Source organism: Mesorhizobium sp. P2_D5 (assembly GCF_056404355.1).
This window is the reverse complement of sequence record NZ_JBFUEE010000009.1, coordinates 57,142-165,043: the sequence shown is the minus strand read 5'-3', so window position 1 is coordinate 165,043 and position 107,902 is coordinate 57,142. Positions and strand designations below refer to the sequence as shown.

At 62.4% G+C, this 107,902-nt stretch carries 125 protein-coding genes and 1 tRNA gene (2 of these 126 running past the window's edge); 61 read left to right on the top strand and 65 right to left on the bottom strand.

All coding sequences use genetic code 11. The features are described 5' to 3' along the window. Positions 1-98: the final stretch of a glutamate racemase gene (gene murI, locus AC1DYW_RS29790; protein ID WP_477228571.1), read on the top strand. It extends 718 nt beyond the left edge of the window; 98 of the gene's 816 nt are visible here — the last part of the coding sequence; its start codon lies off the left edge, out of view; it ends in the stop codon at positions 96-98. Here murI and AC1DYW_RS29785 read toward each other — a convergent pair. Further along, positions 95-1,477, bottom strand: coding sequence for an RNB domain-containing ribonuclease (locus AC1DYW_RS29785; protein ID WP_477228570.1), 1,383 nt, complete (start codon positions 1,475-1,477; stop codon positions 95-97). The genes murI and AC1DYW_RS29785 overlap by 4 nt on opposite strands. Before the next feature lie 164 nt (positions 1,478-1,641). On the opposite strand from AC1DYW_RS29785, the gene AC1DYW_RS29780 reads away from it, so the two are divergent. From AC1DYW_RS29780 to AC1DYW_RS29765, 4 genes are all read left to right on the top strand, one after another. Then, positions 1,642-1,830, top strand: coding sequence for a DUF3008 family protein (locus AC1DYW_RS29780; RefSeq protein ID WP_457151355.1), 189 nt, complete (start codon positions 1,642-1,644; stop codon positions 1,828-1,830). A gap of 349 nt (positions 1,831-2,179) precedes the next feature. Continuing rightward, complete coding sequence (gene rpsD, locus AC1DYW_RS29775; RefSeq protein ID WP_013895883.1) at positions 2,180-2,797, top strand: 30S ribosomal protein S4; 618 nt, start codon at positions 2,180-2,182, stop codon at positions 2,795-2,797. Positions 2,798-2,972: 175 nt separating this feature from the next. Continuing rightward, positions 2,973-3,866, top strand: a complete 894-nt coding sequence (ttcA, locus tag AC1DYW_RS29770) for a tRNA 2-thiocytidine(32) synthetase TtcA (protein ID WP_477228569.1) — start codon at positions 2,973-2,975, stop codon at positions 3,864-3,866. Then, positions 3,856-4,683 carry an inositol monophosphatase family protein gene (locus AC1DYW_RS29765; RefSeq protein ID WP_477228568.1) on the top strand — a complete coding sequence of 276 codons (828 nt, stop codon included), beginning with the start codon at positions 3,856-3,858 and terminating at the stop codon, positions 4,681-4,683. The genes ttcA and AC1DYW_RS29765 overlap by 11 nt, the downstream gene beginning before the upstream one ends. Before the next feature lie 26 nt (positions 4,684-4,709). On the opposite strand, the gene AC1DYW_RS29760 is transcribed toward AC1DYW_RS29765, so the two are convergent. From AC1DYW_RS29760 to AC1DYW_RS29735, 6 genes are all read right to left on the bottom strand, one after another. Then, positions 4,710-5,954, bottom strand: a complete 1,245-nt coding sequence (locus tag AC1DYW_RS29760; RefSeq protein WP_477228567.1) for a multidrug effflux MFS transporter — start codon at positions 5,952-5,954, stop codon at positions 4,710-4,712. Between the two features lie 162 nt (positions 5,955-6,116). Continuing rightward, complete coding sequence (grxD, locus tag AC1DYW_RS29755; RefSeq protein ID WP_095085430.1) at positions 6,117-6,452, bottom strand: Grx4 family monothiol glutaredoxin; 336 nt, start codon at positions 6,450-6,452, stop codon at positions 6,117-6,119. Between the two features lie 176 nt (positions 6,453-6,628). After that, positions 6,629-6,862: a BolA/IbaG family iron-sulfur metabolism protein gene (locus AC1DYW_RS29750; RefSeq protein WP_010909092.1), complete on the bottom strand. Its 234-nt coding sequence runs from the start codon at positions 6,860-6,862 to the stop codon at positions 6,629-6,631. Between the two features lie 135 nt (positions 6,863-6,997). Then, positions 6,998-7,519, bottom strand: a complete 522-nt coding sequence (locus AC1DYW_RS29745) for a hypothetical protein (RefSeq protein ID WP_477228566.1) — start codon at positions 7,517-7,519, stop codon at positions 6,998-7,000. Positions 7,520-7,565: 46 nt separating this feature from the next. Continuing rightward, the gene (purL, locus tag AC1DYW_RS29740; RefSeq protein WP_477228565.1) at positions 7,566-9,797 is read right to left on the bottom strand and encodes a phosphoribosylformylglycinamidine synthase subunit PurL; all 2,232 of its coding nucleotides are present in this window, start codon (positions 9,795-9,797) and stop codon (positions 7,566-7,568) included. A gap of 163 nt (positions 9,798-9,960) precedes the next feature. Continuing rightward, complete coding sequence (locus AC1DYW_RS29735; RefSeq protein ID WP_477228564.1) at positions 9,961-11,379, bottom strand: aminotransferase-like domain-containing protein; 1,419 nt, start codon at positions 11,377-11,379, stop codon at positions 9,961-9,963. 93 nt (positions 11,380-11,472) lie between these two features. Between AC1DYW_RS29735 and AC1DYW_RS29730 the strand changes: the two genes are divergently transcribed. Further along, entirely contained in the window at positions 11,473-11,724 is a 252-nt protein-coding gene (locus AC1DYW_RS29730; RefSeq protein ID WP_477228563.1) for a DUF1127 domain-containing protein, read from the top strand. Positions 11,725-11,757: 33 nt separating this feature from the next. On the opposite strand, the gene AC1DYW_RS29725 is transcribed toward AC1DYW_RS29730, so the two are convergent. From AC1DYW_RS29725 to purC, 8 genes are all read right to left on the bottom strand, one after another. After that, positions 11,758-12,399, bottom strand: a complete 642-nt coding sequence (locus tag AC1DYW_RS29725) for a Pr6Pr family membrane protein (protein WP_457151346.1) — start codon at positions 12,397-12,399, stop codon at positions 11,758-11,760. 4 nt (positions 12,400-12,403) lie between these two features. Then, complete coding sequence (locus AC1DYW_RS29720; protein WP_477228562.1) at positions 12,404-12,811, bottom strand: hypothetical protein; 408 nt, start codon at positions 12,809-12,811, stop codon at positions 12,404-12,406. Beyond that, the gene (locus tag AC1DYW_RS29715) at positions 12,808-13,473 is read right to left on the bottom strand and encodes a glutathione S-transferase family protein (protein WP_477228561.1); all 666 of its coding nucleotides are present in this window, start codon (positions 13,471-13,473) and stop codon (positions 12,808-12,810) included. The genes AC1DYW_RS29720 and AC1DYW_RS29715 overlap by 4 nt, the downstream gene beginning before the upstream one ends. A gap of 87 nt (positions 13,474-13,560) precedes the next feature. Further along, a complete protein-coding gene (purQ, locus tag AC1DYW_RS29710; RefSeq protein ID WP_477228560.1) occupies positions 13,561-14,229 on the bottom strand; it encodes a phosphoribosylformylglycinamidine synthase subunit PurQ in 669 nt (222 codons plus the stop codon). Next, on the bottom strand, positions 14,226-14,777 hold the full coding sequence (locus AC1DYW_RS29705; protein WP_477228559.1) for an RNA 2'-phosphotransferase: 552 nt from the start codon (positions 14,775-14,777) through the stop codon (positions 14,226-14,228). The genes purQ and AC1DYW_RS29705 overlap by 4 nt, the downstream gene beginning before the upstream one ends. Before the next feature lie 39 nt (positions 14,778-14,816). Further along, positions 14,817-15,071 (bottom strand): hypothetical protein, encoded by a 255-nt coding sequence (locus tag AC1DYW_RS29700; protein ID WP_477228558.1) that lies wholly within the window; start codon positions 15,069-15,071, stop codon positions 14,817-14,819. An 18-nt stretch (positions 15,072-15,089) separates the two neighbouring features. Then, on the bottom strand, positions 15,090-15,332 hold the full coding sequence (purS, locus tag AC1DYW_RS29695; RefSeq protein WP_095085690.1) for a phosphoribosylformylglycinamidine synthase subunit PurS: 243 nt from the start codon (positions 15,330-15,332) through the stop codon (positions 15,090-15,092). A 43-nt stretch (positions 15,333-15,375) separates the two neighbouring features. Continuing rightward, a complete protein-coding gene (gene purC, locus AC1DYW_RS29690; RefSeq protein ID WP_095085488.1) occupies positions 15,376-16,170 on the bottom strand; it encodes a phosphoribosylaminoimidazolesuccinocarboxamide synthase in 795 nt (264 codons plus the stop codon). A 275-nt stretch (positions 16,171-16,445) separates the two neighbouring features. On the opposite strand from purC, the gene AC1DYW_RS29685 reads away from it, so the two are divergent. Both AC1DYW_RS29685 and AC1DYW_RS29680 read left to right on the top strand, forming a co-directional pair. Beyond that, positions 16,446-16,766, top strand: a complete 321-nt coding sequence (locus AC1DYW_RS29685; protein WP_457154072.1) for a DUF1476 domain-containing protein — start codon at positions 16,446-16,448, stop codon at positions 16,764-16,766. Between the two features lie 107 nt (positions 16,767-16,873). After that, on the top strand, positions 16,874-17,647 hold the full coding sequence (locus tag AC1DYW_RS29680) for an HpcH/HpaI aldolase family protein (RefSeq protein WP_477228557.1): 774 nt from the start codon (positions 16,874-16,876) through the stop codon (positions 17,645-17,647). Between the two features lie 6 nt (positions 17,648-17,653). Here AC1DYW_RS29680 and AC1DYW_RS29675 read toward each other — a convergent pair whose 3' ends face one another. Beyond that, positions 17,654-18,208 carry an RBBP9/YdeN family alpha/beta hydrolase gene (locus AC1DYW_RS29675; RefSeq protein WP_184872185.1) on the bottom strand — a complete coding sequence of 185 codons (555 nt, stop codon included), beginning with the start codon at positions 18,206-18,208 and terminating at the stop codon, positions 17,654-17,656. Between the two features lie 236 nt (positions 18,209-18,444). Between AC1DYW_RS29675 and AC1DYW_RS29670 the strand changes: the two genes are divergently transcribed. Continuing rightward, the gene (locus AC1DYW_RS29670) at positions 18,445-19,257 is read left to right on the top strand and encodes a VOC family protein (RefSeq protein WP_457154071.1); all 813 of its coding nucleotides are present in this window, start codon (positions 18,445-18,447) and stop codon (positions 19,255-19,257) included. A 58-nt stretch (positions 19,258-19,315) separates the two neighbouring features. On the opposite strand, the gene purB is transcribed toward AC1DYW_RS29670, so the two are convergent. The 3 genes from purB to AC1DYW_RS29655 all read right to left on the bottom strand — a co-directional run bounded on the left by purB (position 19,316) and on the right by AC1DYW_RS29655 (position 21,929). Beyond that, positions 19,316-20,623 (bottom strand): adenylosuccinate lyase, encoded by a 1,308-nt coding sequence (gene purB, locus AC1DYW_RS29665; protein ID WP_477228556.1) that lies wholly within the window; start codon positions 20,621-20,623, stop codon positions 19,316-19,318. 59 nt (positions 20,624-20,682) lie between these two features. Continuing rightward, positions 20,683-21,096: a hypothetical protein gene (locus tag AC1DYW_RS29660; protein WP_477228555.1), complete on the bottom strand. Its 414-nt coding sequence runs from the start codon at positions 21,094-21,096 to the stop codon at positions 20,683-20,685. Positions 21,097-21,203: 107 nt separating this feature from the next. Beyond that, positions 21,204-21,929, bottom strand: coding sequence for a DUF2259 domain-containing protein (locus AC1DYW_RS29655; RefSeq protein WP_477228554.1), 726 nt, complete (start codon positions 21,927-21,929; stop codon positions 21,204-21,206). A 133-nt stretch (positions 21,930-22,062) separates the two neighbouring features. Between AC1DYW_RS29655 and AC1DYW_RS29650 the strand changes: the two genes are divergently transcribed. Beyond that, positions 22,063-22,317 (top strand): DUF2171 domain-containing protein, encoded by a 255-nt coding sequence (locus AC1DYW_RS29650; RefSeq protein WP_184870741.1) that lies wholly within the window; start codon positions 22,063-22,065, stop codon positions 22,315-22,317. A gap of 9 nt (positions 22,318-22,326) precedes the next feature. On the opposite strand, the gene AC1DYW_RS29645 is transcribed toward AC1DYW_RS29650, so the two are convergent. Both AC1DYW_RS29645 and AC1DYW_RS29640 read right to left on the bottom strand, forming a co-directional pair. Then, the gene (locus AC1DYW_RS29645; protein WP_477228553.1) at positions 22,327-23,352 is read right to left on the bottom strand and encodes a P1 family peptidase; all 1,026 of its coding nucleotides are present in this window, start codon (positions 23,350-23,352) and stop codon (positions 22,327-22,329) included. Continuing rightward, entirely contained in the window at positions 23,352-24,425 is a 1,074-nt protein-coding gene (locus AC1DYW_RS29640) for a branched-chain amino acid ABC transporter substrate-binding protein (protein WP_477228552.1), read from the bottom strand. The genes AC1DYW_RS29645 and AC1DYW_RS29640 overlap by 1 nt, the downstream gene beginning before the upstream one ends. 180 nt (positions 24,426-24,605) lie before the next feature. On the opposite strand from AC1DYW_RS29640, the gene AC1DYW_RS29635 reads away from it, so the two are divergent. From AC1DYW_RS29635 to AC1DYW_RS29600, 8 genes are all read left to right on the top strand, one after another. Next, complete coding sequence (locus AC1DYW_RS29635; protein ID WP_095085520.1) at positions 24,606-25,133, top strand: flavin reductase; 528 nt, start codon at positions 24,606-24,608, stop codon at positions 25,131-25,133. Then, on the top strand, positions 25,130-26,059 hold the full coding sequence (locus AC1DYW_RS29630; RefSeq protein ID WP_477228551.1) for an AAA family ATPase: 930 nt from the start codon (positions 25,130-25,132) through the stop codon (positions 26,057-26,059). Before AC1DYW_RS29635 ends, AC1DYW_RS29630 begins: the two co-directional genes overlap by 4 nt. Before the next feature lie 3 nt (positions 26,060-26,062). Next, on the top strand, positions 26,063-27,307 hold the full coding sequence (locus AC1DYW_RS29625; protein WP_477228550.1) for a vWA domain-containing protein: 1,245 nt from the start codon (positions 26,063-26,065) through the stop codon (positions 27,305-27,307). A gap of 69 nt (positions 27,308-27,376) precedes the next feature. Beyond that, positions 27,377-27,772: a RidA family protein gene (locus AC1DYW_RS29620; protein WP_477228549.1), complete on the top strand. Its 396-nt coding sequence runs from the start codon at positions 27,377-27,379 to the stop codon at positions 27,770-27,772. 94 nt (positions 27,773-27,866) lie between these two features. Continuing rightward, complete coding sequence (locus tag AC1DYW_RS29615) at positions 27,867-28,205, top strand: XdhC family protein (RefSeq protein WP_095085542.1); 339 nt, start codon at positions 27,867-27,869, stop codon at positions 28,203-28,205. Positions 28,206-28,210: 5 nt separating this feature from the next. Further along, positions 28,211-28,915: an XdhC family protein gene (locus AC1DYW_RS29610; protein ID WP_477228548.1), complete on the top strand. Its 705-nt coding sequence runs from the start codon at positions 28,211-28,213 to the stop codon at positions 28,913-28,915. Beyond that, positions 28,912-30,522: an NTP transferase domain-containing protein gene (locus AC1DYW_RS29605; RefSeq protein WP_477228547.1), complete on the top strand. Its 1,611-nt coding sequence runs from the start codon at positions 28,912-28,914 to the stop codon at positions 30,520-30,522. Before AC1DYW_RS29610 ends, AC1DYW_RS29605 begins: the two co-directional genes overlap by 4 nt. Positions 30,523-30,555: 33 nt before the next feature. After that, positions 30,556-31,452: an alpha/beta hydrolase family protein gene (locus AC1DYW_RS29600; protein ID WP_477228607.1), complete on the top strand. Its 897-nt coding sequence runs from the start codon at positions 30,556-30,558 to the stop codon at positions 31,450-31,452. Between the two features lie 28 nt (positions 31,453-31,480). On the opposite strand, the gene AC1DYW_RS29595 is transcribed toward AC1DYW_RS29600, so the two are convergent. Continuing rightward, positions 31,481-32,533, bottom strand: coding sequence for a DUF1176 domain-containing protein (locus tag AC1DYW_RS29595; RefSeq protein ID WP_477228546.1), 1,053 nt, complete (start codon positions 32,531-32,533; stop codon positions 31,481-31,483). A gap of 140 nt (positions 32,534-32,673) precedes the next feature. Here AC1DYW_RS29595 and AC1DYW_RS29590 point away from each other — a divergent pair, with 140 nt between their 5' ends. Further along, complete coding sequence (locus AC1DYW_RS29590) at positions 32,674-33,180, top strand: DUF1993 domain-containing protein (protein WP_095085553.1); 507 nt, start codon at positions 32,674-32,676, stop codon at positions 33,178-33,180. A 60-nt stretch (positions 33,181-33,240) separates the two neighbouring features. Here the strand turns inward: AC1DYW_RS29590 and AC1DYW_RS29585 are convergent, their stop codons facing one another. Further along, complete coding sequence (locus tag AC1DYW_RS29585) at positions 33,241-33,405, bottom strand: hypothetical protein (RefSeq protein WP_023810361.1); 165 nt, start codon at positions 33,403-33,405, stop codon at positions 33,241-33,243. Between the two features lie 396 nt (positions 33,406-33,801). On the opposite strand from AC1DYW_RS29585, the gene AC1DYW_RS29580 reads away from it, so the two are divergent. The 3 genes from AC1DYW_RS29580 (at position 33,802) to AC1DYW_RS29570 (ending at position 36,772) form a co-directional block, all read left to right on the top strand. Then, a complete protein-coding gene (locus tag AC1DYW_RS29580; protein WP_095085555.1) occupies positions 33,802-34,275 on the top strand; it encodes a hypothetical protein in 474 nt (157 codons plus the stop codon). Between the two features lie 118 nt (positions 34,276-34,393). After that, positions 34,394-35,461, top strand: a complete 1,068-nt coding sequence (locus AC1DYW_RS29575) for an aldo/keto reductase (RefSeq protein ID WP_477228545.1) — start codon at positions 34,394-34,396, stop codon at positions 35,459-35,461. A 42-nt stretch (positions 35,462-35,503) separates the two neighbouring features. Next, positions 35,504-36,772, top strand: coding sequence for a cysteine desulfurase-like protein (locus AC1DYW_RS29570; protein WP_477228544.1), 1,269 nt, complete (start codon positions 35,504-35,506; stop codon positions 36,770-36,772). 13 nt (positions 36,773-36,785) lie between these two features. On the opposite strand, the gene AC1DYW_RS29565 is transcribed toward AC1DYW_RS29570, so the two are convergent. From AC1DYW_RS29565 to AC1DYW_RS29540, 6 genes are read right to left on the bottom strand one after another with little or no spacing between them, the layout of a single operon-like run. Continuing rightward, the gene (locus tag AC1DYW_RS29565; protein WP_477228543.1) at positions 36,786-37,814 is read right to left on the bottom strand and encodes a histone deacetylase family protein; all 1,029 of its coding nucleotides are present in this window, start codon (positions 37,812-37,814) and stop codon (positions 36,786-36,788) included. Continuing rightward, positions 37,811-38,338 (bottom strand): GNAT family N-acetyltransferase, encoded by a 528-nt coding sequence (locus tag AC1DYW_RS29560; protein WP_457153506.1) that lies wholly within the window; start codon positions 38,336-38,338, stop codon positions 37,811-37,813. The genes AC1DYW_RS29565 and AC1DYW_RS29560 overlap by 4 nt, the downstream gene beginning before the upstream one ends. A gap of 3 nt (positions 38,339-38,341) precedes the next feature. Next, on the bottom strand, positions 38,342-38,851 hold the full coding sequence (locus AC1DYW_RS29555; RefSeq protein WP_477228542.1) for a 2-thiouracil desulfurase family protein: 510 nt from the start codon (positions 38,849-38,851) through the stop codon (positions 38,342-38,344). 38 nt (positions 38,852-38,889) lie between these two features. Next, positions 38,890-39,819: a 3,5-dioxohexanoate:acetyl-CoA acetone transferase gene (kce, locus tag AC1DYW_RS29550; protein WP_477228541.1), complete on the bottom strand. Its 930-nt coding sequence runs from the start codon at positions 39,817-39,819 to the stop codon at positions 38,890-38,892. Positions 39,820-39,828: 9 nt separating this feature from the next. Beyond that, complete coding sequence (locus AC1DYW_RS29545) at positions 39,829-41,196, bottom strand: aminotransferase family protein (protein ID WP_477228540.1); 1,368 nt, start codon at positions 41,194-41,196, stop codon at positions 39,829-39,831. After that, entirely contained in the window at positions 41,193-42,848 is a 1,656-nt protein-coding gene (locus AC1DYW_RS29540) for a N,N-dimethylformamidase beta subunit family domain-containing protein (RefSeq protein ID WP_477228606.1), read from the bottom strand. The genes AC1DYW_RS29545 and AC1DYW_RS29540 overlap by 4 nt, the downstream gene beginning before the upstream one ends. Before the next feature lie 155 nt (positions 42,849-43,003). Between AC1DYW_RS29540 and AC1DYW_RS29535 the strand changes: the two genes are divergently transcribed. The 3 genes from AC1DYW_RS29535 (at position 43,004) to AC1DYW_RS29525 (ending at position 44,868) form a co-directional block, all read left to right on the top strand. After that, positions 43,004-43,252: a ParB N-terminal domain-containing protein gene (locus tag AC1DYW_RS29535; protein WP_095085577.1), complete on the top strand. Its 249-nt coding sequence runs from the start codon at positions 43,004-43,006 to the stop codon at positions 43,250-43,252. A gap of 146 nt (positions 43,253-43,398) precedes the next feature. Beyond that, a complete protein-coding gene (locus AC1DYW_RS29530; RefSeq protein ID WP_457154010.1) occupies positions 43,399-43,884 on the top strand; it encodes an SRPBCC family protein in 486 nt (161 codons plus the stop codon). Between the two features lie 27 nt (positions 43,885-43,911). Further along, the gene (locus AC1DYW_RS29525; protein ID WP_477228539.1) at positions 43,912-44,868 is read left to right on the top strand and encodes an alpha/beta fold hydrolase; all 957 of its coding nucleotides are present in this window, start codon (positions 43,912-43,914) and stop codon (positions 44,866-44,868) included. Here the strand turns inward: AC1DYW_RS29525 and AC1DYW_RS29520 are convergent. Beyond that, complete coding sequence (locus AC1DYW_RS29520) at positions 44,763-45,965, bottom strand: isopenicillin N synthase family dioxygenase (protein ID WP_477228538.1); 1,203 nt, start codon at positions 45,963-45,965, stop codon at positions 44,763-44,765. The two genes, AC1DYW_RS29525 and AC1DYW_RS29520, sit on opposite strands and share 106 nt — an antisense overlap. Before the next feature lie 117 nt (positions 45,966-46,082). On the opposite strand from AC1DYW_RS29520, the gene AC1DYW_RS29515 reads away from it, so the two are divergent. Together AC1DYW_RS29515 and AC1DYW_RS29510 are read left to right on the top strand one after the other, a co-directional pair. Continuing rightward, complete coding sequence (locus AC1DYW_RS29515; protein ID WP_457154013.1) at positions 46,083-46,478, top strand: GFA family protein; 396 nt, start codon at positions 46,083-46,085, stop codon at positions 46,476-46,478. Between the two features lie 153 nt (positions 46,479-46,631). Further along, positions 46,632-46,829, top strand: a complete 198-nt coding sequence (locus AC1DYW_RS29510) for a hypothetical protein (RefSeq protein ID WP_095085597.1) — start codon at positions 46,632-46,634, stop codon at positions 46,827-46,829. 6 nt (positions 46,830-46,835) lie between these two features. Here the strand turns inward: AC1DYW_RS29510 and AC1DYW_RS29505 are convergent, their stop codons facing one another. Continuing rightward, positions 46,836-47,741: a hypothetical protein gene (locus tag AC1DYW_RS29505; RefSeq protein WP_457154128.1), complete on the bottom strand. Its 906-nt coding sequence runs from the start codon at positions 47,739-47,741 to the stop codon at positions 46,836-46,838. Positions 47,742-47,907: 166 nt separating this feature from the next. On the opposite strand from AC1DYW_RS29505, the gene uppP reads away from it, so the two are divergent. The 3 genes from uppP (at position 47,908) to AC1DYW_RS29490 (ending at position 50,936) form a co-directional block, all read left to right on the top strand. Beyond that, complete coding sequence (gene uppP, locus AC1DYW_RS29500) at positions 47,908-48,780, top strand: undecaprenyl-diphosphatase UppP (RefSeq protein WP_457154129.1); 873 nt, start codon at positions 47,908-47,910, stop codon at positions 48,778-48,780. A 74-nt stretch (positions 48,781-48,854) separates the two neighbouring features. Further along, positions 48,855-49,643 (top strand): phosphodiester glycosidase family protein, encoded by a 789-nt coding sequence (locus AC1DYW_RS29495; RefSeq protein WP_457154130.1) that lies wholly within the window; start codon positions 48,855-48,857, stop codon positions 49,641-49,643. 180 nt (positions 49,644-49,823) lie between these two features. Continuing rightward, the gene (locus AC1DYW_RS29490; RefSeq protein ID WP_457154131.1) at positions 49,824-50,936 is read left to right on the top strand and encodes a glycoside hydrolase family 25 protein; all 1,113 of its coding nucleotides are present in this window, start codon (positions 49,824-49,826) and stop codon (positions 50,934-50,936) included. 10 nt (positions 50,937-50,946) lie between these two features. On the opposite strand, the gene AC1DYW_RS29485 is transcribed toward AC1DYW_RS29490, so the two are convergent. Beyond that, positions 50,947-51,858, bottom strand: a complete 912-nt coding sequence (locus AC1DYW_RS29485) for a LysR substrate-binding domain-containing protein (RefSeq protein ID WP_477228537.1) — start codon at positions 51,856-51,858, stop codon at positions 50,947-50,949. A gap of 104 nt (positions 51,859-51,962) precedes the next feature. Between AC1DYW_RS29485 and AC1DYW_RS29480 the strand changes: the two genes are divergently transcribed. The 5 genes from AC1DYW_RS29480 (at position 51,963) to AC1DYW_RS29460 (ending at position 55,051) form a co-directional block, all read left to right on the top strand. After that, positions 51,963-52,124 carry a hypothetical protein gene (locus tag AC1DYW_RS29480; protein ID WP_477228536.1) on the top strand — a complete coding sequence of 54 codons (162 nt, stop codon included), beginning with the start codon at positions 51,963-51,965 and terminating at the stop codon, positions 52,122-52,124. A gap of 70 nt (positions 52,125-52,194) precedes the next feature. Continuing rightward, entirely contained in the window at positions 52,195-52,803 is a 609-nt protein-coding gene (locus tag AC1DYW_RS29475) for a class I SAM-dependent DNA methyltransferase (protein WP_457154570.1), read from the top strand. Positions 52,804-52,895: 92 nt separating this feature from the next. Then, the gene (locus AC1DYW_RS29470; RefSeq protein WP_477228535.1) at positions 52,896-53,867 is read left to right on the top strand and encodes a DUF3592 domain-containing protein; all 972 of its coding nucleotides are present in this window, start codon (positions 52,896-52,898) and stop codon (positions 53,865-53,867) included. 43 nt (positions 53,868-53,910) lie between these two features. After that, on the top strand, positions 53,911-54,432 hold the full coding sequence (locus AC1DYW_RS29465) for a hypothetical protein (RefSeq protein WP_477228534.1): 522 nt from the start codon (positions 53,911-53,913) through the stop codon (positions 54,430-54,432). Further along, the gene (locus tag AC1DYW_RS29460; RefSeq protein ID WP_477228533.1) at positions 54,425-55,051 is read left to right on the top strand and encodes a hypothetical protein; all 627 of its coding nucleotides are present in this window, start codon (positions 54,425-54,427) and stop codon (positions 55,049-55,051) included. The genes AC1DYW_RS29465 and AC1DYW_RS29460 overlap by 8 nt, the downstream gene beginning before the upstream one ends. A gap of 285 nt (positions 55,052-55,336) precedes the next feature. Here the strand turns inward: AC1DYW_RS29460 and AC1DYW_RS29455 are convergent, their stop codons facing one another. The 6 genes from AC1DYW_RS29455 to AC1DYW_RS29430 form a co-directional block, all read right to left on the bottom strand. Beyond that, positions 55,337-59,119, bottom strand: coding sequence for a vitamin B12-dependent ribonucleotide reductase (locus AC1DYW_RS29455; RefSeq protein ID WP_477228532.1), 3,783 nt, complete (start codon positions 59,117-59,119; stop codon positions 55,337-55,339). A 501-nt stretch (positions 59,120-59,620) separates the two neighbouring features. Further along, the gene (locus AC1DYW_RS29450; RefSeq protein ID WP_477228531.1) at positions 59,621-59,932 is read right to left on the bottom strand and encodes a PilZ domain-containing protein; all 312 of its coding nucleotides are present in this window, start codon (positions 59,930-59,932) and stop codon (positions 59,621-59,623) included. 121 nt (positions 59,933-60,053) lie between these two features. Further along, positions 60,054-60,542 carry an NUDIX hydrolase gene (locus AC1DYW_RS29445; protein ID WP_477228605.1) on the bottom strand — a complete coding sequence of 163 codons (489 nt, stop codon included), beginning with the start codon at positions 60,540-60,542 and terminating at the stop codon, positions 60,054-60,056. Positions 60,543-60,753: 211 nt separating this feature from the next. Beyond that, on the bottom strand, positions 60,754-61,254 hold the full coding sequence (gene gpt / locus AC1DYW_RS29440; protein ID WP_006200882.1) for a xanthine phosphoribosyltransferase: 501 nt from the start codon (positions 61,252-61,254) through the stop codon (positions 60,754-60,756). Between the two features lie 215 nt (positions 61,255-61,469). After that, entirely contained in the window at positions 61,470-62,303 is an 834-nt protein-coding gene (locus tag AC1DYW_RS29435) for a universal stress protein (RefSeq protein ID WP_477228530.1), read from the bottom strand. Between the two features lie 97 nt (positions 62,304-62,400). Then, positions 62,401-63,144 (bottom strand): competence/damage-inducible protein A, encoded by a 744-nt coding sequence (locus AC1DYW_RS29430; protein WP_477228529.1) that lies wholly within the window; start codon positions 63,142-63,144, stop codon positions 62,401-62,403. Between the two features lie 184 nt (positions 63,145-63,328). Between AC1DYW_RS29430 and AC1DYW_RS29425 the strand changes: the two genes are divergently transcribed. Then, positions 63,329-64,342, top strand: a complete 1,014-nt coding sequence (locus AC1DYW_RS29425; RefSeq protein ID WP_477228528.1) for an alpha/beta fold hydrolase — start codon at positions 63,329-63,331, stop codon at positions 64,340-64,342. Between the two features lie 53 nt (positions 64,343-64,395). Continuing rightward, positions 64,396-64,680, top strand: a complete 285-nt coding sequence (locus tag AC1DYW_RS29420; protein ID WP_477228527.1) for a hypothetical protein — start codon at positions 64,396-64,398, stop codon at positions 64,678-64,680. A gap of 159 nt (positions 64,681-64,839) precedes the next feature. On the opposite strand, the gene AC1DYW_RS29415 is transcribed toward AC1DYW_RS29420, so the two are convergent. From AC1DYW_RS29415 to AC1DYW_RS29400, 4 genes are all read right to left on the bottom strand, one after another. After that, positions 64,840-65,079 (bottom strand): DUF2188 domain-containing protein, encoded by a 240-nt coding sequence (locus AC1DYW_RS29415; RefSeq protein ID WP_095090749.1) that lies wholly within the window; start codon positions 65,077-65,079, stop codon positions 64,840-64,842. A gap of 29 nt (positions 65,080-65,108) precedes the next feature. After that, the gene (locus AC1DYW_RS29410; RefSeq protein WP_477228526.1) at positions 65,109-65,387 is read right to left on the bottom strand and encodes a DUF982 domain-containing protein; all 279 of its coding nucleotides are present in this window, start codon (positions 65,385-65,387) and stop codon (positions 65,109-65,111) included. A 152-nt stretch (positions 65,388-65,539) separates the two neighbouring features. Continuing rightward, entirely contained in the window at positions 65,540-65,857 is a 318-nt protein-coding gene (locus AC1DYW_RS29405) for an SH3 domain-containing protein (RefSeq protein WP_477228525.1), read from the bottom strand. 131 nt (positions 65,858-65,988) lie between these two features. Further along, positions 65,989-67,092, bottom strand: coding sequence for an NADH:flavin oxidoreductase/NADH oxidase (locus AC1DYW_RS29400; RefSeq protein WP_477228524.1), 1,104 nt, complete (start codon positions 67,090-67,092; stop codon positions 65,989-65,991). A gap of 154 nt (positions 67,093-67,246) precedes the next feature. Here AC1DYW_RS29400 and AC1DYW_RS29395 point away from each other — a divergent pair, with 154 nt between their 5' ends. Beyond that, the gene (locus tag AC1DYW_RS29395) at positions 67,247-67,825 is read left to right on the top strand and encodes an NUDIX domain-containing protein (RefSeq protein WP_477228523.1); all 579 of its coding nucleotides are present in this window, start codon (positions 67,247-67,249) and stop codon (positions 67,823-67,825) included. Positions 67,826-69,575: 1,750 nt separating this feature from the next. After that, positions 69,576-70,205: a hypothetical protein gene (locus tag AC1DYW_RS29390; RefSeq protein ID WP_245331332.1), complete on the top strand. Its 630-nt coding sequence runs from the start codon at positions 69,576-69,578 to the stop codon at positions 70,203-70,205. A 139-nt stretch (positions 70,206-70,344) separates the two neighbouring features. Here the strand turns inward: AC1DYW_RS29390 and AC1DYW_RS29385 are convergent. The 3 genes from AC1DYW_RS29385 to AC1DYW_RS29375 form a co-directional block, all read right to left on the bottom strand. Further along, positions 70,345-70,430: transfer RNA gene (locus AC1DYW_RS29385), tRNA-Leu, on the bottom strand. A 340-nt stretch (positions 70,431-70,770) separates the two neighbouring features. After that, positions 70,771-71,418, bottom strand: a complete 648-nt coding sequence (locus AC1DYW_RS29380) for a hypothetical protein (RefSeq protein WP_457155033.1) — start codon at positions 71,416-71,418, stop codon at positions 70,771-70,773. A gap of 727 nt (positions 71,419-72,145) precedes the next feature. Continuing rightward, positions 72,146-72,811, bottom strand: coding sequence for an outer membrane protein (locus AC1DYW_RS29375; RefSeq protein WP_477228522.1), 666 nt, complete (start codon positions 72,809-72,811; stop codon positions 72,146-72,148). Between the two features lie 185 nt (positions 72,812-72,996). Here AC1DYW_RS29375 and AC1DYW_RS29370 point away from each other — a divergent pair, with 185 nt between their 5' ends. Then, complete coding sequence (locus AC1DYW_RS29370) at positions 72,997-73,374, top strand: SecDF P1 head subdomain-containing protein (protein ID WP_477228521.1); 378 nt, start codon at positions 72,997-72,999, stop codon at positions 73,372-73,374. 105 nt (positions 73,375-73,479) lie between these two features. Then, positions 73,480-75,297: an adenine deaminase gene (gene ade / locus AC1DYW_RS29365; protein ID WP_477228520.1), complete on the top strand. Its 1,818-nt coding sequence runs from the start codon at positions 73,480-73,482 to the stop codon at positions 75,295-75,297. A 23-nt stretch (positions 75,298-75,320) separates the two neighbouring features. Here ade and AC1DYW_RS29360 read toward each other — a convergent pair whose 3' ends face one another. The 3 genes from AC1DYW_RS29360 to AC1DYW_RS29350 all read right to left on the bottom strand — a co-directional run bounded on the left by AC1DYW_RS29360 (position 75,321) and on the right by AC1DYW_RS29350 (position 79,201). Further along, the gene (locus AC1DYW_RS29360; RefSeq protein WP_477228519.1) at positions 75,321-76,484 is read right to left on the bottom strand and encodes an alpha/beta hydrolase; all 1,164 of its coding nucleotides are present in this window, start codon (positions 76,482-76,484) and stop codon (positions 75,321-75,323) included. 141 nt (positions 76,485-76,625) lie between these two features. Further along, the gene (locus tag AC1DYW_RS29355) at positions 76,626-77,699 is read right to left on the bottom strand and encodes an alpha/beta hydrolase (protein ID WP_477228518.1); all 1,074 of its coding nucleotides are present in this window, start codon (positions 77,697-77,699) and stop codon (positions 76,626-76,628) included. A 98-nt stretch (positions 77,700-77,797) separates the two neighbouring features. Beyond that, positions 77,798-79,201: an aminopeptidase P family N-terminal domain-containing protein gene (locus AC1DYW_RS29350; protein ID WP_477228517.1), complete on the bottom strand. Its 1,404-nt coding sequence runs from the start codon at positions 79,199-79,201 to the stop codon at positions 77,798-77,800. A 204-nt stretch (positions 79,202-79,405) separates the two neighbouring features. On the opposite strand from AC1DYW_RS29350, the gene ilvA reads away from it, so the two are divergent. After that, complete coding sequence (gene ilvA / locus AC1DYW_RS29345; RefSeq protein WP_477228516.1) at positions 79,406-80,662, top strand: threonine ammonia-lyase IlvA; 1,257 nt, start codon at positions 79,406-79,408, stop codon at positions 80,660-80,662. A gap of 15 nt (positions 80,663-80,677) precedes the next feature. After that, on the top strand, positions 80,678-81,238 hold the full coding sequence (locus AC1DYW_RS29340) for a DUF1697 domain-containing protein (protein ID WP_457155388.1): 561 nt from the start codon (positions 80,678-80,680) through the stop codon (positions 81,236-81,238). A 5-nt stretch (positions 81,239-81,243) separates the two neighbouring features. Here the strand turns inward: AC1DYW_RS29340 and AC1DYW_RS29335 are convergent, their stop codons facing one another. Both AC1DYW_RS29335 and AC1DYW_RS29330 read right to left on the bottom strand, forming a co-directional pair. After that, positions 81,244-81,537 carry a DUF2218 domain-containing protein gene (locus tag AC1DYW_RS29335; protein WP_095090733.1) on the bottom strand — a complete coding sequence of 98 codons (294 nt, stop codon included), beginning with the start codon at positions 81,535-81,537 and terminating at the stop codon, positions 81,244-81,246. Positions 81,538-81,676: 139 nt separating this feature from the next. Further along, a complete protein-coding gene (locus AC1DYW_RS29330; protein WP_095090732.1) occupies positions 81,677-82,117 on the bottom strand; it encodes a VOC family protein in 441 nt (146 codons plus the stop codon). Between the two features lie 208 nt (positions 82,118-82,325). On the opposite strand from AC1DYW_RS29330, the gene AC1DYW_RS29325 reads away from it, so the two are divergent. From AC1DYW_RS29325 to AC1DYW_RS29315, 3 genes are all read left to right on the top strand, one after another. Further along, on the top strand, positions 82,326-82,922 hold the full coding sequence (locus tag AC1DYW_RS29325) for a cold-shock protein (RefSeq protein ID WP_457152787.1): 597 nt from the start codon (positions 82,326-82,328) through the stop codon (positions 82,920-82,922). Positions 82,923-83,137: 215 nt separating this feature from the next. Next, complete coding sequence (locus tag AC1DYW_RS29320) at positions 83,138-83,701, top strand: DUF192 domain-containing protein (RefSeq protein WP_457152788.1); 564 nt, start codon at positions 83,138-83,140, stop codon at positions 83,699-83,701. 20 nt (positions 83,702-83,721) lie between these two features. Continuing rightward, the gene (locus AC1DYW_RS29315; RefSeq protein WP_457152796.1) at positions 83,722-84,489 is read left to right on the top strand and encodes an alpha/beta fold hydrolase; all 768 of its coding nucleotides are present in this window, start codon (positions 83,722-83,724) and stop codon (positions 84,487-84,489) included. Here AC1DYW_RS29315 and AC1DYW_RS29310 read toward each other — a convergent pair. Then, positions 84,468-85,100, bottom strand: a complete 633-nt coding sequence (locus tag AC1DYW_RS29310; protein ID WP_477228604.1) for an HD domain-containing protein — start codon at positions 85,098-85,100, stop codon at positions 84,468-84,470. The genes AC1DYW_RS29315 and AC1DYW_RS29310 overlap by 22 nt on opposite strands. A gap of 210 nt (positions 85,101-85,310) precedes the next feature. Here AC1DYW_RS29310 and AC1DYW_RS29305 point away from each other — a divergent pair, with 210 nt between their 5' ends. From AC1DYW_RS29305 to AC1DYW_RS29295, 3 genes are all read left to right on the top strand, one after another. Next, the gene (locus tag AC1DYW_RS29305) at positions 85,311-85,949 is read left to right on the top strand and encodes a VOC family protein (RefSeq protein WP_477228515.1); all 639 of its coding nucleotides are present in this window, start codon (positions 85,311-85,313) and stop codon (positions 85,947-85,949) included. Positions 85,950-86,235: 286 nt separating this feature from the next. Continuing rightward, positions 86,236-87,084, top strand: a complete 849-nt coding sequence (cysE, locus tag AC1DYW_RS29300; RefSeq protein WP_095091679.1) for a serine O-acetyltransferase — start codon at positions 86,236-86,238, stop codon at positions 87,082-87,084. A 152-nt stretch (positions 87,085-87,236) separates the two neighbouring features. Beyond that, positions 87,237-87,440 carry a DUF3126 family protein gene (locus AC1DYW_RS29295; RefSeq protein WP_006200852.1) on the top strand — a complete coding sequence of 68 codons (204 nt, stop codon included), beginning with the start codon at positions 87,237-87,239 and terminating at the stop codon, positions 87,438-87,440. Positions 87,441-87,503: 63 nt separating this feature from the next. Here the strand turns inward: AC1DYW_RS29295 and AC1DYW_RS29290 are convergent, their stop codons facing one another. Further along, positions 87,504-88,235, bottom strand: coding sequence for a hypothetical protein (locus AC1DYW_RS29290; RefSeq protein ID WP_477228514.1), 732 nt, complete (start codon positions 88,233-88,235; stop codon positions 87,504-87,506). 121 nt (positions 88,236-88,356) lie between these two features. On the opposite strand from AC1DYW_RS29290, the gene AC1DYW_RS29285 reads away from it, so the two are divergent. Then, positions 88,357-88,698 (top strand): DUF6949 family protein, encoded by a 342-nt coding sequence (locus tag AC1DYW_RS29285; protein WP_477228513.1) that lies wholly within the window; start codon positions 88,357-88,359, stop codon positions 88,696-88,698. Positions 88,699-88,719: 21 nt separating this feature from the next. Next, positions 88,720-89,247 (top strand): gamma carbonic anhydrase family protein, encoded by a 528-nt coding sequence (locus tag AC1DYW_RS29280; RefSeq protein WP_477228512.1) that lies wholly within the window; start codon positions 88,720-88,722, stop codon positions 89,245-89,247. A gap of 40 nt (positions 89,248-89,287) precedes the next feature. Here the strand turns inward: AC1DYW_RS29280 and AC1DYW_RS29275 are convergent, their stop codons facing one another. The 5 genes from AC1DYW_RS29275 to AC1DYW_RS29255 all read right to left on the bottom strand — a co-directional run bounded on the left by AC1DYW_RS29275 (position 89,288) and on the right by AC1DYW_RS29255 (position 93,320). Continuing rightward, positions 89,288-89,848: an ankyrin repeat domain-containing protein gene (locus AC1DYW_RS29275; protein ID WP_477228511.1), complete on the bottom strand. Its 561-nt coding sequence runs from the start codon at positions 89,846-89,848 to the stop codon at positions 89,288-89,290. Positions 89,849-89,971: 123 nt separating this feature from the next. Then, a complete protein-coding gene (locus AC1DYW_RS29270; protein WP_477228510.1) occupies positions 89,972-90,721 on the bottom strand; it encodes an NYN domain-containing protein in 750 nt (249 codons plus the stop codon). A 341-nt stretch (positions 90,722-91,062) separates the two neighbouring features. Next, positions 91,063-91,671 (bottom strand): transglutaminase-like cysteine peptidase, encoded by a 609-nt coding sequence (locus tag AC1DYW_RS29265; protein ID WP_477228509.1) that lies wholly within the window; start codon positions 91,669-91,671, stop codon positions 91,063-91,065. Between the two features lie 281 nt (positions 91,672-91,952). Then, positions 91,953-92,570: a PilZ domain-containing protein gene (locus AC1DYW_RS29260; protein ID WP_477228508.1), complete on the bottom strand. Its 618-nt coding sequence runs from the start codon at positions 92,568-92,570 to the stop codon at positions 91,953-91,955. Between the two features lie 117 nt (positions 92,571-92,687). Beyond that, positions 92,688-93,320 (bottom strand): PAS domain-containing protein, encoded by a 633-nt coding sequence (locus AC1DYW_RS29255; RefSeq protein WP_477228507.1) that lies wholly within the window; start codon positions 93,318-93,320, stop codon positions 92,688-92,690. A 390-nt stretch (positions 93,321-93,710) separates the two neighbouring features. Between AC1DYW_RS29255 and AC1DYW_RS29250 the strand changes: the two genes are divergently transcribed. From AC1DYW_RS29250 to AC1DYW_RS29220, 7 genes are all read left to right on the top strand, one after another. Continuing rightward, positions 93,711-94,472: a rhomboid family intramembrane serine protease gene (locus AC1DYW_RS29250; RefSeq protein ID WP_477228506.1), complete on the top strand. Its 762-nt coding sequence runs from the start codon at positions 93,711-93,713 to the stop codon at positions 94,470-94,472. 89 nt (positions 94,473-94,561) lie between these two features. After that, positions 94,562-94,993: a CBS domain-containing protein gene (locus AC1DYW_RS29245; protein ID WP_184870665.1), complete on the top strand. Its 432-nt coding sequence runs from the start codon at positions 94,562-94,564 to the stop codon at positions 94,991-94,993. A gap of 198 nt (positions 94,994-95,191) precedes the next feature. Next, the gene (gatB, locus tag AC1DYW_RS29240) at positions 95,192-96,697 is read left to right on the top strand and encodes an Asp-tRNA(Asn)/Glu-tRNA(Gln) amidotransferase subunit GatB (RefSeq protein WP_477228603.1); all 1,506 of its coding nucleotides are present in this window, start codon (positions 95,192-95,194) and stop codon (positions 96,695-96,697) included. Then, positions 96,694-97,389, top strand: coding sequence for a hypothetical protein (locus tag AC1DYW_RS29235; RefSeq protein ID WP_477228505.1), 696 nt, complete (start codon positions 96,694-96,696; stop codon positions 97,387-97,389). Before gatB ends, AC1DYW_RS29235 begins: the two co-directional genes overlap by 4 nt. A gap of 14 nt (positions 97,390-97,403) precedes the next feature. Continuing rightward, positions 97,404-97,886 (top strand): N-acetyltransferase family protein, encoded by a 483-nt coding sequence (locus AC1DYW_RS29230; protein WP_477228504.1) that lies wholly within the window; start codon positions 97,404-97,406, stop codon positions 97,884-97,886. Between the two features lie 161 nt (positions 97,887-98,047). Beyond that, a complete protein-coding gene (locus AC1DYW_RS29225; protein ID WP_095090716.1) occupies positions 98,048-98,746 on the top strand; it encodes an AIM24 family protein in 699 nt (232 codons plus the stop codon). A 178-nt stretch (positions 98,747-98,924) separates the two neighbouring features. Then, positions 98,925-99,269: a VanZ family protein gene (locus AC1DYW_RS29220; RefSeq protein WP_457153304.1), complete on the top strand. Its 345-nt coding sequence runs from the start codon at positions 98,925-98,927 to the stop codon at positions 99,267-99,269. A 23-nt stretch (positions 99,270-99,292) separates the two neighbouring features. Here AC1DYW_RS29220 and panC read toward each other — a convergent pair whose 3' ends face one another. Both panC and panB read right to left on the bottom strand, forming a co-directional pair. After that, the gene (panC, locus tag AC1DYW_RS29215; RefSeq protein ID WP_457153303.1) at positions 99,293-100,144 is read right to left on the bottom strand and encodes a pantoate--beta-alanine ligase; all 852 of its coding nucleotides are present in this window, start codon (positions 100,142-100,144) and stop codon (positions 99,293-99,295) included. Further along, positions 100,141-100,983, bottom strand: coding sequence for a 3-methyl-2-oxobutanoate hydroxymethyltransferase (gene panB, locus AC1DYW_RS29210; RefSeq protein WP_477228503.1), 843 nt, complete (start codon positions 100,981-100,983; stop codon positions 100,141-100,143). Before panB ends, panC begins: the two co-directional genes overlap by 4 nt. Positions 100,984-101,210: 227 nt before the next feature. Here panB and AC1DYW_RS29205 point away from each other — a divergent pair, with 227 nt between their 5' ends. From AC1DYW_RS29205 to AC1DYW_RS29195, 3 genes are all read left to right on the top strand, one after another. Continuing rightward, positions 101,211-101,609 carry an NADH:ubiquinone oxidoreductase subunit NDUFA12 gene (locus AC1DYW_RS29205; RefSeq protein ID WP_457153301.1) on the top strand — a complete coding sequence of 133 codons (399 nt, stop codon included), beginning with the start codon at positions 101,211-101,213 and terminating at the stop codon, positions 101,607-101,609. 142 nt (positions 101,610-101,751) lie between these two features. Continuing rightward, complete coding sequence (locus AC1DYW_RS29200) at positions 101,752-102,366, top strand: DUF2155 domain-containing protein (protein WP_477228502.1); 615 nt, start codon at positions 101,752-101,754, stop codon at positions 102,364-102,366. A 75-nt stretch (positions 102,367-102,441) separates the two neighbouring features. Further along, positions 102,442-102,828, top strand: coding sequence for a hypothetical protein (locus tag AC1DYW_RS29195; protein WP_457153299.1), 387 nt, complete (start codon positions 102,442-102,444; stop codon positions 102,826-102,828). Positions 102,829-102,840: 12 nt separating this feature from the next. Here the strand turns inward: AC1DYW_RS29195 and aat are convergent, their stop codons facing one another. From aat to AC1DYW_RS29165, 6 genes are all read right to left on the bottom strand, one after another. Beyond that, positions 102,841-103,458: a leucyl/phenylalanyl-tRNA--protein transferase gene (gene aat / locus AC1DYW_RS29190; protein WP_477228501.1), complete on the bottom strand. Its 618-nt coding sequence runs from the start codon at positions 103,456-103,458 to the stop codon at positions 102,841-102,843. A 12-nt stretch (positions 103,459-103,470) separates the two neighbouring features. Further along, the gene (gene accC / locus AC1DYW_RS29185; RefSeq protein ID WP_095090710.1) at positions 103,471-104,814 is read right to left on the bottom strand and encodes an acetyl-CoA carboxylase biotin carboxylase subunit; all 1,344 of its coding nucleotides are present in this window, start codon (positions 104,812-104,814) and stop codon (positions 103,471-103,473) included. A 10-nt stretch (positions 104,815-104,824) separates the two neighbouring features. Then, entirely contained in the window at positions 104,825-105,283 is a 459-nt protein-coding gene (accB, locus tag AC1DYW_RS29180) for an acetyl-CoA carboxylase biotin carboxyl carrier protein (protein ID WP_457154931.1), read from the bottom strand. Positions 105,284-105,309: 26 nt separating this feature from the next. After that, positions 105,310-105,744 (bottom strand): type II 3-dehydroquinate dehydratase, encoded by a 435-nt coding sequence (gene aroQ / locus AC1DYW_RS29175; RefSeq protein WP_095090709.1) that lies wholly within the window; start codon positions 105,742-105,744, stop codon positions 105,310-105,312. 148 nt (positions 105,745-105,892) lie between these two features. Continuing rightward, positions 105,893-106,696 (bottom strand): DsbA family protein, encoded by an 804-nt coding sequence (locus AC1DYW_RS29170; protein WP_095090708.1) that lies wholly within the window; start codon positions 106,694-106,696, stop codon positions 105,893-105,895. Positions 106,697-106,767: 71 nt separating this feature from the next. Continuing rightward, positions 106,768-107,902, bottom strand: the 3' portion of a protein-coding gene (locus tag AC1DYW_RS29165) for a M48 family metalloprotease (protein ID WP_477228500.1). Its footprint extends 260 nt past the window's final position; 1,135 of the gene's 1,395 nt are visible here — the last part of the coding sequence; its start codon lies beyond the right edge, outside the window — the gene reads right to left on this strand; its stop codon occupies positions 106,768-106,770.

Sequence of the window (107,902 nt, the reverse complement as noted above, 5' to 3'; positions counted from 1 at the left end):
TCTTCACCTCCGGCAAGGCGGATTTCGCCACCAGCCGGCTGATGCAGGGGTTCGGGCTGGTCGTGAGCCAGATGGCGGCGGAAACGTCTCCCACTTAAACAGGTTCGAAGACGATGCTGCGTTGATCTGGATCGGCCAAGACCAGCCTTAGCGTCAGATCGTCGCCCTGTCTAAGCCCGGAGGCCTTTACGTTGGCAACGACAGGCATGTCGGCAAGCTGAACGCGCACGCCATGGTCGACGACGTCGGTGACAGCAGCTTTGAACGTCTCGCCCTCGCGTCCCTTCAGCATCACCGCCTCGGCAAGGTCGATAGCCGCGTGGTTGATCTGCGAGGCGTGGCTATCCGCACGCCCCATTACCTGCGGCAATCTGGCGAACGCGTCGGTGACAGCCTGGGACACCGGCTGGCCATTGGCGATGGCCAGCGCGCAGCGCACGACGTAGCGATCGGCCAGTCGCCTGAGTGGCGCCGTTGCATGGGCATAGGTCGCTGCCATCGCCTCATGCCAGGGCACAACACCTTCCTTATAGGGTTGGTAGGATGCGCCGGCGCTTGCATGGCGGATTTCCAGCATCAGCGCCGCCTGTTGCGGATCGGTCGGCTCAAGGGTTCGCTGATAGTCACGCAAACTTGTGGAGGCCGGCCAAGACAGCCCGAGAGCCTGTGCCGCTCTGCGCAGTCTTTGCACCCTGAAAGCATCTGGCTCCGACATCACCCGAAATAACCCGGTATGGTGCGCAAACATGGCGTCGGCAATCGCCATGTTTGCAGCCAGCGAAAGCGCGGCGTTGTCTTGCTCGGATTGCAGCAGCGGTCTGAACGAAAGCCGGAATGTACCATCGGCGAGCCTTTCAACCTCCTGCTCGGGTGGGTCGACGCGCGAAGCGCCACGACGCTCTTCGTTCATTGCCATGCGTCGCGCCATTTCGGCGAAGCCGGCCGGAACGTCTGAGGGCTTCACACTGTCATAGGCGAGCTTCGCGCGGCTTTGAATGATTGCCCGCTCCGCGCCGTCCAACTTCGTCGCACCGTCGTGCGCAACCCGGACCGTGAAGACAACCGCCGGCCGCGATCCATCCGGCAGCAGGCTCGCTGCACCCTCGGCAATTACCGGCGGGTAGAGCCCGGCCTTGCCGTCCGGCAAGTAAAGTGTCTCGCCCCGCGTCCAGGCTTCGAGATCGATCGCGTCACCGTCCTCGACGAACCAGGCTACGTCGGCAATGGCGTAATGCAGCAGAAGATCGCCGCCGCTCGCCTCGATTGAGAACGCCTGATCAAGATCGGTGGAGCTCGCCGGATCGAGCGTGACGAAGGGCATCGCTGTTCGATCGGCATGCTGGTTGGGCACACGTTTGGCCGCCGCCTCCGCGGCAGCCACGACGACTACCGGAAATCTATCTGGCACGTGGAATTCGGTGCGGATTTTCGCCAGGCCAGTGGAGAGAGCTTGTGAGGGATCGGTCAGAGATTTCATCCAGCCGTCCTACACTGGGGTTCCATACACGGGAAGGCTGCCAACGAGAATCGCCAAGCCTGAATACGTGGCGAACTGGCACCAGCGGGCCGGGAACCGAGCCACCGGGACTGGAACCGTCACCAAACCAGGGCGTTTCTTCTGAAAGCAACGGAGAAACAGCCATGCCAGCCACCTCGAAAGCCCAGCAGAAAGCTGCCGGCGCCGCTTTGTCGGCCAAGCGCGGCGAGACCAAGAAGAGCGAGCTCAAAGGCGCTTCGAAGGGAATGTATGAATCGATGAGCGAAAAGCAGCTCGAGGAGTTCGCCGAGACGAAGCGCAAGGGACTGCCGGAAAAGAAGTCGGACAGCTGACCCTGGTCGCGTGTCGTCTGGAAGCTGCACCAAAGTGCACTGCATCTACGCAGGAAAACGGGTATCTCGTCGCCAGGCCCTATGCCAGTCACAAGCTTGACACCGGTTGAATCTCGGTTTAACCAGCCGTCACAACCACCGGGCAGCGATGTCCGGTGTTTGTTTTGTATGCGCAGGATCAGGATGCCTAGTCGTTTCCGATCTTGTTTGAAATGACGTGTCCCGTGGGTTTTCCGCCGCGTTGCGTGGGAAAACCCTGTCAGGTCTCGAAAACGGAGGCCAGAGGAGGGCGCGTTTCCTTCACCCGGACCATGAGGTTCCGGGTGTGTTGTTTTGAAAAGGGAATGCGATGAGCAAGCGCGAATCCGCGAAGTACAAGATCGACCGCCGTCTCGGCGAAAATATCTGGGGCCGCCCGAAGTCCCCGGTCAACAAGCGTGAATACGGTCCCGGCCAGCATGGTCAGCGCCGCAAGGGCAAGCTTTCCGATTTCGGCCTGCAGCTGCGCGCCAAGCAGAAGCTGAAGGGTCACTATGGCGACGTTTCGGAAAAGCAGTTCCGCAAGGTCTATGAAGAGGCCGATCGTCGCAAGGGCGACACCTCCGAGAACCTGATCGGCCTGCTCGAGTCGCGTCTCGACGCGGTCGTCTACCGCGCCAAGTTCGTGCCGACCATTTTCGCCGCCCGTCAGTTCGTCAACCACGGCCACGTCAACGTCAACGGCAAGCGCGTCAACATCGGCTCGTACCGCTGCAAGCCGGGCGACGTCGTCGAAGTCCGCGAAAAGTCGAAGCAGCTGGTCATCGTTCTGGAATCGGTGGGCTTGGCCGAACGCGACGTGCCGGACTACATCGAAGCCGATCACAACAAGATGGTCGCGACCTTCTCGCGCATTCCCGGCCTGGCTGACGTTCCGTTCGCCGTGCAGATGGAACCGAACCTCGTCGTCGAGTTCTATTCGCGCTAAGCGACGAATTCTATTCGCGCTAAGCGAACGCATTTTGCGACACCATCCAAAGGCCGCCCATCGAGGCGGCCTTTTCTTTGTCTGCCATGTCCGCTAATCCGGGCGCTCCAAACAAAGTGATAGAGGGGTTGGAGTTTCCTTGAAACGATGACCGGTCCACTGAAAGCGACATGCTATGAACATGCTGCCAGACGTCGAAACGCTTGAACCGATTGCCGACGGCGAAGGCGGCTTCCATCCGCTGTTTGCCGATGTGCCGTCCTCGGTCGAGTTCAACAAATTGCGCAAGCGGCTGCTGCGTCTCACCCGTCAGGCGATCGAGGATTTCTCGATGGTCAAGCCCGGCCAGCGCTGGCTCGTAGCGCTGTCGGGCGGCAAGGATTCCTACGGGCTGCTCGCCGTGCTGCTCGACCTCAAATGGCGCGGGCTGTTGCCTGTCGATCTGCTGGCCTGCAACCTGGACCAGGGCCAGCCGAATTTCCCCAAACACATCCTGCCGGACTATCTCGACAGCCACGCCATACCGCACCGGATCGAGTATCAGGACACCTATTCCGTCGTCACCGACAAGCTGCCCGAGGGCAGCACCTATTGCTCGCTCTGCTCGCGTCTCCGGCGCGGCCATCTCTATCGCATCGCGCGGGAAGAGGGATGCTCGGCGCTGGTGCTCGGCCACCATCGCGAGGACATTCTGGAGACGTTCTTCATGAACCTGTTCCATGGCGGCCGTCTTGCCGCCATGCCGCCGAAACTGCTCAACGACGAGGGCGACGTCATGGTGCTGCGGCCGCTGAGCTATTGCGCCGAAACCGACCTTGAGAAGTTCGCCGCGGCAATGCGGTTCCCGATCATTCCCTGCGATCTCTGCGGCAGTCAGGAAGGCCTGCAGCGCAACGCCATGAAGGCGATGCTCGAGGATATCGAAAAGCGCATGCCCGGCCGCAAGGACACCATGATCCGCGCGCTGTCCAACACCAGGCCGTCACATCTGCTCGACAGAAAACTGTTCGACTTCGCCGCTCTCAACGACACCCTCACCACCAGGCAAGATGTTTCCAATGACATTTGACGACACCGCGATCGACTGGCTGGCCGGCGTTCTGGCCGAGGCGGCAGAGGTCGAGATCATGCCGCGCTTTCGCAGGTTGGGCGACGGCGACGTCCGGCAGAAGACCTCGGCCGCCGACCTGGTGACCGAGGCCGACGTCAATGCCGAGCGCCTCATCACCGCCAAGCTGCGCAAGCGCTATCCCTCGGCGATGGTGGTCGGCGAGGAAGCCTGTTCCGACAATCCGGCGCTGCTTGATGGCCTGGGCGATGCCGATCTTGCTTTCGTCATCGACCCGGTGGACGGCACCTTCAATTTCGCGTCCGGCGTGCCGCTGTTCGGCGTCATGCTGGCGGTGGTGGTCAAGGGCGAGACGGTTGCCGGCATCATCCACGATCCGGTCGGCAAGGACTGGCTGATCGGCGCCAAGGGCGCCGGCAGCCATATCCGCCATGCGCATGGTAGCCTTGAGAAGGTGCATGTCGCGGCGCCCGCGCCGATCTCGGAAATGACCGGCTCTGTCTCCTGGCAATACATGCCCGAACCGGAGCGGTCGCGGCTGGCGCGCAACCAGACCAAGATCCTGTCGCAATTCGCCTATCGCTGTGCGGCACACGAATATCGCCTGTTGGCCAGCGGCCATGCCCATTTCGTCGTCTACAACAAGCTGATGCCGTGGGATCATCTGGCCGGTGTGCTGATCCATGTCGAGGCCGGCGGCCACGCCGCGCGTTTCGACGGCAGCGCCTATCTGCCGTCGCATGTTGGCGGTGGCCTGCTTGTCGCTCCGGATAGGGAAAGCTGGCAGGTCCTGCGTCACGAACTCTGGGCTGAGTAGCCGCACCGCTCCCGTGCAGGGTCGCCTCAAACCGGCGGGTTGTGTGGCTGAAACATCTTGCCGCGTTCGGCGATCAGGATCATCAGAAGCGCTGCCACCGACACGCTGCAGAAGCCGGCGGCCAATGGCGTTACAGTGCCGTTGAAGGCTTGGCCGATCAGCGTGCCGAGAATGCCGCCGAGAAAGGTCTGCATGAAGCCCAGTATGGATGACGCCGTGCCGGCCAGTTGGCCGAGCGGCTCCATCGCCAGCGCATTGAAATTCGCGCCGAGTGCACCGAACGGAAGCATGGCACTGGCAAAAAGGGTGATGAACAGCCAGAGCGGCATCTTCATTTCCAGGGAAACCACCAGCCAGACCAGGCTGATGGTCAAAAACAGCAGGAGAGCGCTCTGCGACAGTCGGCGCATGCCGATGCGGCCGACAAGGCGTGAGTTCAAATAGTTGGAAAAAGCGAGCACGCCGGCGACACCGGCGAAGATCACCGGGAACATCTCGCCGACATTGAAGACGTCGACATAAATCTGCTGCGCCGAAGCGATGAAGCCGAACATGGCGCCGACGATGAAAGTGCTGGCGAAGGCGTAGCAGAGCGCCATTCGGTTGGTCAGCACGATGCGGAACCCGCCAACGACGGATGAAACCGTCAGCGGCCTGCGATACTCCGGATGCAGCGTCTCGGGCAGGCGCAGCAGCGCCCACGCGGACACGATCATGGCGCCGACAGCCATGGTGACGAAGATCCAATGCCAGGTTGCAAACAGCATGATGAACTGGCCGATCCCCGGCGCGATGACTGGTATGGCCATGAACACCATGAAGATCAGCGACATCACCTCGGCCATGCGACGGCCGTCGAACGTATCGCGCACGATCGAGATGGCGATGACGCGTGTGGCGGCAGCGCCAATGCCTTGTACGGCGCGGCACAGCAGAAGTGTTTCAAAGCTTGGCGCAACAGCGGCCGCCGCAGCCGCGGCGACATAGATCACCAGCCCGGCAACCAGCGGCGCGCGACGTCCGAAACGATCCGAGAGCGGACCGAAAAAGAGCTGGCCGCCGCCGAAGCCCAGAATATAGGCTGTTATGACATATTGCCGGTGGTTTTCGTTCTCGACGCCCAGCGAGGCGCCGATCTGCTGCAGGGCCGGCAGCATGATGTCGATGGCCAGCGAGTTCAGCGCCATCAGCGCTGCGCACAGCGCGATGAACTCCCAGCGCGGAATGGGCAGTTTGCTTGCCGATTGCGGCGCTGCTGTTGGCTGGTCCACGGCAAGTCCGATCTCTCAAACGAAAACGCGCCGGCGGGCCGGCGCATTGGCTCGTCTTGCTCCCGGTATCCGAGACAAAAAATTGCCGAGGTGGGGCTGCCCGGGCGCCTGGTACATGAACCGAAAATCGACGTCGATTTTCAGTTCATGCAAAAACAGAAATCAGGCGGCGCCTTTGACGCCGACGCCCTTCTCGACGAGGAACGTCTGCAGTTCGCCTGCCTGGAACATCTCGCGGATGATGTCGCAGCCGCCAACGAATTCACCCTTGACATAAAGCTGTGGGATAGTCGGCCAGTTGGAATATTCCTTGATGCCCTGGCGCAGCTCGGCCGAGGTCAGCACGTCCACGCCTTTGTAGTCGGCGCCGATATAGTCGAGGATCTGGACGACCTGGCCGGAAAATCCGCACTGCGGAAAGCCGGGCGTGCCCTTCATGAAAAGGACGACGTCGTTGCCCTTCACTTCATTGTCGATGTAGTCGTTGATGCCGCTCATAAAATATCCTTTCCCGCCTGTGGGAGTCAGGCTCGAAACATACCTTTCAAATAAACCCAACGATTGCTCGAAACAAGACGTTAGCCGTGCCGTAGCTGAAATGGCGCAAAGGATGGGCCGTTTTGGGCCAAGCGGTCTTCGCTGCTGCTGGTCAAGCGGTCTTGTTCTGGTGCGGATTAGTCGGGAACGCTGGTCTGCAGCGCCAGAGCGTGCAGCACGCCGCCCATATTGCCCTTCAGCGCGTCATAGACCATCTGGTGCTGCTGGACGCGGCTCTTGCCGCGAAAGCTCTCGGCCACCACCTCGGCCGCGTAGTGGTCGCCATCACCGGCCAGATCGCGGATCGTCACCTTGGCGTCCGGAATGCCGTCCTTGATCAGTTTTTCGATGTCGTGGGCATCCATTGCCATGGCAAAATCCTGTTTCGAGCGGCCGGCGGCCGGCCATAAGTTAAGAGTCGGGTGAGCCTAAAGCCTTTCTGGTCCGGATTGAAGCCGTTCAGACCTTGCCACCGGCAAGAAGGTTCTGGGGCCTCAGAAGCAGACCTAGGCTGGCGGGCTTGCTTGGTCCTCGGCAGCATCCTCGCGCGTCGAAAAGGCGCGACCAAGGCTGAAGGCCAGGACATAGAGCGGAGCATTGAGAATCAGGCTGACGATGGGGAGATAGCTCGTCATTTGCCAGGCGGGCGAGAAGAATGGCTGGCCGTAGCCATCGCAGACAAGCGAGGAGCCATATTCCCACAACGCTCCAACGATCATCGCCGCGGCGAAAAGCTTGATGCAGGTGACAATATGCCTTGCGCGTGCCGGATCCGGCACAAGGCGGCCCCACAACACCAGGCAAACGATCGGAACCGCGTAGATGAAGTTCTGGACGACAAGCATCGGAATGGTGCCGTTGGCCGCGGCGAGGAACTCGGCACGTGTTTCCAGCCGCGCGCAAACCTCGCTCGAGGTCGTTGACAACAGGAACAGGACGAACGGCCCGAGGAACCAGAAGAAGAACAGCGACGGCCAGAAAACGACTGCAAGCAGTGCCCGGGCAGCCAGGTTCCTGTGATTGAGCATGATCTTTTCCGAAAACCGGTTACCACTTTTCGGGATCATGCTCTGGTCAACTGGCCTGATCCATGAAGCGGGGGAACCAGCCTTCGTGCGCAGCGCTCAGTTCGCCGACCGGAATCGCCCGCGCCTCGCCAAGCTTCAGCGCGCTGCCGCCGGTCGAACCGATCCACGGCGCGAAGATGCCGAGTTCGCCTTGCTGCTTGCGAATGGCGTCCCATTCATCGCTATCCGGATCGATCGACAGCGTCAGGAGATAGCGGCCCTGGTCCTCGCCGAACCAGACCGGGATCGGGTCGGTGCCGACAAGCCCGGGAACCGTGGCGCCGATGCCCGACGCCATCGCCATCTCGGCCAGCGCCACGGCGATGCCACCGTCGGAAACGTCGTGCGCCGCCGTGACGATGCCGGATGCAATCAGAGCGCGCACATGGTCGCCGACGCGCTTTTCATGCTCGAGATCGACCGGCGGCGGCGGACCGTCGCTGCGCCCATGGATGTCGCGCATATAGACCGACTGGCCGAGATGCGTTCCCCAGGAAGCGGGCGCGCCGACCAGCAGGATCATCTGGCCCTGCGCCGCAAAACCGGTGCGCACCATCTTCGACCAGTCGGCGATCAGGCCGACACCGCCGATGGTCGGCGTCGGCAGGATGCCCTGGCCGTTGGTCTCGTTGTAGAGCGAGACGTTGCCTGAGACGATCGGGAAGCCGAGCGCGCGGCAGGCGTCGCCGATGCCTTTCACCGCGCCGACCAGCTGGCCCATGATCTCAGGCCGTTCCGGGTTGCCGAAATTGAGATTGTCTGTGGCCGCCAGCGGCAGCGCGCCGGTGGCGGTCAGGTTACGCCAGCACTCGGCCACCGCCTGCTTGCCACCCTCATAGGGGTCGGCCTCGCAATAGCGCGGCGTCACGTCGGAGGAGAAGGCGAGCGCCTTGGTGGCATGGCCGTCGACGCGCACCACGCCGGCGTCGCCGCCGGGAAGCTGCAGCGAATTGCCCTGGATCAGGGTGTCGTACTGTTCCCACACCCAGCGGCGCGACGACAGGTCCGGTCCGCCGAGCAGCTTCAAAAGCGCCTCCGCGACATCGGCCTGGGGAACGTCATTGGCGGCTAGCGGCGCAGGCTTCTTTGGTTCGACCCAGGGACGATCATACTCCGGTGCCTTGTCGCCGAGATCCTTGATCGGCAGGTCGGCGACCTCGTCGCCCTGGTGCAGCACGCGAAAACGCAGATCGTCGGTGGTCTTGCCGACGATGGCGAAGTCGAGGCCCCATTTGTGGAAGATTGCCTCGGCTTCCTTTTCCTTTTCGGGGCGCAGCACCATCAGCATGCGCTCCTGGCTTTCCGACAGCATCATCTCATAGGCGCTCATGCGCTCTTCGCGCACCGGCACCTTGTCGAGATCGAGCTCGATACCGAGATCGCCCTTGGCGCCCATCTCGACCGCCGAGCAGGTGAGGCCGGCCGCACCCATGTCCTGGATGGCGATGACCGCGCCTGAGGCCATCAGTTCGAGGCAGGCTTCCAGCAGGCACTTTTCGGTGAAGGGGTCGCCGACCTGCACGGTCGGGCGCTTCTCGTCGATCTTGTCGTCGAATTCGGCCGACGCCATGGTGGCGCCGCCGACGCCGTCGCGGCCGGTCTTGGCGCCGAGATAGACGACCGGCAGGCCGACGCCCTTGGCTTCCGACAGGAAGATGGCGTCTGTCTTGGCTATGCCGGCCGCAAAGGCGTTGACCAGGATGTTGCCGTTGTAGCGGGCGTCGAAATTGACCTCGCCGCCCACCGTCGGCACGCCGAAGGCATTGCCGTAGCCGCCGACACCGGAAACCACGCCAGAGACCAGGTGCCTGGTCTTGGGGTGGTCGGGCGCGCCGAAGCGCAGCGCATTCATCGCCGCGACCGGCCGGGCGCCCATGGTGAAGACGTCGCGCAAGATGCCGCCGACGCCGGTCGCCGCACCCTGGTAGGGCTCGATGAAGGAGGGGTGGTTGTGGCTCTCCATCTTGAAGACGACGCAGTCGCCGTCACCGATGTCGACCACGCCGGCATTCTCGCCTGGACCCTGGATGACTTGCGGGCCAGTGGTCGGCAAGGTGCGCAGCCATTTCTTCGAGGATTTGTACGAACAGTGCTCGTTCCACATCGCCGAGAAGATGCCAAGTTCGGTGAAGGTCGGCTCACGGCCGACGAGGTCGAGGATGCGCTGGTACTCGTCGGGCTTCAGCCCATGCGCGGCGATGAGCTCGGGGGTGATCGGCACGGAATTGGAAATGGTCATGGGCGGCGGTTTGTATCCGGAGCGTTGGGATTTGAGTCCCGTCTTATCGCAAGCCTTGCGGCCGATACACCCCATGAATCGACGAAAAACGCGCGAAAGCCGGACAAAGCCGCAGGCCGATCCCGAGCAGGCCGCGATCCCTCGCGACAAGACGCCTGATGGCTCAGGAGAAGCTGTCGTAGCCGGCGCGGCCCTCATCCAGCAGGCGCCTGATGACCGCGACGCCTTCGGCAATGTCCTTGCGCTGCCTCGGCTGTGAAACGCCGAAGCGGACGCCGTGGAAGACCTGCTCGGAGCGGCCGGCCTTGAATTCGTCCTCGTCGTCGATCAGCACGCCATGTTCGAGACAAGCGTTCTTGAAGGTGCCGGAAAGCCAGGGGTCGGGCAGGGTCAGCCAGACAAAGGGAACCTTTTCGTGTGATTTGAACGCGAATCCGGCCAGCGTCTCGCGCACGATGGCAATCCGGGCGCCGATTTCGGTGATACTGCGTTTGCGTATCTCGTCTGCCTGGCCGGACAGCACCAGCCTTGTATTCACCTCCGCCAGCAGGAAAGGCATGCCGCCGGTCATCATCTTGTGGGCGACGCGGATGCGATGGCGATAGGCGGGCGGGCAGGACAGCCAGCCGCCGCGCACACCCGCCGCGACCGATTTCGACAGGCCTCCGGCGACAATGGTGCGTTCGGGCGCGTATTCGGCCAGCAGCGGCGTCGGATCATCAGTCAGGTTGCCGTAGAGATCGTCCTCGATGAGAACGACATTGTATTCGCGTGCGACACGCGCGATCGCCTCGCGGCGCGCCGCCGACAACGTCACCAGGGTGGGATTCTGCGCCGTCGGCATCAGGAAGATCATTCGGGGATGCTTTTGCGCGCAGACGCGCTCGAAATCGGCCGGGTCGATGCCCTGGTCGTCCGACGCCACCAGCGCGGTGCGCCGACCGATCAGACCGGCGCTGCGGGAAATCTGCGAGTAGGTGAGGTGCTCGAAGGCGACATAATCGCCGGGCGTTGTCAGCGCTGCGATCGCCGCCATCACAGCGGCATGTGTGCCCAGCGTTGGAACGATGGCGTCGGCGTTCGGGCGAAACGAATTGCGCGACAGCCAGCGGGCGCCGGCTTCGTACCAGCGGTCCGGAAAATCCCGCGTGTAGCTTGAAATCTCATGCGGATAATCCTGCGCCGCGCGCGTCAGGACATCGGCGACTATGGCGCCCTGGCCGATGTCGGGCGCGGCCGTGCTGTCGAAACGCAGCTTGCCGCGCGGCGCATCGATATGGCGTGTGCCTTCGCCGGTGACGTCTGGAGCCAGCGAGGTCGGCCTCGCATCATCGGCGCGCTGGCCGAGCACATAGGTTCCGCGTCCGACTTCTCCGCTCACCAGCCCTCGTTCGCGCAGCAATTGGTAGGCCCGGCCGACCGTGCCGACGGTGGTGCCGATGTCGTAGGCGAGGTCGCGTTGTGGCGGCAGCTTTGCCCCCGCATCGATCACCCCCCGGTCGATGTCCGTTTCGATGGAATCCGCAAGCCGTTGATACAGCGGCCCGGAGCCGGCGGTGAGATCTGGAAGCCAATTTGTCATGGTGACAATTTTGTATATTGCACCGAATTGTGAGTCAATACATATCAATCACGCGCTAAGAAGGGTGCAAATTGGAACTCCGGTAGAAAGAAAATGAATACAATCGCGACAATCAGCCATTTGAGAGCCGAGTCATCGGGTCAATCGACACGCCCATCGGGCAGGCGCGGCTTTGCCGGCCGTCTGGTGCGTGTGGTCCGGTCGCTGGCGAAATGGATCGACTATCTGCTGGAGCGCCGGCGCAGCCGGCTGGTGTTGCTTGAGATGACCGATGATCAGCTCAAGGATATCGGTGTCTCGCGCTGCGATGCCCACCGCGAGGCCATCAGGCCGTTCTGGGACTGACCATCCCAAGACGCGGGGCCGGAGTCCGCTTGACTAACGGACGCTCGATGTTCTGATGCGAGCAACGCCGTGGTCGACGACGACGGCGACCACGCACAGCACCAGAAAAAGCCCGGTGATGGCCGCCGCCGAGATGGCGACGCTGGCTGCGCCATTCTTGGCGACATCGAGGAAGGGGTAGGGCACCTCGCCGGCAAACGGCGCCCGCGCCAGCGCATAGATCAGATAGGCCACTGGATAGAGCATCCACCATGAGATGTCGCCCCACCGCGTTCTGCCGTTGGCGCCTGCGACCAGCCACCACAGCACGAACAGCACCGGCGTCACATAGTGCAGCAGGACGTCGCAGAGCAGGAACAGGCCCTGTGGCTGCCAGAGCTGCGCCAGCACCGTCGCATAGACGATGAACACCAGGGCGATCGAAACAGCGATGCCCGCGCGCATCCGTGATCCTGCGAAGGCAGGCAGCCATGCATAGCCGGTGGACGACAGCAGCGAGGTGTGGACGAGCACTGCGCCGATATTGGTCAGGATGGTGAAGAAGCTGAAAAGGAAGATGATGGAACCGAGCAGGCTGCGGCCAGCTTCCATCGACGCCGGAATGCTGATGCAGAACTGCAGGACTAGTCCGGCCAGACCGATGACCAGACCCGCAATCTGCAGGAACCGGCCCATTGCCCTATGCGGCCGCCGCGCAGGAGGGATTGCCTGCCCGCCAGCGGGCGATGTCGGAGCCGATGCGCGCGCCGAGCGGGTCGTTCATCAGCGGTCCGAACACGTCGACGCGGCTGGAATTGCCTTGTGCCTGCACGACCAGCAACGGTTTGCCACCATAGTGCTTGGCCGGCACCAGCAGGAAACGCGGCGTGCCGCTGAACGAATTCAACTCATTGGCCATCTGGTATTGCTTGAAGGCCGGATCCTTGCTGGCGATCCAGCATTTGTGGGCCGATATCGCCACCTGTTCCATGGCCAGCAACGAGGCACTTTTGCCCGAGGGGACAGGTGTGCTCTTCGGGCTCGATTGGCAGGATGCCAGGGCGAAACCCGCGGCCGCTACCAAGGCGATCGTCTTGCTCCTGCTCAAGCGGCACCCATCTCAAGTTCGGACAGAAAAATCTTCAACCCGTCGGTCATCTCGCCCCACACCCGCGACAATGCCGGATGCTGCGAGGCGATCTGTTCGTAGGCATCGAATTTGGGATAGGCGTCGAGCAGATCGTGGCGTCCTATCATGGCCCGGAAGTTGTTGAAAATGAACCGCGTCGGCGTCAGCCAGGCATCGGCGAAACTGATGTCGTTGCCAAGCGCGAAGGGGCCTTGCGCCATGCGTTCCTCGATCGCCGACAGACCGTGATGCAGGCGGGCGAACTGGGCGTCGATCTCGGCATTGTTTCGCTTGGGCACGAAATGAAGCTCGAAAAGCTTCATCGTCGGGGTCAGCACGTCGAGATCGGTGATGCGGGCAAACATGCGCACCAGCGCGCGGTCCTTGGAATCGGGCGGCAGCAGCGCCGGTTCCGGAAAGCGCTCCTCGAGATATTCGGCGATGACCACCGATTCGACGATCGTTTCACCCGAACCGGTGATCAGCACCGGAATCCGGTTGAGCGGTGAGATGGCGCGAAACTCTTCCGGGATCGGAAAACCGGGCGGCGGCGCGATGATCTTGAGCGGTACATCCTTGATGTAGGCCAGCGCCCGCACGATCGACGAGTAGGGCGACAACGGCCGCGAATAGAGTTTCATGACCGTCTCTCTCCCTCATGAAGCGGACTTACCCAATCAAATGGGCTGGAATGTCCGGCTGTTTTCAGGCTGTTCGCCTTGATGATGTCAGGCAGCAATGCCAAGCGCGCCCTCGAACAACGCCCGGCCGTCGGTGCCGCCGTGGGCTGCTTCGATCAGGTTTTCCGGGTGCGGCATCAAGCCGAGCACATTGCCGCGTTCGTTGATGATGCCGGCAATGTCGTTGATCGAGCCGTTGGGATTGGTGCCGTCGGCATAGCGGAACACCACCTGACCTTCGCCTTCGAGGCGGGCAAGTGTGTCGGCGTCGGCAAAATAGTTGCCGTCATGATGTGCCACCGGCGTGCGGATGATCTGGCCCGGCTGGTAGCGGCGGGTGAACATGGTGTTGGCGTTGGTGATCTGCAACTTGACCTGCCGGCAGACGAATTTCAGCGACGTGTTGCGCATCAGCGCCCCCGGCAGCAGCCCGGCCTCGACCAGGATCTGGAAGCCGTTGCAGACGCCGATGACCATCACGCCCTTGGCCGCCTGTTCGGCAACCGCCCGCATGACCGGCATGCGCGCGGCGATGGCGCCGCAGCGCAGATAGTCGCCGAAGGAAAAACCGCCGGGAATGGCGATCAGGTCGACATCCGGGATTTCGGTATCGGTCTGCCAGACGGTGATCGGCGGCTTTCCCGAAATCTTGGTCAGCGCCGCGATCATGTCGCGGTCGCGGTTGAGGCCAGGCAGAAGGACGACGGCGGATTTCATGGCAATTCCCGTTCGAGCATCTGAACCAGATACCGGGGTGAAACGTGGTTGGTCAACCAGACGCCGTTGTCGGAGAGGAAGAATAACGCCCCGTCCTTCGTCATGGTTGCCGAGTCGACCTGCAAGATAACACTTTTTCCATTGCGACGCCGGGCGACGATCAGAGCCGTTTCGACGTCCCTTGACAGGTGAACATGCTGGCGTGACTGGCTGGTGAGGCCTTCGCGGAGAATGCTGGGGAGAAACTCTTCCTTGGTGCCGTGGTAGAGCATGTCGGGCGGCACCGATGGCGGCAGGCCGAGATCGATATCGAGACTGTGGCCTTGCAAGGCACGGATGCGATTGCCGTCGGTGGCAAAGCGCTTTTTCGGGTTCTCTTCGACGATGCGTGCAACATCGGCGACCGATGCGCCGAACGTCGACTGGATGACCGCGCAGAGCGCGTCGAAATCGGCCCAGCCGTTTTCGGCGAGCGACAGTCCTGCCTCCTGCGGCGCGTGTCGCAGGACCAGGCTCATGAATTTTGAAATCTGCGTGTCGTTCGGCATGGCGGCAATGCGGTTTCAGCCCCAATTGCCGAACTGGTGTCACGTCGGCTCATAAGGCTTTTGTGCTTCGGCAAGTTCGCGCTGGTCGAGACGTCTGTCGATACGTTCAAGACGCTCGTCTTGTCGGGCTAGAATGCCGTAGACATTGTGGATATCGCTTTGCGTTGCCACCATGTGGCCCCGCATCACATTCAATTCCCGTTTCGTCTCGGAAACATCCTGACGAAGCTCACCGATTTCGTGATGCACGCGCTTCAGAAGCTCGAACATCAATTCATTCGTGACTTCCGACATAGTGCCTCCGACACAACCTCAGGTAAGTGTCACACTATAATTCTCAATCACCGTATTCGCCAGCAGCTTGTCGCACATGGCCTTCAGATCAGCCTCGGCCTTGGCCTTGTCGGTCTCGGAAAGCTCGACGTCGAACACCTTGCCCTGCCGCACCGCGCCGACGCCGCCGAAACCCAGTCCGGACAGCGCGTGTTCGATTGCCTTGCCTTGCGGGTCGAGCACGCCGTTCTTGAGGGTGACGGTAATGCGGGCCTTGATCACGCTGGACATGCTCCTGTTCTCAATATCGGGACGCAAGCCGCTATCAGTGCGGCTTGCCTTTGGCGCCATCGGTCGAGGCAACAAGCACCGGGCCGGTGGGGCGCGGCGGCTCGTTCTCGTTCATGATGCCGAGGCGGCGGGCAACTTCCTGATAGGCTTCGACGAGGCCGCCCATGTCGCGGCGGAAACGGTCCTTGTCGAGCTTGTCATGCGTCGCCACGTCCCACAGACGGCAGGAATCCGGCGAAATCTCGTCGGCGACGACGATGCGCATCATGTCGCCTTCGAACAGGCGGCCGCACTCGATCTTGAAATCAACGAGCTGAATGCCGACGCCCATGAACAGGCCGGAGAGGAAGTCGTTGACGCGAATGGCGAGTGCCATGACGTCGTCGATTTCCTGCGGGCTCGCCCAGCCGAACGCCGTGATGTGCTCTTCCGACACCATCGGATCGTCGAGCGCGTCGGCCTTGTAATAGAATTCGATGATCGAGCGCGGCAAGACGGTGCCTTCCTCGATGCCGAGGCGCTTGGACAGCGAACCGGCGGCGACATTGCGCACCACCACTTCGAGCGGAATGATCTCGACTTCCTTGATCAGCTGCTCGCGCATGTTGAGCCGGCGGATGAAGTGGGTCGGGATGCCCATCCGGTTGAGATGGTTGAAGATGTGCTCGGAAATGCGGTTGTTGAGCACACCCTTGCCGTCGACGACTTCATGCTTCTTCTTGTTGAACGCGGTTGCGTCGTCCTTGAAGAACTGGATGAGCGTACCCGGCTCGGGTCCCTCATAGAGGATCTTGGCCTTGCCTTCATAAATGCGGCGGCGATTTTTCATCTGATTTTTTCTCTGGGGTTCCAGACAGGCGGCAATCGACCATTTCCTGTCCGTCTGCCTGAAATAGTGCGGCTACTGTAGGGTTCAATGCCGGGTCTATCCCAATCACATCGTTTGCTCAATCGGCAAATCCTTCCAATCAACCGCTTTCGGGACTGAAATGCCGCAGCGCAGCATGCAACGAAGCGTATTGACCGGCTCGCGACCTTTTGGTTTGTGCTTCCCCAACACATATACGTCATCACCAGCGAATCGATTTCCATCGGAGGGATGCCATGAGCAGCATGAAGGATCGCGAAGAGGGCTTTGAACGCAAATTCGCATTCGACGAGGAACTTCGGTTCAAGGCCTCGGCTCGCCGCAACAAGGCGCTCGGCCTGTGGGCCGCCGCAAAGCTTGGAAAGTCGGGCGCCGATGCCGACGCCTATGCCAACCAAGTGGTCGTCTCCGACATCGAGGAAGCCGGCGATCACGACGTGTTCCGCAAGATCCGCAAGGATTTCGACGACGCCGGTGTCGACCAGTCGGACCATCAGATCCGCCGCACCATGGACGAGCTGATGGCGCAGGCGATCGAGCAGATCAAGAACACCTGATCCGACCACACTCTGGACCAATCGACCGCCCGACCTATCCGGGCGGTTTTTCTTTGCCTTGCAGCGGTTTCCGGCTGAAACTGCGATCCTTAACGAGGAAAGTGTAGATGTCCCTGAAGTCCCGCCTTGCCGCCGATGAAACGCTGTTCACCGCATGGTCCGGCGTGCCGGATGCCCTGACCGTCGAGATCGTCGCCAAGCAGGGCTTCGATGCGGTCACCCTCGACATGCAGCATGGCGGCCATCATGAGGACAGCGTGCTGCGCGGTCTGGTGCCGGTGCTCGCTGCAAACAAGCCGGCGCTGGTGCGCATTCCGGTCGGCCGCTTCGACATGGCAAGCCGCTCGCTCGATTTCGGCGCCGAGGCTGTCATTGCGCCCATGGTGAACTCGGTGGCCGATGCAAAACTGTTCGCCGCGGCCATGAAATATCCGCCGCTCGGCGAGCGCTCGTGGGGCCCGACTTATGCCTTTCCGCGCCACGGCAAGGGCGACCAGGCTGAATGGCTGCGCGACACCAATCAGCGCACCATGGCCTTCGCCATGGTCGAGACGCGTGCTGCTCTCGATGCGCTCGACGGCATCCTCGACACGCCGGGCATCGACGGCATCTTCCTCGGCCCGTCGGATTTCTCGATCGCCTGGAGCAACGGCGCGACCATCAATTCGACGCTGGAAAGCATGATGGAAACGGTGGCGTCGGTCGCCGAGCGCACCCGCAAGGCGGGAAAACATGCGGCGATCTATGTTGTCGAGCCGGCAATTGCCGGTCGCGTCGTCTCGATGGGCTACCGGCTGCTGGCCATGGGCTCGGAGCACGCGCTGATCGGGCTCGGCGCAAAAACCCTGTTGAAGAGCGTCAGGGATTCGATCGACGCCTGAGAGAGCTCAGGGTTTCAGATCGGTCAGGAACTTGGCGAAGGTCATCGAGCCCTCGGGCCACGGACCAAAGCCCGAATCCGCGTTGAGGTGACCGGTCTCGCCGGCGTCGATGAACAGCGAGCCCCAGGCCCCGGCAATGTCCTCGGCGACATCGAAGGCGCAGAACGGGTCGTTGCGGCTGGCGATCACGATCGAAGGAAAGGGCAGCGGCTCGCGCGGATAAGGACCGAAGGTCATCAGGTGCCGGGGCTTGATCCCGGGGTTGGCGACGTCGGGCGGCGCCACGAAGAAGGCGCCGGCGACCGGCCTCTGGAACTGCGGCATGGCCTGCACTGCCGCGGCCACACCAAGCGAGTGCGCAACGATGACAACGGGCCGCTCGGCCTCGTTGACCGCCTTGGCCACGCTCGCCGTCCAGTCCTCGCGCACCGGTTTGGACCATTCCGCCTGCTCGACGCGGCGCGCCGTCGACAGCTTCGACTGCCAGCGGCTCTGCCAATGGTCTGGGCCGGAATTGGTGTAACCCGGCACGATGAGAATATCTGCTTCCTTGACCTTCATGGCGCTGAAATAGCGAGCGGCGTCGCTTCGTGCAACGGCCATGAATCGCGCTCTTGATCACAAATAGTGAACACGATGTTCGCTTCTTCAAGTCTTGTGTGAACGATGCCGATCGACGATTTGTCGTGTGGAGAGAGAAACAGCCGTGTGCGGGAACCCTACGCGGCATACTATGATTGGCGGCGTGGGCACTTTGCCTTGGAAGTTTAACCGCGGCCGGCCGAACGGAGAATTTGATGAGCGAATTGCCTTTTGCCGCCACCACTCCCGTCAGCGTTGCCCGCGTCGGGCTGAAGGCGCGCGACGCCGAAAGTCTTGCCGCCTATTATCGCAGCGTCGTCGGCCTGCAGGAACTGAGCCGCGCCGATGGCGCGATCACGCTCGGGGCCGGCAACCGTCCGTTGCTGGTGATCGAGGCGGACGCGGCGGCAAAGCCGGATGATCCGCAAAGTGCGGGCCTGTTCCATACTGCTTTTCTGCTGCCGAGCCGCGCCGATCTCGGCCGCTGGATCAACCACGCCATTGCCGACAAGATTGCCATCGAGGGGGCTTCCGACCATCTGGTCAGCGAAGCGCTCTACCTGACCGATCCCGAAGGCAACGGCATCGAGATCTACGCCGACCGTCGTCCGCACGACTGGAAGTGGAATGGCGACAAGATTGCCATGGCGACCGAGCGGCTGAACATTCCGTCTATCGTTGCCGAGGTGCCGGCGGGTGACGCCGGTTGGCAGGGCGCGCCGGAAAACAGCATTGTCGGCCATGTCCACTTGCGTGTCGGCAGGCCGGAAGACGCCGAAGCCTGGTGGAATCAGGAATTCGGCTTCAACACGGTAGCGAAATATGGCGGCCAGGCGGTGTTCCTGTCGTCGGGCGGCTATCACCACCACATCGGCGCCAATGCCTGGCGCAGCCCCGGTGCCGGCCGCCGCGGTCCGGGTCGGTCGGGCCTTGCCTGGGTCGAGATGCGTTCGGACAATGTAACCAGCCCGGTAACCCGCGAAGACCCATGGGGGACTGTGATCAACACCGTTCCCGGCAAGGCCTGATTGCCATTTGGAGAGCGTCCTCTCCCCGTATAGTGACGGGGAGAAGGGAAAGCTCGCCTCAGGCTTCGCCGAACACCCGCTTGAAGATCGTATCGACATGCTTGGTGTGATAGCCGAGGTCGAATTTCTCGCGGATCTCGGCTTCGGGCAAGGCGGCGGTCACTTCCTTGTCGGCCAATAGTTCTTCAAGAAAATCAGCGCCTTGCTCCCACACCTTCATGGCGTTGCGCTGCACCAGCCGGTAGGAGTCCTCTCGCGACAGGCCGGCCTGCGTCAGCGCCAGCATGACGCGCTGCGAATGCACGAGGCCGCGGAACTTGTTCATGTTCTTCAGCATGTTGTCGGGATAGACGAGCAGCTTGTCGACGACGCTGGTCAGCCGTGACAGCGCGAAATCGAGCGTCACCGTGGCGTCCGGGCCGATCATGCGTTCGACAGAGGAGTGCGAAATATCGCGCTCGTGCCAGAGCGCCACGTTCTCCATCGCCGGCAGCGCCATGGACCGCACCATGCGGGCAAGGCCGGTCAGGTTTTCGGTCAGCACCGGATTGCGCTTGTGCGGCATCGCCGACGAGCCCTTTTGCCCCGGCGAGAAATACTCTTCCGCTTCCAGCACTTCGGTGCGCTGCAGATGCCGGATCTCGATCGACAGCCGCTCGATCGACGAGGCGATGACGCCGAGCGTGGCGAAGAACATGGCGTGACGATCGCGCGGGATCACCTGCGTCGACACCGGCTCCGGCTTCAGCCCGAGCTTTGCCGCGACGTGTTCCTCAACATAGGGGTCGATGTTGGCGAAGGTGCCGACCGCGCCCGAAATGGCGCAGGTGGCGATGTCTTCCCGCGCGTGCACCAGCCGCTCGCGGCAGCGCGAGAACTCGGCATAGGCCTGCGCCAGCTTGATGCCGAAGGTCGTCGGCTCGGCATGGATGCCATGGCTGCGGCCGATCGTGACGGTGTCCTTGTGCTCGAAAGCACGGCGCTTGAGTGCCGCAAGCAGGCCGTCAATGTCGGCCAGAAGGATGTCGCTGGCCCGGGTAAGCTGGACGGCAAAGCAGGTGTCGAGAACGTCCGAAGAGGTCATGCCCTGATGGATGAAGCGGGCGTCGGGTCCGACGAATTCAGCAAGATGGGTGAGGAAGGCGATGACGTCATGCTTGGTGACGCGCTCGATCTCGTCGATCGCTTCCACGTTGAATTTTGCCGCGCCGCCCTTCTCCCAAATGGTTCTTGCTGCTTCCTTGGGGATGACACCGAGTTCGGCCAGCGCATCGCACGCGTAAGCTTCGATCTCGAACCAGATGCGGAACCGGGTTTCGGGCGACCAGATGGCGACCATTTCCGGCCGGGAATAACGAGGGATCATCGGTCAGTCCTGATTTGTCGAGGAGTTTGCCCGCGTCCTAACAGAGGCGGGCAAAATGCTCAACGCCGCTGCCGCGCAAACCAGACGCTCGCGGCAAGCAAGGCGGCGAAACCGAGCGGAAAATAGTGCCGGATGCCCAGCACCACGAACTGGTAGAGCGCAATCAACACCGTGAAGACGAACTGGATGGCCCAGTTGCGGGTGAAAGCCGGTGCATGCCACTCGGCATAATAGGAGCGGTATTGCAAGGCATAGAGCCCGCCGGTCAGGCCGATGGTTGCGCCGAGCAGGCACACGAACGCGGCTGCGAACGCAACCTCCCAGCGCCTTCCGAGCGAGACCAGCCGCGCCGCGAACAGGCCAAACGGAAAGGCAAGTGCTCCGCCGCAGGCATAGAGCAGCGACACGGTGCCGATCTTTTCAGGCGTCTCCCAGCCATCCAACAGCAGGGTGACGAGCGCGCTGGCGCCCATCGCCACGGCCCACAACAAGGCGCCGAAAAGCGCTGTTCGCGACGCCGGGATAGCGCGGCGAAGGCGGCTCAGGGCACGATTGCGCCCAGCGGGTTGAACAAGCGATGTCACAGGCGGCCGGTCACTGCGATCCAGCGAAAATTCGGCCCCTCGAAGCCGTATTGGCGCACGCTGATCAGCACCGCATAGCCGCTGAGACTGTCCATTGAAAACGTCTGCACCGCGCCGATCCGGTAGCCGTTCGGGCAACCCCGGCTCTTGGGGATCGACTTGTCCTCGTGCAACAGCTTGGTCGTGCCGCCATCCTGCGCCTCGATGCGCAGCAACCGGAAGCCGTTGATCTCGCCCTGGCTCTCGCAGCCTTCGGTGTTGTTCATGCCGACCTCGTCGAGCCGGAATTCAAGCGGCTGGTCGACCGGCGAAAAAATCGGCCGTGGGTTGACCGCCATCCGGTGCGGATCGGCCGAAAGCTCGGTCACTGGGTTGAAGCCCGCTGTGATGCCCCTGTTCGCCGTCAACTCAGCCTGTTTGACGATCGCTTCGCCTTTTTGCCGGGCCTCGAGGCGGGCCGTTTCGAGCGTGGCATTCTCATCGTCGATCCGGACCCTGACCGGCGTTCCCTTGAGAAAGCTGTCGTCATTCGTGTCGATATAATAACGGTTGGCATAAGGAAATCCCGAGCCGTCCTGGACGCCATATTCCTCGAAGGCGAAGACGCCGCCGTCCTTGGTGAAGCCGAGGATTTCAAGCTCGGCGACATCGCCGGCATGGGCGGCGATCGACGTCGCGAATTGTGCAAGCATGGCAACGACAAACAGGAAGAGCAGTCGCATCGGTTTTCACTCCGGCAGCCGTGATCGTTTCAATCCCCTAGCACGACGGAATCAAAACGTCGTGCAGTCCGACAGCCGATGCATCCAATCGGCCGGTCATTTGTTATCGTCGGCAATCCAATGGAGAACCACCATGACCGACACCAGCAAAATTCGTGAGCATATGGAAGTCATCGGCGCCGATGGCGTGCATGTCGGCACCGTCGACAAGGTCGACGGGAAGCGGATCAAGCTGACCAAGGCCGACAGCGGCGAGGGCGCTCACAAGGGCCATCACCACTACATTTCCCTGGCTCTGGTTGCCGAGGTCGATGGCAAGAAGGTGTGGCTGTCGGCGAATTCCGATGTCGCGGTGACCTTCGAGGAAGAAAAGTCCGATCCCGTCTGATCGGCTGCTTCACCCCGAGCGCGACGACCAGACCGGAAACAGGTCGTCATCGGCAGGCGTCGCGGCAAACACACCGCGGCTGATGGCGCGCGCCATCGTGGCGCCGGCCGCGGCATAGAGGTCGATCGCCGCATCGGCCCCAAGCTCGACACCACTGGTACCCGTCGCCAGCGCAAACACCAGGTCGCCGTCGGCCGGCGTGTGCGTCGGCCAGATGGCGCGCACGAACCCGTCATGCGCTGCTATCGCCAGTCGTTTTGCGGCGGCCTTGGTGAGAACCGCGTCCGTGGCTATGGCGGCGATGGTGGTGTTGCCACCGGTCTCCATCTGCCTGCCGACATGCTTGTCGCGGTATTTCAACAGGATCCGTTTCGCGTCGTCCGGCATCGGCGAGGGGTAGCCAAGTCCACCAAATTCGTCGCCGATTTCGAAGGGGGCTGCCCAGAAATGACGGGTTCGGCTGACGGTCACCGAGCCGGTCGGGTTGACGGCGGCCAGCGCACCGATGGTGATGCCATTGTCGAGCAGCGTCGAGGCCGAGCCGAGCCCGCCCTTCAACCCGGAGGTGAGCGCACCCGTGCCGGCGCCGATCGTGCCGAGCGGGAAATCGGTAGTGGCGGCTTGCGCTGCTTCATAGCCGAGGTCGCGGTAGGGCGGATAACGACCCCAGTCCTTGTCGCCGCCATTGCGCAGGTCGAACAGGATCGCCGCCGGCACGATCGGCACGCGAAAGCCACCGACTTCGAGCCCGATGCCGCGCTCGCGCAGGGCCGCCTGCACGCCGGATGCCGCATCGAGGCCGAAAGCCGAACCGCCTGAAAGCACCACCGCATGGACCGCCTCGACCGAATTGTGCGGTTCGAGCAGATCGGTCTCGCGGGTGCCCGGTGCACCGCCCAGGATCTGCACGCCGGCCACCGCCGGCTCGTCGCAAAGGATGGTCGTGACGCCGGACTTCAGCCCGGCATCGGAAGCGTTGCCGACCCGCAGCCCGGCAACATCGGTGATCAGATTGCGCGGGCCGGTGCGAAACATCAGTTGCTTTCCAAAGGCGCAAAACGTGTGCCGTCGAAGCGGAAGGCGCGGTACGGGCTCTGGCTGAGGTCGCCTTTCGCGTCGAAGCGGACCGGGCCGATCGCGGTGGTGAAATCATGCCCGGTCAGCGCGTCGGCCAGCGGCTTGCCTGAAGTTTCGGCCAGGCCTGATGCTGCCTTGGCGATCTCGACCGCCGCGTAGGCCGGCAGTGTGTAGCCGTCCGGCACGATCCTCCGTGCGGAGAAGCTTTCCAGCACTTTTGGATCGGCGACATCGGCCCATTCAGGCGGTGCGATCATCAGCGTGCCCGTCGCATAGGGCACGTCGCCGGGCGGTGTGCGCAGATTTTCGCCTCCGGCGAACACGATACCGGCAGAGAGTTGCGCCGCGTCACGGCCCATGATGGCGACATCGTCGCCGTCGCCGCCCGCAAAAACATGCGTCGCGCCGGCCTTCTTCAGCCGGCCGACCAGGCCGATCTGGTTGTCGAGCTGCGGCCGGAACGTATCGACGAAAACCGGCTTCAGCGCCGCCTGTTCGGCCGCCGCCCGAAACGTCTCGGCCATTTCGCGGCCATAGATGGTGCCGTCATCGATGATGGCGAACAGTTCATCCTGCCACAGATGGGTGAGGCTGGCGGCGACCGCATTGCGCTCGTCGTCGCCGCGAGGCCCGAGACGATAGACTGGCCAGCCGGTCTTGGCGCGCCGGTCGGTCAGGCTTTCGGTTCGCACGCCAACGGTGATGACCGGAATGTTGGCGTCTTTCAGGATCGGCATCGCCGCCTCGATCGCGTCGGTGCAGAGAAAGCCGACCACCACGGTGACCTTGGCCGCCACGAATTCCCTGGCCGCGGCGGCTCCGCCATCGGCGGTACAGGCGTCATCGATGGTTTTGAGTTCGACGCCGTTCGCTTCGGCCGCGAGACCGGTGCCGGCGTCGATCTGTTTGCCGAGGATGGCAGATGGTCCGGACAATGGCGCAGCCACGCCCACCAGCAGCGTCTGGGCGCTGGCGACGCCGGCCATGAACAGCCAGGCCAGTGCGGCAGATATCGTTATCCCGGGGCGCATTCTGGTGATGAATTCCTCCCAACTGGCGACATCTCGCAGCCGCCAATTCCCGCCAAGACCTAAAGGCTGGCCGGCCTTGGTGCAACACGCGAATTTCACGATATGGGCCAAGCACTTCGCTTGTGGCATGTCGTATGTCGCCATATATAGCGGTAGGTTTCTGGCTGTGGACAATTTCCGGTGCTGAAGAAGAATGACATTGGGCCGCAGGCCTATCGCGACGCGATGAGCCATTTTGCCGGCCACGTCCATGTGGTCACCACCGATGGGCCGGCGGGCAAGCGCGGCGCGACGGTGATCGCGGCCTGTTCGGTGTCGGACACGCCGCCGACGATTCTCGTCTGCCTCAACCGTGAAAACCCCAAGAATGAGCCGTTCGTGAAAAACGGCAGATTTGCCCTGAACACGCTGGCTTCGCATCAGGAGCCGCTCTCGATCGGCTTTTCCGGCATCACCGGCCTGCCGGTCGAGGAACGCTTCGCGCTCGGCGAATGGGACGTGATTTCGACCGGCGCGCCGACGCTGAAGGGCGCGCTCGCGGTGTTCGACTGCGAGCTGATCGACAGCAAGGACCTGGCCACGCATCGTGTGCTTTTTGGCAAGGTGACAGGTCTGCGCATGGGCGATAATTTGCGGCCGCTGATCTATCACGCCCGCGGCTACCATGTCCTGGACAGCGGGGCGGCGGCGTTCACGGAGAAAGAATGAACGAGCTGAAACCGCGTGCCGCGCCGCGGACGATCGACGAGACGCTCGATCTGCTGACCGGTGCGGACTATGTGGCGGACCGGTCATTGGCAACCGTGCTGTTCCTGTCGCTGCGTATGAAACGGCCGCTGTTCCTCGAGGGCGAGGCCGGTGTCGGCAAGACTGAGATCGCCAAGGTGCTGGCGCAAGCGCTTGGCCGCCGGTTGATCCGCTTGCAGTGCTATGAAGGCCTTGACGTCTCGTCTGCCGTCTACGAGTGGAACTACGCCGCGCAGATGATCGAGATCCGCATGGAGGAGGCGGCTGGCAAGGTCGACCGCTCCGACATGGAGCGCAACGTTTTCTCCGAAAAATACCTGATCCGTCGCCCGGTGCTTGACGCGCTGACCGGCAAGGCGGGTGCCGCGCCGGTCTTCCTGATCGACGAACTCGATCGCACCGACGAGGCCTTCGAGGCGTTCCTGCTCGAAATCCTGTCCGATTTCCAGGTGACGGTGCCTGAACTCGGCACGATCAAGGCGGAAGAACCGCCGATCGTCATCATCACCACCAACCGCACCCGCGAGATCCACGACGCGCTGAAGCGGCGCTGTCTCTATCACTGGGTCGACTATCCCAATGCCGAGCGCGAGCTGGAGATCGTGCGCCGAAAGGTGCCCCAGGCCAACCAGCGGCTTTCGGCCGAGGTGGTCTCCTTCATCCAGAAGCTGCGCCAGATCGAGCTGTTCAAGGTGCCGGGCGTCGCCGAGACCATCGACTGGGCCGGCGCGCTGACGGAACTCGACAAGGTGGCGCTTGATCCCGAAACCGTATCCGACACCATCGGCGTGCTGTTGAAATACCAGGACGACATTGCCCGTATCGAACAGGGCGAAGGCCGGCGCATCCTCAACGAGGTGAAGGCTGAGCTTTCGGCGGCGGAGTAGGCGATGCCGCGCCCCGAGCCGAAAGAGGCGACAGTGGACGGTCGGATTGCCGACAATATCGTCTATTTCGCCCGCACTTTGCGTAAGGCCGGCATGCGGGTCGGACCGGCGTCGGTCAAGGATGCCATCGAGGCAGTGCTCGTCGCCGGCATCGGTTCGCGCGATGATTTCTACTGGACGCTGCATGCCGTGCTGGTGTCCCGCCACGAGGACCACGCCATCTTCGACGAAGCTTTCCGGCTGTTCTGGAAGTCGCGCGAACTGATCGAGAAGATGCTGGCGATGTTCTCGCCGGTGGCGCCCGACACCAGGCAAAAACAGAAGCCGCGCGCCGCCGAAAACCGCGTCAGCCAGGCGATGTTCGAGGGCCATCAGAAGAACCAGCCGACGCAGGAAATCCCCGAAATCGAGGTCGATGCCCGCTTTACTTTTTCCGGCAACGAGGTGCTGCGCGGCAAGGACTTTGCCCAGATGAACGCAGTCGAGATGGCGGATGCCAGGAAGGCGATCGCCCAGTTGCGGCTGCCCTTCGACATGGTGCGGACCCGGCGCTTCAAGGCCGATGCGCATGGCCGCCGCATCGATCCGCGCGCCATGATGCGTTCGGCCGCCCGCACCGGCGGCGAACTGATCCTGCCGAAATTCCGCTCACAGCGCGAGGTTCACCCGCCGCTGGTGGTGCTGGCCGACATTTCCGGCTCGATGAGCCAGTACACGCGCATCTTCCTGCACTTCCTGCATGCGCTGACCGAAAAGCGCCGCCGTGTCCATACTTTCGTTTTCGGCACCCGGCTGACCAATCTGACCCGGCAGATGCGCCACCGCGATCCGGATGCCGCACTGGCCGACTGCTCGGCGGCGGTCAAGGACTGGTCGGGCGGCACGCGCATTGGCGATACGCTGGCCGAGTTCAACCGGCTGTGGTCGCGCCGCGTTCTGGGGCAGGGGGCGGTGGTGCTTTTGATCACCGACGGGCTGGAGCGCGACGATGTCGTCGGCCTCTCGGAGGAGATGGACCGCCTGCACAAATCCTGCCGGCGGCTGATCTGGCTCAACCCGTTGCTGCGCTTCGACGGTTTCCAGGCGCGCGCCCGCGGCGTCAAGGCGATGCTGCCGCATGTCGACGAATTCCGCTCGGTGCACAATCTCGATGCGCTCGCCGACCTCTGTGCCTCGCTGGACAAGAAATCGGCCGCTTCGGTCGATCCGCGCCGCTGGCTGGAAGCTGGTGTCAGGCACGCCGCATAGCCATATGTCTATCCATCGGGAAACAGACTCCCAGAAAAAATTGAAATCCCCGGACAGGAGGCCCGATCGATGACGCTCCAAAGCATCAACCCCAAGGATCTGCCAATTCCGCAGACGTACAGCCAGGTCGTCGTTGCGACAGGGAGCAAGTTGGTGTTCATCTCGGGCCAGGAGCCCGAAGACCTACATGGTAAGCTTGTTGGCCGTGGTGATCTTGCGACTCAGGCGCGCCAGGTGTTTGCCAATCTCGGCCGAGCACTTGCCGCCGCCGGTGCGGCGCCTACGCAGGTCACCAGGATCACGATCTATGTCGTCAACTACAATCGCGATGAATGCCTGCCGATCATCGAAAAGGCGCGGATAGGGTTGTTCGGAGATCACAAACCAGCCGACGTGGTGCTTGGCGTGGCGAGCCTGTCCCCCGACTACCTCATCGAAGTTGACGCATTCGCGGTGATTGATTGACCATGCGTTTGCCGCGCGCCAAGTGGATCACGACGAACCCGCTTGCGCGAACTGGCGGTGCCCAGATCATAAACAGACTCCAAGAGAAGCGACCATGGAAAACAGCATTTATCTCGACGAGGCCCGCGATCCGCTGATCATCGCGGAAGGCTGGATGAAGGACGGCAAGGATGTCGCCATCGCCACGGTGGTCGAGACCTGGGGATCGGCGCCTCGCCCCGTGGGCAGCCATCTGGTCATCGACGCCGACGGCAATTTCCACGGCTCGGTCTCCGGCGGCTGCGTCGAAGGCGCGGTGGTTACCGAAGCGATCGATGTGATCGACACAGGCAAGGCCAGGATGCTCGAGTTCGGTGTTGCCGACGAAACCGCCTGGCAGGTCGGCCTGTCCTGCGGCGGCCGCATCAAAGTCTATGTTGAAAGATTGGGCTGACCTTTATGGACCCGTATGCGCTCAAGATGTTGAACGCCGAACGCCGCGCCCGCCGCGCGGCGATCCTCGTCACCGATCTCGGTGACGGCCGCGACCGTATCGTGCGCGAAGGCGACCAGGTTGCAGGCGATCTCGGCGTTGCTGTCGCCAGGGCGTTTCGATCAGGCAATTCCGGTTCGGTCGAGGCCGAGGGACGGACCTTCTTTCTCAACGCGCATCTGCCGCAGCCGCGGCTGGTTGTCGTCGGCGCTGTGCACATCAGCCAGGCGCTGGCTCCGATGGCCAGGATCGCAGGCTATCCCCTGGAGATCATCGATCCCCGCACCGCCTTTGCCACATCAGACCGCTTTCCCGATGTCACCCTGCATGCCGAATGGCCGGAGGACGTGCTGAAGCGACAGCCGCTCGACAGCTACACGGCGCTTGCCGCTGTCACCCATGATCCGAAGATCGACGATTTTGCGCTGAAGGCAGCGCTCGACGCCAACTGCTTCTATGTCGGCGCGCTTGGCAGCCGCAAAACCCACGCCAAGCGTGTCGAACGCTTGCTGGCGCTTGGCGCGAGCGCCGACGAGATCGCCCGCATTCACGCGCCGATCGGGCTCGACATCGGTGCCGCCAGCCCAGCCGAAATCGCGGTCGCGGTGCTGGCGCAGGTCGTCCATGCCTTCCGCTCGCGCGGTCTGGAAGTGAAAGGCGCGGCAGCGTGAAATTCGGCCCGATTCCGATCGAAGCGGCCGAAGGTGCGGTGCTGGCGCATGCCACCACGGCCGGCGAACGGCGCTTTCGCAAGGCGCACAGGCTGAACGCCGAAGACGTGGCCTTGCTGCGCGGCGCCGGCATTTCTCAGGTCGTTGCGGCCGTGCTGGCCGCCGACGATCTCAGTGAGGACGCCGCCGCGCAGGAAATAGCCGAGAGCATGGCCTTTCGCGGCATCGACGCCCGGCCGGCCGCGACCGGGCGGGTCAATCTCCACGCCGGGTCAGCCGGTATCTTCACCGTCAACGCCGCTGTCATCGACGCCATCAACGCCGTCGATCCCGCCATCACCATCGCTACGTTGGCGCAGCATGCGCCGGTCGAGAAAGGCCAGATGGTCGCGACGGTGAAGATCATTCCCTTCGCGGTCAGCTCTGCGCTGGTCGATGCGGTCAAGAAAATCTGCGCCGGCGGGGAAGTCTTTGCCGTCAACGCCTATCAGCCAGTGCGTGTCGGCGTCATCCAGACCGTCCTGCCGGGCATCAAGCCGAGCGTGCTCGACAAGACGCTGCGCGTCACCGAAGCGCGGCTGGCGCGCACCGGCGGCAGGCTGACAGCGGAGCGTCGCACCCCGCACGAGATCGCTCCGGTGGCGGAGGCCGCGGCCTTGCTGGCGCGCGACAACGACATGGTGGTGATCTTCGGCGCGTCGGCGATGAGTGATTTCGCCGATGTCATTCCGGCGGCGATCGAGAGGGCGGGTGGTACTGTTATCCGCGCGGGCATGCCGGTCGATCCCGGCAATCTGCTGGTGCTCGGTATGCTCGGCGGCAAACGTGTCATCGGTGCACCGGGCTGCGCCCGCAGCCCCAAGGAAAATGGCTTCGACTGGGTGCTGGACCGGTTGATCGCTGGCCTTGACGTGACCGCCAAGGATATCGCCGGCATGGGCGTCGGCGGGCTGTTGATGGAAATCCCGACCCGGCCGCAGCCGCGCGAACCCCTGCCGCCCAAAAACAAGCTCAAGGTTGGCATCGTGCTTCTGGCGGCTGGCCGGTCGAGCCGCATGGGCGGGCCGAACAAACTCTTGGCGCTGTTCGACGGCAAGCCGCTGGTGCGCCGCACCGCCGAGCGCGCGCTCGGCTCGAAGGCTTCGGCCACGATTGTCGTCACCGGCCACCAGCGCGAGCGGGTGCAGGCGGCGTTGGCGGGGCTGGATGTGGCTTTCGCCGACAATCCCGATTTCGCCGACGGCCTGTCCACCTCGCTAAAGGCCGGCATTGCTTATCTGCCCGAAGACTCCGCCGGCGTGATGATCGTTCTCGGCGACATGCCGGGTGTCTCGTCTGATGACCTCGACAGGTTGATCGATGCATTCCGCAAGGCCGGTGGCAATTCGGTGGTGCGCGCCTCGCATGACGGCAAACGCGGCAATCCGGTGCTTTTGCCGCGCTCGCTGTTTCCGGCGATCGCCCATCTGGAAGGCGACACCGGTGCACGCCATCTGGTCGAGGCCGAAGGGCTCGATGTCATCGATGTCGAGATCGGCGCAGGGGCGTCCGTCGATGTCGACACCCGCGAAGCGCTGGAAGGCGCCGGCGGCGTATTGCAGGATTGACAAACCGAAGCTGAAAAACGCATGCCTGCTGGCATGTCATTCCGCTTCCGATTTTTCTGTGTCTTTGTAACCGCGACGGCCCTGTTGTCGGTGGCCGCGCAAAGTCAGACGCTGTCGCTAAAACCCTTCAAGGACGATCTCTTCGCCTATCCGGCCGTGCTGTCGTCCGACACCAGCGGCGCCTACACGGTTCTCGACTACCACGAGCTACGCGACATCAACCAGCGTGACGAGGTGCCGGAGCGCAGGGTGCGCGCGCAATACACCGACACCAGCGTGCGCAAGGTGCAGCAGGATCTGCTGCTGAAGACCGATGCCGGCGACGTCAGGCACGTTGCCGTCGGCAAGACCGAGGGTGCCGGCATCATCGTGCTTTACCTGCACGGGCAGGGTGGCAGCCGCAAGCAAGGCGTCGACGACTTCACCTTCGGCGGCAATTTCAACCGGCTCAAGAACCTGATGGCCGGTAATGGCGGCCTCTATCTCAGCCCCGACTTTCCCGATTTCGGCGACAAGGGTGCGGCCCAGGTGGCGGCGCTGATCGATCATTATGCCGAACAATCTCCCAGCGCGAAGATTTTCATCGCCTGTGGCTCGATGGGCGGGTCCTTGTGCTGGAAGCTTGCTGCCCGCAACGACACGGGCCGGCGCATCAACGGCCTGCTGCTGCTCGGCTCGCTATGGGACGAGAGTTTTTTCTCAAGCCCGGCCTTCAGGCGTCACGTCCCGGTCTTCTTCGGACAGGGCAGCCATGACGTGGTTTTCCCGGTGGAAAAGCAGGAAGCCTTCTTCCGTGCCATCATCGCCAAATCGAAAGCCTATCCCTATCCGACCCGCTTCGTCCGTTTCGAGACAGGCACCCACGGCACGCCGATCCGCATGACCGATTGGCGCGGCACCCTCAACTGGATGCTGTCGAAGGCACCTTGATCGACGCTGCGGGAAGCCGGGGTAACCCTCAGGGCGCGGTATTGTAGTCGACAACCGTCTGCGGATTCTCCTCGCCGTCGTAGGATGCGTCGACGTCGTACTGGACCAGCGAGAAATTGCCATTGCGGAACAGATATGTCCCCGAATCGGATGCATCGCCGACGCCGCGCCACTTGTTGAAGGTGGTGATCGTGTGGGCTTCCTCGTCATAGTCGGAATTGACCGCCCAGCCGGTCGTCTGGAAGCCAACGATGCTCATGCCCAGCAATTTGCCGTCGCTGTCATTGTTCTCGTAGCGGATATCCATCTTGGGTTCGGCGAACTGCAATTGCTGCACGGCCGATAGCTCGTCGGTCATGTAGTAGACCGAGCTTTCATTGTAGGCAGCCGCTGAGCAGGAGAAATGGAACAGCCGTGTTTCCTTGTCGGGATCGCCGGGCGCTGCATCCTTGTCCTTGTATTTGATCGAAAAAACGGTCGGCTCATCGGCCAGGAACTGCTTGTCGCACTGGTCGCCATAAGTCGCCAGGAAGGCCTTCTTGGCCTGCTCCAGTGCCGTGTCCTTCTTCGGAGGTGGCGGCCCGTCGCCGCAGCTTGGCGGCAGCGCCTCCTCGAAATCGGCGGTCGAGGGTTTCAGCGCACCTTTTTCGATGTGGATCGGATCGAAGGGCGGCGCCGCCTGGATCTGTGCATTGACCTGGCGCAGCGTATAGCAGCCGGCAAAGACCTTTTCGCCGCCGGTCTTGTCGGTGGCGCGAATGGCGACAGGGACGTTGTAGAAAATGCTGCCGGCAGCGCCTTCGTCTGAAATTGCACCGGTCTGGACCTCGACCTTGTCGGTGCCGTCATAGCCCTTGACGAAACTGTCGAAGTCCTTTGCTGGCTTTGTATCTCCGAAATAACCCCAGGCGCGAGCGAATTCATGCCGGTTGATCGCGCTGTAAAGTGAGCGGACGACGGCGTCGGCGCTTGATCGATCGTCGACATACGGCGCTTCGGGTGTATCGTCGGCGGCCAGTACTGTTTGGCCTACTGTAGCAAGGGAGAGAAAGGCAGTCGCTGCGAAAAGGGCGCGTCTCATCGGGAATCTCCGCTCGATGGGGAGATTCTACTATGGCGATTGCGGCAACGTGGTGACGTGGCGCTGGTGGTGCTTGAAGAATCGTGCCTGAAGGCGCTACGTCCGTCGGCCGGCGTTCCGGCCGGACAAGGAGATTTGACGTGACGATATCGATGTATGAGGTATCCGTGCCTGTGTTTACGGAGAGGCTGAAAGCCCTGTCCACCATACTGGCGGCAGCCGAACAGAATGCGCTTGAGCGCAAGATCGACCCGCAGGTGTTCCTGACCTCCAGGCTGGCGCCCGACATGTTTGCGCTGACGAGGCAGGTGCAGATCGCCACCGACCACGCCAAGGGTGCGCCGTCGCGGCTCGCCGGTCGGCAAGTGCCGAGTTACGAGGACAACGAGGCGAGTTTTGCCGATATCCAGGCGCGCATCACGAAGACCCTGGACCTGCTGGCGACATTTTCAGCCGCCGAGTTCGACGGGTCGGACGACAAGGTGATCGAGTTGAAGCTTGGCGGGCGCGAACGCTCGATGCCCGGCCTGCAGTATCTCCTGCATGTGGCCATGCCCAACTTCTATTTCCACCTCACCACTGCCTACGACATCCTTCGCCACAATGGCGTGCCATTGGGCAAGGCGACGTTCCTCGGCGCGCGCTGAAGGACTTGAGGTTTTTGAGATGTCCTGGACGGGTCCGGGACATCTCGCGAGCGTATGTGTCTAGCGAATGGACATTTCGCGGGCGATGCGCGGAAAGTCGGCGGGCTTGATGCCGATGTCGGCGCGGTCGGCATTGCTCATCGAATGAAGCAGTGCGAGTGCCGAGCGGTATCTCAGATGTTCCTGCGGCCGCGGCCGGGCGAACATTTCAGTGAAGAAACCCATGGTTCAGGCTCCTGGTTGATTCCTCCACGGCTGCTAATATAGGTGAATCGTGACAATTGTGCAGTGCAGCATTTGCATGCCTGCCATGTCCTGATGATTTTTCCGAGCATAGTTTTGCGAGCGGGTGCAACTTTTTCCCGATGCGCACCGTAGGCTGAACGCCGGCACATGGCCGGCTTTTCCTCGCCACTCCTGGCGAATTCCGGACTGCATGAAAGTGCAGTCCGGCTTTTGTTTTGCGACGGCAGATACCGCAGCTTTGGTCCCGGCAACGGCTAAATTCGTTAACATCGGTGGCATGCATTTTTAACGAGCCGGTTCTATGGTCTGAAGCTTGGATAGTCGAGCAAGGGGGAGGCTGACATCGCTACTGGCGCCAAGCGGGATTTCGCTTCGTTGCTCGACGACCTCTTCGTCGCTTCAGACAAGCTCGACGGGATCGAGGGCGAAGAGTCCGGCGCTCGCCCATCCATCCCGTTCGACTATCTCTCTGTGGCCGATGAACTTCATTCCGGCCGCATCAAGGTTTCGGGCAGCAGCTTTTCCACTGAATATCGCGAGGCCGGCGCCGATCTGGCGACCGAATTCGCCGCCTTGCTCGAGCATGCCAGACTGGCACTCGCCGGCGAAGAGCTGAAGCCCGAGGAAAGCCTGCCGCCGATCGATCCGGAATCCATTGCCGTCGAACTTGGCCTCAATCAGCCCAAGCAGGTCGCCGATTTTGGCCGCATGCGCCGCAGCTTCGCCTTTGCCAACCATCCGGACCGTGTCGCTCCGCACCTGCGCCAGCGCGCCATGATCCGCATGCAGGTGGCCAATATGCTGATCGACGAGGCAAAGCGCCGCGCGCTGGCCGGCGCTCGCCGCTAAACGCTACTGGTTCACCCAAAAGTCGGGCTGGCGAGGCTTGGAGAGCGCCTCTGCTTTCCCTATAGATGCGGCTTCCTTCCACGCCGCCACGCAAGCTTTCCCTCCGGAGCAGAATTCCATGCACAAACGCCGTCTCGGTCGGACCGATCTTCTTGTTAGCCAGATCTGCCTGGGCTCCATGACCTGGGGCCAGCAGAACACCGAGGCAGATGGCCACGCCCAGATGGATCTGGCCTTCTCGCGCGGCGTCAATTTCATCGACACCGCCGAGCTCTACCCGATCCCGCCCAAGGCGGAGACGCAAGGGCGGACCGAGAAGATCATCGGCAGCTGGATGAAGGCCAACGGCAACCGCGACAAGGTGATCCTGGCCTCGAAAGTCGTCGGCCGCACCGCCAACGGCTGGTTCCGCGGCGACAGGCCGTCGCAACTGGTGCGTGCCGATATCTTTGACGCCATCGACAAATCGCTGGCCAAGCTCGGCACCGACTATCTCGACCTCTACCAGATCCACTGGCCGGAACGGGACATCCCCTGGGGCGCCAACCCGACGCGCGTCGGCGCTGTACCGCGCCGCGCCGATTCTGTGGGCGCACCAACCGACGAAACGCCGATCGCCGAGACGCTTGCCGTGTTCGACGAACTGCTGAAGGTCGGCAGGATCCGCCATTTCGGCCTATCGAACGAAAGTTCCTGGGGCGTGATGCGGTTCCTGGCGGAGGCCGACAAAGGCATCGGTCCCCGCGTCGCGTCGATCCAGAACGCCTACAATCTCGTCAACCGCACCTTCGAGGTGAACCTCGCCGAGGTCTGCGAGCGCGAACAGGTTTCGCTGCTTCCCTACTCGCCGCTGGCGCAGGGCTATCTGACCGGCAAATACGACCATGGCGCCCGCCCTCAGGGGTCGCGCTCGCAGCTCTTCAACCGCGGCCAGCGCTACGAGACACCCAACGCGGCCGAGGCACAGCTCGAATACAATGAGCTGGCGCGCTCCTTTGGCCTCGAACCGGCGCTGTTTGCCAATGCCTACGTCTCGAGCCGGCCCTTCGTCACCTCGAACATCGTCGGCGCGACCACCCTTGCGCAGCTCGACATGGCGTTGTCTTCGGTCGACGTCGTCTGGACCGAAGAGATGCAGAAGGCGGTGGACGCGATCCATCAGCGCGTCGGCAATCCCTGTCCTTGATAGGGGACAGAATTATACAGGAATGACAGAGGGGTGGAGACAATGGTGGATTTTCCGATCGAGGCAGTGCGTGGAAGGTTTCCGGCGCTCTCCCTGACCGACAAGGGGCGGCGGCGGATCTATCTCGACAATCCTGCCGGCACGCAGGTGCCACAGGCAGTAGCCGACGCCGTGTCGCGCTGCCTTCTGACCACCAACGCCAACCTCGGCGGCTATTTCGAAACGACTGTCGCAGCGCAGGCCGTCGTCGACGAGGCGCATCAGGCGATGGCCGATTTCCTCGGTGCGGAAAGCCCTGAGGAAATCATCATCGGCGCCAACATGACGACGTTGACCTATCACATGTCGCGCACGCTCGGCCGCACGATGAAGCCCGGCGACGAGATCATCCTCACCCGCATGGACCATGAGGGCAATGTCTCGCCCTGGCTGCAACTGGCCGAGGACCTTGGCCTGGTGGTGCGCTGGCTGCCGTTCGACGAAAAGAGCTGGCAGGTCGAAGAGGCGACGCTGGCTGATCTGCTTTCGCAGAAGACCCGGCTGGTCGCGCTGAACTACGCCAGCAACCTCACCGGCTCGATCAACCGGGTGAAGGCTTTGACCGCCATCGCCAGGGATGCCGGCGCCCTGGTCTATGTCGACGCCGTGCAGTTTGCGCCGCATGGCCTGATCGACGTCAAAGATCTCGGTTGCGATTTCCTGCTCTGCTCGGCCTATAAATTCTTCGGTCCGCACATGGGCATATTGTGGGGGCGGCGCGATGTCATCGATGGTCTGAAGCCCTACAAGTGCCGCTGTTCTTCGAATGGCCTGCCGGAGCGGTTCGAACTCGGCACGCCGCAGATCGAGCTGATGGCGGGTCTCACGGCCGCGGTCGACTATTTCTCAGGACTGGGTGCGGCAGCGGGCGAGGGTGGGTCGCGAAGGCGCAAGATCGCCAAGGCGTTCGAGGTGTCGATCGCCTACGAAAACCCGCTGGCGCAAAGGCTGATCGAAGGGCTGTCGGACATTTCAGGCCTGACCATTCACGGCATCACCGATCCGAAGCGGCTCGCCGAGCGCGTGCCGACGGTGTCCTTCACCGTCGACGGCATAGTGCCGGAGACGATCGTTCGGCAGATGAACGCCGAAAACATCTTCCTGTGGTCCGGCCACAACTACGCTTGGGAGATCGTCCACCAGCTCGGCATTCCGGCCGAACATGGCGTCGTGCGCATCGGCATCGCGCATTACAACACGGCAGCCGAAATCGACGAGACGCTGGAGAGCGTGCACCGGGTCATCGCAATGCTCAGGCAGCAGCGCTCCTGACGCCCGCTTGAAATCACGCCTTCTTGCCACCGAAACCGGTAAGGAAGGCCGTCAAATTGTCACTGAGTTCGTCGCAGAGATAGCCGCCTTCCTGGACGATGACGGTCGGCAGGCCGAGCTTGGCGATGGCCTCGCCAATGCGGGAGAAGCCCGGTGTCGTCACCGAAAGCCCGCCGAACGGATCGCCCTCGAACGCGTCGAGGCCAAGCGCCACGACCAGCGCGTCCGGCGAAAAGGCGCGGATACGCTGGAACGCCACCACTAGCGCTTCGAGAAACGCCGCATCGGCGGATTTGCGCGGCAGCGGCAGGTTGAAATTGTAGCCAAGGCCCGGACCTTCGCCCCGCTCGTCGGCATGGCCCCAGAAGAATGGATAGAAGCGCACCGGATCGGCGTGCAGCGAGACGGTGAGCACATCCGGCCGCGCATAGAAGATGCCTTGCGTTCCATTGCCGTGGTGCAGGTCGACATCGAGGATCGCCACCCGCGCAGCCTGTTTGCGCAGAACCTGAGCTGCAACGGCCGAATTGTTGATGAAGCAGAAGCCACCGGCGACATCGGCAAAGGCGTGGTGGCCGGGCGGCCGGCACAGCGCATAGGCGGCCGGCGCGCCTGATGTCACGGCTTCAGCGGCTTCGAGGGCGCTCCACGCACTCCAGAGCGCGCTCTGCCATGTCTCGCCCGAGATCGGGCAAGCGGTGTCGGCCATATGATAGCCGGCCTGGCCGACCGCCGAGGCCGGATAGCTGCCTGACCGCGCGATCGGGTGGATATTGGGGATCACTTCGGCGGAAGCGCCCTCGATGCGCTGCCAGCGCTCGAAAATGTGCTCGAGGAAGTCGAGATATTCCGGCGTGTGCACCGCCGAGACCGGGCCAAGCCCATGATTGCGCGGCCGCTCGATCGTGCAGCCGGCAGATAATGCGCCGGCTAACAATCGTTCGACCCGTTCGGGCTGTTCCGGATTGGGCTTCGCGGCACCGCTCGAAAGAAAGGCCTTGGGGTCGTGGCGCTTCTGTTCCTCGGCATAGAAGGCTTTCATTCCTGTTCCCCGTTCTGCGGCGCGTCGGCAAAGGCAAAAAAGGCATCGCCGATGATCTTCTGCGTCTGCTCGTAGCTCGACCAGGCGATGCCCAGCCTTTCATAAAACGCCTTGGCGACCTCATTGTCGGTGTCGACTGATAGCCGCAGATAGACGCCGCCTTCTTTCCGGCACTGCGCCGCGACATGCCGCAGCAGGCGCTCGCCGATCTTGCGGCCGCGGAACCGGTCCTCGACATAGAGGTCCTGCACATAGACGCCGGGCCGGCCCATCCAGGTCGAAAAGATCGGGAAGTGGAGGCAGAGGCCGGCGAATTCGCCACCCACTTCGGCAATCAAGGTGGAAAAGGCAGGCTTTTCGCCAAAGCCGTAGGTTCTGAGATCGTCTGCTGTCGAGATGATCTCCTCCGGCGCGCCGATGTGCGTTCCGAGTTTCAGGATCGCCGTATGGATGGTGTCGACGTCGTCGATGCGGCCGGGCCGGATAACGGTGTCGGTGGTCCTGGCTTGGGTCTTCTCTGGCATGGCTCAGGCCGCGGCGCCGGCCGAGCCCGGCCTGGTCAGAAGGTCATCAAGCTCGTCAATGCCGTCTTCCGAAAAGACGCGGATGCCGTTCGCTTCCAGCAGCGCGGTGGTCGTGCCCTGGCCAGCCACCCGGTTTCCCGAAAAACGCCCGTCATAGATGAAACTGCTGCCGCAGGACGGGCTGCCGTCGGTAAGAACCGCATACCGGCAGCCTGTTTGTCGGGCGAGATCGAGTGCGAGCCGCCCGGCTTCGAGATAAAGTGAGGTCACATCGTTTCCCGTTTGCTCGACCACTCGGCCTTGGCCGTGCAGCACTGCGTGGCCGTCGCCTGTGCCTCGAATTTCTGCCGGAGGACGTGGCGTGGAGAAGCCCGCGGCAACCTCCGGGCAGATCTGCACGATCCGTCCCTCTGCCTGCCATCGCGCAAGAATGGGATGGTCGTTGAGGCGGTAGGAGCCGTTGTAGCGAACCTTGCTGCCGAGCAGGCAGGCTGAAACGAGAACCCTTTCCATATCAGCTCCTCCGCTTGCCACTCGACCTCCAATACCCCCTAGAACGCCACCCGGTCGCCGCCCTTGAGCGCCAGCATGTCGCGCGCTTCGGTGGGTGAGGCAACCTCCAGCGACAGCCCCTCGAGAATGCCACGGATACGGCGCACCTGATCGGCATTGGACTTCGCCAGTTGGCGGCCATCAAAAAGGCTGTCTTCCAGGCCGACGCGGACATTGCCGCCCATCGCCGCGGCGATCGAGATCAGCGGCATCTGATTGCGGCCGGCGGCCAGCACCGAGAACTGGTAGCTGTCGCCGAACAGCTTGTCGGCGATCCGCTTCATGTGGACGAGGTTTTCCGGGTCAGCACCGATGCCGCCCAGTATGCCCAGCACGAACTGGATGAACAGCGGTCCCGACACCAGTCCACGGTCGCGGAAATGCGCCAGCGAATAGAGGTGGCCGACATCGTAGCACTCGAATTCGAAGCGCGTGCCGCAGCCCTTGCCCAGCCTCTCTAGCACGCCCTCCATGTCGGCGAAGGTGTTCTTGAAGATGGTGTCGCGCGTGGCTTCAAGCAGCTTCGGCACCCATTCGTGCTGCCACTCCCTCGGCTTGTCGAGCATCGGAAACAGCGCGAAGTTCATCGAGCCCATGTTGAGCGAACACATTTCGGGTTCGGCCCGCAGCGGCGCCGCCAGCCGCTGGTCGAGCGTCATCAGCGACGAGCCGCCGGTGGTGATGTTGATCACCGCGTCGGTCGCCTGCTTGATGCGCGGCAGGAACTGCATGAAGACGTCCGGATCGGCGGTTGGCCGACCATCCCTGGGATCGCGGGCATGCAGGTGCAGGATCGAGGCCCCGGCTTCGGCGGCCGCGATCGCCTCGGTGGCGATCTGGTCCGGCGTCACCGGCAGATAGGGCGACATCGACGGCGTGTGCACTGAGCCGGTGATGGCGCAGGTGATGATGACTTTTCGCGGCGCCATTTTTGTCCCTCAGCCTTCGACCGGCAGGTCGAGTTCGGCGGCCAGCGCCTGCAGCGAGTCGCCAAGGACCGCGATGATCTCACCAATCTGATCGCGGGTCACAATCAGAGGCGGGCAGACCATGAAATTGTCGCTCACTGGCCCGCCACGCACGCGCCGCGAATAGATGATCAATCCGCGCTCGAACGCCAGATCGATGAGCCTCAAATTGGCGTTGAGGCCCTGTGGCAATGGCTCCTTGGCCAGCGGATCCGCGTAAATTTCGGCTCCCATGAACAGCCCCTTGCCCCGCACGTCGGCAATGAAAGGAAAGCGCCGAGTCAGGGCCTCGAGTTCACCCCTCAGCAATTCGCCCATGCTGGCCGAATTCTCGACCAAGCCAAGGCGGTCGACCTCTCCAAGCACCGCAACGCCCGCTGCACAAGCGACCGGGTTGCCGCCATATGTGTGGCCATGCAGGAAGCCACCGGTCTCCACAACCGGCCCGACGATCTTCTGTGTCGCGGCAAGTGCGCCAAGCGGGGCATAGCCAGATGAAAGGCCTTTCGACAGCGCAACGATATCCGGCCGGCAGGACCAATGGTCGCCACCCAGGAATTTTCCGGTGCGTCCGATGCCAGTCATTACCTCGTCGTGGATCAATAGGATCCCGTAGCGGTCGCAGATTTCGCGGATACGCGGAAAATAGCTGTTGGGCGGCACCAGCGCTGCGGTCGCGGCACCACCGATCGGTTCCATGACGAAGGCGAGCACGCTTTCCGGCCCTTCCTCCAGGATCTTTTCCTCCAGCATATCGGCGTAGCGGATGCCACGCTGTTCCGTCGACAGATTGTCGTGATCGCGATGGACAAAAGGGGCCGGCACCAAAGGCATCGGCCGACCGATCGGGTCGAAAGTCTTGGTGAGGATGTCGTCGCCAGTGACGGCAAGCGTGCCGATCGTCACGCCGTGATAGGAGGGCATACGTCCGATGACTTTCCAGCGTTTGTCCTGACCTGTTGCTACCGCCCATTGCCGCGCAAGCTTGAGGCAGGCCTCGATCGCCTCAGAGCCGCCCGAGACGAAATAGATGCGGTCGAGTCCGTTCGGTAGCCGATCGGCCAGCCCCCGCGCGAGTTCGATGGCCTGTTCGTTCTCAAATTGAAAGATGTAGGCGAAGCTCACGCGATCAAGCTGCCGCGTCATCGCGTCGATGACGTTGCGGTTACCATGACCTATGTTGACGTTAACCGCGCCGCTCGATCCGTCGATGTAGCGGCGGCCGCTCTTGTCCCATAGGTAGATCCCATCGGCGCGGTCCACAATTGGCCGTTGGATTCGTGTGAAATGGAAAAGGTTCGGTCGGCGGTCGGTTTCAACGGACTGCACAGCGATCATTCGCCCCTCTTTTTTCGGCCGAGGTAACGGTCGAGGACATTCCTGGTGACGCGTTCGACCATCGGGTCTTGTCTTAGCAGGCCGGCGACCCACTCGCAGCTTCCGGCATGGAACACCTCGCCCTTGCCGCGCGGGAAATTGACGATCATGCCGTTGCCGCGTTTGACTTTTTCCAGATTGGCGTCGCTGGCCTCGCCGAACAGCGTTTCGGCGGTGAAGCGGCCATCCTCGTCGGTAAGGAACTGGTCCTCTATCGGGATATCTGCGCTTTCCTCGACCTGGGATGCCATGCCAACGGCGAGAACCTGCAACCCGTCGGGCGCACCGCTGGTCGCGGTGGGGTAGGGAAGGCCGCCGCGTATCTCGAAGTCGAGCCCATCGACCTCATAGCCATAGACATGGCTGTCGGCGCCCAGCAGGTCGCCATAATAGACGCCGGTGCCGGCAAAGGCCCAATGCTCTGGCCGGTAGACCGGAAAGCCGCGCACGCCGCGCGGCGCGCAGCCGCCCCAGCCGGCATAGACGCCGCGCGTCGCGTTGAGCCCGAAGGTCGCTGAACCCGGCCGGCCGATTTCCGGCGCTTCCCAGGAATTGGTGGCGCGGGTGACGTCGCCGCCGTGGAGATAGGCGGGGTCCTCGGCACGTGCGCGGTATTTGTAGCAGACCTGCCGGCGGCCCTCGTCCTCCAGCCGCGTCTGCCACATGAAATTGCCGGCAAAGCGCGCTGCATGGCCGCCGCGCTCGACATAGGCGTCGACCGCATCGCGCATGTCCCAGGTCCAGTATTCGTCATGGCCGACGAAGACGGCACAGTCGTAACCGTCGAGAATCTCAGGTGAGAAATGCAGATCGTGCTGGCTGGCGAGGTCGACGCCATAGCCGGCCCGTTCGGCAAAGCGGAGGAAATGGCTGTCGTAGCTGGCCCAGCCGGACGAGGCGTACTTCTTCGAATGACCGGTGGCGAGCGCCCATTCCATGTGCGGATAGCGCGGCACCGTCTTTGGCGGTACGGCGACTTCCAGCGGCACACGCGGCGCGTCTTTCGGCAGCACGACGAAACCGCGGCACCAGGGGCGTTGCGTCGACACGACGGGCGAATACTGGTTGCGGTCCGGCCCGGTGATGCCCTGGTAGTGGTTGGAGCCGCCCCAGGTGTTGTAGGCAAGCCAGGTGCCCGTTGCGGCCACTTGCAGCACTCGGCCGGGTTTCTTGCCGGGCTGCGGGCTGACGATGAACAGATGATGGCAATGGATCGGCTTGCCATCACGGCCATCCGCTTCAAGCGTCACGCGATAGGCGCCGGACGGCCAGTCTGCCCCGACGCGGAATTCAAACGAGGCTTCCCAGCCGCAGCCTTCGACCGAGCACTGGTCGGGGCTGTCCTGCCAGCGCGCCGCGATGCCCGATTTCTCGAACACTTTGGTCTCGGTGCCGCCATCGCGGACGATCGCAATGTTGAATGCCGGAGCCGTCGAACTGACATGGAACGCCACGGTCTCGCCGGCGCGATAGGAAAACCGGTCGCTGTAGCACCAGATCTCGCCGCGCTCGCCATCCATCCCAGGCCATTCGTAGTAGTGGCCGCGTACCGCGTGGCGACGCTGCTCCGGCGTCAGTCCGAAATCGGGGAATTCGGTCGGAAGGTTGATCATGAAGCCCTGAAGTTTCAAAGGCGCCATTTCGGCGATCTGGCGGTCAAGCGTCAAATGGAAACCATCGGGCCAGCATTCGTTAGCCGCGCCCTTGGCCCCTGTGGCCAAAAAGACTATCTCCACAAAGGGCGGCGTTTTCCGCCACCGGAGGCGGCATGCTGAGAATCCAGAAGGTCAAGGTCGACGACATCTACGTGCCGACGGCACGCAAGAAGACGCTGCATCCCGAGACTGTCCGACATCTGGCCGAGGACATCCTCGAAAACGGTATGAAAACACCGATCCAGGTCCGCCACGACGGCAAGCGCCATATCCTGGTCGAAGGCCTGCATCGGCTGGAAGCAGCCAAATGGCTCGGCGAGACCGAGATCGACGCCTATCTGGTGCAGGCCAAGCGCCACTGACGCTCCTTCGTTCGTGATCTCTATCCAACAGGCGCATTTCTCCAGATTTTTTCGCTGGCCCAGATTTTTTCTCTGGCGATGTCGACTTGCGCGTCATCCGTTCGTCCTAGGGACGCAAGCCAGATCAAACCACGCAAGGACCCATCATGACCACCAAGCTCGACATCGCTCCCGCCAATGACCGCGAACTGGTTCTGGCCCGCATCATCGATGCGCCGCGCGAGAACGTCTATCGCTGCTGGACAGACCCGAAACTGGTGACGCAGTGGTTCGCGCCAAAGCCGTGGACGACGCCGCGCGCCGAAATGGATGTGCGCACCGGCGGCTCGAGCCTTGTCGTGATGGCAGGCCCCGACGGCAATGAATTCCCCAACCCCGGCGTTTTCCTCGAAGTCGTTCCCGGCAGGAAGATCGTCTTTACCGACGCCTACACAAAGGCATGGGAGCCATCGGAGAAGCCGTTCATGACCGGCGTGCTGACCTTCGAGGACGAGGGCAATGGCAAGACCCGCTACATTGCTCGGGTCAGGCACTGGAGTGTCGCCGACCGCGAGCAGCACGAGAAGATGGGCTTTCACGAGGGCTGGGGCCAGTGCACCGACCAGCTCGAAGAGCTCGCCAGAACGCTTTGATACCGCCGGGACGAGGAGGAGATCGATATGTTCAAAACCCTGATTTTCGCCATTCTTGCTTCGGCTGCAGCGCTTCTTGCTTCACCGGGCGCCACCAATGCAGAGGAGGCAAAACCCGCCATGACGACCGCTACGAACCCACTGCCGAAGCCGGAAAAATCTGGCCTGCTGCCGGTCAACGGCCTGAACTACTATTACGCCGTCTACGGCAAGGGCGAGCCGCTGCTTCTGCTCCATGGCGGCCTTGGCACGACTGACATGTTCGCGCCGATCCTGCCCAAGCTTGCCGAGAATCGCACCGTCATCGGCGTCGACCTGCAGGGTCATGGCCGCACGGCACTCGGCGATCGGCCGTTCACCCTGGAGGCGATCGGTGACGACATGGCTGATCTCGTCAAGGCGCTCGGCTACGACAAGGTCGACGTCATGGGCTATTCGCTGGGCGGCGGCGTCGCCTTCCGCATGGCGGTCCAGCATCCTGAAACGGTGCGCCGCCTTGTGCTGGTTTCGACCGGCTATGCCGCGGACGGTTTCTACGCCGAGATGCGCGGCCAGCAGGCGCAAGTCAGCGCGGCGGCGGCCGATTTCATGAAGAACACGCCGATGTACAAATCCTACGTCGCGGTGGCGCCGCATCCAGAGGACTTCCCGAGACTCCTCGACACGCTCGGCAACTTCATGCGTCAGAACTACGATTATTCCGCCGACGTCGCCAAGCTGAAGATGCCGGTCATGCTGGCCTATGGCGACAGCGACATGTACCGGCCCGAGCACGAGATCAAGTTCTACCAGATGCTCGGCGGCGGGCTGAAGGACGCCGGCTGGATGCGCGAGAACCTGTCGCAGAACCGCCTGGCGATCCTGCCCAACCGCACCCACTACGATGTCTTCTTCGCCCCCGAACTGACCGCTGCCGCATTGCCGTTTCTCAACGGCGAGACCAAGGTGAAGACCTGGGACGAGGTCGTCAGCGAAACCGAATAACCGCCTGCCGATTCCCACCGGCCGTTTCCGACGAAATGGCCGGCGGTCTTTGTATATGAAGCCTTCGCCCGGCGCGGCTGCCTGAGATGCTTGATGCCGCTCATCTCGACGAAATTCGTCGCCGCTTCCCAAAGATGGTCGCCGTAGAGGAACGGCTCGAAAGGCTCCGCGTCGGTCAGCGGCAGCGGCGCGATCTCCGCGTCGACGCGTGGCTCGTAGAAGAACGGGATCGAGAAGCGCGCCGTCTTCGGCGCGATCATCCGGTGTCGCGTCGCGCGGACGCGTTCGCCGGTCCAGCGCTCCAGCAACTGGCCAAAATTGACAGCTAGTGTGCCATTGGCCGGCGGCACGTCGATCCATTCGCCGGCGAGGTTCATTGCTTGCAGACCTTCGACACCGTCCTGCGCCGGCAAAGTGACGAAGCCGGAATCGGCATGCTCGCGGCCGATGATGGTGCGCGTCTCGCCCTTGTGCACCACCGAAAACTCCGGTCCGCTGGTGTCGACGCCGGCATTGGCGTCACGCAAGGGGTAACGGATCAGGCGCAGCGTCGAGATGCCGTGATCGAAATAGGCGTCGAAGATCGTTTCCGGCAGGCCAAGTCCGCGGGCGATCGACCGCATCAGCGCGTTGCCCACCGTCTCCATGGCGCGGTAGTAGTCCGCTGCCGCCGCGCGCCAGCCGGGCAGGGCCTCTTCGGCCGGCAGGGGTGTCGGCTCGCACAACGGATCGTCGGAAACCGAGGCATCAGCCGCGTCGACAAGACCCGGATCGGCAAGGTCCGGACCCATGTCGATGCCTTCCTTGTAGGAAACGGCTGCCGGCTGCAAAGGGAACCAGCCGCGATAGACGTTCTTTTTGCTGCGGTCGAAATTCCAGCGCAGCAATTTCTGCTTCTCCCCGTCGGGAAGCGCGAAGATGCGCAGCAATTGCGCCCTTCTTTCCGGCGTCAGCCGGTCATCGCCGGGAAAGTCCCGGACGGCCATGAAGCCGATCCCCGAAGCTGCGGCCATGATCCTGGCGTCGGTACGGTCACGGGCGGGCGAGGACGGCCCGAACAGATCCTCAATGCCGATGGTTTCGATGTCCGGTGTCATGGCTTCAGGTCCACTGCATCACGATAAGCGATGGCGTTGTATCAAAGCTTTTCAATTGACCCAATCGGGTCGGCCATTACCTTGCCGCCTATTCTCTTCACCTATGGATCAAGGACGATGGCCAAATATCAGGGCGGATGCCTATGCAAGGCGGTGCGCTATCGCGTCGACGCAGCCCCCATCAACGAACGCGTCTGCCACTGCCGGCTGTGCCAGAAGGTGATTGGCGCCGCCTTCAACGCACGCGTGCTGTTTCGCGTCGATGAAGTGACGATCGAGGGGTCACTGGCGATGGTGAACACCTCACCCGATCTCAAGCGCGGCTTTTGCCCAAGCTGCGGCACGACGATGTTCTCCCGGCGCGATTCCGCCGGCATCATCGGCATCACCACCGGTTCGCTCGACGATCCCACGGCCTTCAAGCCGCAAATGCATATTTTCACGGCCTCGAAGCAGCCCTGGGTGATGCTTGACGATGGCCTGCCGCAGTATGAAGGCGCACCGCCAGGCTGAAGCTTTTGCCTTTTTCCGCAAGGGAGAAAGGAGCCTCAAGCATGAACAAAATTTAATCGAAAGAGACACGAGATAGCCGGCAAAGCGTCATTGGCGGGCCATCATCGTGTCCCTATTTATGGGGCGCGGGTACGGCATTCGAGGAGACGACGGATGAACGACAGCATCAGCACCCTGGACGAGCTTTTGAGCGATCCGATGGTCCTGCTTGTGATGGAGCGCGATCGTGTGCGCCCCGAACAGGTGCGCATGCTGCTCGAACGGGTTCGCCGGACTTCCGTCGACGAGCCTATGGTGCCGCCGGCCCATATGGTGGCCAAAAGCTGTTTCCAGCAATGGCTGCTTACTTAGCTACGGTCAGTTGGAGCTGGCCGGCAAATAGCTGTAATGGCTGCGGAAATAGGCGATTCTGAAGCCCAGGCGCGCGTAGTTGCGATAGGCAGGGCCGTCGCGCTCCTCGTGCGGCGCCTCGATGTCGGCGACGAACAGTTTCGCGCCGGCCGCAATCCCGTCGCGCACCAGCGCTTCCCCAAGCACCGCGTCGAGATCGAAGCTCGGCGCCATGACGCCGGGCACCGGCGCGTCGATGCCGCTCCAGGCCGCGCCGTCGGGCCCGATGAACAGCGAGCGCACCGCCACCACCGCGCCGTCCCGCTTGGCCATGTAGTGATGCCAGCCCTTTCGGCCGACCAGAGCCATCAGCCATGGTGAGGTGGGCAGCCGGTAGCGGCTGTCGATGAAGCCGGCCCATTCGCTTGCCGATGCCTTCGTCACACGTTCTACTGAAACCCCTTCAGCCGTGAAGAGCGGCTCGGATGACAGCGGTTCTGCCCCGCGATAAATCCGCTCCCAGCCGCCCTGGCGCTGCAGGCCGCGCGCCTCGAGCCAGCATCTGAGGCGCGATGGTTCAGTGTGCGGATTGACATAGAACCAGGGCCGCGAAATGCCGGCGGCGCGGTAGTGCGCCAGCAGCGCGTCGAGCTGGCTTTCGGTGGCCGGGCTGTCGACGCCGAAGTTCTTCACGCAGTTGAAATGGACGAACGGAATTGTCGTGCAGGTGGTCCAGGCGAGGCCGCCTTCTTGCGCTATCGAAAGGCCTTGGCTTGCGGCGAAATCGGCAGGCACGGCGGCGTAGAGGTCGAGCCAGGCATTCACCTCGGCGTGCTCGATAATACGGCTGAGGTCGCGCGAGACATCCTCGATCGCGATGACAGGCGGGCATGGTTCGGGCAGGGGCTGCAATTCTGACAGGGCGGTCTGCATGGCTCTCCTCCGTCATATGCCTTACAGTGTAAGATTAGCGGATTTTAATATAACCGCATGGCTTGTCAAGCGGCGCCTTACAAATCCGTAAATTGGATTCCGGGGATCGCCAGACTATGGCTCGGCGGGGATCGCCCCTCACGATTGTTCGACAGAAAGGCTCGATATGGCAGACATCTGCACCCAAGGCGTCGACACCGGCTTTGTCGGGCTGGGATTCGCCAAGGTGGCGTTCCTCGGCCTGGTGCAAGGCATCACCGAATTGCTGCCGATCTCTTCGACCGCCCATATGCGCATCGTACCGGCCGTGCTCGGCTGGCAGGATCCGGGCTCCGCCTTCTCCGCCGCCATGCAGCTTGCGGCCTTGGCCGCGGTGGTCAGCTATTTCTGGAGCGATGTCAGGGATATCCTGTTTGGTTCGCTCGACGCGCTGACGCGACGCGATTTCGCCGACCGGCATTTCCGGCTGGCGCTGTGGATCGTGCTGGCGACCATCCCGATCGTCATCGCCGGCGTGGCGCTGTCGGGCGTGCTCAACGCCTGCAACTCGCCGCTGCGCAGCCTGACGGTGATCGGCTGGGCCTGTATCGTGATGGCGATCCTTCTGGCGCTGGCCGAGATTTTTGCCAGCCACCGGCGCACCGTCGGCGAGGCATCGCTGACTGACGCGCTGCTCGTCGGCGTCGCCCAGATCGGCGCGCTGATTCCGGGTGTCTCTCGTTCCGGCTCGACCCTGACGGCCGCACTCGGGCTCGGCTTCAAGCGGGCCGAGGCGGCGCGGTTCTCGTTCCTGCTTGGGCTGCCCGCCATTGCGCTGGCCGGCCTCAAGGAGCTTTGGGAACTGCACAAGGTCCATCTCGACGCGCATGGCTGGTCGGTTCTGATCGTCGGACTGGTCGTCGCCTCGGTTTCCGCCTTCTTCGCCATATGGGGCCTGATGCGTGTGCTGGAGCGTTTTTCGGCCTGGCCGTTCGTCATCTATCGCGGCCTGCTTGGCGTCGTCCTGCTGCTATGCGTGGCGATGGGATGGCTTGCCTAGGGCTCTTTCACGGTATCGCTTGAAACGGGCTATATCCCTACCGGATCCTCCTGAACTTCGATTCCGGTACACGCATGGATTTTTTGACCCTCCTGCAATCGCTGCCGCTGCTGCTGGCGCTCGCCAAGGGCGCGCTGCCGTCGGTGGCGGCGTTCGGCATGGGATTTGGCCAATGGGTCGCTTCGCTGCCGCCATGCCGCGACTTTGCCTTTGAGGCGACCAGCTACCTCGTCTGCGAGGTCGACCCGAAACGGTATTCGATCGAACTGTTCTGGAAAGATCCGGCGGGCAAGCCGTTTCAATCGCTGCACAATCTCGATGCCTCGGAGCAGGCGGCCGGGCGCACCATGCTGTTTGCCATCAATGCCGGCATGTATCACCCGGACCTCGATCCGGTCGGTCTGTATGTCGAGCGCGGCAACGAAATGGCATCGGTGAAGACGGGATCGGGAAGCGGCAATTTTTCCCTGCAGCCGAACGGCATTTTCTACATGAGCAACGGCAAGGCCACGGTCCGCGCCACAAGGGATTTCCTGAAAAAGCGACCGCCGCTCGACTATGCGACGCAATCCGGGCCGATGCTGGTGATCGACGGCAAGCTGCATCCGAAATTCCAGGCCGACAGCACCTCGCGCAAGACGCGCGACGGCGTCGGCGTGCGGAAGGACGGCGTCGCCGTCTTTGCCATTTCGAACGGCACGGTGACCTTCCATGCCTTCGCCCGTCTTTTCCGCGATGCGCTCGGCTGCGACAACGCGCTTTTCCTCGACGGCACGATATCGAGCCTGTTCGCGCCGGCCATCGGCCGCAACGACGACTACTGGAATCTCGGGCCGATGATCGGCGTCTTCAGGAAATCCTAGCGGCTTTGCCAACCCGCTTGCCGCCGATCGCTCGCACTGGAAGCCAGATTTTGCGGCCCGGCGCGCTCGAAAAAAACTTGATTCAAACTTTATTGGTAATTTCTCGTTCATAACTCGATCTGGTTTGTCCGTCGGCTGTCGTTTTGCCCTCGGTCTGTTGTGTTTTGAGTACAGGTCCAGATGCGGATTCCGGGCGCCATCAGTTTTTTGATCGCATCGCTATGCCTTGCCGGCTGTACATCGACGGCCGGCGTCGACGCGCTGGATTTGCAGAAACCGTCGAACGAAACCACCAGTTCCGTGATACGGCCGCCCGCGCCGATCGCCGCGGCTCCGAAGGCGATGGCCAGGAGCGCGCCGAGGGCCGAAAGGGCGCCCGAGCCTGACAATGGTCTGCCTGACAATGGTCTGGAAGACGACAATGCTGCCGCCGAAAATACTCGGCCTTTCGGCCTTGCGGAAGAAGAGACGGTGTCGTTTCCGGCGCCTGAACTGCCCGACAGCGCCGAACCGCCGGTCGAGCCGGCTGCGCTCGTGTCGCCGCCGAGGCTGTTGAGCCGCGCGGCACCGCCCATGCTGGCCGGGCCGGTCACCCGTTACGGCTTTCGCGATGCCAAGCCGATCAATTTCGGCCGGTCCTCGCCCCGGCACCTTGCCGTGCACGGCGTCGACGTTTCGCGCTGGCAGGGCAACGTCAACTGGGAAAAGCTGCGCGCGCAGGGCGCCAACTTCGCCTACATCAAGGCGACCGATGGTGGCGACCATCTCGATCCGATGTTCATGAAGAACTGGCGCAATGCCGACGCCGCCGGCCTGAAGCGCGGCGCCTATCACTTCTTCTACTGGTGCCGCACTGCGGGCGAACAGGCCGACTGGTTCATCCGCAACGTGCCCAAGGTCGACGGCGCGCTGCCGCCGGTGATCGACGTCGAATGGAACGGCGAATCCAGCTGCAAGCGGCGGCCGTCGCGCGAAAAGGTGCTGGAAAAGATGCAGGTGTTCATGGACAAGCTGGAGCGCCACTACGGCCAGCGGCCCATCATCTACACCGCGCCTGATTTCTATCGCGACAATCTCCGGGGCGAATTTCTCGATTATCCGTTCTGGGTGCGCGCCGTGGCGCGGCATCCGTCGAAGGTTTACCCCGACCGCAAATGGCTGTTCTGGCAGTATTCCGGCTCCGGCCTGTCGCATGGTGTCACCGGCCGCATCGACCTCAACGTCTTCCATGGCGACGAACGGCAATGGCGCGCCTGGGCCGGTGGACGGATTTCCGTCGCCGACGCCGACTGAGGCCAGCCTATCAGGCCCGGCGTACTTCGCGCTCGCGTATGTCAGCCGTCTGGGCCAGCACCCAGTCCCGGAACACCTTGATCTTGGGCGTGTTGCGGCGGCTTTCCAGGTGGACGAGCCAATAGCCGTCACCATCTGATCCCAGCACTTCAAATGGCTGTATCAACTGGCCCTTTGCCAGCAGGGCGCTGTAGATGTTGCGGGTCAGGATCGCGGCGCCCTGGTCGGTTAGCGCCGCCATTGCATCGTAAGCCTGCGAACCCAGGTTCGGTCCGGCCATGACGCGATCGGGCTCGAAGGGCACCCCGGCTGCTTCGAACCAGATTTTCCACCAGGGATCGTCGGCACAGCACAGCGCCACCTTGTAGAGATCCTCAGGATGGCGAATGCCACCCACGCTCTCGGCCAGTTTCGGGCTGATCATTGGCGTATAGTCCGCCTTGAACAGGTAATGGGCCGTCAGGCCGGGCCATTTTCCGGTGCCGGTTCTGATCCCGATATCCATGTCCTCGCGCGTGAAGTCGACCAGCCGGGACGACGTATTCACCTTCACGGCGAGATCGGGATGCATCAACTGGAATGTTCCGAGCCACACGGCCAGCCAGTTCGATGCGAATGTTTCCGAGGTTGTGACGGACAGCACGCCAGTCGCTCCACCTTTTGTGGCGACCCACGCATCGGCCAGGGTCGAGAAGGCGCCCGTTGCGTGCGGCGCCAATTGCTGTCCAGCTTCGGTCAAGGCGATTTGCCTTGTTTTTCTTATAAAAAGAGGCATTCCGGCGCGCTCTTCCAGCACCTTGATCTGATAGCTGGCCGCCGACTGTGTCATGCCGAGTTCCTCGGCCGCCTTGGTGAAACTGCCCAGCCGCGCCGCGGCTTCAAAGACGCGAATGGCGCCCAGTGGTGGTAGCTCCCAACTCATGACGCATCAATCCTCCTGATGCATGCTACGCGACGTTCGATTGGAAGCCAAGGCCGTGAACAGGCATACTCTGGTCATCAACTCGAACCCGAAAGGACACGGCAATGACCCTCTACAACACACTTCGTCGTCCGGTGCTCGACCTCTTCACCGCTCCGTTCAGACCCCGCACGCGTGGCCTGCTCGACCACCGTGCGCTGTCGGATCATTTCCTGCGCGATATCGGCGTGCTCGACGGACACGGCTCTGCCGGCAGCACCCGTTGACTTGCGTGCCCCGCTGACTTGCGTGCCCCGCTGACTTGAGTGCATTGACCGGTGCAAACGGGAGGAAAAGATGAGCGTATCTGCGGAGGCCCTGGCGAAGAGCCGTCAGACGATCTCCTCCTACGAGGATTATGCGGAACAGTATGATGCAGTCGTGCGGCATGTTCCCAACCCGAGGGAGCAGGCAGCGCTAAGGCGCCTCGTGGCGATCGCCGGCACAGGCGGCCAGATTCTGGAAGTCGGGTCGGGAGCGGGATACGACGCCGACTTTCTGGAGACCTTGGGCGCTAGGGTTCGGCGCACCGACGCGACAAGGCGGTTTCTTGAGCTGCAGGCCGCGCGCGGCAAGCACGGTGAACTGCTCGATCTCATCACCGATGATCTCGGCGGCCCCTATGACGCAGTCTTGGCCCTGTGCGTCCTGATCCATGTGCCTCGCGACCAGACCGACCAGGTCCTTGCCAAGATAGCCGGGTCGCTGCGGCCAGGCGGCGCGTTCCTCGTATCGATGCGCAATGGCGATGGTGAGACGAGCGGCGAATATCATACCGTCTACTGGCGCAGGGACGACTTTGCGGCCCGCATCGAAAGCGCCGGGCTGGTCCTCATCAGGGACGACTTCAACATCGGCCGCAACAACGAAGAGTGGAACACGTTCCTGGCCGTGAGACCGTCGTGACTGGATCCGTCACCTCCGATTTTTGCGAATAGGCGAGACATTGCCGCCGCAGTGCTGTCTAGTGCCTGTTCCTGCACTCCGGGGGGATCAGGGTGGAGCTGGAACTCAAATTTCTGCTTGTCGGCTTTGCCTGCGCGGTCTCCGGCATGCTGTCGCTCATCACCTTCGTGAAGTGGCGCGAGGTGCAGACCCTCAGCCGCTGGTTGCCGACGCCGGGAAAGATCATCTCGTCACGCGTCGAGGCGCGTGAGGTCAGAAGCTCGGGCGCTGGCTCGGACAGCACCGATACCACTGAGATGCGCAATTTCCCGGCCATCACCTTCGAATACAAAGTCGGCGGCAAGAAATTTCAAAGCTCGCGCTACAGCGTGAAGGAGAATTTGGGGAACTTTGAAGTCCCCGAAACCCTTGCGCAGTTTCCCCGCGGCGCGGAGGTGACCGTCTTCTACAATCCAGCCGACCCGAGCAAAGCCGTAATCGAGCGCACCATGCCGGATGGTGCCTTCAAGTTCATGGTCCAGCTCTCGGCCGGTTTGGTGATCGGCACGGCGGTTCTGGTGTTTTCCGTCGGCGGCGTGCTCGAGGCGATCCGCCCGCATCTGCCCAAACCGCAAAACCTCGGTGCCGCGGCATTGCTGCTGTTCATGGGCCTGTTCGCCCTGCGCATGGGCTTTGCCCAGAAGTCGCTTGCCGAGCAGGCGGCAAAATGGCCCGTCGCCGCCGGCCGCATCGATGCGTCAGGTCTGCAGGCGCTGCGAAGTCATTCAAGCTATCAACGCTGGCGCACCGTTTTCAAATCTCGCATCGTCTACAGCTTTGGCGTCGCCGGCCAGCGCTACAGCGCCGACCGCGTCACCTTCGGCGCCACGGTCACGGCTTCGCTGCCCGGCCTCGTCGGTGGCCAGGCGCGTCGCTATGTCGAGGGCAGCAAGGTCGACGTGCACTATGATCCCGCCAACCCCGGCTCGGCCGTGCTCGAATGCCGGGTGCGCGGGCTCTGGCTGCTGTGGGTCTGTTCGGCAGGATTTCTCGGCGGCGCTGCCTTTCTGGTCGGGCTGGTGTGAGGACAGGCTTTTGGCTTCGGCAACGCTCTCCCGGAGACATCTGATGATCATCCGCAAACTGGCCTTCGTGTTCCTGGGCCTGCTCAGCTCGCTGCAGACGGCGAGTGCCGGGGAATGTCTGCTGAGCCATGCCACCTATCGGGAACCGCGCTCGGGCGCGGTCATGCAATTTCGGCCGCTCGCCAACGAGCCGGCGGCGCTGACGGCCGAGGTGTTTTCGCTGACCGTTCCCCATACCGACATCCGTCTGCCTGCCGACATCACCTGGACGAATGGCAAGAATTCGTTTCCGCTCGGCACCATCCGCCAGACCTGCACCGACGACGACCGCGAAGCGGGCCTGCAGGATGGCAGCGGCCTGTGCAGGATATGGGATGGGCAGATCTATGCCTTGACCGGCGGCGGCGCCGAGCAGTTGAATTCGAGCGAAGCGACACCAGCGCCGAAGGGGCTGTTGCTGCCTGATTTTGGCGCCGCTTTCACCGAATGGGCCGATTTCGCCAACGCCAATCCCAATGGCTCGGCATGGGACGCCTTTACTTTGACAGGATGCAGCGATGAATAGCGCCATGAGATCGATCACCCGGGCCTGCGCCGTGTTTGCATGCGTGACGGTATCCGCCGTGGCACGTGCGGACGAGCCGGCTCCGTCGCGCCCGCCCATCGACAAATGCGTGTGGGAAAAACTGACGGACAAAACTGTCGGGCTTGCCGCCTGGGTGCAGCGCTGCGATTTCGGCTTCCGCCAGATCCATTTCGAATTCACCGGCAACGCTCTCGCCATCAAATACAGCGATGGCGGCGCGGCCGATCCTCTTGTCGAGTTGTATGACATCAAGCCCGGCGAAACCGCCGAGGCCGCATTGCAGCGCCTCTTCCAGGAAAAGACCGACAAGGCAGTCCGCGCCCGCTGCGTGCTGGCGCCTTACACCGAGGGAGCGGTGCCCGCCGGCGTCAAACGCTACACCTTCAGCCCCGACGCCGCCTACGCGAAAGAACTGGAAGCGAAGGCCGATCCCAATGAGGTACCCGAGCCGCCCTGCGGCGACTGGGGCGAAATGCCTGATGGCATCCAGTATTTCGAGGTGCCGGCGGGTGCGGCGCTCAAGCTGCTGTTCGTCCGCATCGGCCAGGACGAGCCGTTGTTCGACGAGCAGACACTGCAGGTGTTGCCGAAGGGGTAGGAGCTGATCCGGATTAGGCGGGCGACTCTCCCTTCTCCCCTTGTGGGAGAAGGTGGATCGGCGCGCAGCGTCGAGACGGATGAGGGGTGTTAGAAGAAACTAGCCTTTATGGCTTGGGTGCAGCGATCCTTCCAGCACCCCTCATCCGACCGAGCTTCGCTCGGCCACCTTCTCCCACAAGGGGAGAAGGGAAGACGCACCTGATCGCTACCCTTAAAACATTTCGGCCCGATCTTACGACCGGGCCGACAACGTTGGGTTTTATACTAGCGCCTCGGATGTCACTCAGCTGCACCCGCTCGTCGCGCCGCACGTATCGCACTTCTCGCAAGTCCCGTTCCGCACCATCGTAAAGTTCTGGCATTCGGAGCAGGAATTGCCGGTGTAGCCTTGCAGCAGCGATTTGGCGCGGCGGTCGTTGGCGAGTTTCTTTGCCTCGGCCGCTTCATTGGCCGCGGCGTCTGTGAACAGTGCCGCCGTAGTGTCCGAAGCAGCACCCGCCGCTTCCTCGAAAGCGATGTCCTCGGCCAGTTCCTTTGCCCGTTCCTCATAGTCGCGCTTGTAGGCGACTGCTTCGTCGCTGGCCGGCTTCAGCGCCAGCACGTTTGAGCCGGAGAAGGCGGTCGGCGCCGAGCGGGCAGGGGCGCCCGAGGGAGCCGCAAATCCCTTCGGGTCGTTGCCGCTCACCCGCGACACCAGCTTCACCGGCGAGGCGCCACGGGTCAGGCCCTTGGAGACCGCGTCGGTCTTGCCTTCGCTGATGCCACGGCCAAGTGCGGTGTTGGAAAAGTCCGACTGGTCGACATGGGCGAGGTCGTTGCGGCCGAGATAGGAGATCGCGAGTTCCCGGAACACGTAGTCGAGGATCGACGTCGCGCTCTTGATCGCATCATTGCCTTGCACCATGCCGGCCGGTTCGAACTTGGTGAAGGTGAAGGCGTGCACGTATTCGTCGAGCGGCACGCCATATTGCAGGCCGAGCGAGATGGCGATGGCGAAGTTGTTGAGAAGGCCACGCAGCGTCGCGCCTTCCTTGTTCATGTCGATGAAGATCTCGCCGAGACGGCCATCGTCATATTCGCCGGTGCGCAGGAAGATGGTGTTGCCACCGATCTTGGCTTTTTGCGTGTAGCCCTTGCGGCGGCCGGGCAGCTTCTCCTGCTCGCGCGACACGCGCTCGATGATGCGCTCGACGATCCGCTCGGTGATCTGTGCGGCGCGCGCCGCCGCCGGTGCGGCGATCAGCTGCTCGATCGCCTCGTCCTCGTCGTCCTCGCCATCGGCGAGCAGCGAGGAATTGAGCGGCTGCGAGAGCTTCGAGCCGTCGCGGTAGAGCGCGTTGGCCTTCAGCGCCAGCTTCCACGACAGCATGTAGGCGCCCTTGGCGTCTTCAACCGTCGCGTCGTTCGGCATGTTGATGGTCTTGGAGATGGCGCCGGAGATGAAGGGCTGTGCCGCCGCCATCATCTGGATGTGGCTGTTGATCGACAGCGAGCGCTTGCCGATCTTGCCGCACGGGCTGGCGCAGTCGAACACCGCCAGGTGTTCGGCCTTGAGGAAGGGCGCGCCTTCCAAGGTCATCGCACCGCAGACATGGATGTTGGCGGCCTCGATGTCCTTCCTGGAGAAGCCCAGCGCCGGCAGCATCTCGAACGAGAAGTCGTTGAGCTGCTCGTCGGTGAAACCAAACGTCTCCTTTACCCAGTCGGCGCCGAGCGTCCACTGGTTGAAGACGAACTTGATGTCGAAGGCCGACTTCAAGGCTGCGTTGAGCGCCGCGATCTTGTCGTCCGTGAACCCTTTCGCCTTGAGCGCGCCGGGATTAATCGCGGGCGCCTGGTTGAGATTGCCGTGGCCGACCGCATAGGCCTCCATCTCGCCGATCTGGGCTTCGGAGTAGCCGAGCGTGCGCAGCGCTTCCGGCACGGCGCGGTTGATGATCTTGAAATAGCCGCCGCCGGCCAGCTTCTTGAACTTAACCAGCGCGAAGTCGGGCTCGATGCCGGTGGTGTCGCAATCCATGACCAGGCCGATCGTGCCGGTCGGCGCGATGACGGTTGCCTGCGCATTGCGGTAGCCATGCTCCTCGCCGAGCTCGATGGCGCGGTCCCAGGCGGCCTTGGCGTGCACCGCAAGGTCCTGCTGCTTCAGGTCGGAAGCGACCAGCGGCACCGGGTTGACGGCGAGCTTCTCATAGCCCTGCTTCTCGCCATAGGCGGCACGGCGATGGTTGCGCATGACACGCAGCATGTTCTGCGCATTGCGGTCGTAGTCGGCGAAGGCGCCGAGTTCGGCGGCCATCTCGGCCGAGGTGGCATAGGCCGTGCCGGTCATGATCGCGGTGAGCGCGGCGCAGATGGCGCGGCCCTCGTCGGAGTCGTAAGGGATGCCCGACGTCATCAGCAGGCCGCCGATGTTGGCGTAGCCAAGACCGAGCGTGCGGTATTCGTAGGACTGCTTGGCGATCTCCTTCGACGGGAACTGCGCCATCATGACCGAGATTTCGAGAACGATGGTCCACAGCCGCACGGTGTGCTCGTAGGCGGCGATATCGATCGTGCCGTCGGCGTTGCGGTAGGGCAGGAGGTTGATCGAGGCCAGGTTGCAGGCCGTGTCGTCGAGGAACATGTATTCCGAGCACGGATTGGACGCCCGGATCGCACCGGCCGAAGCGCAGGTGTGCCAGTCGTTCATCGTCGTGTTGAAATGCAGGCCCGGATCAGCCGACGCCCAGGCGGCGTAGCCGATCTTTTCCCACAGGTCCCGCGCCTTCAGCGTCTTCAAGACCTTGCCGTCCTTGCGGGCGGTGAGGTGCCAGTCGGCATCGTCCTCGACAGCACGCAGGAAATTGTCCTTCAGCGACACCGAATTGTTGGAGTTCTGGCCCGAAACGGTGAGGTAGGCGTCCGAATCCCAATCGGTGTCGTAGGTCTTGAACGACATCGACGTGTAGCCCTGCTTGGCGAACTGGATGACACGGTAGATGTAGTTCTCCGGCACAGCGGACTTCTTGGCCGCCTTGATCTCGCGCTTCAGCGCGGTGTTGATCGACGGGTCGAAGCAATCGTCGTCATGGCCTTCGCAGTTGACGCAGGCCTTCATGATCGCTTCGAGGTGCTTCTTGACGATCTTGGAGCCGGTCACCAGCGAGGCGACCTTCTGCTCTTCATTGACCTTCCAGTCGATGAATTCCTCGATATCGGGATGGTCGGCGTCGACAATGACCATTTTCGCGGCGCGGCGCGTCGTGCCGCCCGACTTGATGGCGCCCGCCGCGCGGTCGCCGATCTTGAGGAAGCTCATCAGGCCGGACGAGCGGCCGCCGCCGGACAGTTTTTCGCCTTCGCCGCGCAGCAACGAGAAGTTGGAGCCGGTGCCGGAGCCGTACTTGAACAGGCGCGCTTCACGCACCCAAAGGTCCATGATGCCGCCCTCGTTGACGAGGTCGTCCTGCACGCCCTGGATGAAGCAGGCATGCGGCTGCGGATGCTCATAGGAGGATTTCGACTTGGTCAACTTGCCGGTGAACGGGTCGACATAGAAGTGGCCCTGGCTTGGGCCGTCGATACCATAGGCCCAGTGCAGGCCGGTGTTGAACCATTGCGGGGAATTCGGCGCCACGCGCTGGGTGGCCAGCATGTAGGCAAGCTCGTCGCGGAAGGCGCGGGCGTCTTCTTCTGACGCCTTGAAGTAGCCGCCCTTCCAGCCCCAGTAGGTCCAGGTGCCGGCCAGCCGGTCGAAGACCTGGCGCGCGTCGATCTCGGAACCGTAGCGCTCGGCTTCCGGCAGCTTGGCAAGCTCGGCCTCATCGGCGACGGAGCGCCACAGGAAGGAGGGGACGTCGTTCTCTTCGATCTTCTTCAGCCGCGCGGGGACACCGGCCTTGCGGAAATACTTCTGCGCCAGGATGTCGGCGGCAACCTGGGAGAACTGCGCCGGCACATCGATATTGTCGAGACGGAACACCACCGAGCCATCCGGATTCTTGATCTCCGAAAGCGCCTTGCGGAATTCGATCTCCGCGTAAGCCGATTGCCCTTGCTTGGTGAAACGACGCTCGATGCGCATTGGTCCGATCCCTTTTGTCTATATATAGCGCTTTCGTCAGGGGATTTCTGCCCCCAATGCGAAACGCGCATGTCCGCCCGCCTGCCGGCGTTCGAAAACGGCCGGCTCTCCATTTCGCAGTCTCCGCCGGCCCTGCTGGTCACACTATCTAGCGTCGAACCTGCCTGCAAACACTAAATATAGTGTTAACAGACAATTTATTCCAGTCCGACAATTCTCCCTATTGTCCCCAACCGCCCCACAACCCCAACGCTTCCGCCGGCCTCGTAAACGGGCGGAAATGCGGGCAAAAACGCACATAATCCGGGAAAAAGACCGGGCTCAGAACTTTCCGGTCGCACTCTCAACAGGAGCGCATGGCCTATAAAAGGCGACTCGTTTTGCGCCGTCAAGGATTCGTTTGCGTAGCTTTTGTGACCCCAACATCTTGTGTGTCACATATGTGGATAACGGGGATAGAATTGCCGCGCGGCGATCACTTTGCCGCTGTATCACGAGGGATTAGCCGTAATGCATTTTCGGCTTTGGCTCGGTGCCGGTGAACTGCACCCCGACGCGGTCCTTGCGGCGCCAGCGAACCTCGCACCGATAGGCGATGCCGTCGAGCGGCACGTAGAGAAGGAAGCGATCGGGAACCCGGGCCTCGAGCGGTATCTTCAGTTCGGCACCGCTGTCGTGCTGATTGCGTAACGTACAGCCAACCTCCGAGTTCTGAATCCCGGTGATGATCGTTCCACCCTTGAGCACGCGCGGACGATGCTCGCGCTTGGGCTCGCCGGGATCTTCCGGCAGTGGGTCTACAGGGTTCACCATCGATAACACGCCGAACGATTCTTATCCGTGAATGGTTAGCAAACCATTCACGGCGTCGCATCGAAAACCGTGCCGGTGTGCCTGACAGGTGTGGACCGGGCCCTTGGCGCCGGACGTCCGATCAGGGAAATCTATGTGGGTCGGCGCAGAAATAGGCGATGATCTGGCAAAGGTCGGGTTCGTTGATCATGCGTACCGCGTCCTTGGAGTTGACCCATTTGCGGGTGCGCGAGTTTTTTTCCTTCCAGCGATCGGCGATCTTGTCGACGTGCAGCGGAAACACCAGGACTTCGCACGGCACTTCTTCGCCGGAAGCCAACACCTTGGCGTAGAAATAACGACCGGCCTCAAGGTGCGACACCGTTCCGCGCAGTCCGGCCTCCTCGCCGGCCTCGCGCGCGGCAGCCTCGCAGAGCGGCTCCCTGGCCTCCGGCCAGCCCTTGGGCAACACCCAGCGCCCGGTATCGCGGCTGGTGATCAGCATGACCTCGACGCCGTTGCCGGCATCCCGCCAGGGCAGGGCGGCAACCTGCAGGCGGCACGGCGCCGTGCCGAAGAGTCGCCGGACCCTTTCAGCCAGATGGTTGTGCGTCGTTGGCCTTGTCAACATCGGAGAAGCTAGCCCCAGCCTCCAGAATCGTTTTGCCGCCTCACGAATCTTACGGCCAATGGTCAGCAATAAAAGTAAAAACTTTGGATGCACTGGCCAATTTCCGCCAACAAAGGTCGAATTCACAGGAAATCGTACCCTGTGGGCCCATTCCGAAAGCAAATGGTACCCGGGAGTGGCTACAAATTTAGTAAAAACGCGCTGTCGCGAATCAGCCGGCGTGATCGTCGGCGATCGGCTTCTGATAGGTGAAGCCCATGTCCCACGGGAAATAGATCCAGGTGTCCTGGCTGACTTCGGTGACGAACGTATCGACCAGCGGCCTGCCTTTTGGCTTGGCGTAGACAGTGGCGAAATGCGCCTTCGGCATCATCGCGCGCACAATGCCTGCCGTTTTGCCGGTATCGGTCAGGTCGTCGATGATCAGTACGCCGGCGCCGTCGTCGGCCAGCAGGGCGGGGGTGATCTCCTTGAGAACCTGCAACTGCCCCTGGCTGGTGTAGTCGTGATAGGAGGCGACGCAGACCGTCTCGATAACGCGGATGCCGAGTTCGCGCGAGATGATGGCAGCCGGAACCAGCCCGCCGCGCGTGATGCAGACGATCGCTTTCCATTGCCCCTTGTTGGCACCCGCAAGCCGCCAGGCAAGCGCGCGGGCGTCACGATGGAATTGGTCCCAGGAGACTGGAAAGGCTTTTTCGGGAAGGGACATGTCGCGCACTCCGCAGCACGCGGGGTTCGCGCGCAAAGAAAACAGGGGAATGCGCGCGGAATTAACTGGAAAGCCTTGGCCTTGGCAAGGGCAGGGCCGGCGATCGCTGTGGACTTAAAGTGCGTCGCGTTGAACGGATTCAAGCGACGCGCTTCAAGTTTTTGTTTTCTGCATGTCGTTCTCCCAAAACCAGGGTCACTTTTGGGCGACACGCACTAGCGCGACAGGAAGGCCGCCACCGGCGCCGTGCGCAGAACGGTGCGCGTCACGCCGCCGAACAGAAGCTGGCGCAGCCAGGAGTGGCTGTAGGCGCCGAGCACCAGCAGATCGGCGCCGGTCTCCGCGATTCTGGTCTGGATGATGTCATCGATGGAATTGCCGCCCGACCTTTGCACCGAGACGCTGACGGTGGCGCCATGGCGCGACAGCGCGGACGCGATTTCGGCGCCGGCGGCTTCCGGGCTCTCGTCGAGCGAGTCTGGTGGGTCGATGACCAATATGTCGGTTTTCTCGGCTTCGATGATGAACGGCAGCGCGTCGAAGGCGGCGCGGGCGGCTTCCTTGCTGCCGTTCCAGGCGAGCAGCACATGCTTGAAGGTGGTGACCAGCGGGCCGGCATGCGGCACCACCAGCACCGGCCGCCCGGCATCATAGACCAGCGTATCGACATCCGCGCTCGGGTCGCCGCCCGTCTCGCGCTGCGCGGCGATGATCAGATCGGCGGCACGCACGCTGGAAATGCCGGTCAGCGCGCTGTCGCCCGAAAAGCTCTCCAGGCTTCGCCACTCGAAGGAAAGTCCGGAGTTCTCGATATGCCGGAGAAAAATGGCCTGTAGCCTCTCGGCCCGCTCGCGGTTCATGTCGGCCGAAACCTGCAGGAACTCGGTGTCCGGAAAGCCGGTGGCCGAGGTGTAGGGCACCGGAAGCGTTTCGGCGTGGATACCGGTCAGATGGCTCTGGAACCGGTTGGCGAGCGGAACGGCGCAGTCCAGCACGCGCTCGGCGTCCTGTTCGTTTTGCAGAATGGCGACGATGGTCTTGAATCGCATGGTAATCCCCTCAGTTTACAAGCGATCGAATTGCGGGCGATCGAACTCGCCAGAAGGAAACGTCGCAGCGTCGTGCTTGGTTCCGGCCTGGACCAGATCAGCCGGGATTGCTGGCGAACCCGGCCACCATTGCTTCGACATCGGCACGCGCTGCGTCAAGCGCTTCCTGGCTGCGGGCGCGCACGACCAGTTCGGTCCAGAATTTGCCATCGCCATATTTCGGATAGGAGCCGATGATCGTGTCCGGATGCGCTTTCTGGATGTCGCCCAGCGGTCCGCCGATGAGGCCTTCGCCGAAGGGACAGTGCACGCTTGCCGACAGCATCCGGGTGCCGGCCTTCAGCGTCGGCACGACATTGTCGAGCATCGCCTGGAAGATCGACGGGACACCCGCCATGACATGGACGTTGCCGATGCGGAAGCCGGGCGCAACGGACACCGGGTTGTCGATGAGATCGGCGCCGCGCGGCATCCGCGCCATGCGTTTGCGGGCCTCGGTGTATTCGATGCCGCGCGCGGCATAGCTTGCCTCGAGCATGGCATAGGCCTTGGCATCGTATTCGCAAGGCACGCCGAAGGCCTTGGATATCGAATCGGCCGTGATGTCGTCATGCGTCGGGCCAATGCCGCCGGTGGTGAACACATAGGTGTAGCGTGCGCGCACGGCATTCACCGCCGCGACGATCTCGTGTTCCTCGTCCGGAACGATACGCACTTCCTTCAGGTCGATGCCGATCGCCGTCATGATATCGGCGAGATGGCCGATGTTCTTGTCCTTGGTGCGGCCGGACAGGATCTCGTCACCGATGACGAGCATGGCGGCGGTTACGATTTCGGGCATGGAAGGCTCCGGCAAGACGAGTCGCCTCAGATAGCGCGGCGCGGCAGCAGCCGCAATGCCGGCTGGGCGGCGAACAATCTGTGCCGGTATGCGAGATATCCATCGAACCAGGCCCGGTTTCGATGCAAGGTTGCAGCGGCACCGGATGCGGCTAAGCTCAAGCCGGTTCTGGTGCGGGTGAACAATGCTCCTGTCGTTTCTGTCATGGCTGCTGGCCGGACTTTTGTTGCTGGCGGTCCTGGGGATCGCCAGTCTGGTGCTGGCGACGCTGTGGATCGCGGCCAAGGCCGAAAGGTTGGTGCCGCCGGTCGGTAAATTCATCGAGGTCGACGGCAACCGCATCCACTATGTCGATCAGGGCGAAGGGCTGCCGATCGTCTTCCTGCACGGGCTTGGCGCCCAGCTCCACCATTTCCGGCACACCCTGTTCGGCCGGCTAGGTGCGGGCTACCGGTTGATCGCGCTTGATCGACCGGGAGCGGGCTATTCGGTGCGTGCGAGCGGCGCAACGGGGCGGCTGCCCGAACAGGCCGAGATCGTGCGACGCTTCATTGAAGCGCTCAGGCTGGAAAAGCCGCTGGTGGTCGGTCATTCCCTGGGAGGTGCCATCGCGCTGACCCTGGCGGTGGAACATCCCGAGGCGATTTCCGGCATCGCTCTCCTGGCGCCATTGACCCATATGGAAGCCGGCGGGCGCGAAAAGTTCGGCTCACTCTATATTCCGTCACGCCTGTGGCGCTGGATCATGAGCTATACGGTGGCGATACCGACAAGCCTCAGATATGCGCGGCCGACAATGGAATTCATCTTCGCGCCGCAGGTCCTGCCCGGCGATTATATGGTCGGAGGCGGCGGCTGGCTCGGGCTCAGGCCGGCCCATTTCTACGCCATGTCCTCCGATGTCGTGGCGATTGAGCGCGACCTTGGCCGCATCGAGAAGCGCTACGGCGAGATCGCCATGCCGGCCGGCATTCTCTTCGGCGATGCCGATCGCGTCACCACGTTTCACACCCAGGGTGCGCCGATGAGGTCAAGGATCGAGGGGCTCGATTTCGAATTGGTCGAGGGTATGGGGCACATGCCGCAATTCGTCGCGCCGGAGCGGATCGTCGCCTTCATCGAGCGCGTCGCCAATCGAGCCTTCGCCGGTCGGGCATCACCGCCGGCTCACGACAATTTCACTGAACCATCAGGCTGATTGCCGGTTTTACCCGTGTCGCACCCAAGGCGGCAAAGACACGGAGTAGTTCAATGGTCACGAAACTTCTTGCAGCATCCGTCCTGACGATCGGTCTTGCCACATCGGCGATGGCACAGTCGTCGGACAGCACCTACCTCAACAATCACGACTGGTGGCCGTTCGGCAATGGAAACCATACAAGCGTCGATACCACCACCACCGGAAGCATCAACGGCGACCGCTCAGGATTGAACACCCTGGGCAATACCGGCCCGATCGGCCCTTGTGCCTACGACACCGCCGGTCCCGATGCGAATGCCCAAGGGAACGTGAACGATCAGTATTGCGGCAAATAGTCGGAGCACGAGCCCGAAAACCGAGTCATCGGTTTTCGGAAAAGATCTCGCTCAAAAGACAAAACCCGCAGGGCAGCCGCCGGCTGCGGGACGTCTTCTCTCCGGACGTCTGCGGTCGGCGCCGTGCCTGCCCGATTACTGAGACCAGGATACAAGAATTTACTCGGAGACTTCTGTCTGCGGGCGGTCCCGGCCGTCGGCCAGTTCGTCGTGCCATTTGCCTTCGGCGTCCTCGTACTGGATGCCGTCCGTAGCCCCGGCGACCTGTTGCTCGGCCGAAGCGATTTCGGCGGCGCGCAGCGCGTCCTGATGCGTGGGAAACGTCTCCGAGAAGGTCGCACCGACCTTATAGGCCCAGCCGCCGTCATGCTCGACGATCTTGTAAGTCAGCTTCGCCATCAAAACCTCCAGTTGAAAGGTCCGTCTGCTCAATGCAGCCGGCCGTCGGGCAGTCTGTCGTCGGGCACCAGCACTTCCGATTCCTTGGCGGCTTCAATCAGTGCCCGGCGCGCATCTGCTGTCGAACGATAACCTTCCAGCACTTTGAGGCAAGTGTCGAGGGCATCACGATGGCGCGGACCGCGATTGAGCGGCCAAACGGTCATCAGGCACTCCGCCGCTTCCTGGGCACTGCGGATATGGCGATATTTGCCGACGTGGCCAAGTTCGACGACGACCGGCACTTCAAAAGGTTTGTTGTCCATCATGGCCGCAACGCAAAGCAGCCAATTTGGTTGCAACCATGTCCTTGAGCCTGCGCCCAAAAGTCGCGTCGCGTTTGCGACACGCTCTAGGTCCTTGTTTGACGCATGTCGTCATTCCAAACCGGATCCACTTTTGGGTGACATGCACGGGCGTCTCAATAGCCGCAATCGTTGCGCAACCAGCGTGCATTTGCCCAGCCGGTCCTGCCGCCGATCTCGACCTGATACCAGTTGCCGCGGCGGTCGAAGATCTCGGTGTGATCGCCATTGAACAGCTGGCCGATCATCCGCGACGACGAGTTCGGCCGTGTCCGCACGGCGAGAAAGCCGCTGCCGGTCGCCAGATTGTAGCGGCCGGACAGGCCGTGCACCGTGCCCTCGCAATATTGCGCGCTGGCCGGTGTCGACGCGCCGATCCAAAGTCCGGCCATAGCTGTCAGTGCTGCAACAGGCAAGAATGCCCTGAACGACATGGTTTCCTCCCAAGCCCGGCCGCGCCCGCCGCAGACTCACCCAAGGTAACAGTTCGCGGACAGAATTGAAGCCAAGCTGTGGCAAACTGTCCAGAACTGCGGGCCGCGCCGGGATCAGGAGAACCGATCGATCAGCCCGCCGCCTTCATCCAGTGCTGCATCGTCGTCACCGAACGGGCAAGCTGCGGCGCCGGGTGGATTGTCTCGCTGAACGTGGCCGCCGCACGCCATCCCCAGCGCGGATCGGCCAGGAAGGCGCGCGCCAGCGCCACGATGTCGGCGCGGCCCTCGGCGACGATCGCTTCGGCCTGCTTCGGGTCGTCGATCAGCCCAACGGCGCGGGTCGCAATGCCGGCGCCCTTGCGCACGGCTTCCGCCAGATGCACCTGGTAGCCCGGTCCGGTGGGCAGTTTCTGCAACGGCGAGTTGCCGCCGCTCGAGCAGCAGAGATAGGCGACGCCGACATCCTTGAGGGCTTTTGCCACTTCGATCGCATCCTCGATGTCGAAGCCGCCATCGACCCAATCCTTTACCGACAGCCGCGCGCCGAGCATCAGATTTGGCGTTGCCTTCCGCACTGCCTTGGCGATCTCGACGGCAAAACGCATGCGGTTTTCCAGCGAGCCGCCCCAGCGGTCCGTGCGCTGGTTGGACAGTGGCGACAGGAACTGGAAGATCAGATAGCCGTGTGCCGCGTGCAGTTCGAGGAAATCGAAGCCGGCGCGTTCGGCACGTCTTGCCGCCTCGGCGAAGCGTTCGATGAGCTGCAGGATTTCTTCTTCCTCCAGCGCGCGCGGCACGTTCCAGCCGGTGTCGTAGGCGATGGCCGAGGCCGACACCGTCTGCCAGGGATCCTCGTTTGGCTGCAGCGGCCCGCCCCCCTCCCACGGCTTGCGGTTGGAGGCCTTGCGGCCGGCATGGGCAAGCTGCGTGCCGAACTTCGTGCCGGGAGCGGCGACGCGTCTGGCCGCATCCAGTGTGCGGCGGGCGGCCGCCTCATTGTCTTCGGAATAAAGGCCGAGGCAGCCATGCGTGATACGCCCGCGCCGTTCGACATCGGTCATCTCGACCGTGACCATGCCGGCGCCGGACATGGCAAGGTTCATCCAGTGGTAGAGGTGCCAGTCGCTGGCCGAGCCGTCTTCGGCGGAATATTGGCACATCGGCGCGACGGCGATGCGATTGGGGAAGGTGAGGCCGTCAAGGGTGATTGGCTGAAAAAGCGATGCGGTCATGAGAAGGGCTCCGGGAGGGGTAAACCGCTATCTAGGTAGTGGATCGAAGGCGCGCCAGACACGAGAAGGTGACACGCCCTTTTTGGACCGATTGCCTGCATTGCGCAAATGCCGGTTCACGGCTACGCCTCGACCGGGTAGCATGGAGACCACGATGGAAGATCGCATTCGCATCCGTTCGGAGGAAATCCTCTCGGACGACTGGGCTGTCCTGAAGAAGACCGTCCTCGACTACCGCCGGCGTGACGGACAGTGGGAAACGCAGATCCGCCAGACCTATGATCGCGGCGACGGTGCGGTGATCCTGCCTTACGATCCCTCGCGCTCGACCGTGCTTCTGGTGCGCCAGTTCCGCTATCCGGCCTACGTCACCGGCCACCGCGAGCCGCTGATCGAGGCCTGCGCCGGCCTGTTGGACGAAAACGATCCGGAAACCTGCATCCGCAAGGAGGCCGAGGAAGAGCTGGGCTACCGGCTGCAGAACGTGGAACGGCTGTTTTCACCCTATATGAGCCCGGGCAGCGTCACCGAACGGCTCTGGTTCTTCGTCGCCCGCTATTCGCCTGCCGACCGCATCTCGGCCGGCGGCGGCGCGCCGGAAGAGGGCGAGGACATCGAAGTGCTGGAAATGCCGCTCGACGAGGCGCTGGCCGGCATTGCCGATGGCCGCATCATCGACGCCAAGACCATCATCCTCATCCAGCATCTGAAGCTGAATCCGATTCCTGCTTGATCGATTTCTGGCGCTTGCATCCTCTCGCCAGGCTGGCTCTCGGATCGATGGCCGAATACGGGCGGTTGGCCGTTGATATTCAGCGTTCGCGCGCCCGGCGTGCCGAGGCTGGACCGGGGCCGCGCATATAGTGAAGTTCTGGCCGGTAGCGCGGTGCGACGAATTCGCGAAAGGCTGATGCCGACCGAGTGATCAAGGCCAAACGTGCCATGACCCAATCTCGGTAAGACGCCGCCGCAGGAGGCTGTTCGTTTCCGAATTTTGGCTGTGCTATCCACATGACGGCAAAGTCCGTGACGTTGAAGCCGACGCCGATACGGTCTCACGTGATGGACCGCTTGAACAAAAGACCGAATCGGATTGGATCGCCGTCAGAAATTCCCATGACATCTCGGACGACAAGAGGGCTACCGCCAGGGCCGTGACCAGGAACACTGCGGGAAGGCCGAACAGAAGCTTGCGCGACATCATTGTCCCAACCTCACACGCCGGTGTCGATGTGGAACAGCGTCTTGCGCCCGGCATGTCTGAAACTGTCGGAGCAAGAACCGTGCCACGCCTGCGCCCACGCGCGATTCCGGCCGGACCAATCCTGGCCCGCGGCCTCCCAAGCTGACGCACGCAGATGTCCCGTAATGGGTCACTTGCGCTTGGCACCAGATTTGCAGTGTCAGCAATGCCGGGTGTTGGGGCCGGCATTGGGGTGGGTGGGGGCCTCGCCGCTTCGCAAATGGAGCGGCGAGGCTTTTCATTCAGCCATCAGCCTTCATGCGGCTCGACAGCCGATCGGGGTGACGAGAGGCCGCCGAGCCTAACCGGCTTGGGGCTTCTTGTTGGGGCAAGCCGGCTGAAGCCAACCCTAATATTAGCTACCCTGCAACAGAAGCCTGTTCGGACGTTTTCCCCTGCTATTGGCCACTGTGCTGCAAGTCCACAAAGTCGATGTCCAGGCGCTGATCGACAGGCTCGGCCCGGATCGCGAGTCGATGCATTGGGAAACTGGTGCGGGACGTGTTTGACGATATCGGAGAGTGGCCCGGACCCTGCATTTTTGCCGTTTGGATCATACCGACTTTGCGGTGGGACACGACCCGGGGCGGGGCGGCCCAGCGGCCTGGTTGCTAGTTGTGACCGGCAGCTAGGCGGCTGGGCCTGACCGGCGGGGCGGGTTGGGGCGGCGCCGGCTGGCGACGATATATATGCTACTGCTAATATAAGGGGAACACACCCATATGAACGAAGGAAGTAGCAAAAGGTGGAGCACAAACCGGCCGCAACCCAGATGGTAAGCGTTTTCGAGAAGCCGCCTCGGCGGACCGTGCTCGACCACCAGAGTCAGGGCCAAAGCGAGGGCGGCAAGGGAGCTCGGCGACAAGGTGATGATCGCGGAGATCGCGCCGAAGGTGATGCGCTGACGGGATTGGATTTTTGCCGGGGCGGCCCAGCGACTTGCTAGGGGACTAGCAGCGGTGGCCGCTGGGCCTAACCAGTCCGGGCTCGAGGAGGCGCTGTGCTGGCTAACCCGAAGCATGCGCTCACGCTAATGCGAGAGCCAGAGCGCATCCGCATGAAGGGATACCACCGAAAGGTTGAAGCGCGCCCGCTGCCGACGGAGTGTGAGGGACGAACCCCGAATGCAAGATGGCTCTATGAGGTACACCCGGATGAGGTACAGCCGTGCCTCACATGGCGAGCCTTTTGACTGGCTCACGGAACAAGAGATCCGGTTTCAGTGATGGGGGAAGTGGACATGCCAAGCAGAGTCAACGATCCGCCACCGAAGCCTGACACGAAGAAGACACTCCGTCGTCCCGACAAGGAAGCATCGCCGGAGCCTGAACATGTCGATCCGCCACCGCGAGACGTGCGAGAGGCCCCGGCACCAAATCCAAATGGCGATAAGAAGTCCGGATCGCACGGGCGCGACGAAGGGCCCGCCGCCCGACCGTGGCGGGCTTCTCCATTGAGCGCTGATTTCAACATGGTGCGGACGACAGATTCGAACCCGCACGATCAAAGCTCAAGGGATTTTAAGTCCTTTGAGGCTTTGCGCGTTGCTGGTAGGCTGCCAGAGCGGCAAGTAAAGGGAAGGGGAATGCTTATGATCAGTCGCAGTTCGTTCTTTCGCGCGGTCGCCATCTGTGGCGTGCTCGCGATCTCTTCGGTGGCCGGCGACGGCTTTGACGGCAGTTTGGGCTTTCGCCTGGTCAACCCGGCGGAAGCAAAGACGGTCGTGATCCAGAGGACGACCATCTACATCACGACCCTGCCCAAAGGATGCGTGAAGACCACCTACAACGGTGGCGCCGTGGTCTGGAAATGCGGGACGAAGTATTACCAGCCCTACAAGGGCCGCTACGTGCTGGTTTATATCAAGTAAGGGCGCTCGCCTCACCGTAGAGGCCCCGAACAGCCTTTTCGCTAAGCCGCTGGCGTGACACTGCGCGCCGGCAGCCGTTCGGCTGCGATCCCTGGTTCGTCCGAGGGAGCCTTTTGCCTGGAGGCGTGTGAGCCAAGAGTGGTGCGGACGACGGGAATCGAACCCGTACGATCAGAGATCGAGGGATTTTAAGTCCCTTGCGTCTACCAATTCCGCCACGTCCGCAGGCCGCGATTACAAGCACTTAAGCGAACATAGGTCCAGCCATTCGAGACCAGTTGGCACCGGATTGGCACTGAAAAGCCGGATTACTGTTCTGCGCCCGTTCTCATCGCGGTTTCAATCGTCGCTGCAACACCTTCGTCCGATCGTGCAAACAGATGGACGTAGACTGACAGCGTGACCACAGGTGACGCATGCCCTAGGAGACGGCTGATTGCAACCACATCGAGCCCGGTCGATCGATCGCGTCGCGCCATGCAACGACTATGAGCCGGACAGCGACTGCGAGCATAGGCGCCTGCGAACGCCACCCAACGTCACGGGAAAGCCCGTGGGGAGCGGCTCACGATGAAGGTCGATGATACCGCGCTGATCGAGGATGGCGAACGGGACGCTGGGGAGATGCCCGAGGAATGCCGGACGGTGGACGGAAGCTGAGTTTCGACCCAGTTTGAGAGGTTCCCGCCGTCCCTAGTGGCGGGTTTCTCACCGGTGCCCACATCCCTCCGGTGAAGTTGTCCGAATCGGCGATCTGCAAAACGTTAAGTGGGTCCGAATCGTACTTAGCGCCGAACCAACCTTCATATTCAATGCGGATCCAAAACTGGGCTTGCGGTTTCCAAAAGCTTTGCCGCGGATCGCTGTGCGTCATCCCAAACGAGCAGGTCGTCTTATCGCCGTTTTGGAGGAGTGGAATTTCCGTCGACTGAGTGAAACACGCCAGCCACCGCTTTTTGGCATCCTCATTGGCACCGACTCCGAGCGCCGCTTTGAGGCCGGCCTGGTCGTGGACAATCAGGCGGATATTTTTCGCGGGAATTGATCCAGAGTTCAGCACCACGAGATTGTAGGCAATCCCATCGTTTCCGCCGCTGTGAGTTTTGACCGCGGCCGTTACGATCGGGCGAAATTGTCGCCTCCAGAAGAAGACGGACATGCCAAGTGCAACCAGAGATACGGCCAGAGCGGCAAGCGCTAATAAGGTGTCCAAGTTCGTTCTCCTTCTCGTCTTGGCCCGCCTGGCTAACGACGGCGGGCCTCTTCAAGGCGGAAACACGAGGTACATCCCTCGTGGCACTTGAACAAATCTTGGTCAACCTCTCCCCTGGTCAACCAGCTTTGAGCGTTCCCCTGAAGCGGGCCGCTCCCGATGGAGTGCAGGGAAGAACGCGAAATGCAAGATGGCTCTATGAGGTACAGCCGGATGAGGTACACCGCGCCGCCAACGGCCCGCCTCAAGGTGGCGGGCTTTTGATTTGGCACCGAAATTGGCACCGGAAGAGCAGGGAAGAGTAGGGATTGATAGATATGTCGGGCTCAGGTCGCGCCTGCAAAGCCCGGAAAACAAGGCTGGCCAAGACTGCGAAGGACGCGTCTGGGCGGCTTGGCTCGCATCTAAGATCCCTTGACTCTACCAATTCCACCACATCCGCAGGCCAGCCTTTTTCAGATGTCAGGATGCGGGCCGTCAAGTCGTGTTCCTGGTCAAGTCTGAATACGGAAGCCAGACCGGGCGGTTTGAACATAATGGTGCGATCACGGAATTATGCGCGCCGGAGGTACTGGTATGATACTACTCGGCGGATCAAACCCGCCCAGGCCGGCGCTTCTCAGCCCAACCCATCACCCCGCCCAACTGGGGGCGTCGGCCGCCCCTTCCACCAGAGAGCTTCTGGAGCCACGGCCTTGGCCGGGTCGCGCCAGGCCGCTGGCGAGGCTCAGAACTTGTAGCTCAAATTTATGCCGACCGTGTTCAACTTCACATCCTGGTCGCGGTCGGTGAAATCGCCGGACGCGTCAAAATGCTCCGAGCCGAAATCATAGTAGCGATACTGGGCGCCGACGACGAACTTGTCGGTCAGCGCGTAGTCGACGCCGGCACCTACGGCCCAGCCGACGCTCGTGCGTGAACTGTCGAACGCCGTGCCCGTCGCTTGCGACGTTTCGATGCCGGCAAAGGCGATGCCGCCGATGCCGTAGACCAGCAACCGGTCTATTGCGTAGCCGGCCTTGGCGTTGATTGATCCGAACCACTTGACGTCGGTGCCGAAGGTATTTCCCGGCTCCGCCTCGGTCGTGCCGTCGACCGAGGAGTAGTTGAGGTCGGCCTCGGCGCCGATCACTGCCTGGTCGAACTGCCACAGGCCGGCGATATGGCCGCCGACAAAACCGCCGTCGATGTCGGGCGAGACGGAAAATGGCTCGCCCCCCGTCCCCGTGATATCGGACTGGCCCCAGCCATATCCAGCCTGCAGGCCGGCGTAGTAGCCGGTCCAGTCGAAGCCGGGCGCGGTCATCGGGACGTCGACGGTGGGGTCGGCTGCGGAAGCCGGCACGGCCAGGGCAGCGAGAAAACCGGCAGTTGCGACCATCAGGCGACGCACATCGAACTCCCCGAAATGACGAATTCAGAAAGGCCCTTGCCAGAAAGGTAACCCGATTTGCGACAAAACGGAATCCTATTCTGGCCGATGCCGGTCGCAAGCCCGGTGCCGCCAGGCCGGAGACAAGCGGCATTGCCGCGCCAGCGTCGCCGTGCAAGATCGGCGGTTTGTGGAGAAAACTCCCGATGCGCGTCCTGTTTAGCCCGATCGCTGCAACAGCCGTCGGACTGTTCGCCTGCGGTCTCGCCATGGCCGAGCCGTTGACGCTAACCATCGCCAAGGCCGTGGTGGTACCCGATCCGGCGCCAGGACAAGTGGCGCTCAACCTCAAGATGACGCCGGACAGTGGGCGGGCATTCGCCGCTTTCACCAAGGCGAATGTCGGGAAGACGATTGATCTCAGCGTTGGCGGCAACGTCGTGATGTCGCCGCGGCTGGTCGAACCCATCCTCGGCGGCGAGGTCACGATCAGCGGCAGGTTCGCCAAGGGCGAACTCAGGCGTCTCGCCGATCAAATTTCGGCCGGAAAGGCGAAAGTCACGGTCGACGTCAGCGCGCGGTAGCCTTGGTGAAAGACCGGACAGCCTTTGTCATGGCGCAACAGGTCCCAGTTTGATGCTGGTCAAAACCACACTGGCTTGGCACAGTCGGGCAAACAGGAGTTTTTCATGGCCAAGAAGGCATCGGCGCATGCGACGAAACCCAAACCCTGGACCGAGATGGCAACGCAACTGGTCGATGTCGCCATGGGCCGCAAACCCGCCGATCTCGTCATCCGCAACGGCCGCTGGGTGAACGTCCATTCTGGCGAGATCATCGCCGGGACCGACATCGCCATTGCCGGCGGGCGCTTCGCCTATTGCGGGCCCAACGCCAGCCATGCCATCGGTCAGGGCACAAAGGTGGTCGACGCCGGCGGGCGCTATCTGGTTCCCGGCCTTTGCGACGCGCACATGCATGTCGAGAGCGGCATGGTGACGGTCACCGAGTTCTGCCGCGCCGTCATTCCGCACGGCACCACCTCGATGTTCATCGATCCGCACGAGATCGCCAATGTGCTGGGCCTGCCCGGCGTGCGGCTGATGCATGACGAAGCCGTCGCGATGCCGGTCAACGTGCATGTGCAGATGCCGTCCTGCGTGCCTTCGGCACCCGGGCTGGAACATGCCGGCGCCGAACTGACGGTCGCCGATGTCGCCGAAGCGATGACCTGGGAAAACATCATCGGGCTGGGCGAAGTGATGAATTTCCCCGGCGTCGCCGCCAACGACCCGGTCATGTCTGGTGAGATCGCGGCGACCGTGAAAGCGGGGAAAACGGTTGGCGGACACTATGCCTCGCGCGATCTCGGCCTGCCGTTCCATGGCTATGTCGCTGGCGGGCCGGAAGACGACCACGAGGGTACGCGGGCCGAAGATGCCATTGCGCGTGTGCGCCAGGGCATGAAGGCGATGCTGCGGCTCGGCTCGGCCTGGTATGACGTCGCCTCGCAGATCAAGGCGGTGACCGAGAGCGGCATCGATCCGCGCAACTTCATCCTGTGCACGGACGACAGCCACTCCGGTACGCTGGTCCATGAAGGCCATATGGACCGGGTGGTGCGGCACGCCATCCAACAAGGGTTGAAGCCTGTAACGGCAATCCAGATGGCGACGCTCAACACCGCCCAGCATTTCAAGCTCGAACGCGAGATCGGCTCGATCGCGCCGGGCCGGCTGGCCGACCTGCTGATCGTCTCGGATCTCTCCGCGATGACCATCGATGAGGTCTACGCCCGTGGCGTCAGGCTGGCCAAGGGCGGCAAGCTCGAAATCGACATTCCGGCCTACAACTACCCGAAGACGGCCAAGAACACCGTCAAGCTCGGCAAGAAACTCAAGGCCGGCGACTTCGATATCGCGGCTCCCAAGGGCGCCAACGAGGTGCGCGTACGCGTCATCGGCGTTATTGAGAACCAGGCGCCGACGCGGGCATTGGAGGCCGATCTGCCGGTCGAGGACGGGCTGGTCGCCATGGATCGCCGCAACGATATATGCCAGATCGCGCTGGTCGAGCGCCACCGGGGCACAGGCGGCGTCACCAACGCCTTCGTCTCCGGCTTCGGCTACATGGGCGACTGCGCCATGGCCTCCAGCGTGGCGCACGATGCCCACCACATCATTGTCGTCGGCACCAACAAACAGGACATGGCGCTGGCCGTGAATCGACTGGGCGAGGTCGGCGGCGGCGTCGTGCTCTTCTCCAAGGGCAAGGAACTGGCGCTGGTCGAAATGCCGATCGCGGGGCTGATGTCGGACGAGCGGGCGGAAATCGTCGCCGCCAAGGCCGAGAAGCTGACCGAAGCGATGCGCAAGATGGGCTGTTCGTTGAACAACGCCTATATGCAGCACTCGCTGCTGGCACTGGTCGTCATTCCGGAACTGAGGATTTCCGACGTCGGGCTGATCGATGTGACGACGTTCCAGAAGGTCGATCTTTTCGTCTGAGATCAGCCGTCGGCGCTCGGCGATCACCCGCCAGCGCCGACGGTCAGCACCTTGAACGGCGTGGTGATCACGACCTCGGCGACCGAGCCGACGGCCTTGCCTATACCCTGGCCGAGGTCATCGAACCGCACCGCGTCGGGCTCGTCCGCTCGTAGAGCGGCCGGTGTGCGCAGCCGGTCGCCGAGCAGTTGCACCAGGATCGGGTTGTCGGCGAATTTGGCATGGTTCAAACGGTCGCCGCTCTTGGTCTTGGTCAGGTCCACCACGACCACGCCATAGCTGGCAAGGTCGGCGGCATTGCCGTAATCGCCAACGCGCGGCTTGTCGCCAGAGATCAGGGAAGACAGCTTGAGCGCGCGGTCGTCGCCCGAGAGCAGGATGGCGAACGGCTTGTCTGGCTTGCCGTAGCGGATCATCTGCTTTTTGAACACATCGACATCGATGTCCGGCGACGCCAGGACGACATAGCCGAGCTTGCCGCCGAGATCGCGATCGCCGGTGATGGCGAGCTGCCGCAGCGCTTCCATCGTCACCCAGGTTCCCATCGAGTGAGCGATGATGTCGATGCTCTTGACCCGCATCTTGGCCAGCATCCTGAGCGTCGCCTCGAGGTCGTCGCGTGCCGCGTTGGCGCTTTCCTTGTCGTAGATATAACCGGTCGTCTTGCCGCTTGACGCCCAGGAAAACAGCACCGGAGTTCCGGGATATTTCGTGTCGTGGGCAATCTGCGTCAGCCGATAGATGCCGTCGTCGAAACCGTTGTTGAAGCCGTGCACGAAAACCAGCGCACGTCCGCCGCTCATGGCGATGTCGGCGCCGACCGCCTTGGCGAATTGCGGCGCGCCTTCATAGAAGGTCACGTCCTTGGCGGTGAAATCCTTGGCCGGATTGCTGTTTGCGGATCCCTTGACCCGCTCGATGGCGCCGAGCTGATGGCTTTTGGGAACGGTCACGTCAACCCGGGCAAAGCTGGTGGTCAGCGAACGGTCGCCGTCGTAGACCTGTCGCGGGTTCTTTGTTGCCCTCTGCCGGGTGGTGGCAACGAAGATCTCATGCGTCGCAGCGATGTCGGAAGCGGGCACCGTGATCGTCGTCTTGTTGAGCAGATCATGGGTTTTCTGGCCGGCGCAGCCAGTGACAGCGAGCGCGAATGCGACGACAAGGTAGCTCTTCGAACGCACGGTCACACGCCGGCTCCGCAAAGGGGGACGTCAAACGCATGACGTCGCTGGATATTCCGATAAAGCCAGAGGGCGGCGCGGTCCAGTTCAAAGTGAGCCTAGACTTCTGCGATGCTGAACAGGCACGGCAAAATCGTGGGATTTCGTCTATTTCCCGAGCAGGCCGATGCGATCGGTCACGTCACGATCGCTGGCAAAGCCGTCATCGTCGCGCAGCCGCTGGCCGATCATCTTCACCAGTTCGGGATTGTCGGCGAATTTGGTGTGGTTGAAGCTATCGCTTCCCTTGACCTTTGAAAGATCGACCACGGTCACGCCGTAGGAGGCAAGATCGGCGGCATCCTTGTAGTCGCCGACGCGTGGCCGCGAGCCGGCAATCAGGCCGGAGAGCCTCAGTGCCCGATCGTCGTCGGACAACAGCAGGATGAATGGTTTGTCAGGCTTGCCGTAGCGCCTCATCTGGCTCTTGAACACATCGACATCGATGTCGGGTGAGGCCAGCACCACGTCGCCGAGCTTGCCGCCGAGATCGCGGTCGCCGCTGATGGCCATCTGGCGCAGCGTTTCCATCGTCACCCAGGTGCCCATCGAATGGGCGACGATGTCGATGCGCCGCGCTCCGGACTGCTCCAGCATCCTCAAGGTCACTTCGAGCTGGTCGCGGGCCGCGCTGGCGCTTTCCTTGTCATAGACATAGTCGGTGGTCTTGGCGCCGGAGGCCCAGGAAAACAGCACCGGCGTGCCCGGATAGCCGGAATCGTGGACGATCTGGGTCAAGCGGTAGACGGCATCATCGAAGCCGGTGTTGTAGCCATGAACGAAGACCATGACGCGGCCGCCCCGCGCCGCGATGTCAGCGTCGAGCGCGCTGGAGAACTTCGGCTGTGCGTCGTAGCCGACGACTTCGGACGCCATGAAATATTTCGCCGGGTCGTCGGATTTGCCGCGCGACCGGCGCTCGATCTGGCCGGTCTGGTGGGAGCCTGGCACCGTCACGGTGACGCGGGCGTAATTCAGCGTGGCCGAGCGCTCACCGTCGAAAACCTTGTTGGGATCGTCAGATTTCTTGCGCGTCGTCGCGATGAAGATGCTGTGGTTGCCGGCGATCTCCGTCACCGGCGTCGCGACGATCGCGCTACCAAGCAGTTCCTCTGTTTGCGTACCGGCGCAGCCGGCCACGAGCAAGGCAAGGACAATGGCAAAGATATTCTTCAAAGGCACTCAGAAATTCCAACTCCGGCCCAAAGGCCTGCCTACCCCCGCGACATCCCGGACAGCCAGAGTGCGGCAGAACTAAGTCGCGTCCAGCCGAAATGTGCTCAGCGCCCGGTCACAGTCATCGCACTGTTGCGCGAAAGCCAAAACGGCGGCAGAAACGCCGGAATGTTGGAGAAGGGCAACACCTCCGGCTTGAGGCGGATGCCGAGTACATCCGCCATGAAGCCGCGCCGCGCCTCGATGCGGCTCCAGGCCTCGGGATAGCGCGCCGCGATCTCCTCGCGCAGAGGCTCGTCGGCGAGCGCGATGCCGTCCTCGATATTGGTGGTGAAATAGGCACTGCCGGTCGCCGGGATGACGTCGACCTGCAGCGCCATGCCCGATCGCAGTCCGATGTCGGAGCCGGTAAACACCGGCGAATGCATCCATTCGTCGATATGGACGAGATGGCCGGGATTGAGTGAAACACCAAAGAACGGATCGCCTATGCGGTCATGCACCGCTTTCCACAGCGTGCCTCCCGTGGTGCCGATGCCGATCGCTTCGTACCAGTCGACGACAGCGGCAAAATAGGGCGCGACCAGTCTTTCGACATAGTCGCGGATGGCATGCGGAAGTTCGGATGCCTCCTCGGCGAGGAAACCGGCGCGTGCATTGAGCGCACCCTGGATGCCATAGGCCATGGTGATCGGGTCGCCACGCCGGATGATGTCGAGGCGCGGGCTGGGCAGGCCATAGACGGCCCGCTTGCCCGCCGACAGCATCGGATGACAGCCATGCGGCAAGCCGTTCATGCCCATCAGCCGGGCCGCCTGCAATTCGGTCATACCGGGTTCGATGCCTTGCAGGACATTGCGCAAGCCCTGCGAGGTGAAGGTCGCGGCGAATTCGAAGGCAGCCAGTTGGTCGGCCTCGTTGATGGCGCGCAGTCCGTCGGTGGGGTTCATCAACAGATTGGCCGCGTTCACGACCGCGCCCTTGTCGCCGACAAGCGCGCGCAGCGTATCGGCGATGAAGGAGGGCATGTCGAGCGCCATCTCGCCAAGACCTGCATCGCCTGCGCCGAACGGTTTCCAGCCGACCGCGCCGATGCGCTGGCCGGGCCTCAGGCCGCTATCGGCGAGGATGTCGGGCAGCGCGTCCGAGCGGTCGCGCGGCTGAGCCGGCAGCGAGAACGTCTGGTAGAGGACACGTTCGTATGGCCCGTCGCAGAGTTCGGCATAGCCCCAGCCTTCATTGCCGACGAGAAGCCTTGGCTGCTTGCCGGGAATGATGACCAGCAGCGTTTCCTCGAAGCGCGGATCATAGCCCGAGAGATAGGCAACATTGGCCGCGTGTTCGCGGTCGCCATAGATGGCGAAGGCATCGAGGCCGGCCTTGGCGCCCAGTGCCGTCAGCGCCGCGATGCGGGCTTCGTGGATGGCGCGCGCAACCAGCGGCATCACCGTCGGCTCGCCGAATTCCGGCAGCGACATGGATTTCAGGCCGACCGATGCGACAGGCATGAACAAACGCCTCCAAGTGCTTGCAAGGATTCTGCGAATGCCCGCTGCAGAGGGGCAAGACTGGCAGGACAATGGCGTCGAGGCCCCGGATATGCAATAGGCGGGATCGGCCGCACGACGGCAGCGCGTGCAACACACAGCCGGAGCGCGGCCCGATCGATGATAGCGGTCTGCGGATAACAGGCGGTGCAAGGTGGTTTTCCGATGAACAGTTTCTCTTCCCGTGTCGCCACCGCTGCCGCAGCGATCCGCCAGATATTTCCGGAAACGCCGCTGCAGGAGAACGACTACCTGTCGAAAAAGACCGGGGCTCGGGTGCTGCTGAAGCGTGAGGACCTGTCGCCGGTGCGTTCCTACAAGATCCGTGGCGCCTTCAATTTCTTCCGCAAGACACTTGCGGCCGGCAACGAGGCTGAACTGTTCGTCTGCGCGTCCGCCGGCAACCATGCGCAGGGCTTCGCTTTCGTCTGCCGCCACTTCGGCAAGAAAGGCGTCGTGTTCATGCCGGTGACGACGCCGCAGCAGAAGATCGACAAGACCAGGCTGTTCGGCGGCGATTTCGTCGAGATCAGGCTGGTCGGCGACTTTTTCGACGATTGCTACCGCGCCGCCTTCGAATTCACCGAAAGTTCCGGCGCCCACATGGTGCCGCCCTTCGACCACAAGGACATCATCGAGGGCCAGGCGACTGTCGCCTATGAGATATCAGGCCAGATGCCGGGCGCCCGTATGCCCGACATCATCATGCTGCCGGTCGGCGGTGGCGGGCTCGCCGCCGGCGTCACCCATTATTTCGCCGATCAGGGCCGCGAAGCCCGCTTCGTCTTCTGTGAGCCGGCCGGTGCGCCTAGCCTGCGGGAGAGCCTCATTGCCGGAAAGCGCCTGAAGCTCGCCAAGGTCGACAATTTCGTCGATGGCGCGGCGGTCGCCGAGATTGGCCGCGAGCCGTTGCGGCATCTCAAGGATTTCCCAGCCGACATGGTGCGGCTGATCCCGGAGAACCGGCTCTGCGCCACCATGATCGAGATGCTCAATGTCGAAGGCGTCGTGCTGGAGCCGGCCGGCGCGCTGGCGATCGACGCGCTGAAGGATTTTTCCAGGAAGGAGATCAGGAGCAAGACGATCGTCGCCGTGGTTTCGGGCGGCAATTTCGATTTCGAGCGTCTGCCCGACGTCAAGGAGCGGGCGCTGCGCTTCGAGGGCCTGAAGAAATACTTCATCATCCGCTTTCCGCAGCGGCCGGGCGCCTTGCGCGATTTCCTTGAAATGCTTGGGCCCGACGACGACATCGCCCGCTTCGAATATCTGAAGAAATCGGCCCGCAATTTCGGTTCGGTGCTGATCGGCATCGAAACCAAGGATCGCCGCAATTTCGACCTGCTCAAGGCGAATTTCGAGGCCGAAGGCGTCCAGTACCAGGATATCACCGACAACGAGACGCTGGCCGGGTTCATCATATGAGTGATCGATGATCAGATGACTGATCAGGGAAAAAGCTTCGTTGCGCTGTTTTCCGGCATCAATGTCGGCGGCAACCGCATCGTCAAGATGGCGGAGCTGCGGTCGTTCTTCGAGGACCTCGGATTTTCCGATGTCGCCACCTATGTGCAGAGCGGCAATGCCGTTTTTCGGGCAAAGGCGGGTGACGCGGCGACGCTGACGAAACAGATCGAAGCAGCCTTCGAGAAGAAGTGGGGATTCCATTCGCGCATCATGGTGCGCGATCTCGGCTGGTTCGAGCGGCTGGTGAGCGAAAATCCCTATCCGGAAGTGGCCGCGGACCACACGAAGCTCCACGCCTATGTGCTGGAGCGCGAGCCGACCGGCGATGAAGTGGCGCGGCTGGCCGAAAAGTGCACCGGTCCCGAACGGTTCGAGATCAAGGGCGACGTGCTTTACCTGCACGCGCCGGACGGGCTCGGCAAATCGGTTTTTGCCGGGCTGATCCCGCGTACGCTGAAAGTGCCGGGCACGGCGCGCAACTGGCGCTCGGTGTTGGCGTTGCTGGCGATGGCCGGTCAGGCAGGCGGAGCTTAGGCCGGTTACGCTGCCGTGGCGGGCTTCCAGTCGAAGGTCAGTTCTTCGCGAAAAGCAAAGCGCTTGATGTGATCGGCGACGACGCTTTCCAGGCGCTCGAGTGATCCGTTTTCCTCGGTTGACACCGTGATATGCAGCGCGCTCGCATCGGCATCCATCACCGTGCGACCGAGCGAGAGATCGATCGTGCCATGGTGCGGATCGAACTCGACGGGGAATTTGTGCGCCCAGTGCTTGCACAGCTGCTGCAAATAGCGGCTGGCATGTTCGGTGGCGACATCGGCATGGCTGGTCGGCATCAGTGAACTCTCCGGGAGGGCAGGCGCCCATTGCTTGACATGGCGCCAGGCTTGCCAGGCTGGCGCGACAGCCGGGTAGATAGGTGCCGTCGCGCAAAACGCCAAAGGCTGCCGGGCGATCTTTCGCCCGGATCGAGGCCTACCAGCTGCCGGTGTTCGCCATTGAAGCCCAAGGCTCGGCCTTGGCCTTGGCCGGGCCTTTTTGCAGGAGCTCGATCGAAATGCCGTCCGGCGACCTGATGAAGGCCATGTTGCCATCGCGCGGTGGCCGGTTGATGGTGACGCCATTGTCCATCAGATGCTGGCAGGTGGCGTAGATGTCGTCGACCTCATAGGCGAGGTGGCCGAAATTACGCCCGCCCTTGTAGTCTTCCGGATCCCAATTGTAGGTCAGTTCGACCAACGGTGCTTTTTCGTTGACGCCGCTCTCCTCGTCTTCCGGTGCGGCCAGGAAGATCAGCGTGAAGCGGCCTTGCTCGTTTTCGTATCGGCGCACCTCCTTGAGGCCGAGCTTGGCGCAGTAGAAATCGAGCGAGGCGTCGACGTCGGCGACGCGGACCATGGTGTGCAGATAGCGCATGTGATTTCCTCGATGAATTGCGTTGCGGCGCAACATAGGGTCGACCCGCTCAAAGGGCAATCGTTCGGCATTGCGCAATGCCGGCAAAGAACAAATCCGGTATTCCCCCAAAAAAGGCACGTCAGGTCTTGCACACACCGGAAGCCGCGGTGTTAATCTGGTGTCAAGAATCAGTTGCGGTGTTCTTGAAAAATAAGGGGGCATTGTTATGGGGGAAAAGGCCTCTTTCACGGGGCGGAACGGAACCCTTGGCGACGCCTTGCATCGTGACGAAGGCGGCGATGCTGCCGATCTGCTCGAAGTCGCTGGCGCCATCAAGTGGTTCGATGTGGCCAAGGGCTACGGTTTCATCCTTCCAGATGACGGCATCTCGGGCGACATCCTTCTCCATGTGACATGTCTTCGAAAGGACGGCTTCCAGACGGCCCTGGAGGGCGCACGCGTGGTTTGCCTCGTCAAGCAGGGCGATCGCGGATTGCAGGCCTTCCGGGTGCTCTCCATGGACGTCACCACCGCGGTCCATCCTGCCGAAATGCAGGAGCAGCGCACCCATATCGCGGTGACGCCGGAAAGCGGCCTCGAACGCGCTTTGGTGAAATGGTTCAACCGCACCAAGGGGTTTGGTTTTCTGACCCGCGGCGAGGGCACCGAGGACATCTTCGTCCACATGGAGACCTTGCGCCGTTACGGCATCACCGAGCTTCGGCCGGGGCAAGTCGTGCTGGTTCGTTTCGGGCGCGGCGACAAAGGCCTTATGGCCGCCGAGATTCACCCCGACATGGGGACCTTGCCGGTCTCGCACTAATTCAGTCGCCCAAAAGTGGCCCATCCCGACAGATCGGGATGGCGCTTTATCTCCTCTTTGTTTGACCATGATCTCTGGACACGCGGTTTCCGTTTGTCCGAGAAAATCGGTTCCACTTTTCGGGATCGTGGTCTAATGCATGTCGCCCAAAGGCATGCCCACGAGCCTGATCCGAGGCGACGTGCTCCAGGACAATTTCCGGCCGAGGATTTTGAATGGCTTACAGGAACTGGCTGACGGCGGGTGTGTTGTGCGCCATTGTCGCCGTGGTCGTGGCCGCAGGTGCTTACTTCTATTCCGACCGGCCGACCGCGGCCGACAGCCGGGCGATGATCCTTCCTGTCGATCCGGCGCCGCTGGTTGTGGTGACGAAAGGCGGCGATCGTTCTTTTTCCATCGAAGTCGCCAACACCGCCGCGGAGCGCGAGGCTGGGCTGATGTACCGCCAGGACATGGCGGACGACCATGGCATGTTGTTCGTCTTCGATATCCAGCAGCAGGTTGGCTTCTGGATGCAGAACACCCCGATGCCGCTTGATCTGATCTTTGTCGGCCAGGACGGTAAGATCCGGGCGATCAAACACGGCGAGCCGCAATCCGAGGCCATCATTTCGCCTGGCGTGCCGGTGCGTTTCGTGCTGGAGCTCAAAGCGGGCACCGCCGCCAGGAACGGCATCGAGTATGGCGACCTTTTACGCCATCCGGCCGTTGGCACGGCGTCTGGTCCGGGCGTGCCGCCATCGGACAATGGCGATGCGCCCAACGGCGGTGCCGGTTGAGCGCGCAGGCGGGATCGCTGATGCAGGTTTTCACCCATGACGGCTTTGATCTTGCCTTCCTCGACCGCCAGCCGGCGTCGGGTGAGGGCGATCCGGTGCTGATGATCCATGGCTTTGCCTCGACCCACTATGTCAATTGGGTATCGCCGGGCTGGTTCAAGACGCTGAACGATGCCGGTTACCGAGCCATCGCCTTCGACAATCGCGGCCACGGATCGTCGTCGAAGAGTTATGACGAGGCCGATTACACGCCGGACAAGATGGCTTCGGATGCCGCCGCCTTGCTTGGCCATCTCGGTATCGAGCGCGCCCATGTCATGGGCTATTCGATGGGCGCGCGCATCGCCGCGTTCCTGGCGCTGTCCGATCCGGACAAGGTGGCGACGCTGGTCTTCGGCGGCCTCGGCATCGGCATGATCGACGGCGTCGGCGATTGGGATCCGATCGCCGCGGCCCTGCTCGCCGACGATCCTGCGGCAACCAGTCATCGGCGCGGGCGATCGTTTCGCGCCTTCGCCGACCAGACGCGCAGCGACCGCCGGGCGCTGGCCGCCTGTATCGCCAGGTCGAGAGAATTGCTGAGCGAGGACGATCTTGCGCGCATTGCCCAGCCGACGCTGATCGCCGTCGGCACGACGGACGATATTGGCGGCTCGCCCGACGAACTCGCGGCATTGATGCCGAACGCCAGGGCCTTTCACATCGAGGGCCGGGACCATATGCTGGCGGTCGGGGACAAGACCTTCAAGCAACGTGTGCTGGAGTTCTATGCCGAAAATCCGCTCTGAGCGGACGGCGGCGCGGGCGTAAGGGCCGCCAACGAGCGCGCCATGTTCAATCTGGCCTGCGGCTCGAAGCGCCGGCGAAACTCTTCGGTGCGGAAGATATGCGGGCGGGCGAGGAAATTCTTCAGGACCGCGCTGCGGCCCGCCCGCCACATCGGCTCCTCAACCCAGTGATATTCGCGCCGCACAGCGCGTTCATAGGCATCGAAGGCATCCGGCGCAGCACCCAGGATTGACAGATCCATGTCGAGGAAAAGACTGGCATCCCGTACTGTCGTCGGGTCGTCATACAACGGCAGTTGGTGGGTGGCTGTAGCGACGATCATCGCCGAGATGCGGTCGAGGCGCCCGGCTTCAGCCCGGCCCGCGAGCTTCTTCTCGGCAAGGGCAGCACTTTGGATCTCATTGTCCTTGGCCTTGCTGTCATAAATGGCATCGTGGAACCAGATCGCCGCTTCGACGGCTTCGGGATCGCCGAGCAACCCTCGATACTCGCCCGCCAGGCCCAGCATCGCCTCGATATGGGCAAGGTCGTGATAGTGGCGGTCTTGCGCGGCGTAGAGCGCAGAAAGCTCACTTTTCAGCGCGTCGTCGATCAAGGGTTCGTTTTCCAGAAACGGCGTCACTATCCACCCGATGAAATACTCCCGGCATCCTGGGCCAAAACACGCCATAGCGGAAGGCGTCGGGGGAGCAATGGTGCCGCAGCCGATTGACCAATTCGCATGATGGCGGGAAGCTGCTTGGCATGAGCAGGATCCACACGGTCACCCGCTCGGACGCATGTTGTCATTTTCAAAGCACTCAAACCCAAGGAGCCTGACATGACCACCGCAACCGAGACCTCCAGACCGGGGACTATCGACATGAAGCTGGAGGCCGTCATCATTTCCGTTTCGGATACCGATCGGGCCAAGCGTTTCTATGGCGGCCTGGGCTGGAGGCTGGACGCCGACTTCATCGTTGGCGATGCGTTTCGCGTCATACAGTTCACGCCCCCGGGTTCGCCATGCTCGATCCATTTTGGCAAGGGTCTCACGACCGCCGCGCCAGGCTCGGCAAAGGGACTTTATCTCGTGGTGTCGGATATCGTGGCGGCGCGTGCCGAACTGGTGGCGCGCGGGGTCGATGCGAGCGAAGTGTTTCACCGTGCAGGCCCCGGGCAGCCGCCGATCAGCGGCAGAGATCCGGAGGGGCGCAGTTATTCCTCCTTTGCCTCGTTCAGCGACCCGGACGGCAACAACTGGCTGCTGCAGGAGATCACCCAGCGATTGCCTGGGCGCGTGGATGCGCACGACACGACATTCACCTCATCGACCGAACTTGCCGCCGCGCTGCGGCGTGCGGCGGCCGCTCATGGCGAGCACGAGACGCGGACCGGCGGACAGCGCGATGAAAACTGGCCCGACTGGTATGCCGAATACATGGTGGCCGAACAGGCCGGCAAGCCGCTGCCGACGTGACCAGCGGCCACGGTGGCGCGGCGTCATCGACGCCGCGGTTCACTTGGGCTCGCAGGCCATCTGATCGCCATGCTTTCCGCCCGGTCAAGCGCGGAAGGGTCGCTTGTTCGGCGCGTCGTCGATCAAGGGTTCGTTTTCCATGGCCGCTTGAATTCCCGCGAACCAAATCCATTTGACATTGCACTAAGGAAAATTGAGTTCAATCGTGCTATGATCTGGCTTATATGTGCGGCCCGACAAGGCGAGCACAACAGGCCAGCCCGGCAGGACGCAGGACGAGACGGCGATGAACAGCATCAGCATTTCCCGACAGAGCGCATTGCAGCCGGTCGATCCGATCTGGCGCTCGATCCGCGACGAGGCGATGGAGGCGGTCAACCGCGACCCGCTGCTTGCCGCGTTCCTCTATTCCACCATCCTCAACCAGGACAGCCTGGAAGAGGCGGTCATCCATCGGCTGGCCGAGCGGCTCGACCATCAGGACATCGGCTCCGATCTCATCCGCCAGACCTTCAAGTCGATGCTGGCCGACGACAAGGACTGGCCGACGACCGTGCGCGTCGACATCCAGGCCTATTACGACCGCGATCCGGCCTGCGACCGCTTCATCATGCCGGTGCTCTATTTCAAGGGCTTTCACGCCATCCAGACCCATCGGCTGGCGCATTGGCTGTGGAAGCAGGGCCGTAAGGATTTCGCGCTCTATCTGCAGAGCCGTTCGTCCTCGGTCTTCCAGACCGACATCAACCCGGCCGCCCGCATCGGCAAGGGCATCTTCATCGACCACGCCACCGGCCTCGTCGTCGGCGAGACCGCGGTCATCGAGGATGATGTGTCGATCCTGCATGGCGTGACGCTGGGCGGCACCGGCAAGGCCGGCGGCGACCGTCACCCCAAGATCCGCTACGGCGTGCTGATCGGGGCCGGCGCCAAGATCCTGGGCAACATCGAAATCGGCCATTGCTCGAAGATCGCGGCAGGCTCGGTGGTGCTGTCGCCTGTACCGCACAACAAGACGGTTGCCGGCGTGCCGGCCCGCGTTGTCGGCGAGACGGGCTGCGATCAGCCCTCGCGCCAGATGGACCAGCTTCTGCCGTCGCAGACGATGGATCAGGTCGTCAGCTTCGACATCTGATTTTCATCTGCCCGCTGCCTGCGGCCGGGTGCCGGCCGTGGGAAGGAGCGGGCGATTGTTCCCGTGTTATCGGGCCGCTTGCCTTTACATCGCCATTGTCGACGTGCCAGAAGCGCGTTCGAACGAGCAAGCCCGATGATCGGAGAAGACTGTTGAAGCCCGACGAAATCAGAAAGCTGGACGCCTATTTCAAGCGCGTCTTCCAGAACCCCAAGCTCGAGGTCAAGGCACGGCCGCGCAAGGAAGATTCGGCCGAGGTCTATGTCGGCGACGAGTTCCTCGGCATCGTCTTCAAGGACGAGGACGACGGTGACTACAATTTTTCGATGGCGATCCTCGACATCGACCTGGCCTGAGCCAGCAATCCTGCGCTCGGCCGGCTCCGCTTCGAATGCGGCCGGCCAGCCCGGTTTCCCCTCCTAATGTCCTCTTTTCAGGAAGCGCGCGGCTTGGCCGGCGATTGCCGCGTCGAGCGCCTGCCAATCACCCAGGAACTCCCTGGGGAAGCGATAGGTGAGGCTGAGTTCGTCGCCGACCTGGACGTCGCGCTCGCAGGGCGCCAGCGATTCCTCGGCACTCGGCCCGCTCAGGCAGCGGGCCACGAACGGGTCCTTGCCAGGGCGCCTGCCGACAACCAGCACCTCGTTCAGGTAGCCTGATTTCTCGTTGAAGCCGTACACCGTCGTGCCGCCGGGCCCCGCAATGCCGGGCTGGATGATCAACGCGCTGTAGATCGGCGCGAAGCGGCCGCTCATGTCGCGCGACATCATCTGCTGTTCGAAGGACAGGAAGATGATGTTCCTGCTCGCTCCCATGTGATTGAAATCGTCGCGCGCCGGCTCGCTGTAGCCGTCCATCTGGGGATAGCGCAGATAGAGGTCGAGCCGCGAGGCGATGCCGTCGCGCCGGGCCTGGGCGAAACGGATGACGTTGGCCGGCACGGCGATGACATTGTTCCCGATCACCACCTGATGGATCGTTGCGTCGTCTGTGTATCCGGCCATGGCGATCGAATGGCCGAACCATTTGCCGGCAAGGCTGATCGCCACCGACAGCAGTGCCAGCGCCGCGAATGCGTAGAACACCCGCTTCATCAGCACGGAATCGACCACGGTGAGTTGGGGGCCGTCGCTGATCGCTGCCTGCTTCATCTCAGTCCTCGGATATCAGCCGTCCGCCCTTGGGTGTCCTTGGGCGGCACACATCGCGCGGCACGGCTCTTGCAGCCTTCGTGGAACGACTGTGCAATTTCATGGTAAATGGAACGTAAAGATGGGCACGCTGGAACTCACCGTATTCGCTTTTGTCGTCGGGATGACAGCCTGCGGGCTGGCTGGATCGATGATGGAACTGGTGTCGGGCCGCAAGGTCGCTTTCACTGAGCCCTACGTGTCGCCGTCGCATCTGTTGCGCTCGCTGCTCGCCACCGCTTGGGCCGGCCCCTTCATGTTGGTCAACGACGCCCTCGATGCCCGGCTTGAGCGCCGCATTTCGACGTTGGCGCTGATGTCCTGCGGCTGCACGGCCATCGCCTGGTCGTTGGCGCTGGGCGTCGTCGTGCTTGCCATTGCCTCCTGGACGATCGGTCTCCTAGGCTCCAGCCTTCCGGGCTGAGACGATTCGGAGACCAAAAAAATGCCACTTTACGCGATCGATGGAACGGAGCCGAGCTTCACGGATGCGGACTCAAACTGGATCGCGCCCGACGCGACGCTGATCGGCGACGTGCGCGTCGGCCGCAATGCCGGCTTCTGGTTCGGCGCCGTCATCCGCGGCGACAATGAGCCGATCGTCATCGGTGCCGACACCAATGTGCAGGAACACACGGTGATGCACACCGATCCGGGCTTCCCGCTGACCATCGGGCAAGGCTGCACCATCGGCCACCGCGCCTTGCTGCACGGCTGCACGATCGGCGACAACAGCCTGGTCGGCATGGGCGCCATCGTGCTGAACGGCGCGAGGATCGGCAGGAACTCGCTGGTTGGCGCCGGCGCGCTGGTCACCGAGGGCAAGGAATTTCCGGACAATTCTCTGATCGTCGGCTCGCCGGCCAAGGCGGTGAGGGTGCTGGACGAGGCGGCTGTTGCCAGATTGCGCAGCTCGGCCGCGCACTACGTCTCCAACGGCAAGCGCTTCAAGGCGGGACTGAAGAAGGTTTGAGGCGAGACCTCGCTTGCCGATGGTTTCATCGCGCCCCAACTCACCGTCGGTTGGAACTGCGCCTGGCCATTGCATCGTGCAGCAGGGAAGCGCCGGCTTCAAAGCCGGCAATGTCGGCTTCCTCGGCGGCTGTCCTGTAGTCATCGATGCGGGTTTCGAGCGCGGGGTCGGCGCCTGCCGCCAAAAGCAGGCCGATCGCCTCGACGCTCCGGATGGCCACCGAATAGTGAAGCGGCGTCCAGTCGTTCACGCCCCGCATGTTGGGATCGGCGCCACCCTCGATCAGCACCCGCACGATTTCCAGTCTGTCGGCCCGATCGGTGGATAGCGCCGCAATGATTGCCGGAAATCCACCGTGATCCTGATAATTCGGATCCGAGCCCGCATCCAGCAAAGTCGAGATGAAGCCTAAGGGGCTCCAATGGATCGCATACTCCAGCGGATGCCCGAGGCCGAGTTCGAACGGCATACGCTCGTCGAACCAGCAGGGGGAGCCGCCCAAGGCCACGCCGAGGCCCTCGAAATCGCCGGCCTTGAAGGCATCGTCGATCGCCTTGAACAGGCGATGGCGCTCGCATCGATCTTCCGGGATTTCCAACATCGCCGTGATCCAGAAGGCGAAACCAACGGCCTATAGTGCCTCGATCTCCTGCCCGTGGAAAGGCGGTCTTGATGTTCTGACGCGATTGGCGGGTCGATGGCACCTATGACCCTCTAGGCATCGCTAAGCGGCCTTCTTTTTTACCTTCTTCCCAGCCGTAGGCTTGGTCCGTATTCGCATGGCTCCGCCCTGGACTTCGATTTCAAATGCGTCTGTATTCCTCACCAGATCGCTCAGTTTGCTGAAACCGTAGCTGCGGGGATCAAAATCTGAAAACAGGTTTGATAGCCGTTGTCCGAAGGTTCCGAGATGTATCCAACCGTCCTCGCCTTCCATCTGGCCCATGACTTTCTTGAGCATGGGAATCGCGGCACTGGGCACTTGAAGCGGCTTGGCTGCGGGCGCACTATCGTGAGTGTTTGCGGTGCCACGTAGAAGGTTTTCGGTATAGACGAAACGCCGACATGCTTGCCGGAAACTTTCTGGAGTTTTCTGCTCCCCAAACCCGAACACGTCGACGCCTTGTTCGCGTATGCGCGCAGCAAGCCGGGTGAAATCACTGTCGGAAGAGACCAGGCAGAAACCGTCGAAACGACCGCTGTGAAGCAGGTCCATGGCGTCGATCACCAGTGTGATATCGGACGCGTTTTTCCCGATGGTATTAGCGAATTGCTGCTGCGGGATAATCGCATGCTTTGACAAGACATCAGCCCATCCCTTCGACCGGACGTTTGAAAAGTCACCGTAGATGCGGCGGACGCTGGCTTCGCCAATCTTCGCGATCTCCTCGAACAGGCCGTCGACAATCTTGGCCGAAGCGTTGTCGGCGTCGATAAGAACCGCAAGGCGCGGTGATCGGGGTTCGGTCGGCATGCGACACTTCCTGGGCTGACGCACTCTCGAGTTTCGAACTGTAGCTGGTGAAACTCATCACCAACCGCGGTTCGCTACTCTGCCGTTGTAGCAGAAGTAAGCCGCAAATCGAAATCTAAGCTGTTGGAATTGTGCCTTTATCGGGATTTCAAAAGATTATCCCAGAAATGGCGGAGCCGGCCCGGGGACGGGGCCGGCTCCTTTGACCCGGTCGTTGGGGACGGGGAGGGTGGGGACTCGACCGGGTTTCTCCTGAAGCGGTCGCCTTCATGCGACGCGCTTGACCTCTAGTTTATGCATGTCGTTATCTCAAAACCGGGGCCACTTTTGAGCGACATGCATTAGCGGACGCTGGCGACCGCGTCTGAACGGCCATCGTTGATCGTCACCCAAACACCGGAATTCTGGTCTGACTGGCGCTTGAGGTAAGTGTAGTCCGTGTCCGTCCAGGCCAGCACCTTGGTTTCCAGATTGTCGAGGATGAATTCCCCAAGGCTGGTGCGCACGGTCAGCACCGCATGGCCATCGCCATTCGGCTGGCGCGCGACCGTCATCAGCAGATTGCCGGCCGGTACGCCCGCATTCATCAATTCGCGGCGCTTTTCCAGCGCATAGTCTTCGCAATCGCCATAGCCATTGTCGGGATAGGCCCAATATTCCTCGGCACCGTAATTTTCCATGTCGGTGCGCGGCTTGACCCTTGCGTTGACCGAATTGTTGATGCTGACGATCGTCGCCCACAATTTGCGCGTCAGTTCGACCGGCGGGCCCTTGGGCGTCCGTTCGCTGCATTCGCCAGGTATGCGCTGGCAGAATTCATAATGGCCAACAGGCTGCGTGGTGCGTCCGCCGGTGTGCATATAGGCCGGTCCCGCGGCATATGCTGATCCCCATGCGGAAAGCTGCATCGCCATTGCCACCAGCAACAGCTTGCCCCTCGTCTTCTTCATTCCGGTAGTCTCCCCGTTCGAAGGAGACATTGCCACACGTGGATTTATTTGGGGCAAAAGTGCGAAGTAGATATTGAGTAAAACCTCAGTAGAATAAGCGTAAAATTTGAATCATTTGAGTATTGAATTTTTTGGAGTTTTGCGACGGGGCGGTCGGTGAGCCTCTTGTCATGCTGGCCCTGCAGGGAACGGCCTCGGATTGTCGAAGCGTCTCCTTCTGGGCTTGAAAAACAAAAAAACCGGCCGCTAAGGGCCGGTTTCCCGGAGTGCTTCAGGCCTTGTCAGGCGCGCGGGGTGTTGAATTCGGAATCGAGCGTTTCGGGACGCTGGATGACGGCAAATTCGATGGCGACGCCGTCCTCGAAATGGCGGACGATCTGCCCGCGCATCGTGCCGAGCATGACCTGGACCCCGATCGCCGGCTTGACGTCGATCTCGATCGCGGCTCCGGAAAGCGACAGGTCGATGATACGGCACTGGTACTGGCGCCCGTCGGTGAGCTGCAGCACGCTGGTCGGGTTGCGCGGCGCGACACGCTCGTGCCGACGGTCTTCCGGCAGGTCGAGTTCGTGCTTGTTGGCAAGCCACGTCAACTGCGCGGCAAGCTTGTCCTTCTTGCGGTCGGACGCGATAACGGTCATCGCGAAACCGTCCTGCAAGGTGCGCGTAACGACACCTTCGATGCGGCCGATATGGTCGATATAAGCGATGACTTTTTCGCCCGGCATGCCAATGCGTTCGGTGCGAAGCGCTACATTGCCCGGTGACATGTCGACGACCTGGCAGGGGTGTTCGGTGCGGTCTTCCAGCATGAAGCGCCCGTAAATCTTGACCCGGACGCGCTGAAAGTTACGCCTTTCAGCTTGGGACGGCGCAAAGTCGACCGCCGCTGACCTCATGACTGCCACACCTCGTTTGGCATCCCGCGCGTCGATGCGAGGAACTTCATCGGAGAAGTACAACAATAAGGGTTAACAAAGGGGAAAAGCAGGCCCCGTTGCGGCGAGATTTGGCCCCTATTCCTCGCGTCCGCCATCGAAGACGACGAGATGGCGGATGCGGCGCGCGCGGCCTAGCGCTGATATCGTCTCGGGTGTCGCGAGTTCGTCGGGAACGAGCGAAGGAACATCGATCGCCGGACGGTTGTTGAGGAGTTCCTTCTCCGGATCGATGACGCGAATCGAATCGATCAACGCGTCGGTGATCGGATCGGCACCCAGCCAGAAGGGCTTCTCCACGGCGCTTATCACGCCCAGGCAGCGCGGATTTTCAACACCGCCGTCAAGCGGCAAGGCGAGCAGTTCGAACTTGTTGGTACGGCCGTTGCGGCTGAAACCCTCGAAGGCGATGAGCACGACCGACTTCTGGTCAAAGACGCCATGGATCAGCCTCGAGACGAGCCGCTGATCCTTCTCGCGCCACAGCGACGGAAAGGAAAACCCCTTGAGCTCACGGCCATAATAGGCGCAAAGCCTGGTGCCGGCGAGCCGGAAGACGGCTTGTCCGCGCGTGTCCCTTTCCAGGATGAACGTATCGGCCAGCAGCGACTTGATGTCGGCCGGCTCGACCTCCGAACGCTTCGGGGCGGGGCGTCCGTCACGCAGGCGGTTCCAATATTGGAACAGCGTGATCGATCCGTTCTGGTTCATGCTATTCTGCTCCGCGCAATCTGTCGTCTGATGTCCCATCGGTGAACAGAAAGGGCGCCCTCCGATGACCTACATGCGTTGCGGAGCAGGAAGCGTGCCAGCGTCGTTAACACTTGTTCACGGGTCGGGGCCGTTAAGGTTAACAACTGGTTGACGTTGCAGCGAGGCGGCCCCTATGGCACACAAAAACCACTCCAGAAGCGGTCGTTTCGCGACGATCGGCAGCACTTCAGTTAAGAGTTTTAGGGGGAGCAGGGGGCTCGACCGGCCGTTCAAGGGAAACCTTGAGCGGCTTTTTTTTGATTCGCGATGAGGCGATTCGCCGTTTGCGGTTCGTTCGGGGGTGATCTAGATGCTCGAACCCGAATCCCTGCTTGAGTGCAATTTCATATGAGCGAACCGGAAGGCCCCTCGGAAATCGAGCCGATCGAGGATGGAGCCGAACAACGGCGAGAGCCGCTGTTCAATCTGCCACCTGTCGTCCTGGCGGTGATGGGCATATGCGCGGTCGTCTACCTGTTGCAGCAGTACGTGCTAACCCAGGAACAGCAACTGACGCTGCTCTACGACGGGGCCTTCATCCCTGTTCTCTACACCGGCAAATACGGCTTCGACTGGTTCCTTTTCACTCGCCCGTTCACCTACGCCTTCCTGCATGGCAGCTTTGCCCATATTGCCATCAACATGGTCTGGCTCGCCGCTTTCGGTTCGCCATTGGCAAATCGCCTGGGGCCGTTTCGGTTCGCGCTGTTCTTTGCGGTGACCGGGCTGGCTTCGGTTGCGCTTTTCTGGGCCATGCATCCGTACGGAGAAGCGCCGCTGGTCGGGGCATCGGGCGCTATTTCCGGCATGATGGGCGCTGCCGCGCGTTTCGGTTTCCACACCCAGCGCTCGTCGGCCGGCAAGGCTGCCTTCGCCGGCCCCGTGCTGCCAATCGCCATCGTCCTGCGCTCGCGCGGCGTCGTGATCTTCCTTGCCGTGTGGATGATCATCAACCTAGCCACTGGCCTTCTCGGCTTTGCCCCCGGAATTGACGGCCAGATCGCCTGGGAGGCCCATATTGGCGGCTTTGTCGCCGGCTTCTTCGGCCTGCGCTGGTTCGACCGACCATGGCAGGCGCCTGAATGGGACACCACCGACCGCCGCACTTGAAATGCAACCGATGACGGCGCACCATGTTCACTCTTATGTGAAGCCGGTCAGGGCAGGAACCGGCAGGCAAAGCAGAGGAGGAGGACGCCATGACGGTTAAGGCAATTCTCGAGAAGAAAGGCCATGACGTGTTGACGCTCGGGCCGAACGAAAAGCTGAGCGAAGCCATCCGCATCCTGGCCGAACACAAGATTGGCGCGCTGGTCATCACCAATGGCGATCGCAAGATCGTCGGCATTCTTTCGGAGCGCGACATCGTGCGGGTGGTCGCCAGGGAAGGTGGAGCCGCGCTCGATATCGCCGTGCGCTCGGCGATGACGCCGAAGGTGAAGATCTGCAATGAGAACCACACCGTCAACGAGGTGATGGAGATCATGACCAAGGGCCGCTTCCGCCATCTGCCGGTGGAAAAGGACGGCATGCTCGATGGCATCGTGTCCATCGGCGACGTGGTCAAGCGCCGCATCGAGGACGTCGAGCGCGAGGCCGACGAGATCAGGGCCTACATCGCCACCGCTTGAGCGGTGAACGGAAACCGCCGGCCGGCGGAGCCGCGGTCTGGCTGTGGTCGATCCTGCTCGGGTTCGAAGCGGCTGAAAAGGCCAGGCTGTGGCTTTACGCTTGTCTCTTTTGGCGGTTTGCACTAGCGAATGACTTCCACGTTCGACGTGAAATTCACGTTCAAACGTGAGTTCAGTCACCGCAAGTCGCAGGCCATCATGACCCTCATCGACACCCGTACCCCCGATGCAAAACGCCTGATCCCCGGCGCCACTGGCGACTGGGAGATCATCATCGGGCTCGAGGTCCACGCTCAGATCACCTCGGAGGCAAAGCTGTTTTCCGGCGCCTCGACCGCTTTCGGTGCAGCGCCCAATGCCAATGTCAGCCTCGTCGATGCTGCCATGCCAGGCATGCTGCCTGTCATCAACGAGGAATGCGTCAAGCAGGCGATCCGCACCGGCCTTGGCCTGAAGGCGCAGATCAACCACAAGTCCGTCTTCGACCGGAAGAACTATTTCTATCCGGATCTGCCACAGGGCTATCAGATCTCGCAGTTCAAGCAGCCGATCGTCGGCGAGGGCACGGTGACCGTCTCGGTCGGTCCGGACCGCCAGGGCGAGTTCGAGGACATCGAGGTCGGCATCGAGCGGCTGCACCTGGAGCAGGATGCCGGCAAGTCGATGCACGACCAGCATCCGACCATGTCCTATGTCGACCTCAACCGCTCCGGCGTGGCGCTGATGGAGATCGTCTCCAAGCCGGACATGCGCTCGGCCGATGAAGCCAAGGCCTATGTCACCAAGCTGCGCACCATCGTGCGCTATCTCGGCACCTGCGACGGCAACATGGATGAAGGCTCGATGCGCGCCGACGTCAACGTCTCGGTGCGCAAGCCGGGCGGCGAGTTCGGCACGCGCTGCGAGATCAAGAACGTCAACTCGATCCGCTTCATCGGCCAGGCCATCGATTATGAGGCACGCCGGCAGATCGCCATTCTCGAGGATGGCGGCAAGATTGATCAGGAAACGCGGCTGTTCGACGCCGTCAAGGGCGAGACGCGCTCGATGCGCACCAAGGAAGAGGCGCACGACTACCGCTATTTCCCCGATCCCGACCTTTTGCCGCTGGAGTTCGATCAGGCCTATGTCGACGCGCTGGCTGGGAAATTGCCGGAATTGCCGGACGACAAGAAGGCGCGGCTGATCGCTTCGCTCGGCCTGTCGACCTATGATGCGTCGATCCTGGTCTCGGAAAAGCCGATCGCCGACTATTTCGAGAAGGTGGCCGCCGGCCGCGACGGCAAGCTTGCCGCCAACTGGGTCATCAACGACCTGCTCGGGCAATTGAACAAGGCCGGCAAGGACATTGAAAACGCTCCGGTTTCGCCCGATCAGCTTGGCGCGGTCATCGATCTGATCAAGGATGGCACCATTTCCGGCAAGATCGCCAAGGACCTGTTCGAGATCGTCTGGACCGAGGGTGGCGATCCGCGCCAACTGGTCGAAAGCCGTGGCATGAAGCAGGTCACCGACACCGGGGCCATCGAGAAGGCTGTCGACGAGGTGATCGCCGCCAACCCGGACAAGGTCGAACAGGCGCGCGCCAAGCCGAGCATGGCCGGCTGGTTCGTCGGCCAGGTGATGAAGGCGACCGGCGGCAAGGCCAACCCGCAAGCCGTCAACGACCTCGTCAAGGCCAAGCTCGGTATCGCGGATCAATGAGCGGAGACGCGAAGCTGGGCAACCCGGCTAGCGGCTCGTCGGCCCTTTTGATTGCCGGCGCCGTGCTGCTTTTTGTCGGCACGTCGCTGCATCCGATGCATGAAGACCCGAATGACGCGCTTGCCGCCTTCGGTGAATATGCCGCCGACCACATCTGGTTGTTCAGCCACATGGCACAGCTTGCCGGCGTCCTGTCGATGGTTGCAGGCCTGGTGCTGATCCTTGGCCGTCTGTCGGACGGGCCGCCACGCGGCTGGGCTCTTCTGACGATCCTGTTCGGCGCGGCGTCGCTGGCGGCGGCAGCTGCCTTGCAGGGCGTCGACGGCATTGCGCTGAAAGCGGTGGTCAATGCCTGGGCGATGGCCGATGCGGCGACAAAGCCATCGTTGTTCAGCGCCGCCTTCGCCGTACGCCAGATCGAAGTCGGTTTTGCCGCGATCAGCGCCATGCTGCTCGGCTTGACGGTTCTGCTTGCCAATGTCGCCCTGCGCCGGGCCAGGCGCTGTCCCTTGTGGCTGTCGTTGCTCGGCGGTGTCGGCGCCGTGGGTGTTCTGGTCGGTGGTTTCGCGACCGCGGCAACCGGTTTCTCCGGCACTGCCATGGCGGCCAACATGCCGGGCAGCATGGTGCTTCTGGTCTGGGTGGTGCTGCTTGCCGTGGTCGACTTCCGGCGCAAGCCGGTTGCGAGATAAGCGGGAGAGGATCCATGTTCGTCCGCACCGCCAGCGAGCGCGATCTTGTTGCCGTCCGTGCGCTGCTGGTCGAGACTTGGCATGCGACCTATGATGCAATCTACGGCGCTGCCAAGGTGACCGAGATCGCCGACGACTGGCACTCGATTTCCTCGCTGCGGTCGCGGTTGACGCGGCCGAACTCGGAATTCCTGGTGGCCGATGATGGCAAGCGGATCGGCGGCATGGCTTTTGCCGAAGGCGCCCAACTGATCATGCTCAAGCAGCTCTACGTGCTGCCCAGCCTGCAGGGGCGAGGCATCGGCGGCATGCTGCTCGATGAGGTCATCGAAAGCTTCCCAGAGGCCCGCGCCATCCGTCTGGAGGTGGAGGAACAGAACATCCGAGCCATCGCCTTCTACGAGGCAAACGGCTTCTTGCGATCCGCCGATGTCGGCGAACACGCAGGTGCCTTGGGACATCGGACGCTCGTCTACATCAGGACTCTTGCTGGCTGACGTATCTGCCGGCGTATCTCGATCACCTTCGCGCGAGCACCACGACAAAGCCCTATTTTCGTTTGACGGCTTGAAAGTCCCGCAGCAAAGCTCCTTCAGCTGACCCTACCGGAAGCCGGAACAGACAGACGCGCGTGTTGGGCAGCGTTGGGGGGATTTTCATGCCGAGCTTACCGGAACTGATGCCTACACAGGTGTCGGACGAAACCTTTGGCGGCGTCACCTATCATATCGCCGGCGAACTGGTGCCCGTGCTTTCGGTCGATGTGACGCGCATGCCGGTGTATTTCGAGCATCACATCCTGCTGTGGAAGAACTCGACCATCAACATCGGCCTGAAATCGCTGAAGGGTGCGCTGAAGCGCATGATGGCCGGTATGCAGATCTTCGTCACCGAAGCGTCCGGAGCAGGGATCATTGCCTTCAGCCGCGATGGGCCCGGCCATATCGTGCCGATCCATCTCAGGCGTGGCGAGGAGATCCAGGTGCGCGAGCACCAGTTTCTCGCCGCCACCGGCAATGTCGAGTACACTTTCGAGCGCGTGCGCGGCCTGGCGACGATGCTGTTTGGCCAGAGCGGCTTCTTCATCGACCGCTTTCGTGGCGATGCCGGCGATGGCATCGTCTGGCTGCACGGCTACGGCAACGTCTTCGAGAAAACGCTCGCCGCCGGCGAAACCATCGACATCGAGCCCGGCGGCTGGCTGTTCAAGGATGTCTCGGTCAGGATGGAGACCAAGATCGATCGCCTGTCGAGCGGCTTCTTCGGCGCCAACATGAATTTCATCGTCAACCGCTTCACCGGGCCGGGCCGGGTCGGCATCCAGTCGATGTATCTGCACATGCCGACCGAGGAATAGGCGGCGATCAGATGGTTCGCGATCTTCGCAGGTTTGGGGGCATGGCTCCGGCGCGGGAGCCGGGGCGACCTGCGCTGACATTACGCTCCACCGGCATTGCTGGCCGTCATCGGTTCCGCACACGGCCATGCGTCATCTCGGCGTTTGCTGCGCCGGCTCACGACGGATATGCAGGAACATGACCAAACTGTCCCGCATTGCAGCGCTGGTGCTGCTCGCCATCATCATTTTCTCAACCCTGTCGCCGATCCAGATGCGGCCACACATAGCCGAGGCGAATGTTGAGCGCGCCTTGGCTTATGTGCTCTTGGGCTTCGTCCTGGCGCTCGGCTTCCCCAACCGCCTGTATCAAGCTGCGATTTTCGTGATTGTGACCGCCGGCGTCCTGGAACTGCTTCAAATCATTGATCCTGGTCGCCACGCGCAGTTTGCCGATGCACTCGTGAAAGCATCAGCCGGAATTGTTGGGATCTTTGTGGGGCAACTGTTCGTCAGGCCCAGCGGACGAATGGGAGAGAGGTAGGCGCGCGGCAGCAACCCGCGGCGCTAGGTGGAGCGAACGTCCACATTGTCGATCAGCCTCGTCTTGCCGAGCCAGGCGGCCGCAAGCACGCGTCCTTCACGATCGCGACGCCATGGCGCAAGCGTCAGGCTTTCACGGGCCTCGACGTAGTCGACCTTGCGGAAGCCGGCCGCGACCAGGGCACGGCTGGCCTCCGCGGTTGCGTTGTTTTGGTCGGCACCTGCCGTCAAAGCCACCGCCGTGTCGCGTAATATCACATTGAGTTGGCGGGCGATCTTGAGTTCGGCTTCATCGAGATAGGCGTTGCGTGACGACATGGCGAGACCATGTGCGTCGCGGATCGTCGGTGCACCGATGATCTCGACCGGCAGGTCGAGGTCGCGGCAGAGCTGCCTGACGACACAAAGCTGCTGGTAGTCCTTCTCGCCGAAGATCGCGCAGTCAGGCGTTGCCTGCAGGAAGAGCTTTGCCACGACGGTGGCGACACCGTCGAAAAACGTCGGCCGAAAGTCCGATTCGAGCCCGGCGGAGGGACCGCCGACCGAGATCCTGGTAGCAAAGCCGGCGGGATACATCTCGCCAACCGTCGGTATGAAGGCAAGGTCGGCCTTGGCCGCTTTCAGCCGGTCGAGGTCGTGGGCGAGCTGGCGCGGGTATTTGTCGAGGTCTTCCGTCGGCGCGAACTGCGTCGGATTGACGAAGATCGACACGACACAGCGATCGGCCCTTTCGAGTGCGATCCTGACCAGCGAGATGTGCCCGTCATGCAATGCGCCCATGGTCGGCACCATGGCGATACGAAGGCCGTCGCGCCGCCAGTCGCGGAGCTGCGCGCGCAGTGCGGCAACGCTGTCGACGATGACGAGCCGGCTCATGCGTCATCCCCGTGCTTTGTCGCCGAAAAGACATGGCCGGGGCCGGGAAATGTCCGGCTTCGCACCTCCGCAGCGTAGCGTTCGGCGGCGTGTGAGATGACGCTGCGCAGGTCGGCATATTCCTTGACGAATTTCGGCACGCGGTCGACGGTCAGCCCGACCATGTCGTCGATGACCAGGATCTGGCCGTCGCAGTCGCTGCTGGCGCCGATGCCGATGGTTGGAATGGCGATGCGGCGGGTGATGTCGGAGGCGACGGTCTCGACCGTGCCCTCGATGACCACCGAGAACGCGCCGGCGCTTTCGACCGCGAGTGCATCGCGAACCAAAGCCGCAACGGCCTCTTCGGTGCGGCCCTTGATCTTGTAGCCGCCGTCTTTCTCGACAGATTGCGGCTGGAGGCCGATATGTCCCATCACCGGAATGCCGGCAGCGACGATCGCGGCGATCTGCCGGGCCATGTCGACGCCGCCTTCGAGTTTCACCGCCTGGCAGCCGGTTTCGTCGATCATCCGCCGCGCCGAAGCAACGGCTTGCGCCGCCGAATCCTCATAGGTGCCGGCCGGCATGTCGACGACGACGCAGGCCTTGGCCGCGCCGCGCATCACCGCTTGCCCATGCGCGATCATCATCTCGAGCGAAGCGCCTAGCGTCGTCTCGTGGCCGTGCAGCACCATGGCGACGCTGTCGCCGACCAGGAGCAGGTCGACATGGTCGTCGAGCAGGCGGGCGATGGGATAGGTGTAAGCGGTGAGGCAGACAATCGGTGTGCCGCCTTTGCAGCGCCGAATCGCGTTTGCGCTGATGCGAATGTCGGTGGTCGGCATTTCCGTGGCCAATCGTCACCTCCGTCAGCCTGCAGCGGGTCGGATACCGGCCTTGGCGCGCAAAGCTTTAGAAAGACCGCAAAGGCTTGGCAAGCGCGCATCGCGCGGTCGAGAAGATCACGGGCTTGTGTCGGGTTTCCGGCAAGCCATTTGCGTGCACCCTGCGGCAAAACCCTTGCCTTCCCGAAGGCCTGACGCCATAAGCAGGAAACGGGCGCTGCCGGCGCGAGGGTTCTGAGATGAAGACTTTCCTTACGCAGTTTTTCACCTGGTGGAACAGCCAGACGCTGGGAACGCGCCTGTACACTTGGCGGCACGGCAAGAAGGTCGGCCAGGACGAGACAGGCAATGTCTATTACGAAGGCGGCATCGATTCGGAGGGCCGCACGCGCCGCTGGGTCATCTACCGGAATTATTCGGAAGCCTCCGCGATACCGCCCGGCTGGCATGGCTGGATGCATCACCGTGTCGATGTCGCGCCCGCCAGCGAGACCTACAAGCCCCGCGACTGGCAGAAGCCACATCAGCCCAATCTGACCGGCACTCCGGCGGCCTACCGCCCGAAAGGCTCGGTGCTGACCAACCAGCATCGCCCGCAGGTCACGGGCGACTATGACGCCTGGACACCCGGATCGTAACGGCCCCCGACTTGTAACGGCGCAAGGTGCAGGCCGGTCCTTTATCGCCACAATTGGTGTTTAGCTGCTTGCTGATCAAAAAACGGCGACTAGCCTTGGCGATCGACAGAATCACCCGGGCGCGAACCACCGGTACCCCTAGATGAGCTTTTTCAACCGAATATCGACGGGCGGCCTAGCGCTAGCCGCCAGTCTTGCCGTCAGCACCGCTGCCTTTGCCGCTTCGCCTGAACCGGCGCCCGCTGCACCGGCGCCGGCGGCGCCCGCAGGATCGGACCGGGTCACCAATCCCATCGCCGAGTTTGCCGGCATCGACAAGATCACCGGCCGCATCATCACCTTCGATGTCTATATCGACGAGACGGTGCAGTTCGGTGCTTTGCAGGTGACGCCGCGCGTCTGCTACTCGAGGCCGCAGACCGAGGAGCCGAAGACAGACTCCTTCGTCGAGGTCGACGAGATCACGCTCGACCGGAAGATCCGCCGCATCTTCACCGGCTGGATGTTTGCCGAAAGCCCTGGCCTCAACGCCGTCGAACATGCCGTCTATGACGTCTGGCTAAAGGAATGCAAGCAGAAGTCGGATGTGCCGGCGCCCGACGCCGCCAAGGCTGACACGACCAAAGCCGACGCGTCGAAGCCTGCCGCGGCCATGCCGAAGCCTGCCGCCACTCCGGACGTTGTAGAGCCCGAGGCCACGGACCCGGCTATCACGGAACCGGATACCACGGAACCGGATACCACCGAAGCCAACTGATCCTCTGGAACCGTCGTGGCCACCATGCGTTGGACCACGGACGACCGCGCATTCATGCGCATGGAGGATATTCCGATGTCAGACAGCAAGCGGATCACCGCCGGCAAGGCGGAATTGCTCGAACTCGAAAAAGGGTTCTGGACGGGTGACGCGGCCTACTACGCGGCCAATGCCGACACCGAGTGCCTGGTGGCGTTTCCGCAGATGGCACAGGCCATGGACAATGCCGATCTCGCCAAGACCGCAACCAAGCCCAACCGTTGGCGCGATCTCGACATCGAGCTCAAGGGAATAATCGAGCCGGGCAGCGACATCGTCATGCTAACCTACGAGGCGCATGCGACGCGTGAGAACGGCGAGCCCTACGCGGCGCTGGTCAGTACCGGCTACGTCCATCGCGTCAACGGCTGGAAGATGATGTTCCATTCGCAGACGCCGCTGCAAGCCGCGGCCGGGAAGTAAGAGGCCGGATCGTCAGGGATAGAATACGGCCTCGCCCTTCAGCGCGTCGGCCAGCATTTTCTCGTATTTGCCGCGCGGCACGTCGATCGCGCCGAAGCGCTTGAGGTGCTCTGTGGTGAACTGCGTATCAAGCAGGGCGAATCCGCGCGCCTTCAACCGCTCGACGAGATAAAATAGGCAGGTCTTGGAAGCGTCCGTCTCCCTGGCGAACATGCTTTCGCCAAAGAACACCCGGCCAAGCGATACGCCGTAGAGGCCGCCGACCAGCCGGTCCTCGCGCCATGCCTCGACCGAATGACAATGCCCTATCCGGTGCAGCTGGACATAGGCTTCGCGGATCGGCGCATTGATCCAGGTCGAGCGGCGCTCCTCGCGCCTTTCGGCGCAGCCGTCGATCGTCGCTTCGAAATCGAAATCGAAACGGATGTCGAAAGGATGCTTCTTGATCGTTTTCCTGAGGCTTTTCGGCGTGTGAAAACCATCAAGCGGGATGATGCCGCGCGTTTCCGGCCGCACCCAGAACACCTCCGGATCGCTGGCACTTTCGGCCATCGGGAACACGCCCGAGGCGTAGGCCTTGAGCAAAAGGTCGGTCGGGATGCGATAGCCGGGCGCGAAGGGGCGGGTCATCGCGTCCCCGGACTACTCTTCCTTGGCCAGATATTTTTCCAGCCAGTGGATGTCATAGTCGCCATTGGCGATGTCGGCATTGCCGACGAGATCGCGAAACAGCGGCAACGTCGTCTTGATGCCGTCGACGACGAATTCATCCAGCGCGCGCCGCAGCCGCATCATGCACTCGACGCGGTTGCGCCCATGCACGATCAGCTTGCCGATCAGGCTGTCGTAGTAGGGCGGGATCTTGTAGCCGGAGTAAACGCCGGAATCGACGCGGATGCCGAGACCGCCCGGCGTATGGAAGTGGGTGATCGTGCCGGGCGAGGGGGTGAAGGTGCGCGGATCCTCGGCGTTGATACGGCATTCGATGGCGTGGCCATTGAACTTGATGTCTTCCTGCTTGACCGAAAGTCCGCCGCCCGAGGCGACGCGGATCTGCTCGTGCACGAGGTCGATGCCGGTGATCGCTTCGGTCACCGGATGCTCGACCTGCAGGCGCGTGTTCATCTCGATGAAATAGAACTCGCCATTCTCGTAGAGGAACTCGATCGTGCCGGCGCCGGAATAGCCGAGGTCGGCGATCGCCTTGGCGCAGACGCCGCCGATGCGCGCACGCTCCTCGGCATTGAGGGCCGGCGAGGGCGCCTCTTCCCAGACCTTCTGGTGCCGGCGCTGCAGCGAACAATCGCGCTCGCCGAAATGCACGCCGCGGCCAAAACCGTCACCGAACACCTGCACCTCGATGTGGCGCGGCTTCTCCAGGTATTTCTCGATGTAGACGGCATCGTCGCCGAAGGCGGCACCGGCCTCCGAGCGCGCCGTCTGCAGGGCGACCTCGAGGTCGGCTTCGGTATGCGCCACCTTCATGCCGCGTCCGCCGCCGCCGGCCGACGCCTTGATGATCACGGGATAGCCGATCTCGCCGGCAATGCGCTTGGCCTCTTTTTCATCGGTGACCGCACCGTCCGAACCGGGCACCACCGGAATGCCGAGCCGTTTTGCGGTGCGCTTGGCCTCGATCTTGTCGCCCATGATGCGGATATGGTCGCCGGACGGGCCGATGAAGGTGATGTTGTGGGCGGCCAGGATGTCGGCGAACTTGGCATTTTCCGACAGGAAGCCATAGCCCGGATGCACGGCATCGGCGCCGGTGATCTCGCAGGCCGCGACGATCTGATGGATGTTGAGGTAGCTGTCGCGCGATGGCGGCGGCCCGATGCAGACGCTTTCGTCGGCGAGCCGAACATGCATGGCATCGGCGTCGGCGGTCGAATGCACCACCACCGTCTGGATGCCGAGTTCCTTGCAGGCACGCAGCACCCGAAGCGCGATTTCGCCGCGATTGGCGATGAGGATCTTCTGGAACATCCGGCCCGCTCTACTCGATCACGACGAGCGGCATGCCGTATTCGACCGGCGTCGCATCCTCGAACAGGATCGCCGTCACCGTGCCGGAGCGCGGCGAAGGAATCTGGTTCATCGTCTTCATCGCCTCGATGATCAGCAGCGTCTGGCCTTCCTTGACCTTTTGGCCGACTTCGATGAACGCCTTCGCGTCGGGCGATGGCGCCAGATAGGCGGTGCCGACCATCGGCGAGGTGATCGCGTTCTTCGCCACGTCGACCACTGCCGGGGCTGCCGCGGCAATGGGCTGGGCGGCTGACGGTGCATAGGCCGGCTGCGGTGCCGCGATCGCGTGCACGGCCGGGGCCTGCCGCGAAACACGCACCTTCAGGTCGCCCAGTTCAACCTCGATCTCGGTGAGGTTGGTGTCGTTCAGTATGCCCGCCAGATCGCGGATCAGCTGCTGGTCAACACCGGTCTTCTTTATCGACATTTTCGAGCCTTCTGTTTGTTGGCCGGTCATAGGCGTGCGGCCAGCGCCTGCAGGGCCAGCGTGTAGCCGAGCGGCCCAAAGCCACAGATCATGCCGACGGCAACCGGCGCGACCATGGACACGTGGCGGAATGGTTCCCGCGCATGGATGTTGGAAAGATGGACTTCAGCGACGGGCAGCGGCGCGATGGCGCGGATGGCGTCGTGGATGGCGATCGAGGTGTGGCTGTAGGCGCCTGGATTGATGACGATGCCGGCGGCCTTGTCGCCAGCTTCCTGAATCCAGTCGACAAGGTCGCCCTCGTGATTCGACTGGCGGAAATCGATCTCGAGCCCAAGTGCTGTGCCGGCCTGTTTGCAGTCCTCGGCGATCGCGGCAAGCGTCTTGCCGCCATAGATGCCCGGCTCGCGCTTGCCGAGCGCGTTGAGATTGGGACCGTTCAGGACGAAAACCGTTTTCAAAAAAGCCGACCTTTCCCCGCGCCGACATCAAGCCGGCGCGCTGGGCCCTCTATAATGGGCATAGACGCCTGCGAAAAGAGCGCAAGTGCGTTCTTTCACTGTCCACAACGCGCGGAAATGTACCCGTGAAAAATGCCCGTGAGCAAGATCAGAGCGCGGCTTTCGCCGCCTCGATCTTTTCAGCCAGCACTTCCTGCCCAAGCGCCCCGAACACCACCTCGTTACCGACGACATAGGACGGCGTTCCGGTGATCGCCAGCTTGTTGGCAAGATCGTAGGTCTTGGAGAAGGCCTCGTTGATAGACGGGTCCTTCATCTTCTCGCGCAGCGTCGCCTCGTCGGCGCCGAGCGAAAGCGCGATCTTGATCGCCGCCGCCTCGGTAGCGCGTCCCTGGCCGCCGAGCAGTGCGTTGTGGAACTCGCCATACTTTTCCGGCTTCATCAGGTGGAACGCCATCGAAACCACGCTCGCCTTCTGCGAATCCGGTCCGAGGATCGGGAATTCCTTGAGCACGAAGCGCAGGTCGGGATCGGACTTGGTCAGCGCCCGCATGTCGTCGATGGCGCGTTTGCAGAAGCCGCAATTGTAGTCGTAGAACTCGACGATGGTGACCTTGCCGTTCGGGTTGCCGACGACGCCGTCGAATGCCGAGTTGAAGATCTGGTCCTTGGCATCCTTGATGACACCCATATGGGCGATGCGCTGCTCTTCCTTCTGCTTGGCTTCGAGCGCGTCCTGAACCTCCAGAAGCACTTCCGGGTTCTTCAACAGATAGTCGCGGATGATGCCTTCGACCTCGGTGCGGTCGATCTTGGTGTCGGCCTCTGCCGTCTGGGCCGGCTGCGCCGTACCGGCCTTGGCAATCTGTGGGTTTCCGGCCACGAATCCGAAAGCCAGCATGGCCAGGGCGGCCACGGCCCCCGTGGTGCCCAGCAGCAGTGCCTTTTTCATCGTTCCTGTTCCTTCTACCTGTTTTTCCGGCCCGGTTCGTCTGACTGTGTCGCAGCGTGCCGCCGGAAGGTTCACTTGATCTTGGTCTTTGGTGCGTAGTTTATGATGTCCTGGGCGCGAAGCCAGCGCGGTTCGCCGCGCTTCATCTGCTGCTGTGCCCGCATGGCGAAGATCTTAGCATCCTTATAGTTGCCGGAATAGAAATGACCTTCGGCGGTGGCAAGTTCTGCGCCCGGTATGTCACCCAGTTCGCCATAGGCCTGCGCAAGGTAGCGGTAACCGGCCGCATTTTCCTTGTCTCGCTGCAGACCATTGTTGATCTGCACGACGGCTTTCTTGAGGGATTCGGGCGTACCGACGGCCATCAGCGCCTGGCCAAGCGAGACAGGTAGCAACCCCGACCGCGCCGGGTCGAGGCTGACTGCCTTGGCATAGGCATCCGCTGCCTCTTTGGGCTTGTTCGCCTTCATCAGGATGTCGCCGCGCAGTTCCTGGAAATATGCATTCTTCGGCTGCGCCTTGATCAGTGCATTGGTCTTGGCGAGCGCGGTGGCTATGTTGCCGAAGAGGTACGTCGACTCGGCATCGCCATATTGTGCGGCAAGGCTGCCGGGCATCTTGCGCATCAGCCGCGCCAGCCCCGCCTGGCCTTCCATATAGACGGCGATCTTCATGCGCATCATGTCGTGCCGCTGCTGGAGAGCCGGCGGGTCGACCTTGTCGACATTGGGGCTCTGTTTCACCAGCACTTCGAGATTGGCGATGCGGTCCTGCGGCATCGGATGGCTGATCCGGTAGGGATCGACCTGGGCGCCCGACAGCGACAGCGCCGTCTGGAAACGCTGGAACGTCTTCAGCATGCCCATGCCGGACTGGCCGGTGGCGTTGAGATAGGTGATCGCCGAGCGGTCGGCGGTTATCTCCTCGGTGCGCTGATAGGCGAGGATACTTCGCTGCGCCATCTCGCCGCCGCCCGCCGCCATGCCGATACCGGCGCCTGCAAGGCCCCGGCTGTTGGTGGTGGCACCGGCGACCATGGCGCCGGCGCCTAGCAATGTGGCGATGATGGCCATCGTCTTGGCACGTTCGAGCTGTTCGCGCAGCTTCTGCTGGTGGCCGCCGGCGATATGGCCGGCTTCGTGGGCAATGACGCCGATGATCTCGTTGGGTGTCTCGGCCGTCATCAGCGCGCCGGTGTTGATGAAC

Excerpts from the sequence above, each read along its gene's own strand:
- AC1DYW_RS29225 (WP_095090716.1), top strand. The coding sequence starts at position 98,048 with ATGCCGAGCTTACCGGAACTGATGCCTACACAGGTGTCGGACGAAACC.
- AC1DYW_RS29520 (WP_477228538.1), bottom strand. The coding sequence starts at position 45,965 with ATGACACCGGACATCGAAACCATCGGCATTGAGGATCTGTTCGGGCCG.
- AC1DYW_RS29595 (WP_477228546.1), bottom strand. The coding sequence starts at position 32,533 with ATGAGACGCGCCCTTTTCGCAGCGACTGCCTTTCTCTCCCTTGCTACA.
- AC1DYW_RS29675 (WP_184872185.1), bottom strand. The coding sequence starts at position 18,208 with ATGAAGGTCAAGGAAGCAGATATTCTCATCGTGCCGGGTTACACCAAT.
- AC1DYW_RS29565 (WP_477228543.1), bottom strand. The coding sequence starts at position 37,814 with ATGAAAGCCTTCTATGCCGAGGAACAGAAGCGCCACGACCCCAAGGCC.
- AC1DYW_RS29490 (WP_457154131.1), top strand. The coding sequence starts at position 49,824 with ATGCGGATTCCGGGCGCCATCAGTTTTTTGATCGCATCGCTATGCCTT.
- AC1DYW_RS29340 (WP_457155388.1), top strand. The coding sequence starts at position 80,678 with ATGACTGATCAGGGAAAAAGCTTCGTTGCGCTGTTTTCCGGCATCAAT.
- AC1DYW_RS29420 (WP_477228527.1), top strand. The coding sequence starts at position 64,396 with ATGGTCACGAAACTTCTTGCAGCATCCGTCCTGACGATCGGTCTTGCC.
- AC1DYW_RS29205 (WP_457153301.1), top strand. The coding sequence starts at position 101,211 with ATGAAGACTTTCCTTACGCAGTTTTTCACCTGGTGGAACAGCCAGACG.
- AC1DYW_RS29400 (WP_477228524.1), bottom strand. The coding sequence starts at position 67,092 with ATGACCGCATCGCTTTTTCAGCCAATCACCCTTGACGGCCTCACCTTC.
- gatB (WP_477228603.1), top strand. The coding sequence starts at position 95,192 with ATGACCCTCATCGACACCCGTACCCCCGATGCAAAACGCCTGATCCCC.
- AC1DYW_RS29265 (WP_477228509.1), bottom strand. The coding sequence starts at position 91,671 with ATGAAGAAGACGAGGGGCAAGCTGTTGCTGGTGGCAATGGCGATGCAG.
- AC1DYW_RS29680 (WP_477228557.1), top strand. The coding sequence starts at position 16,874 with ATGTCCCTGAAGTCCCGCCTTGCCGCCGATGAAACGCTGTTCACCGCA.
- AC1DYW_RS29410 (WP_477228526.1), bottom strand. The coding sequence starts at position 65,387 with ATGATGGACAACAAACCTTTTGAAGTGCCGGTCGTCGTCGAACTTGGC.
- AC1DYW_RS29285 (WP_477228513.1), top strand. The coding sequence starts at position 88,357 with ATGGGCACGCTGGAACTCACCGTATTCGCTTTTGTCGTCGGGATGACA.
- AC1DYW_RS29730 (WP_477228563.1), top strand. The coding sequence starts at position 11,473 with ATGAATACAATCGCGACAATCAGCCATTTGAGAGCCGAGTCATCGGGT.
- AC1DYW_RS29700 (WP_477228558.1), bottom strand. The coding sequence starts at position 15,071 with ATGTCGGAAGTCACGAATGAATTGATGTTCGAGCTTCTGAAGCGCGTG.
- accB (WP_457154931.1), bottom strand. The coding sequence starts at position 105,283 with ATGTCGATAAAGAAGACCGGTGTTGACCAGCAGCTGATCCGCGATCTG.
- AC1DYW_RS29275 (WP_477228511.1), bottom strand. The coding sequence starts at position 89,848 with ATGTTGGAAATCCCGGAAGATCGATGCGAGCGCCATCGCCTGTTCAAG.
- AC1DYW_RS29555 (WP_477228542.1), bottom strand. The coding sequence starts at position 38,851 with ATGGAAAGGGTTCTCGTTTCAGCCTGCCTGCTCGGCAGCAAGGTTCGC.
- purL (WP_477228565.1), bottom strand. The coding sequence starts at position 9,797 with ATGACCATTTCCAATTCCGTGCCGATCACCCCCGAGCTCATCGCCGCG.
- gpt (WP_006200882.1), bottom strand. The coding sequence starts at position 61,254 with ATGTCCCTTCCCGAAAAAGCCTTTCCAGTCTCCTGGGACCAATTCCAT.
- uppP (WP_457154129.1), top strand. The coding sequence starts at position 47,908 with ATGGCAGACATCTGCACCCAAGGCGTCGACACCGGCTTTGTCGGGCTG.
- AC1DYW_RS29230 (WP_477228504.1), top strand. The coding sequence starts at position 97,404 with ATGTTCGTCCGCACCGCCAGCGAGCGCGATCTTGTTGCCGTCCGTGCG.
- AC1DYW_RS29475 (WP_457154570.1), top strand. The coding sequence starts at position 52,195 with ATGAGCGTATCTGCGGAGGCCCTGGCGAAGAGCCGTCAGACGATCTCC.
- AC1DYW_RS29505 (WP_457154128.1), bottom strand. The coding sequence starts at position 47,741 with ATGCAGACCGCCCTGTCAGAATTGCAGCCCCTGCCCGAACCATGCCCG.
- accC (WP_095090710.1), bottom strand. The coding sequence starts at position 104,814 with ATGTTCCAGAAGATCCTCATCGCCAATCGCGGCGAAATCGCGCTTCGG.
- AC1DYW_RS29530 (WP_457154010.1), top strand. The coding sequence starts at position 43,399 with ATGACCACCAAGCTCGACATCGCTCCCGCCAATGACCGCGAACTGGTT.
- AC1DYW_RS29370 (WP_477228521.1), top strand. The coding sequence starts at position 72,997 with ATGCGCGTCCTGTTTAGCCCGATCGCTGCAACAGCCGTCGGACTGTTC.
- AC1DYW_RS29535 (WP_095085577.1), top strand. The coding sequence starts at position 43,004 with ATGCTGAGAATCCAGAAGGTCAAGGTCGACGACATCTACGTGCCGACG.
- AC1DYW_RS29305 (WP_477228515.1), top strand. The coding sequence starts at position 85,311 with ATGACCACCGCAACCGAGACCTCCAGACCGGGGACTATCGACATGAAG.
- AC1DYW_RS29460 (WP_477228533.1), top strand. The coding sequence starts at position 54,425 with ATGAATAGCGCCATGAGATCGATCACCCGGGCCTGCGCCGTGTTTGCA.
- AC1DYW_RS29650 (WP_184870741.1), top strand. The coding sequence starts at position 22,063 with ATGACCGACACCAGCAAAATTCGTGAGCATATGGAAGTCATCGGCGCC.
- AC1DYW_RS29430 (WP_477228529.1), bottom strand. The coding sequence starts at position 63,144 with ATGCCCGAAATCGTAACCGCCGCCATGCTCGTCATCGGTGACGAGATC.
- AC1DYW_RS29655 (WP_477228554.1), bottom strand. The coding sequence starts at position 21,929 with ATGCGACTGCTCTTCCTGTTTGTCGTTGCCATGCTTGCACAATTCGCG.
- AC1DYW_RS29575 (WP_477228545.1), top strand. The coding sequence starts at position 34,394 with ATGCACAAACGCCGTCTCGGTCGGACCGATCTTCTTGTTAGCCAGATC.
- AC1DYW_RS29585 (WP_023810361.1), bottom strand. The coding sequence starts at position 33,405 with ATGGGTTTCTTCACTGAAATGTTCGCCCGGCCGCGGCCGCAGGAACAT.
- AC1DYW_RS29670 (WP_457154071.1), top strand. The coding sequence starts at position 18,445 with ATGAGCGAATTGCCTTTTGCCGCCACCACTCCCGTCAGCGTTGCCCGC.
- AC1DYW_RS29220 (WP_457153304.1), top strand. The coding sequence starts at position 98,925 with ATGACCAAACTGTCCCGCATTGCAGCGCTGGTGCTGCTCGCCATCATC.
- AC1DYW_RS29600 (WP_477228607.1), top strand. The coding sequence starts at position 30,556 with ATGTCATTCCGCTTCCGATTTTTCTGTGTCTTTGTAACCGCGACGGCC.
- AC1DYW_RS29515 (WP_457154013.1), top strand. The coding sequence starts at position 46,083 with ATGGCCAAATATCAGGGCGGATGCCTATGCAAGGCGGTGCGCTATCGC.
- ilvA (WP_477228516.1), top strand. The coding sequence starts at position 79,406 with ATGAACAGTTTCTCTTCCCGTGTCGCCACCGCTGCCGCAGCGATCCGC.
- AC1DYW_RS29260 (WP_477228508.1), bottom strand. The coding sequence starts at position 92,570 with ATGAGGTCAGCGGCGGTCGACTTTGCGCCGTCCCAAGCTGAAAGGCGT.
- AC1DYW_RS29425 (WP_477228528.1), top strand. The coding sequence starts at position 63,329 with ATGCTCCTGTCGTTTCTGTCATGGCTGCTGGCCGGACTTTTGTTGCTG.
- AC1DYW_RS29405 (WP_477228525.1), bottom strand. The coding sequence starts at position 65,857 with ATGTCGTTCAGGGCATTCTTGCCTGTTGCAGCACTGACAGCTATGGCC.
- AC1DYW_RS29645 (WP_477228553.1), bottom strand. The coding sequence starts at position 23,352 with ATGTTTCGCACCGGCCCGCGCAATCTGATCACCGATGTTGCCGGGCTG.
- AC1DYW_RS29525 (WP_477228539.1), top strand. The coding sequence starts at position 43,912 with ATGTTCAAAACCCTGATTTTCGCCATTCTTGCTTCGGCTGCAGCGCTT.
- AC1DYW_RS29250 (WP_477228506.1), top strand. The coding sequence starts at position 93,711 with ATGAGCGAACCGGAAGGCCCCTCGGAAATCGAGCCGATCGAGGATGGA.
- AC1DYW_RS29750 (WP_010909092.1), bottom strand. The coding sequence starts at position 6,862 with ATGGCAATGGATGCCCACGACATCGAAAAACTGATCAAGGACGGCATT.
- AC1DYW_RS29320 (WP_457152788.1), top strand. The coding sequence starts at position 83,138 with ATGGCTTACAGGAACTGGCTGACGGCGGGTGTGTTGTGCGCCATTGTC.
- AC1DYW_RS29785 (WP_477228570.1), bottom strand. The coding sequence starts at position 1,477 with ATGAAATCTCTGACCGATCCCTCACAAGCTCTCTCCACTGGCCTGGCG.
- AC1DYW_RS29235 (WP_477228505.1), top strand. The coding sequence starts at position 96,694 with ATGAGCGGAGACGCGAAGCTGGGCAACCCGGCTAGCGGCTCGTCGGCC.
- AC1DYW_RS29615 (WP_095085542.1), top strand. The coding sequence starts at position 27,867 with ATGGAAAACAGCATTTATCTCGACGAGGCCCGCGATCCGCTGATCATC.
- AC1DYW_RS29780 (WP_457151355.1), top strand. The coding sequence starts at position 1,642 with ATGCCAGCCACCTCGAAAGCCCAGCAGAAAGCTGCCGGCGCCGCTTTG.
- purQ (WP_477228560.1), bottom strand. The coding sequence starts at position 14,229 with ATGAAATCCGCCGTCGTCCTTCTGCCTGGCCTCAACCGCGACCGCGAC.
- AC1DYW_RS29620 (WP_477228549.1), top strand. The coding sequence starts at position 27,377 with ATGACGCTCCAAAGCATCAACCCCAAGGATCTGCCAATTCCGCAGACG.
- AC1DYW_RS29685 (WP_457154072.1), top strand. The coding sequence starts at position 16,446 with ATGAGCAGCATGAAGGATCGCGAAGAGGGCTTTGAACGCAAATTCGCA.
- AC1DYW_RS29610 (WP_477228548.1), top strand. The coding sequence starts at position 28,211 with ATGGACCCGTATGCGCTCAAGATGTTGAACGCCGAACGCCGCGCCCGC.
- AC1DYW_RS29255 (WP_477228507.1), bottom strand. The coding sequence starts at position 93,320 with ATGAACCAGAACGGATCGATCACGCTGTTCCAATATTGGAACCGCCTG.
- purB (WP_477228556.1), bottom strand. The coding sequence starts at position 20,623 with ATGATCCCTCGTTATTCCCGGCCGGAAATGGTCGCCATCTGGTCGCCC.
- AC1DYW_RS29630 (WP_477228551.1), top strand. The coding sequence starts at position 25,130 with ATGAACGAGCTGAAACCGCGTGCCGCGCCGCGGACGATCGACGAGACG.
- rpsD (WP_013895883.1), top strand. The coding sequence starts at position 2,180 with ATGAGCAAGCGCGAATCCGCGAAGTACAAGATCGACCGCCGTCTCGGC.
- AC1DYW_RS29640 (WP_477228552.1), bottom strand. The coding sequence starts at position 24,425 with ATGCGCCCCGGGATAACGATATCTGCCGCACTGGCCTGGCTGTTCATG.
- AC1DYW_RS29725 (WP_457151346.1), bottom strand. The coding sequence starts at position 12,399 with ATGGGCCGGTTCCTGCAGATTGCGGGTCTGGTCATCGGTCTGGCCGGA.
- AC1DYW_RS29290 (WP_477228514.1), bottom strand. The coding sequence starts at position 88,235 with ATGAAGCAGGCAGCGATCAGCGACGGCCCCCAACTCACCGTGGTCGAT.
- AC1DYW_RS29390 (WP_245331332.1), top strand. The coding sequence starts at position 69,576 with ATGCCAAGCAGAGTCAACGATCCGCCACCGAAGCCTGACACGAAGAAG.
- AC1DYW_RS29435 (WP_477228530.1), bottom strand. The coding sequence starts at position 62,303 with ATGCGATTCAAGACCATCGTCGCCATTCTGCAAAACGAACAGGACGCC.
- ttcA (WP_477228569.1), top strand. The coding sequence starts at position 2,973 with ATGAACATGCTGCCAGACGTCGAAACGCTTGAACCGATTGCCGACGGC.
- AC1DYW_RS29745 (WP_477228566.1), bottom strand. The coding sequence starts at position 7,519 with ATGCTCAATCACAGGAACCTGGCTGCCCGGGCACTGCTTGCAGTCGTT.
- aat (WP_477228501.1), bottom strand. The coding sequence starts at position 103,458 with ATGACCCGCCCCTTCGCGCCCGGCTATCGCATCCCGACCGACCTTTTG.
- AC1DYW_RS29415 (WP_095090749.1), bottom strand. The coding sequence starts at position 65,079 with ATGGCGAAGCTGACTTACAAGATCGTCGAGCATGACGGCGGCTGGGCC.
- panC (WP_457153303.1), bottom strand. The coding sequence starts at position 100,144 with ATGAGCCGGCTCGTCATCGTCGACAGCGTTGCCGCACTGCGCGCGCAG.
- AC1DYW_RS29445 (WP_477228605.1), bottom strand. The coding sequence starts at position 60,542 with ATGTTGACAAGGCCAACGACGCACAACCATCTGGCTGAAAGGGTCCGG.
- grxD (WP_095085430.1), bottom strand. The coding sequence starts at position 6,452 with ATGAGCGGCATCAACGACTACATCGACAATGAAGTGAAGGGCAACGAC.
- AC1DYW_RS29715 (WP_477228561.1), bottom strand. The coding sequence starts at position 13,473 with ATGAAACTCTATTCGCGGCCGTTGTCGCCCTACTCGTCGATCGTGCGG.
- AC1DYW_RS29350 (WP_477228517.1), bottom strand. The coding sequence starts at position 79,201 with ATGCCTGTCGCATCGGTCGGCCTGAAATCCATGTCGCTGCCGGAATTC.
- AC1DYW_RS29395 (WP_477228523.1), top strand. The coding sequence starts at position 67,247 with ATGGAAGATCGCATTCGCATCCGTTCGGAGGAAATCCTCTCGGACGAC.
- AC1DYW_RS29560 (WP_457153506.1), bottom strand. The coding sequence starts at position 38,338 with ATGCCAGAGAAGACCCAAGCCAGGACCACCGACACCGTTATCCGGCCC.
- AC1DYW_RS29245 (WP_184870665.1), top strand. The coding sequence starts at position 94,562 with ATGACGGTTAAGGCAATTCTCGAGAAGAAAGGCCATGACGTGTTGACG.
- kce (WP_477228541.1), bottom strand. The coding sequence starts at position 39,819 with ATGGCGCCGCGAAAAGTCATCATCACCTGCGCCATCACCGGCTCAGTG.
- AC1DYW_RS29625 (WP_477228550.1), top strand. The coding sequence starts at position 26,063 with ATGCCGCGCCCCGAGCCGAAAGAGGCGACAGTGGACGGTCGGATTGCC.
- AC1DYW_RS29200 (WP_477228502.1), top strand. The coding sequence starts at position 101,752 with ATGAGCTTTTTCAACCGAATATCGACGGGCGGCCTAGCGCTAGCCGCC.
- AC1DYW_RS29570 (WP_477228544.1), top strand. The coding sequence starts at position 35,504 with ATGGTGGATTTTCCGATCGAGGCAGTGCGTGGAAGGTTTCCGGCGCTC.
- AC1DYW_RS29705 (WP_477228559.1), bottom strand. The coding sequence starts at position 14,777 with ATGCCGAACGACACGCAGATTTCAAAATTCATGAGCCTGGTCCTGCGA.
- AC1DYW_RS29455 (WP_477228532.1), bottom strand. The coding sequence starts at position 59,119 with ATGCGCATCGAGCGTCGTTTCACCAAGCAAGGGCAATCGGCTTACGCG.
- AC1DYW_RS29170 (WP_095090708.1), bottom strand. The coding sequence starts at position 106,696 with ATGAAAAAGGCACTGCTGCTGGGCACCACGGGGGCCGTGGCCGCCCTG.
- AC1DYW_RS29485 (WP_477228537.1), bottom strand. The coding sequence starts at position 51,858 with ATGAGTTGGGAGCTACCACCACTGGGCGCCATTCGCGTCTTTGAAGCC.
- AC1DYW_RS29765 (WP_477228568.1), top strand. The coding sequence starts at position 3,856 with ATGACATTTGACGACACCGCGATCGACTGGCTGGCCGGCGTTCTGGCC.
- AC1DYW_RS29545 (WP_477228540.1), bottom strand. The coding sequence starts at position 41,196 with ATGATCGCTGTGCAGTCCGTTGAAACCGACCGCCGACCGAACCTTTTC.
- AC1DYW_RS29735 (WP_477228564.1), bottom strand. The coding sequence starts at position 11,379 with ATGACAAATTGGCTTCCAGATCTCACCGCCGGCTCCGGGCCGCTGTAT.
- AC1DYW_RS29330 (WP_095090732.1), bottom strand. The coding sequence starts at position 82,117 with ATGCGCTATCTGCACACCATGGTCCGCGTCGCCGACGTCGACGCCTCG.
- AC1DYW_RS29195 (WP_457153299.1), top strand. The coding sequence starts at position 102,442 with ATGTCAGACAGCAAGCGGATCACCGCCGGCAAGGCGGAATTGCTCGAA.
- ade (WP_477228520.1), top strand. The coding sequence starts at position 73,480 with ATGGCCAAGAAGGCATCGGCGCATGCGACGAAACCCAAACCCTGGACC.
- AC1DYW_RS29540 (WP_477228606.1), bottom strand. The coding sequence starts at position 42,848 with ATGATCAACCTTCCGACCGAATTCCCCGATTTCGGACTGACGCCGGAG.
- AC1DYW_RS29495 (WP_457154130.1), top strand. The coding sequence starts at position 48,855 with ATGGATTTTTTGACCCTCCTGCAATCGCTGCCGCTGCTGCTGGCGCTC.
- AC1DYW_RS29465 (WP_477228534.1), top strand. The coding sequence starts at position 53,911 with ATGATCATCCGCAAACTGGCCTTCGTGTTCCTGGGCCTGCTCAGCTCG.
- AC1DYW_RS29335 (WP_095090733.1), bottom strand. The coding sequence starts at position 81,537 with ATGCCGACCAGCCATGCCGATGTCGCCACCGAACATGCCAGCCGCTAT.
- AC1DYW_RS29315 (WP_457152796.1), top strand. The coding sequence starts at position 83,722 with ATGCAGGTTTTCACCCATGACGGCTTTGATCTTGCCTTCCTCGACCGC.
- AC1DYW_RS29660 (WP_477228555.1), bottom strand. The coding sequence starts at position 21,096 with ATGGGCGCCAGCGCGCTCGTCACCCTGCTGTTGGATGGCTGGGAGACG.
- AC1DYW_RS29280 (WP_477228512.1), top strand. The coding sequence starts at position 88,720 with ATGCCACTTTACGCGATCGATGGAACGGAGCCGAGCTTCACGGATGCG.
- AC1DYW_RS29510 (WP_095085597.1), top strand. The coding sequence starts at position 46,632 with ATGAACGACAGCATCAGCACCCTGGACGAGCTTTTGAGCGATCCGATG.
- AC1DYW_RS29325 (WP_457152787.1), top strand. The coding sequence starts at position 82,326 with ATGGGGGAAAAGGCCTCTTTCACGGGGCGGAACGGAACCCTTGGCGAC.
- cysE (WP_095091679.1), top strand. The coding sequence starts at position 86,236 with ATGAACAGCATCAGCATTTCCCGACAGAGCGCATTGCAGCCGGTCGAT.
- AC1DYW_RS29450 (WP_477228531.1), bottom strand. The coding sequence starts at position 59,932 with ATGGTGAACCCTGTAGACCCACTGCCGGAAGATCCCGGCGAGCCCAAG.
- AC1DYW_RS29270 (WP_477228510.1), bottom strand. The coding sequence starts at position 90,721 with ATGCCGACCGAACCCCGATCACCGCGCCTTGCGGTTCTTATCGACGCC.
- purC (WP_095085488.1), bottom strand. The coding sequence starts at position 16,170 with ATGAAAAATCGCCGCCGCATTTATGAAGGCAAGGCCAAGATCCTCTAT.
- AC1DYW_RS29480 (WP_477228536.1), top strand. The coding sequence starts at position 51,963 with ATGACCCTCTACAACACACTTCGTCGTCCGGTGCTCGACCTCTTCACC.